Origin of the sequence: Pandoraea sp. SD6-2 (genome assembly GCF_000389825.1) — a bacterium.
GTDB lineage: Bacteria > Pseudomonadota > Gammaproteobacteria > Burkholderiales > Burkholderiaceae > Pandoraea > Pandoraea communis.
The window spans coordinates 1-114,759 of record NZ_KB944443.1 but is presented as its reverse complement, the minus strand read 5'-3'; the positions used below and the strand labels follow the sequence as shown (position 1 = coordinate 114,759).

The window sequence follows — 114,759 nt, the reverse complement described above, 5'->3', positions numbered from 1 at the left end:
CAATCACAAAATGGTGCCAAATAATACGTGAAGTGTTGCTCGTTTTCATGGAGAAAACCGACAATCACGCAACACCTTGTTCTGGTACCATTGATTCGCATAATGTACATTTTTTACAGCGCGAAAAACTGCTAACTCTAGCTGGTACTATGCGGCGGAGAACAAGGCTCCGCGCGCGTTAGCGGGTAGCACCAGCGTGCGAAAACCCTTGGAAATCTTTTCCCAAACGCCGTGCCAAACCTCACGCATGTGAGCGTCCGTAGATCCCTCCGCTTTACACGCTGAAATCACTTCGATCGGTTCGATACCGAGAATCTCGGCAACGCGAACAGCGGTCGCTTCATCAAACACCGACAGGCCATTGCGATGACGGCTGACTGCTGCGCGCGTAACGCCAAGCGCTTTTGCTGCTGCGTAGTCAGAGGGCAGGTCGAGCCGTGCTTTCACGGCGTCGAGATAATCGACGGTCGTTTTCATAAGAAAAACCCCTTGTAAATCAATCCGATGTCAAGAGTAATGCAACGTAAAGTCTGCTGCAACGTTACATTGCACTTGACGCGTCACATTAAATGTAACTATTCTTTGCCGCAGTGCCCCGCCACCGGCTGATCAATCCAAAACCCCGGCTGGCGCGAGGAGACCACCTAGCACGGCGGGGCGCTTTTCACAATGTGAAAACGGTAGGGTTTTGGAAAAAGGGGATTGGGTAATGGAACACACAAATTCAGTCGTCGGTGCCAAACATGCTGTCGAGTCCGTCGACAGTCTCGCCCGTGTCGAGGAAGTCAACCAGACCGAGGGTTTCCAGAAAGTTGCAAACCTGAACGTACTCGAACATGCCAAAAGTGGTGATCGTTCGGTAGACATCCCAAGGGTCGTTCTTTATGCCGATGACCATCGGCTTGCCGTCATCAAGGCTGCTCGGCGGGAGACCCGCGAGAAACGCAACGATGGCCGCATCGGTCTTTCCAAGTTCCTTTCCAGCTACAAGAGTGGTTTGCATACGTTGATCGGTGTGGTTGGTGAACCGCAATTATGGCCGATGCTGGCCGTGGCACCGTCACGGACGTGGCATTACGCGTCGAAGTACTGCCGGAAGGGGGGCAACATCCATCAAACCGCACTGGGCGGCTACACCATCGACGGCCCGTACACCAAGCGGCGCGGCGTTCGCGCGCTGGTGGCTCGGGTGCTTCGCTTCGTGGGGGCGTGAATATGGCCTACTCCGAAGAGGTCGATTTCGTCCCCGGTAGCGAGCGAGGCGCGTTGCATGCGTCGCACCAACCGGCAGAGTTTCCCGATATGTCAGGCCCGCGCACGATGGCGCTGGCCGATGCTGCGCTCGCCGGGATCTACAAAATGATGAAGGGCCGTAAGGCCCGTAACGCGGCGGCAGGGGCTACAGGGTGGAGCGCTGGCTCCACCCTGTCCGAAGCCCGCACGCGGTCGTTCGCCTGATATGTGGGTCTACGCACGCGACGCGGCGGAAGTGCTGGCGGCCTCTCCTGTGATGGGAGCGGCCGCGAAGCGCTTGCCGGTCAAGTGGCTCAAGCGCGCGGCCGACGCCGCGCACAAGGCGGGCCGCGCCAGCGCTGCGAAGGCGAACGCCTCGCACCTGTGGGATGCATCGGCCGCTGAGACGGCCGTGCGCGCCTTTCTTGACGAGCACGCCCCCGAATCCCTGCCGGTGCGACCGGACGCCACCGACGCCGAAATCTGCGCGGTGGCGCGGCGTATCGCCATCGACGTGCAATTGCGCACGCATGGCCTGTCGTCGGCCGATGCCCTCGTCGTCTGCCAGCACGAATGCAGCACGCGCGGCGTGACGATGCCCAACTTCGATAAACCGGCCGATCAAGTGGCGCGCGTGCGCTGCGAACGCTGGTGGCGGCGTCGCCTTCGCACGCTGCACATCCGCGCGCTAGAGCACTCAAACATTCGCCTCGGCTATGTCCACTACGGCGCCGAACCCTACGCCAGCAACGAGGCGGTACGCCGTCGCATCGCGCAGAACCGGCGCAACGCGGCCACGCTCGCGGCCGTCGTGTTGGAGAACGAGAACGGCCAGCAATTCACGCTCGAACAACTCGCGGCCGTGGGCATGGCGAACAAGGTGCTTCGCCGCGGCGAATTGATGACGCGCCTTCGCGGCTGCGAGGACTTGGCCGACGCGGCAGGCATGGGCGGCGTCATGTTCACCCTCACGTGCCCGTCACGCTTTCACGCGGCCAAGCACGTCGGCGGCGCGAAGTTCCGACCAAACCCGAAGTACGACAAGAGACTGTCGCCGCGCGAGGCGCAGCTTTACCTGCGGGAAGTGTGGAAGCTGATTCGCTCGAAGCTGGCGCGCATGGGCGTGACGTACTTCGGCATACGCGTCGCGGAGCCGCATCACGACAGTTGCCCGCACTGGCACGGACTGATTTTCACGGATCGAATCGACGCGGTATGCGCCGTGATGCGCGAACACGCGCTCCGGGATTCGGGCAACGAGAAAGGCGCGCAGGAGCGCCGCGTGCGCTTCGAGGTGATCGACAAGGCGCGCGGCTCGGCCGTGGGCTACATCGCCAAGTACATCGCCAAGAACATCGATGGCCACGCCGTGGGCGAACACAAGACCGTGGAGGGCTTCGCGGTGGTGCCTGACCTGTTAGGCGACGAGGAAATCGTGCCGTCGCAGCGCGTCGAGACGTGGGCGGCGCAATGGGGCATTCGCCAGTTCCAACAGTTCGGCGGTGCGCCGGTCGGCGTGTGGCGAGAAATGCGCCGCGTCAAGGCGGAGGATTTGCCGGACGCTCATGAAGCCCCGGCCATCGTCGCCGCGTGGCACGCCGTGCAAAAGACCGACGAGCACCGCGCCGATTGGGCGGAATACTGCCGCGCGATGGGCGGAATCGCAGGCGAGGGCCGCGCCATCCGCATCAAGTACACCGAAGAAATGCGCGAGGGCCGCTATGGCCTGTCCGTGGTGCGCGTGCCGCGCGGCGTCGAGGCGGCGGGCGAGTGGCGCGTGCGCGATGGCATTTGCGATTACGCGAAGGCGGGGCAGGTGTTTGTTCCGGCGACGCGCTACGAGTGGCGGGTGGTTTCGCGCAGCGGCGAAGCCGCGAGCACTCGGACTCGTGTCAATAACTGTACGCGGCCTACCGGCGGCGATGTGGCGGGCTTTCCGCGATGTGAAAAGCCCGTGCCGTGGCTTTCGGATAGTGAAATGGCGGTGATATGGGAGCGGGAACAGGCGGTGCGACAGCCTCCGCGAACGTAAAAACCGATCGATTTTTTTCTGCCACCGGGGAGCGCGCGCCGTCCCCGGTGGCTTCTCTCAACCTCGGCGCGCATGGGGATCGAAATGAATGTCTGGGCATCGGTGATGGTAATCAACGCGGATGACGCGCGTCATGGGCAAGCGGGCACGGTGCAAGCCGTCGACGAAAAGAACGACGTTATCAAAGTCAAGATGGACGCGGACGGCACGGTCGTGCCATACAAGGCAGAAGAACTGCGGGTGCTGTGATGCTCGGCGCGCTGTGTGGGTTCCGGCTCGGGGATCGCGTAGTCGTCACGGCGCGCGACGAATTTTGCGCCTTCATCGACGGATGGGTCGGCCGTGTCTCGGGGGAGGAGGCCGGGTGCATCCGTATCGAGGTGCCCGACGAAGGCATGACAAAGGTGTTTCTTGTCCCGCCCGACCAGTTGCGTTTGACGGTCTGAGGGCGGGTGATTATGAACGGGGGAAGTATGGGACTACGCGATCCGTGGGAGATCCGCCTGGACGAAAGCATTGGGGAGCTTGAGGAAGAGTTCGAGCGAATGCCTATGGTCGTGCGGGTGCAGGGGCGGGACTATTTCGACAAGCTGCACGAAGTGCTGCGGCAGATTCAAGACCGGGGGGAATCATGAAAGTGCGCCAGAAAAGCGTAATTGGCACGGTGAATTGCCTGTGTTGCGGAAAGGAAATCCCGGCGCGCGTGTCGGAGAACGGCACGCTCAATTTGTCGTGTCACTGGTGCGACTTTCCCGCGTATGCGAGGAAGGGAACCGAAGCGCACGGTCGCCTCATGGGCAAAGTGACGAAGTACGCGACACCGGAGCCGGAGAAAGTGCCGAAGGACGTACCGGAGGCGGCACCGGCACCGAAGGCACCAATCGCTGGCCGTAGCGTGTTTGATCTGATGCGGGGGGCATGATGGCAGTGGCGAAGAAAGGGGACGGCTTGCCCGTCGAGAAACCGACGCTTGACGCGAGCGGGCAGTTCGCGGGGCTGGAAGGCGTGGCGATGGAGGTCGACGCGGCGGCAGAGGCGGCTATCAACCCGGCTGCGGCAGAACAGGCGGCGGCGCCGGCCGGGCCGGATTACGGCATAGAGGCGGCGGGGGCGGTCGACCTGCTCAACGCCATGATCGAAGGGTATGCGCCGGGGGCAGGGTGGGACGAGAAGACCGGCCAGCGCATGGCAGCGAGCCTGTCGCCGGTGTTCGAGAAGTACGGTTTCAGTTTCGCGGCCGCACCGTGCGAACTGGTCGCGGCCATCGTCTGCGGGCCGGTGCTGTACCAGTCGGCGCGCGTGGTGGCGGCGAAGCTCCAAAGCGACCGAATCGAGCAAGAGGCGGCGCGGGTGCGTGCGCTGCGCGGCATGAGCGATCCGAACACGATCAAGGGCGGGCAGGAAGCGCCACCGGCGGGCTTGGCGAGCATCGGTGATGCGATGGCACCGGAGAATCTCGCGGCGGCTGTGGCGGGCGCTCCTGTCCATCCGGTGATGTGACGATGGCGACCGGCTACGGGGTCACGGCCACGGCGCACGTCGAGGCCGTGCTCGGGTCGACCGGCTCGGGCAAATCGTCGTATGTGAAAGGCATCCTTGAAAAGAAGCCCCCGAAGCGACTCATCGTGTTCGACCCGGAAGGGGAATGGGGCGCGTTTGGCACCGTCACGCGCCGTGTGGGAGATGTGCTGGCGGCGTTCCAAGCGGCCGGGGCCACGGGCTCATGCCGTGTCGTGTTCGAGCCGTCGCCCGACCCGGCCACGGCCGTGAAACAGTTCGACGCGGTGTGCCGTATCGCCTTCGCGGCGGAGCGGCTGACGTTTGTGGTCGACGAACTGAAGTCGGTCACGTCGCCGTCGCGCTCGCCGGTCGGGTGGGGCATGTTGACCGGGCGCGGGAGAAAGCGCGGCATCGTGATCTACGGACTTTCGCAGCGTCCGGCATCGATCGACAAGGACTTTCTCGGCAACGCCTCGGCGGTGCGCTCGGGGCGGCTGAGTTACCCGAAGGATCAAAAGGCGGTGGCCGACGTGCTCGGCGTGCCGGTCGCAGAGATTGGCGCGCTCCCCGATTACGCATGGATACGGCGCGAAGGATCGACCGGCAAGATCACGAGGGGGTGACTAGCACCCTGTCCATAGGCACCCCATACCAACCCGCTGCGGCGGGTTTTTTTACGTCCGCTTGTCGGGTGGCTATGGCGCATCGCAGGGAAAAATATTTTGGAGGCAGGGGGCCATAGGCACCCCCTCGCCATAGCGCTATAGCTATGGGTACCTAAATGGATTCGGACGCCGGAAACCGCGATTCTGGCGGCTCAACAAGGGGCCGCACGGGGCGGCTGTCATCTCCGGAGATACCGAACCATGAATCAGTATGTGAAGGCCTACCTGATGTTCCTCGCGTTCAACGCGCTCACCAAGGTCGTCGTGCGACCGGTCGCCACGTCGCTGAACGTGCCGCTGCTCACGACCATCGTTTCGTAAGGGGCCGCTCATGCTGCTGGTACACAACCTGCCCTTTACCAACGTCGTCAACTCGGGCATCGCGACCATCTCCCTGCCGGTGGGCATGTCCTACAACCGCATTCTGTTGCAGTTGGGCGGCACCTTCACCAAAGCGATGATTACGAACATCAACGTGCGCTTGAACGGCAAGATCATCAAGCAAACGACCGGCTCGCGCCTGGACACCGTGAACACCTATCGAGGCATGGGCGTGAATGCGTCGTTCCTCGTGCTGGACTTCACCGAACCGAAGGCGAAGACGATGGCAGAGCAGTACGTCGGCAACGTCAACACCGCCAAGGGCGTGTCGTCGTTCACGCTCGAAATCACGATCTCCGGGGCCACGTCCCCGACGCTCGATAGCTGGTCGGAGCTTGGCCCGCCTGCGCCGCTTGGCGTCCTGACCAAGAAGATTCCGTTCACGGCGTCGTTTGCCAGTTCGGGGAAGTTCCCGTTCAAGCTGATCGACCTGACCAACCGGGGCGGCGTCATCAAGCGCGTGCACTTCTTCCACGGCGGCAACCTGACGCAATTGGAAGTAAAGAAAAACGGCATCGTGATTCACGACAACATCCCGGTGGCAGTCAACACCATGTGGCAGTTGGACTACGGTAAGACTGCGCAGGCGAACGTGTACAGCTATGACCCGTGCGCCGACAACAACTATGCCAACGCCATCAAGACGCAGGATGCAACCGCGCTGGAATTCAACGCGACGTTCTCCGCTGCGGACACGGTGACGGCGGAAGTCGAAGTGCTGGACGTGCTCGGCAACATGTAAAGCCGGGGGAGCGGGGCGCGCGCCGCGCGTCCCGTTATAACGACTCTCAACAGGTGGAGCATGGATCCGCAATTTCAAATCAACCCGTCCGATTACGGGGGTTCGGCAGGCACCGGCTTGTTCAGCATTGGCCCGCAAAACGACGGCACCTACAACTACCCTGACACTGCACAGCCGGTGAACCAACCGGCGGACGTGGGCGCGGCGGCGACGCTGCCGAACTATGCGCCCGACGTGTTCAAGCTGCTATCGCAAGGTCTCGGCGCACTCAACAGCGATTACCAGATGAATCAGATGCTGGACTATCGCAAGTACGAGGCCACGCAAGGCGGGTTGTATGCGCAAGGGCAAGCGGCGGCCACTGTCGCAAGTGCGCAAATTGGTGCGGTGAACGCCAACAAGATGCTCATGATTCTGGGCCTCTTTGCCGTGATGGCGCTCGCCATCCATAAGGGGTGACATGGATCCGATGACGGCAAGTGCGCTTATCGGTGGCGCGTCGAATGTGCTGGGCAAGGCGATGTCCACGCCACCGGCGGGGCCTTCAACGGCGTTGGGAACCGCGTCGATGGGCGGCACCATCGATTTTTCCGGCATGACCGTGGCAACGGGTGGGTCAACGGCCAACGGCGCACCGCATAACCAGTCGTCGGGGCTGGATCTGACGACGATTATGGTCATCGGCGCAATCGCCGTGGTCGTGCTGCGCGTGGTGGGCAAGTAATGTCGATCATCGTCACGCACGCCACTGCGAGCGAGGTGCGCGAACTGCTCTCCCGTGCCGCGAAATACGACACGACGGGCGGCGCATGGACGGTCGATGATGCCATGCACGGCGCGAATCTGTACGCGGCTAGAGACGCAGACGGGCGCATGTTGTTCGCGTGGGCGATGACGGTAAGCGCGCACCGGGCAGGCTGCGAGGCGTTCGTGACAGCGGCGGCAGGGGAGTACACCGGGGCAGACCTGCTGGCGGTGATGCTGCCGTATGTGGAGTACGTCGCGCGGCGCAAGGGCGCCACGTCGCTCGCGTTCATGACGGCGCGTCGGGGCATGGTCAAGAAAACGGAGGCACTCGGCTTTACCGTCGCGGCCACCACAATGAGGAAAACACTGTGATTCTGCGCCCGGAGCAAATCAAGCTGATGCGCCTTGGACTGCCAGCGACGCCGTGTAATTTCGGCGGAAGCTCGGAGTCGAAAAGCGCATCGACCAACACGACCACGACGACGACGCAGGATCGGCGCGTAGTGACGGACGGCGGCTCCACGTCGGTGAGTGCCGACAACTCGAATGTCACGGTGACGGATAACGGCGCGGTGAATAACGCCATGTCGCTCGCCTCGCACCTGTCGGACTTGGGCGCGAACATGCAACAGACAAACGCGAGTTTGACGCAGGCGCTCGCCAAGGATAACAACCAAACGGCGCTCACATTGTTCTCGCACGGCGTCGATCTTGAGACGGCCGTCGCGCAACAAGGGCAAGCCGTGGTGAATGCGGCTACGCAACTCGCCACGGCACCGATGAACGCGCAAAACCCTGATCGCTACCTGCTCATCGCGGGCATGGCAATCATCGGCGTGGTGGCGTTCGCGGCCACGAAGGGAAAAGTCTGATGCAACAGTTCGACATTACCGTCCCGGCCAACCGGCCATTCCTCGTGAATTCGCCGGGGCGATTCATCAAGTATGTGTCGGGGTCGAACGGCGGCGGCGACGTGTCGCTGCTGGTCACGCCGGGATTCGCGGGCGGGCAGGTGCTCACGCTGGTGCCGGGGCAGTGGTATCGCGTCGCGTCTGACATGCCGGTGCCGTCGTCGTGGACCGTCGCCAATAAGGCAGGCGGCGCGACGATTATCGGCACGCTCGTGATCGGCAACGGAGACTTCGGCGACGCGACCGTCGCGGGAAACGTGAACGTGATTGACGTGAGCCGCCAGCAAACGCTCTCGAATCAAGCCTTCATGGGATACGCGCAGCAATCGGGCACCGCCAACGTCTATTCGCAAGTCGCCATCTTCAACCCGGCCGGCAGCGGCAAAAACTGCTATGTGCAACGCATGGCCTTCGGGTCGTCAAGCGCAAGCGACGCGGGCACGATGACGTTCATTACGGGCACTGCGGGCATGGCGGATAAAGGCGCGGTGCTGTCGAAACTGAGTGGCGGGGCGAATGGGGTTTCGCACATATGGACGGGGACGGTCGCGGCACAGCCGAACGCGAACGTGCTCGGGAAAATCAACACCGGGAGCAACCTGCCGGAAGCACAGCCAATTTGCTTGACGCCGGGTAACGGGCTGATGCTCACGGGGTTCGTGCTGGCGCAAGACAACAACTTGCAAATCGAAGTGATCGAAGTGTGATGAAAACACCGGGGCCATTCTATGTGATCGCGGCGGCGACGCTCGGGGCGGCGGCTTGGGTGTGGTGGCAAAACAGCCAGGCGAGTGCGAGTGCGAGCGATCCGACGGCGAGCACAGACACCACGGGATCAGCGTTTGATTTTACGGGGACACTCGGAGACATGACTTCTCAAGTGGGCAACATTTTTACATCGGTCGCGAGTGCCATTGCTGACCCGAACGTGCAAGCGTTCCTTACGCTCATTCGCACCGGCGAAGGAACGCTCGGGCCGAACGGCTATAGCACGCTTTTCGGCGGTGGCACGTTCAATTCGTTTGCAGACCATCCGAATATCCGCGTGACGCGCGGAAGCCTCACGTCGACGGCTGCGGGTGCCTATCAGATTCTTTACGGAACGTGGCTGGAAATGCAGGCGGCCTACGGTCTGACTGACTTCTCACCCGCCTCGCAGGACATAGCGGCGGTGGGGCTCATCAAGCGGCGCGGCGCGCTCGCGGATGTGATCGCCGGACGCTTCGACGCGGCGATTACGAAGTGCAACAAAGAGTGGGCGAGCCTGCCGGGTTCGCCTTATGGGCAACCGACGTTGACGTTGGCGCGTGCGCACGATGTGCTCGCCTCGGCGGGTGGCGTGCAAATCGACGGGGTGTACGCATGAAAGACGAAGGCTTGCTGCTGGTCGCAGCCGCTGCGGCGGTGCTGTTCATGGTGATCCAGAAAACGAAGCCTGCCAACGCGAGCGCGATGGCACAAGATCCGTCCCATGGTCTGAGTGGTATCGGCGTATCCGTCGCACCGTTCTGGTCGCAGGTAGGCAGCGCGCAACCCTACGGCAATAACTCGTTCGCGGATATCACGAGCTTCATCAACGGCACCTATTCCGTCGATGGAACCTTTGTAGATCCGGGGCAAGTCACGGTCGCCGCTAGCGGCAAAGTGACTGAAAGTCCGTTCGGTGGCGTGTTCGGCGTTTTGCCGTCGCCAACCTACGGATTCGGGGGTGGCGCATGAAACTGGAATATTGGGTGATCGGCGCTATCGGGCTGCTCTATCTCGACGCGCGGCAGCGGGCGCGGCAAGCGAGTGCAACCCCGCTCGCGTTCAACAACAGCGTGACTGACTCGATCTATGCCGGGTCGAATTTTACGAATTCGATTTGGGATGCGGCCAGCGGTCAGCCGGGCTACCAGTGGGGCAGCATCAACGCGCCGAACACGATCAACACGTATCAGGACGTGTTCGCTGCGAACCTGATGGGCTTCCCGATGCAACCGTCGATTGGGCACCTGTCATGAACCTGAAGACCGAAATCGTCATCGCGGGGGCGCTGCTGCTGGCGGCGGTGTATATGGCAAAAAAAGCTGTCGCGGCAGTCAGCGACCCGGCCAGTCAGCAGGCTGCCGGTGCGGCTGTCGCTGATACGGTGCTCTCGGGCGCGTTGAACGTCGGGTCGGGGGTGGTGGTCGGCATCGGGGAGGCCGTGGGCATTCCGCCCACCAATCAAACCGAATGCGAAAAGGCGCTCGCGGAAGGGCGCACGTGGGACGCGTCTTTCGCGTGCCCGGCAGGGACATTTATCAAGTCGTTTTTCAACTGAGGGGGTAGGGTATGAACTGGAAATTTCTGTTGCAACGTTTGAGCGAGCCGTCGACGTGGGCGGGTATTGCGGCGGCTATCCCGGCCATTGCCCCGGCGCTGGCAATTGCGCCGACCGTGGCGAACGCGGTGGGCGCCGTGGCGGTGGCGCTGGCGGTGTTCGGCAAGGAAGGCGGCGGCGGTAATCCCCCGGCCGCTGGCGGCGCGGCATGATAGAGCCAGGCGCGCTCATGCAACTCGGGGTAGCGCTCGTTTCGGCGGGCGTCGTCTACGGGGCCATCCGGGCCGATCTGAAGGCCATGCATGAGCGCGTGGGCAAGATCGAAGACCGATTTAATTCACACATCGAAAAGGGGCTGACACATGGCAACTCGTAAGCGTGCGCACAAGCGCAAGACGCACCACAAAACCCCGGCGCGCAGCAAGCGAACCGGCCGCTTCATCAAACGGTGATCGACATGAAGATCGAATGGAAATCGGCGGCCATCGGTGCCGCAGCGTTGTACGGCTTTCTGTGGTGGCGCAGCAAGCACGCCACGACGGCCACGACCACGACGGCGTGAGCAGAAAAAGGCCGGGGGACTGGCCTTTTTTTACGCCTCGGCAAGGAATAGGCCCAGTTGGATTATTGGCGTGAAGAGGTCATCGTTGGCGGCGTGCTGCGCGGCCATGATGATGAAGCCGACGGCGGGCCGCATGGTTCGGCGCACGCCCATCTGCCGCATTTGTTCGGAGTGCTCGAACGCCTTGAGGCGGAGGATTTCGGGAACCCACCACGGGATGCGCTCCCGGTACGCAAGCCAGTTGGATAGTGAGCGTGTGGTGCGCTTGAGATAGTGTGCCGTCCCGGTCAGGCCGCCAAAGTGAAGCATCCAGTGCCGCAATGCCTCCGGGTTCCCGTATCGTTGGTTCGGATATTTCATTTTTCTTATTGGCTGAGAACGAAAAAACCGGGATGTTAGCCCCGGTTTTAAGTGTCTGCTGAGTTCTAGCAGTTTTTCGCATAATGTGCATTATGTTAAATCATGATTGTGTGTTACTTGGATGCACCTGACCTCCCCCCGGATACCCGAGCACCTTGAGCATGAGTCATCTCTCGTTAAAGAAAAAGCCGCATACGCAGCTTTTTCCAGGTGATGCAGCATCCGATGTCAGAATTGATAGCGTAGCCGCAGATCTGCCGTTTGTGCTGTGTAGCCTCGCGAAGCCTCCAGCGTATAACGCGCCGCGAGCGTCAGATTCTGGCTCCTTGCCAGCGTCACCCCCAACACCATTACGCCGGTATCGCGGTTAGCCAGCGCCCCTTGCGTCATGAAGCTGGTCGCGCCGCTGGTGTCGGCTGCGAAGTTAGCGACCGACTGTATGCTGGTATCGAGATATTCATGTCTCCAGCTCAGTTGAATCGACGGCGTGATTTCACCATACGAAGTCGTGAATGTGCGCGCCAGTTTTGCACCCAGTTCGCTCTTTACGGACGAGGCGTTGGAGGAATTGACACGCAACGCGGCGACGCCGCCGGTTTCCGTATAGGCATCCTGCGTCATGCGACTGTAGCTCAGGCCGACGATCGGTGTGAGGGTCGTCACGGCGTCCAGTTTGATGGGGTAGCCCGCCTGCGCCGACGCAATATATTGAGTGCCGTTGAACCGACCGGCGGCGTTGCCGCTGAAGCCCGTGTAGTCGACGCTGCGATGTGTGTCGTACCTTTGCCAGACGATGCCGCCGGCGAGATTCAGGTACCAGCGTTCCGCCGTATAGCCGCCATATCCGGTCAGACCATACCCCTTGATACGCGCCGAGCTACCCGTGTTGTCATCGCGGCCATCGACCGACGTATCTGCATAGTTGAATACGCCGCCGACACGCCATGCATCGTTGAGCGCAGTGTCGGCGCCAAACAGAAGGCCTCCGTAGCTGGCGCGATACCCGCTGGCGCCACTGCGATTGCCCTGATTTGCCTGGCCGCCGAACGCCTGTCCCCAAAGCGCAATATCACTGGCGGATTCACCGGTCGAAACACCACTGCCGGCGCTTTGCGCCGTCCGTAGCGTGTCGATGCGGGATGCGGTGATATTGAGTACGGCTTGCGTTGTCGTCTGCGCTGATTGGACGGCCGAAGCGGTAATCGACGCGGGACTCAATTGTGCTCCGGCGCGATTGGCGTCGCCTGCGGAATTGAGGGCGGCAGCGGCATTGAACATGTTGAGCATGCCGGCATTAGTGCCGCCATAACGGAACAACCCTGACAACGCGGAAATGGCATCAGGCGTCGTTGCCCACATGATGGGGCTGGTCGCGCCCGGATTTGAGCCGGGGCTGGTGCCGGGGCTGGTACCGCCAGGTGTTGAGCCAGGGCTGTTACCGCCCGGATTGGTGCCAGTGGTTGGCGCAGCCAGGGTGACGACAAGATCGGTCTTGGTGTTGTCGTCGCTATCGACCACGCTGGCGCCAGAATATGTGCCGGTGTAGCCGTCAGCAGAATAATTAAGCGATCCTGCGTTGTAATTCGTGTTGGCGTGACTCGCCTGTGCCACGACAAAGCGCTGTCCCTGCGCAAAGCCATAGCTATTGAGTTTTTTCAGCGCGATGTTGGCGCCGGCGTTGATGGTCGCTACGCCCGACACGATCAGCCGGCCGTAGCCGCTATCGGCACTGGCGACGCCAGTGGCGACCGCCCCGTCCGCCACGCCGATGTTTAGCGTAGCGCCTGCGTTCTGGCTGTAGTTGCCGGTGATCGTGATCGCGTTGTTGACCTGCAGCGTGCCGCCCGCATTGAATACGGTGTTGCCACCCACGTTGATATGGTCGTTGAGCAACTGATTGCCGGCGCCGAAGGTCAGGCTCGACGCGGTATTGGTGATCAGGCCGATATTGCCAGCGCCGATTCCGCTACCGGCGCCGGTCAGGGTGCCGAAGGTTGTTCCGCTACCGCCGGTCAGGCTCAAGGGTTGCGTTGTGTTGGCTATCTTGCCGGAAATGACGCCGCCATCGTTGGCGATGACGCCGATGGTGCCGATGTTGGAGATCGCAGCTTGGGTTCCCTTGATGGTGCCCGTGTTGGTCAACGTACCAATCGCAGCGGCGTTGGAGATGGCCGTCTGGGCGCTAATTAAGCCGCCGTTGTTGAGTACGGCAATGCTACTGTTGCCGAGGTTGGCGATACCCGCGCTATTGGCATTGATGAACCCCGTGTTTGTCAGCGTGCCGATGCTGCCATTGTTATTGTTCTGGATCGCGGTGACGCCATTGATGGTGCCGCCTGCGTTCTGCAGCGTGGTAATGGTGGCGTTGTTATTGTTGATCCCGAAAGCAGCCTGGCTAATCAAACCGCTATTGCTCAGCGTGCCAATCGTGCCGCCTGAATAGTTGAAGATCCCCGTTCCGCCGTTGGATATCGAACCGCCACTGTCATTGGTCAGCGTACCGATGGTGCCGCTATTCTTGATGCCGGTAATGGCAGTGATTCTGCTGCCGGAGAAGTTGTGCAGCGTGGTGATCGTGCCATTTAGGGCGTTATCAATGCCTGTGGCGCCGGTAATTGAACTGCCAATGACTGTGCCGTTCCCGTTGTTGAGGGTAGTAATCAAGCCCGTATTGGACACCGCAGCGGAACCACTAAGCGTGCCGTTGTTCTGCAGGATGCCGTTCGTGGTGCTAACGTTGAGCGCTGGAGTGCCGGTGACAAGCACGCCACTATTGATGACCAACGTGCCGCTGCCGTTCCAGGACACGTTGGTCGTCGCGCCCACGACAGTGGCACTTCCGGTGACCGTGGTCGCTTTTGCCGGAGCGGAAACCATTGTTGCAAATGCGGCGGTCAGCGATAGAGCAAGACAGGTCTGGTCGCCCGCAGTGAAGCGAGGTTGTTTTTTTGATCGGCCCATTTTTTTGATAATTTTTCAATACTTATGTCGGACAATTCAACTTTCGGGAGTATCAATTGATTCTCCCGAAAACTCAAGGATTCGGGAGACAGGACGAGAACCATCTTCGATGAGAACGCCCTACTTTTCGCTTTTTGCCGTGGAGCATCTTTGAATAAGAACAACGACCCTGTTGCTCAACAGCTCACCATTCCTGAGGCACTGAACGAGGCCTATGCGCATTGGAATGCGGGACAAGCGCGTCAGGCTGAAGAATGCTGTCTGCGCGTCTTGCAAGTCTTGCCAGAGCAACCAGATGCCCTGCATTTGATGGGACTGATCGCCCATGCTTACCGCTTGCTCGATCTGGCCATCGATTACTTGCGCAAGGCTTGTCTGTCGCCCGTTGCGCCCGCAACGTATTGCAGCAATCTGGCTGAAATGTGCCGCCAGAAGGGTTTGCTGGCGGAAGCGGAACAAGCCGCCCGGCGCGCGGTGGATCAAGAGCCGCAGCTCGTTGCGGCTTGGAACAATCTAGGCATCATCCTGCAGGAAAGCGGAAAAGTTGACGCAGCTCTGGAGTGCCTGAAACGCGTCGTGTCGTTGCTGCCTGATAGCCCTGAAGCGCACAATAATCTTGCCAATACGCAAAAACACGCGGGAGCGCTGGAGCAAGCACAGGCCAGCTATCTGAGAGCGCTGGCGTTGCGGCCTGACTATGCTGAAGCGCACTGCAATCTGGCGTTGCTGTGGAACGATCTTGGCCGCTACGACGAAGCCATGACTTCTGCGTCGCGAGCCGTCGAGATCAACCCGCAACTGGCCGATGCCTACTTCAATCTGGCTCAGATCGAGATGTCACGCATGCGCCGTGCCGACGCCAGTCGCTGGGTCGATGCCCTTATCGCATTCGCGCCGCAGCATGCGGGGGCGTTGTCGGCACGCGCGCAACTGTTGATGCATGACTATCACTTTCACGACGCGCTCGCCTGCGCGCGCCAGGCAGTGAATATCGCCCCCAACAGCGCGAACGGGCATAGCGTGCTCGGGCAGGTCTTGCAAGCGCTAGGGCTGCATGACGAGGCGCTTGCGTCCTTTGATCGCGCGGCAGCTTTACCGGGAACGGTCGCTGAAGAAGCACTCGTCGCTCGCGCATTGCTGTTGATGGAGGCCGGTGACAAGGAGGATGCGATTGCCGCGTTTGAGCGCACGCTTGAGCGGTTTCCCGGCTCGGTGCGGGTGATGGCAGCGCGTGCCGACACCAAGACGTATCGCGGCGACGATAGCGATATCGTTGCGATGGAAGCGGCGCTCGCGCGAACGATACCGCCGACGATCGCCGATCAGATGAGTTTGCATTTCGCGCTTGGCAAAGCATATCTCGATACCGGCGATTCGGATCGCGCGTTTTTCCATCTCCATAAGGGGAACGGCATCAAACGAGCGACGTTCAATTATGATGCTGACGCGACCAGCGCCTGGATGCGACAAGTCGCAGCGACCTTTACGTCGGAATTGATGGACAAATTCGGCGATGCCGGCGCGGCTTCACAACGCCCGGTGTTCATCATTGGAATGCCGCGCTCGGGTACAACACTGGTGGAGCAGATCCTGGCATCGCACCCTGACATTCACGGCGCCGGAGAGCTGAGCGCCTTGCGCCACGCTCTCGAAAGCGCAGGACCATTTCCCGATGCGCTGATGCACTGGGACAGAGGAGATTTTGCACGGGTCGGTCGTGACTACCTTTCCCGTGTCGACGGCCTGGCTCCCGATGCGCTGCGCGTGGTCGACAAGTTGCCGGCTAACTTCCTATATGCCGGTGCGATTCCGTTAATTCTGTCTGGTGCGCGCATCATCCATTGCCGGCGCGATCCGGTGGATACCTGCCTGTCGTGTTACAGCAAGCATTTTGCGGGTGAACAGATGTTTGCCTATCGTCTCGATGAATTGGGGGCTTTCCATCGCGACTATCAGATGTTCATGGAGAGCTTACGCAAGGTCTTACCGCCGGAACGTTTTCTTGAGGTCGACTACGAAGACGTGGTTGATGATCTGGAAGGCGAAGCGCGGCGCCTGATCGCCTTTGTCGATATGCCGTGGGACGACGCCTGTCTCAGTTTCCACAAGACGCGCCGCGTAGTGCGCACGGCGAGTGTGAGCCAGGTACGGCAGCCGATTTACGCAACGTCGAAAGGACGCTGGCGTCGCCACGCATCGCAACTGGGGCCGCTGCTGACGGCACTCGGCATTGCCGATTCTGGTGATGCGAGACTTTGACATGAGTGTGCCATCTAATCCTCACAACCTGAGCGTAACCGCACATGCGTTCACAGCCGCCGACCGTCGCGATCACTACGGCCACGACGGCGCTGTGCTATGGCTCACCGGCTTGTCGGCGTCGGGAAATTCAACTCAACCGTGGGGCGCCGAAGGCTATTGTCGCGATGACCTCGTGCCCACCACCACCTCCTCCCCCGTGGATCTATCGGAAGATCGGTTTGAAACCTGAGACGCATCCGCGTCAAGCAACGGCTGAAGCACCGGCGCCAGCGACTTCAACAACTGCACCGCCATCGCACTCGTAAAGTCGTAGCGTGCCGCATACGGCTCGTGCACATAGGCGGTAAGCGCGCCAAAAAAGCGATTGCCGATCCCGAAGACGAAGGTTGCCGTCCGATTAACCTTGCGCGATTCGATCAGTCGGCGCCCCCGCGAGAATACGTTGAAGCGCTGATCGCCAGTCCCCGTCTTGCCGTAGACATCCAGGACGCGAGCGTGCGAGGCCGGCATGCCCTCCGCCAGCCGCTTCGCCGTGCCGCCAAGGACGACGTCGCGCAACAATCCGTGCACCGCCTCGACGATCTCGGGCGACAGCGCCGTCTGCCCTCCCCCGGGCGCGGGCGCGAAATGCGTCTCGTAGGGCGTGTTCTTCGCGAAGTCAAGCGCGGTGAGGTTTCGGGTTGGCACCGCTATGCCGCCGCTCGCGACGACCCCGATCAGTTGCGCGAGCGCGGCGGGCCGGTCCCCCGACGCGCCAATCGCCGCTGCATACGACGGCGTGATCGCCGCAAAGGGATAACCGAGCGCGCGCCACGATGCGCCGATTTCTTCATACGCCTGCAACTCCACCATGTACCTGATCCGGCGATCCTGCGTCGCGTGATAGCGCGTTTTGAAAAGCCACGAGTACGCCGCGACGCGTGCATCGCGGCTGGCGGTTTGCACGTCCGCTTCCGTCGCCTCCGGATGATCGCGCAGGTAGTTAACCGTCCAAAGCTCGAGCGGATGCACGCTTGCGATATAACCTCGATCGTTCAGGTTGAATCTGTCGATGCCGTACTTCGCGTAGAGCTTTGCGAGATCCTCGGGCGTTAGCAACGCCGCTGGCGTGCCCTTCAGCGTGGCGCGCATCTGCGCGTCGAACCACGTCTCGGATGCGTCGGGCGCGACGCTGCGCAAGACCGTCGCAATCTTCGGCGGCGACTTGCGCACGTCGCGCAGCAGCGTCGCCAGCGCCTCGTCGGGCGTCATGCCGTGGTATTTCGCATAGAAGCGATGTTCGTAGACGCGGCTTTCCTGATCGGCAAACCGCACGAGATACTTCCCGCGCACGACCGGGTCGCCGAGCCATTGCGATGACGGCCCCGCAGTCTGGATCATCTCGTAGCGCACGATATCGCGCATCAGGCGCACGAACACCAAATTCACCGAATGCTGGAACGCTCGATGCACGGTGAGGATGCTGCCGTTATCCGTGGCTTCGAAATTGGTGAACGTTTGCGCACCGCCACCCGTAAAAAATGTCTCACCAGTGCTCGCGGAATACTTGCGTTCGACGGCGGCGTTGAGCATTGCGCGCAGCGAGCGATCCGGCGTGTGCGACAGATAATCGAGCGCCCAGCGTGTCAGCACGTCCTGCCTGTCGGGTCTGACGTGGCGCAGATCATCCGTGCGCATCGGCGCGTAGCGGGCATGCAGTTCCGAAACGATTTGCAGATACGTGATCAGTGTGCGTAGCTTGGCCGTCGAACCGAGATTCAGACGCGCGCCCTGGTTGACGTCGAACGGCTGGTTCACGCTATCGGTCTGCACGCGCACTAGATTCGCGCCGTCGCTCCGCTCAAACAGCGTGAAGCTGAAGGCGATTCGCGACGGATCGTCATGCGGGCGCAGCATCTCGAAGCCATACAGGCCTGCCGCCTTCGCCCCTTCGGGGGTGGTGGCAAGCGCGAGCCTTTCGCTAACCGCCTGCTGCACCGGGGCGTCAAGTGTCGCCTGTACGGAGAGGTCTAGGCGGTCGAGATCGTAGAAGCTCGCCACGCCGAGCGTATTGAGCAAATCCGCGCGCAGCGCAGTCACTGCCTTGCGCGTGACAAACGATGCTTCAGGATGCATCGGACTCATGTGCTTGAGTTCAAGATGGAGCATGAGTGCGGCATCGCGCAGCGACGTCGAGATGATCCCGTTGGTCGCAAGCAACCGCACATAGCTGTTCGTCAGTTGTTCGAGTGCGGTGTTGTTCCTGCGCAGGAAATATGACGGCGCGCGCTGCGCAATGATCAGCGACAGCGCTTGTTTGAACGCGACCGCCTGCGCACCGAGTGTGTCGGTGCGCATAGGTGCCGACAGCAGGCGGTTCACGTCATCGAAGTCGCGTCCGTACCAGAGCGCGAGACCGTCGCCGATGCCCGCGATTTCGCCAATGCCGGGCTGCGCGGCAAGCGGCACCGTGTTCAGATAGCTGACGACGATCTGCTCGCGCGCCGGTAGCGTCATCGGGCCGCCGAGATAGGCGCGCACGGATGCAGACGCGATTTGCCGCAATTTTTCGGGCGGCGTCGCGGTGCGGCCGCCGGGCGAATGACGGAACTTTTCGATTTGGGTAGCGAGGGTGCTGCCGCCCGGGCTCGGCTGGCTCCTGACGAACATGCGCACGCCCTGGTCGTACAGCGCACGACTGAAACGGCCCCAGTCGATTGCCGGGTTGCGGCTCGGCTGATCTGCGTCAAGCAGATTGCGGTCCTCGATGAATAGCAACGCGTTGACGATCAGTGGCGGAATTGCCTCGAAGCGGCGGTAGATCCGCTCTGGGTAGCGTGCGCTATAGAGTGGTATTCCCGTTGCATCGAACAGTTGCAGTCCGGCCTGATCCTTTTCCTCGTACGGCAGAAACAGCCCGTGGTCCGCCATTGACATCATCACGGGTGATTCGCGCGCCTGCGCCGTGACGGAAAAGCCGCGGTCGGCCAGACGCCGCTCGAAGGTGGGCAACGATGCGTAGCCGAGACGCATGTCGTACGGACCGCCGTCTACCGGGAATCGCGAGGCGTCGCTTGGGCCGTCGGAAACTTCAAAGTGGATGTCACGTCCCAGTTCGGACAGGTAGCGCGCCTGCAACCGCGAGGTTTCGATTTCGATCCGAAGAAGTTGCGCCGCGATTGCAAGGAGGATCAGAAAACCGGCGAGTAGCAGCCACTTGATCCACCGCACAGAAGATGTGGTGGCAGCAGCGCGAAGCGGTACTTGAGTCAGACGCCGATCCATGATGGGGTCTTCCGGGCGGCACGAGCCATGCCAACGTTAGTCGAGCATATTTCCCTGATAAACCGCCATGCGGAGTTTCCCGCGCATCGTCTCTGAATCGCCCCGGATTTCTCGGAGGCTCCAACTCTTGAGAGAATGGAGCCATGAACAAGAAATCGAGCAAGTTTTCCCCGGAAGTCCGGGAACGCGCAGTGCGCCTGGTGCACGAGCAGCGTAGCAAGCATCCGCCTCGCCGCAAACGGGTTCGCACGACGATTCCCGATTACTGGCTGTCTTGCTGTGAAAAACATAAATAGTGCGGTTCCGGACGGGAGCGGCCATCAACAAGCGTAAGTTAAACGCCGTGAGAATATTTTTCTCTCACACGACGAGAGCCCCGTGTTTCCTTAGCGGGTTTACCAGTGTTTGAGGAAGAAGGAGAGTTCGCGCGCGAGGTTAGCCTCAGAAGCCCTTCCAAAGCGTCGATAAACGGAGTCGCTGTGGAAGTGAAGCGTGCCAGGTCTCTGACAGGGCCAAAAAAAGCCTCTAACTCTAAGGGTTTTCCGGCTTTCGAATCTTGCAGCATCGATGGCGTAATGGCACCCAGACGACGAGACATACGCAACTTTTCCTCAGGCAGGCTCGACAACGGAATTCCAAGCTGCCTGGCGATTTCAGAAACTTCGTCCATCACCTGGCGAGAAAAGTTGCGTACGAGTTGACAATCTAATTGCCTATCCAGCGTTGCCTCCGTCAACACGGCAATCGGGCCCGACGTCAGATTCCCCCACAACTTATAAAGGATCTCCGCATGTACCTCGTCGCTAACAACGACATCAAGTCCGGTAGATGAAAGCAGCGATGCCACCTCTTGCACGCGAACCGAATGGGCATCCGAAGGATCCCCAAGCACCACCCGATTCCCCGCATGGTGTCTAACGAGCCCCGCACCGAGCACGCTACAACTTGCGTGGACCAGCATTCCCAGGCATTGAGATGGCGGAATCGTCTTCGCCACGCTCCCGTCAGGATCAATTGATGGCAGTGGAATTGGATTCTGCGCAAACGGGCCGACCTGCGAAAACCACCAAGGAATACCGTTCATGCAACTGACGACCAGCGTATGAGGGCCAATCAGTGGCTGAATGTGCTCAGAGACATCGAGCAGCGCGGTCCCCTTGATGGTGAGAAGCACGATGTCCTGCTCTCCCAGCAGAGCAGGGTCCCCCGAAACCTTTACATTAGCCGTGGACAAGCGGTTGTCATCTTGGACGGATATGCCGCTATCGCCCACCGCTTCCAGAATTCTTCCTCGCGCGATAGCCGTGACGTCTACCGGCAACTTCGCCTTGGCCAACTTGTACGCAAGCCAACCACCAATCGCGCCAAGCCCGTAGATGCACACCTTTACCGCACTTCGCCCTTCACCCAGTCCCATTTGGGACTGCGGCACAGGCAACCTATTTCCCATTTCATCACCCTCGCTAAATGCGCTTTACAACGAGCAAGCTCAGATCAAAGACGGGCAATGAGACTTGACGTATCCCAGCGGCCCCCACCCATACGCTGAACATCCGCGTAAAATTGGTCGACAAGGCTCGCTACTGGCAGACTTGCGCCGACGGTTTTCGCGTGCTCCCCGGCTAGCATGAGATCTTTCCGCATGTGGTCGACCGCAAATCCGAAATCGAACTTCCTGGCAATCATCGTCTCACCGCGATTTCCCATTTGCCAGCTATGCGCCGCCCCTCCCGCAAGGACAGCGAGAACCGCTGGCATGTCAAGCCCGGATTTTTCGCCAAGCGCTATGCCCTCGCTTAGCGCCTGGACCAACCCCGCGATGCAGACTTGGTTCACCATCTTCGCAATTTGGCCACTCCCGCAGGGCCCAAGGCGGGTGACCATCGCACCATAAGCTCGCAAGACGGGTTCTATTGACGAGACCTGCTCGATTTCGCCTCCACACATAATGGTCAGCTTGCCTTTTACCGCCCCCACCTCTCCCCCCGACACCGGCGCATCCACGTAACCGAAATTCCTCGATTGCGCGACTTGAGCTAGCTCTCGAGAAACAGTTGCCGAAACTGTCGAATGATCCACGAACACAGCCCCTGCGGGCATTGCATCGAAGGCCCCGTCAGAGCCAATAGCAACTTCACGCAGATCGTTGTCGTTTCCAACACAGGCAATAACAATATCCGCGCCTCGTGCGACCGATGCCGGACTGAACTCCAACCGCGCACGTCCAGACGTAGCGTGCGCCTTAACCCAATCCATGGCTTTCGACGTAGTTCGGTTGTATACGACTACGTGGTGCCCCGCTGCAACAAGGTGGGCGGCCATTGCCCCCCCCATCACCCCCAATCCAATAAATGCCACTTTTCTGGGGGCTACGGAACGGTAATCCTTCGCTTCGATATATCTCATCGGATTCTCCAGCATCGCTTTCGTAGCCCTACCCCTTGTACCCCTGGACTTCTCGAAATCGCTTAACCAGATATTCACCGGCTGCAATCGGCGGGTATTTGGCTGGATTCTCGTCGCTTCGGCACTGAGGCAGACACGCAACCGGAGTGTCGAAATCAGGGTTAAAGAATGTGGGAATAGAATAGCGCTCCTTGCCGGTACGGTTCACGACTCTATGCATATTAGATACGAATAAGTCGTTGGACCAGACTTTGAACATGTCGCCGATGTTCACCACGAAGGTGTCTTCGATAAACGGTGCGGCAAGCCATTCTCCATCTCGAGTTTGAAGCTCAAGGCCGCCGATAGGGTCCTGCACAAGGAGCGTCAACATCCCATAGTCAGTGTGCGGCGCGACACCCAGCGCCTTCGACTCGTCCATCATTTGCGGCGGATAGTGGAACAGGCGTGTTTGGACCATCGGCTTCTTAAACCACTGAAGGAAAAAATCTTCCTCAGCACCGAGACTGAGCGCAAACAGACGAAGCAGACGGCAACCTAGCTCCGAGACTTCCGCATAAAAACGTTCAGCCGCCGGTTGAAGTGTGGGCAAGTGCACCGGCCATCGGTTCGGCCCATGCAACGGGCGCCCAGCGGCGACGTCGGGGTCGGTTAGCGGCAGATCAAGTGCAAAATCAAAACTCTCCTTCAAGTCAGGGTCGAAGCCTTGATGTCGATTCATGCCATACGGCACATAACCACGCCGAAAGCGCTCGTCAACCCTATCCTGCATGCGAAGATCTTCCGGAAGATCAAAGTACTCTTTTGTTTTGCTGAATACTCCGTCGACTACATCTCGAGAAATTCCGTGCCCCGCAACATAAAAGAAGCCAATTCCTGTGCAGGCATTAAAGAGTTCACGAACTAAATTTCGGGGATCTCCGCCAGCCAGCCAATTCGAAAGATCGAGAACCGGTATGCCAGCCGACTCTTTTGATGTGATAGTCATATTCAGTCCGAACAATATTGTAAAACTCACAGAATGTTCAAAAAACAAAGATTTTCACATCCTTGTGCGAACAATCTAATTATTGCTATTTATTAATCAAGTCTAACAGGCAGAGAAACATCAAAAAACTATCGTTTTTGATCTGCGAAATTCTAAGATTTAGATTTTTCAGAATTTGACCCGAATTCCGCTGGTTACGGCAAATTGATTGCGCGTGGCAGATGCTGTCGTGGAGTAAATTTGGGCATACTTTGCAGCTCCACCTGCCCATTGTCCGATTCCCACCAAGAAAAGGTCTGTTCGTTTGCTAAGTGAATAAACCGTACCGATGTTCAACTGGTTGTAATGGACCTGGGGGTTGGAAGAGTAGTCTCCGACGGTATAGATATATGCCGCTCCGACGAGCCATGCCGGAGTGATCTGATGCGTAAGCGTCAACTCCGCGTTCTGCACACGCAAGCCCGTCGAGTCGATGTAGTCGAACAACACGTTGCTATAGCCCAACGTCGCTGCCAAAAACCCGAAGTCGTAGGTCGCCCCCAAAGCGATGCTTCGCTGCACCTGAACGGAACTTCCGTTCAGACTCGTCGTGAACGGCGATGAATATCCGTATGACGAACTATCGACCGCCGCAGAAGCATTGCTAGCCGATGCTGGCCGGTTGTACTGAGCCATGGCCAAGCCCACTTTCAGAGGGCCATGAACATAGCTCACACCAAAACTGAAACCGCTGTTGTTAGAAAACTCGGTCGCGTTAGAAAATGCGTACGTACCTGACAGCGACAGACCGTTGTAGTCAGCTGACTTGTACTTGACGGAGTTGTTAAAGCGCAGAGTGTTGAAGATGTTATCCGTATCGCCGATGCGGGTGCCAAAAGCAGAAAACAGAACGGCCGATTCACTCCAATACAACGTCTGACTCATGTCGTCATACTGACGACCAACGGTGAAGGTCCCCCATCGCTGGTTCGCCAACCCGACCCACGCTTGACGGCCAAACATTCGATTTCCCTGTCCAAGCGTTCCATTCGTTATTGAGAAGCCGTTCTCGAGCGTAAATATTGCAGATGTTCCTCCGCCCAGATCTTCCCGCCCCTTGAAGCCAAATCTCGGCAACTGTTCCGGCCCATTAATGACGGAAACGAGATTTCGTCCGCCGGAATTTGAGGTGTACCCTACCCCTGCCGAAATAAGGCCGTAAATACTAACGCTGCTCTGCGCCATCGCGGCACCTTGGACGCCAAAAAATGACGCGATCGCAAAAATTGCCGATCCGATATTTTGGAATACTAAATATTTTGATTTTAAATTCACTGACTTCACCATTTAATTTGCCAGAAGTTTCTCAGGTGCCGGAGTTGCCGGCGCCTAGCCTCGAAAGAATGACAGACGAACTATCCTTCGATTAGGCCCCCGTGGTATTGCTAGACATATTTACCCAGAAGAGCGCTTTCTTTGCCACTACTCTCACTATCCAATGCAGTACCAAACCAATGATGGAGAGCACTATAAGAATGGCAAAAACTCCAGCTGTATCCATCGAGAAGTTTTTCTGAAGAATTAAATAACCCAAACCACTCTGCGCCCCTACGAACTCCCCAACAATTGCGCCAATAACAGCCAACACAATACCGACATCCAAACCGGTGAAGACATATGGAAGTGCATTGGGCAAGCGGGCCAGCTTAAACACTTGCCATCGACTTGCTTTGTAGGCGACCATCAAATCCACCTGATCCTTAGGAATTGACCTAAGGCCGACGATCGTATTCGCCAGAACTGGGAAGAACGCAATAGTGGCCGTGATAACAACCTTTGATGTGGCGCCGTAGCCAAACCAAACGATAAAAAGCGGTGCTATCGCAACCTTGGGCATCGTCTGGAATGCAACGATATATGGGTACACTAGAAGCTCAAGGATTTCGATTTCTTCGACTACCACCCCGAGGAGGAAGCCAAGAACCGATCCGATTATGAATCCGGCCACAATTTCATACATCGTCACGCCGAGATGCTTGCTTAGCTCTCCGGAGTTAATCTGGGAAAACAATTGCATAACAACATCACCGGGCCCGGGAAAAATCAACGATGATGGAGCCGCCACTCGAACGGCCAAATGCCACGCTCCGATCACAGCCAAGAAAAAAATCAAGCATAGCAACCGGCGATTGTTTTTGTTGGCGAGCTTTTCTTGATTCATCAATCAATCCCTCCTGTGGCATTTAGGTGCTCTCTAATGTCGGAAACATAGGTGCCAAAGGGTTCCGAATTAATCATTTTCAGATCTCTCTGGCGAGGAAGGTCAATGTCGATGGTTTTCGTAATTCGGCCTGGCCGAGGTGACATCACAACAACTCTGTCACCAAGAAATACCGCCTCGGGAACGCTATGCGTCACTAGCATGATTGCTGCGCCGGTTTGTTCACGAATGCGTAGAAGTTCGAGGTTCATTGTCTCTCGGGTCATTGCATCGAGGGCCCCGAATGGCTCATCCATTAGAAGTAGCGTTGGGCTATGCACGAGTGCTCGCGCGATTCCAACCCGCTGTTGCATCCCCCCCGACAGCTCATTGGGATACTTCGACGCAAAGCCCCGCAGTCCAACAAGGTCCAGGTATTCCAGCGCCAAGCGACGGGCAGCGCCAAGGTCCCTTTTCTGAATTTCGCTCGGCAGTAGAACGTTCTCCAAAACCGTCCGCCATGGCAGCAGAACCGCTGCCTGAAACACAATGCCGGTGAATTTAGAAGGGCCGACACTCTCTCGGCCGGCAATTTGCACTTGTCCACTCGTCGCCCGCTCAATGCCGGCCAAAATTCGCAGCAGAGTGCTCTTGCCGCAACCGCTCGGACCGACCACCGATACGAGTTGACCTGGTTCGGCGTGATAATTGACGTCTTTCAAGGCAACAATTTCACTACCATCCTTGCTTTTAAAAGTCTTGTTAATTTCGTGAAATGCAAAGGCCGTGCGAACCTTACCAATGCCACCAAAACCATCGCCTGATTTCACAATTCCTCTCTATTGGTGAGCGCAATTTTTAAAATATCGATAAAGGCCATCGATGCCCCCGGCAAATTCCTTCCTCGCCGTACACTTAATGTCATCTTTTGGTTTGCCACTTGCCGCTCCAGAAACGGCACATAACGATAATCGTCAATCTCCGTTGTGCTCATAGTCAGCGGTTCGTTCACCACCGCCAAGGCAAGCCCCTTGACGGCTGAATTTTTTAATAATTCAAAAGAGTTGCTCCGCAGAACCACCCTAGGGCGGACATTGGCTTTGGCAAACGTATCGCTCAAAAATTGATTGATGGTTATGGATTGATCTGGCCAGACTAACCCGTACTCCGCGCAGTCCGTGATGCGAACCGAGTCTCGTTCGAACAGGGGATGTCCTTTCGGTACGAGCAATACGGCCTTCAACTCAACCTCGACGAGATGCTCTAGTCCAACGGTTGGCGCCGGGTTGAAACAAAGCGCCGCATCCAGCGTGTCGTCCATAACCTGGGACACCAGATCGCGAGTCGCGTGAATTGACACGGCATATGTCACTCCTGGGTATTTCTCGTTGAAGCTGGCGAGAAAACCAGGTAGAAACGTGCGCGAAAATGACTCAACCGCTCCTAACTTAACCTCTCCTCGCTGGAGTCCCTTGAGAGACTGAATGCTCGATCGCAGTCGGCGACTTTCGTTTTCCAGCGCTATGACGTAGTTCATCAGCGACTCGCCCGCAGGAGTGAGCTTTAGCGTTTTGCGCCCGCGACTACGCTCGAACAAAGTCGTGTCCAACTCTTCTTCCAACAGCGCGACTTGCCGACTCACCGCAGACGCAGCAACGAACAGTTGTTCCGCTGCGCCACGGAATGATCCAACTCTCGCAACCGTTGCGAAGTACTTCAACGGAATCGTAATAATCACGGTGTTTTCCACCTCCCCCAAAGGCTTTCGCCTAAAATGCGCACTTGCGGGCTGCGGCCTTAATTGCCTCGTGATCAAAATCGTTGACGCGCGCCACGAAATTCGGGATGTCAACAACCATGTCCGTCGGCGTTACAACTGATCCGACAAGCTTTTGGCGAACCATGAATTGCTGCATGCGATCTATCCCCGCCGGATCGGTTGCGCCAATATATTTGGCTCCGTTCATGACGAAGGCGGAGTTCATGCTTGCGAGTTGGCTTTTCAGTAGGGCATCGTCCCACCTGGCGGCAGTTGCTTCGTCGACGCCGGTCGGCTTGGTGCTAGGGAAGTGCTTCCATTGAAGCTTGCGAACGCACTCTGGATTCGCATTTGTGAACTCGATTGCCATCGCCGCGCCTTTGGCTATCGCGATGACTGTTTCGGGGGCCGTCTTCACAGTGGTCGCCATTGTGGTGAGCGTGAAGTCGGGCAATTTTTGCCACGACGGGTCTCGGAACACGTGAAGTGAGGCCCCTGAATTCTCGAAACCCGTTATTGCGGTTTGCCAGAACATTAGCGCTTGAACTCGGCCGCTCTTGAGGGCATCCAACGCGGGCGCTCCGGCTCCCGTGGCAATTACTTCGACGTCATGCTGCGGGTCAAGCCCGTTCTCAGCCAGCAGTGACTGCATCAGGGGGAGTCCGCCCGTCGCCAAGCTGACTATTCCAATGCGCTTGCCCTTCAATTGAGCAACGCTTTTGATCGGGCCGTTCGCAAGGACGGCGAGTCCCCAGTCAATCACCCCTGTATTCATGACGGCTCGGACAGACAGCTTTCGGTCAGAGTTAGCTCGAATTAGGTCGGTCGAGTTCAGTTGCGCAAACTGAACGCCACCGGCCGCCATTTGTTGCAGAGCCTGTGTCGAGCCCGAAAGCCCAACAATGTCAACGTCATACCCCATGGATTGCCAGTAGCCCAAGACCTTTGGCATCAACAGCCACGGATAAGTGACGTTTAGAACTTGAGAGCCGACGGCAATGGAGACCTTTTTGAGCGGCGCCGCAGATGCCGCGTGCATCAGCACAGCGACACACGCCGTGGCAAAAGCAAACTTCCGGAGTTTAGAAAATTTCGAGTTGAACATTGATGTGGCTCAAGGTCAGTGGGTATGACCAAGGTAGCACGCAAAAAAAAACGGAAATGTGCCGTTTTTTTTTATTAGTGTTCTCGAAATTAGAACATTTGGCAGCGGACGGCAGCCCTTCTTCCGGCGCGGATCCGGGAGTAGTTTGATGCAGAGGGGGCAGACCGGGAGGGGTGGAAGAATTGCCCACGACCGATGGTAGGCACGTCGTGGGGAAGGCCATTTTCACAGCAGGGACAGCTAATTGCTGCTCGAAGGAGGTGATTCTCCATCTCGCGTCGGTGGCTATTGGCCCAGCGGTAACACTCAAGCAGAGAACGCGCTAATGGGAGGAGACGCCGCGGGGAATGTTTGCAACCCCACGCCCGCCGTTAGAAGGCGTCTCCTACGCTAACGACACGCCGAAAGCGATGGCTCTCCAAAGACCTCTGTTTCCTGATTTACGCTGAATGCAGAGTCCCTGCCTCCATCTCGTCCGAACGTACGCTTTCCTTATTGGGCAGGAAAACCGCGCCCAGGAACGTTGCACCGGTGATGACGAGGAACATGATGCCCAGCGGCAGCCATTGCGCGCCGAACGTCTTGGCCACCCATAGGCCGATCAGTGGCGTCGTTCCGCCGAAGATCGCACCGCAGAGCTGGAAGCTCAGCGAAATACCCGTGTAGCGCATCTCGACCGGGAATGCCCGCGGCAGGTAGGCCGACAGCACCGCGTAGTACCCGCCGATGAACGTCGTCGCCACCAGAATTGCGACCGAGATATTGCCGATGTTGCCGGAACTCACAAGTTGCATCATCGGCAATGCCCACAGCATCGCGGCACCCGTGATGAACATCAGGAACTTGCGCTCGCCGATCCGATGAGCGATGTACGAGCCTATCGGGAAGCTCAAGAGTTCAACCACCCCGGTCCATGCAATGATGTCCAGAATATCCGGCTTGGAGACCTTCAGATACGTCGTCGTGAACGTGATCATCAGCGTCGTGATGAAATAAAAGCCCGAGATGCCCAGCATGCACAAGGCGATGCCGAGGAACAGTGCTTTCTTGTGGGTGCGGAACACCAGGCGCACCGGGGCGACGTCGCTGATCTTGCCTTCAGCCTTGCGGCGTTCAAGCTCGGGACTCTCGTTGACGTTCCGGCGAATGATGAACGCAACCACGACCAGAATGCCGCTGATCAGAAACGGAATGCGCCAACCCCAGGACAGGTAATCGGATTGCGGCAGGCCCGACACCACTCGGAAAATGAGTGTTGCGAGAATCAGGCCGACCGGACTGCCGTACTGGGGAGCCGAAGCAATGATGGTTCGCCATTTCTCCGGAGCGTGCTCACTGGCGATCAGCACCGCCCCGCCCCACTCGCCGCCAACGGCAATACCTTGCAGCAAACGCAGCAGTACCAGAATGACGGCGGCACTGATGCCTATGGAGTGGTAGCTCGGAATCAAACCGATGAGCGTCGTAGCGGCACCCATCAGTATGAGCGTGATGATCAGACTTCGCTTGCGCCCGATCTTGTCGCCCAGGTGACCGAAGATCAGCGCGCCGAAGGGGCGCGCGACAAACCCCACGGCAAACGTCCCCAAGGACGCAAGCGTCCCCATCAATGGATCGCCGGTCGCAAAGAACACGTCGCCAAACACAAGGGCTGCGGCGGTTCCGTAACAGTAAAAGTCGTACCACTCGATCATTGTTCCGAAGAATGCGGCAAGTGCCGCCCGGAAAGGTTGATGCTCTGCTGTCTTGTTCATTAACGTCCCCTGATTTCTATTCAGTCAGATCAGTTGGTTTGCCGCTGGGCTGCCGGTTGCCAGCACTCTTGAAAGGTTCACAAGCGTAGGCAATGTGAATTTCTATCGTTGACGATAGCAGTCGATGGCTATAACTTATATAGCCACCAAAATACCGGTTCTAAGTCCACTTCCCCATGAAAGAAGTGTTGCTCTCCGACCTGCTGTCGAGCGCCCTTTCGCGCGATTCGGTCCACTCGTTGCAGCGTCAAATCTACGAAGTCGTGCGCCGAGCCGTGCTCGATCACACACTCGTTCCGGGCCAGAAGATTCCCTCGTCTCGCCAGCTGGCGCTGGAGTTGGGCATCTCGCGAATCACCGTATCGCTCGCGTACGATCGACTTGTGACTGAGTCGTATCTCACGGCGATGAGCGGTAGCGGCACATTTGTGGCGCAGACAGGGGCGATGCCTCGCACCGCTCCCGATCAGACGGCCCCGGCGAAACCATGGACCTCGCTTTCCCGGCGCGGAGAGCAGCTGGCCAAAGGCCCTGGCGGCATTCCGTACCACGCGGGGGCGTTCGTACCTGGCGTCGCCGACGCGACGATGTTTCCCTTTCATATCTGGAAGCGGCTGCTAACGCGACACATCGCCCGTGCCAATCTGCCGTTGTCCGGGTATGCGATGGAGGGGGCTGGCTATCTGCCGTTACGTGAGGCCATTGCCAACTATCTTGGCATTTCTCGCTCGGTCGTCTGCGACCCCAGTCAGGTCGTCATTACGTCGGGAACGCACCAGTCGATCGACCTGTGCGCGCGCCTGTTGACTGACGTCGGAGATCGCGTGCTGGTCGAGAACCCCTGTCACTGGGCATTTCCGTCAGTGCTTGCCGCCGCAGGGCTGCATGTCGATCCGCTCGTTCTCGACGACCAAGGTGCCAACCTGCGAGCGAGCAAGTTGTCCAAACGTACCCGATTAGCAGCAGTCAGCCCATCTCATCAATACCCGACGGGTGTCGTAATGCCACTCAGCCGGCGTCTGGCGCTTCTGGAGCGTGCGCGCAAGCTGGGACTCTGGATTCTGGAGGATGACTACGACAGCGAGTTTCGGTATGACGGCGCGCCCTTGCCTTCCCTTCAGGGGTTGGATACGGACGGGCACGTCATCTACATGGGAACGTTCAGTAAGGCGACATTCCCAGGCATGCGCATGAGCTATATGGTTGTGCCGCAGCATCTGGCCCGTAGCTTCTCTGCGGCGTGTGTCGAGATTTATCGCCCTGGCCAACTCCACACGCAAGCCGCACTTGCAGACCTCATTTCCGAAGGCCACCTGTCGCAGCACATCCGGCGCATGCGGGTGGAGTACGCTGCCCGGCAGCAGTTGATGCGTGACGTTATCGAGCAGGAAATCGGTGACGCACTGACGCTTTCCAGTGCGAAATCGGGCTTGCACGTGTTCGGGCGCCTCGGCAAGGAGGTCCAGATTCAACGCTTGCGAGATGAAGCCACGCGTCTGGGGCTGATTCTCGGAAAACCGCGCCTCGTCTCGGACGCACCGTCGCCGAACCGAAACGCGATCGTGCTCGGCTTCGGCGGCGTGTCGATGGAGGCGATCGGTCCGGGTGTGAAGAGGCTTGCCCAGGCCATCGAGACGGCTTCGAAGCCGTCCCACCGATAGGCAGGCGGCCTCCCACGGGTCAGCGGCGTGCCAGCACCCGGGCTGCCGCATCGAGCAAGATGTCGGCATCGGCCGGGGTAAAAGCCAGCGGTGGGCGGATCTTCAATACGTTGCCATGCAGGCCGGTCGCGCTGATCAGAACGCGTTCGTCGCGCATGGCATTGACGAACCAGTTCGTTTCTTCGCGTGCAGGTGCTTTCGTGGCGCGATCCTTCACCAACTCGACCCCGATGAACAGCCCATCACCGCGGACGTCGCCAATGATTTCGTGCTGCTTCGCCAGGGCACGGAACCCGGCACGCAGACGCTCGCCTGCTTTGGCGGCATTCTCTTGCAGCCCCTCGGACTGAAGGACATCGAGCGTAGCCATCGCGGCCGCGCAAGATACCGGATTGCCGCCAAAGGTATTGAAGTATCGAGCTTCCTCGCCAAACACCTTGATCACTTCAGGTTTGACGACCATCGCCGCGATCGGGTGACCGTTGCCCATGGGCTTGCCCATCGTGACGATATCCGGCACCACCGAGTGACGCTGGAAGCCCCACATGGCAGATCCGGTGCGGCCGAAGCCTGCCTGCACCTCGTCCGCGATGAATACGCCACCGGCCTTGCGAATCACGTCGACTGCCTTCGAAAGCACACCCATCGGGTGGCTGAACACGCCGTCGCTGGAGAAGATCGTGTCGACCAGCAGCGCGGCCGGCCTGATGCCGTGACGCTTCAGATCGTCCACTGCCGCCCGGACGCGCTCGGCCAGCACCGTCGCCAGGTCCCCATTCGGTTCGCGATAAGCATCGGGTGCCAGCACGGTACGGACGTCGATCCCCAGCGGAACGGCAGCGCCGAGCGAGGGCGAGACTGCCGCAACAGATGCCGTCACGCCGTGATATGCCAGCTTCGTGACGATGATCCCCGAACCGCCTGTGTGACGGCGTGCCACGCGCAATGCCAAGTCATTCGCCTCACTGCCGGTACACGTGAACATCACCTGCGACAGCTCGGCCGGAAACGTTGCCAGCAGCCGATCTGCATAGTTGAGAATGCCGTCGTGCAGATAACGGGTATGCGTGTTAAGCGTTGCGGCTTGCTCGGCGATCGCGGCAACCACACGGGGGTGAGCATGCCCGACCGACGCGACGTTGTTATATGCATCCAGATACTCGTTGCCGGCCTTGTCGTAAAGGCGCACGCCCTTCCCGCTGACGAACTGCACGGGACGCTCGTAGAACAGGCGGTACGACGGGCCAAGTAGTTTGCGGCGACGCTCGATCATCTTCTTTTCATTGGCGTCCAGCCCTTCGACCTGGCTGGGGTCGAACGCATTGAGCATCGCTTCATCCATTGACATGCTTGCACTCCTCAAACGTTTCAATGGCACGACGAATCGTGCCGGCAGTTTCATTTCTCGACATTGTCGAAATGCGCAGTAGACCATCCCATGACAGCGGGTTGTTGCGCAGGATGTATTCGCGGTTCTCGGGATGCAGCGTTGCACGCCATCCGGTAATTGCCACGGTCGTCAGCAGTCGCGTGGCAATCAGGTCCGGCAACAGATCGATTTCCTCGTCGGTCAGCGGGTGGGTCGCGTGGTACCCGGCAATGAACTCACCGGCGCTGATCAGCGGATTGCCGGTCGGGGCCAGTTGATAGGCTGCAGCGACGCCCACGTCGAACACCAGCGGACCGATGACGATATCGCCGAAGTCGAGGATGCCGGTCACCTTGTCGTGGCACACCGCGTCGACCATGACGTTGTATGCATTCAGGTCGTTGTGAATCACCTGACGCCGCAGGTGCACCAATTGCGGTCGAACCTCATGCGCAAAACGGTCCATGAGACGTTGCGCGAGCTTGCGGCGCTCCCCGTCCTCGATGAACGGCAGCAGCCCACGGAGCTGATCAGCCCGTTGTGTGTCCCACAGGAACGTCTGATACGGCTGTTCGATGTCGAAGCCCGTCAGTGCCATGTCGAGCTGTGCCAACGCCCGGCCAAGTGCAATACGTTGGGCGGTGCTGCGCTCCACCTTGTAGAGCGGCACGCCCGGCAGGAACGTCATGAGCCTCACGGCGCGACTGGCGCCGGTCCGATCCGTATGCCAGTGGATCAGTTGTCCATCCTTGGCCCGGACGATGTGCGGCACCGGTAACGCGTTGGTGGCCGCCATCAGCCGCCCCTGCACCTTCGTCTGAAACATCGTGACCTCGCGCGCTTCTGCCGGATGGGTCACCTTGAGCAGGTAGTCGACGCCAGTGCTCGTCTTCACCTGGAAGTTCTGGTCGCGCTCGCCAGTCAGCGCGGTGATCTCGCCGTCAACGTCGAATACGTCGCGGGCGACCTCCCGGACCTGTGCAAGGCTCCATTTTTCTACTCGCGTATTAAGTACTTCATCTGCCAGGAATTCGAGATTTTCGTGCTTCATTGCCGCTTTTCCTCGAGACCACACCAACCTGCGATGAAGAGCGCGAGCGTCTTGGTTACCTGTTTGAGCGACGCCAGATCGACGGCTTCGTCATAGCCGTGAGGCATACGGCACCGGGGGCCGTAGACGATGGCCGGCGTGTCCGCATACAGACCGAAGAACCGTGCATCGGTCGCTGCGGACGTCGCGTGTTCGAGCAACGGCTCACGGAACACCGATTCATGTGCCAGGCGAAGCACCGACTCCACGTCTTCGGCGTTCTCCAATGCGTACCCATCCGCCATAAAGCCGTGATAGATGACGCGTGGCGGGTGATCGCGAAGGAAGTCGTCGCCAGCGGCAGCTTCTGCGATGAATGCTTCGATTTCGGCGCGCGTGTCGGCCAGACGCTGCCCCGGATAGACGGCCACGCGCATGTCGAAATTGCACCAGGCAGGCACACTTGACGGCCAGTCACCACCGGCGATCTTGCCCAGATTGAAACGGATGGGGTGCGGATGGTCACAGAAGTGCTTGTGGTGCACCTTGCGGTCATTCCATCGGGTCTCCAGCGTTTTGAGACACTCGATGAGGTACATCGCCTTCTCGATCGCGTTGGCACCACCACCGGAGAATGCAGCCGAGGCATGCTGCGGATCGCCCTCGACCTGAACCTGAAACCAGATCGGACCGACTTGTGCACGCAGCAGTTTGGGTTCGAGCGGTTCCGGAATGAAGGCAGCGTCGGCCCGATATCCGCGGGCGAGACACGCCAATGCACCATTGCCGGTGCACTCTTCCTCCACCACAGACTGCAGGAAAACATCGGCCGCCGGCTGAAAGCCGATGCGACCCAACGCATCCATGGCGGCGACACAGGCCAGCAATCCGGCCTTCATGTCGCCGGCGCCGCGCCCGTACATCCAGCCGTTCACGATCTCGGCGCCGTAAGGGTCCCTTGTCCAGCGATTCGTCGGCCCTACGGGCACGACGTCGATGTGACCGTTCATGATCAGTGAGCGCCCTGTGCGACTATGGCTCCGATGCGTGCCGACGACATTGACCGCGTTGTCGTAGGAGACCGCGACCGGCGAGAAGCCGGGCAACGCACGGATCTCGTCAACATCGATCTTCCAGGAGTCGACGTCATAGCCACGGTCTCGATAGACATCTGCCATGAAGGCTTGAGCCTGTGATTCCTCGCCGCGCTGGGAGGGGATCTTTACCAGATCCGCCAACAAGGCCACCTGCGCATCGAACCCGGCGTCGACGGTAGCACAAAGCTCGTCCTTCAGCGTTTCGGACAGTCGGGACTCGACGTGGGTCATGCTGCACCTCCCGTCGTCATCACGAGCGCATTCCGAAGCACATCGGACAACGCCAGTCGGCGTGATCCCCCCTTTTCCGTCTCGCCGATGTCTCCGAGGCGCATCAAGCGCTCCCAAGGACGATCTCCATTGACTTTCAACTGCATGTCCGCTCCGCGTATTCACACACTCAAAGAGGACTTAATAATATTTTTTTTCCAAAATATCCTGTATAGCCACTTTGATGTTTTTCTTATGGACGGTCGCGGATGGGGCGATGTCCTGCCGGTGGAAGCAGCAGGACGCCGGTACATCGATGCCATTCCACCGATGCTGGACCGGAAGATGACCCGGGCAATGTTGCGAGGGTAAGCCGTGTGATGACCTCAAACGGAACAGGGCTGTCGGAGACAGCCCTGTGAACAACCCGCTTGCAAGAAAAGAACGCTCCGGTTTCGCGGCGCGATCCAGTGCTGGGTTTAAGCGAATTTCTCCTTCATGAACGCCAAGATATAGGGTGTTGCGGCGGCTGCGACGCTCGAAGCCGTCGACGGGTCAATGCCCATCCGGCTCGCCAACGCTTCGGCGACCCGGCCGGTCAGCATCCCTGCCCCGCCGTCCTCCAGTGACTTGAAGAAGCCGTCGCCGCGCACCAGACCCGCCGCAAACCCTGCCAGGAAACTCTTCCCCGAGTGTTCGCCCATCAAACCGCCGCCGCTTTGTTCGTCGGCGCTGCTGTGAGCAGCTTCGGCCGCCTGACTCAACATTTGTTGTGCGTCGTCGCCGCTGATTCCTTGGGCCGCCAAGGCCTGCGTTGCCTGGTTGCCATGCTCAGAGGCGAGAAACTCGGAAACCAGTTGCTGAACGTCCATGTAACACCTTTATGCAAAGGGAATGATCGAATGCCCCGCGTGGGGCGGACGCGACATCCCCGGCCGGACGCCGGTTGTCGCTATCGAAACTATATGAACTTCGTTCCACAGGGGCCAAGGGAATTCGAGTAACGATCGCAAGATCAAGGTTTCGAATTGTTACGGGACGATCGATTTTCGTCTCGGCGGGGGTGTCGCCCGCAACCATCCGGTATCGATACAGCCGCTGACGAAACCTGCGACCGGCGCACTCGCCGCCCTGATCTGCGCGGAATTGAAGCCCCTGCGGGTGGCCTCGCTATTTATCCGCTATATCGAGATCAAGATGCACTGCCGTCAAAGGAGCTATCTCAGGGCAATCGACGAATTCTTGGCGTTTCGCGCGCTTTCGAATAGCGGTCTTCCTTGTGTCGCCAGCCATGCATCGAAAGTCAGCAGCGTACCAAACTCTTGGTTCAAAGCGGCAACGTTCGCCTGCCCCGCTAGTCGTCCATCGTCAAACAGTGCGGCAAGGCGCCCAAGGAAGGGATTCTGCGCGAGCAAGCTGTCCGAAAACCGGTGATAGGTGATCCGGGCTTCGGCAGCACGGCTCAAGCTGTTCTGCAGACTTACCCCCGTGAGCGTGTCGCCAGCGATTTCAATGGTTCGCGCCGCATTCCGTTCCGGGGTTGCGAAGATTTTCGCAACGATCTTTCCGATATCGCTGACCGCAATGACTTGACCGGGCTGGTTCATGCGAAGAAAGAACGTGAACTGATCCTCCTCGAGGCCCATCCCCGGCAGCATCAGCAACTCCATAAAGGTCGAGGGACGCACAATAGTGCTCCGTATCGGCAACTGTCGAATGTGCGCCTCAATTTCCGACTTGCTGTCGAAGTGGCCCATGCCCGTTGCCACGGGCCCGGCCGCGTTGACCGAGTTGTAGACAAGATGCTGCACCTTCGCTCGCATGGCTTCGTCGGCGATTGCCTTCCCATAGGCAACTTCCTGATCGTCGGACACGCCGTAGGCAGCCCCCTGCCCAGAACTTGGCTGAACACTGAAAACACCGTACGCACCCTCCATTGCGTGCCTGATCGAATTGCGATCCGCCATGTCGCCCTGCACGATTTCGACCCCCATCGAGACCAGCGACTGGGCCTTGTCGCCATCCTTGTTGCGTACCAGTGCCCTCACGCACCACCCATCGGCACTAAGGGCCGATGCGACTGCCCCACCTTGCTGACCGGTCGCGCCAAATACGAGCACTGTCGGTCTGTTGGGTCGGGTATTCGGGGCCGTCGGCTTCACTGTTCGATCCATAGAACTCCCTCAACATCTTCATTTTCAAGGAGTCTTTATGGTATACATTTGATACCTGAATGCAATTACGCACCGCAAAGCTACCAAGTTTCCTGGAGTATCCCAACCGATGGCTGCGTCATCCCATGAAGAACTCGAACTGAATCGTTTGGTGCTTGAAGAGATCACCACGAAGTGGACGTTGCTCGTTCTCGATTCTCTCTGCGGTGGACCGATGAGGTTTAATGCCATACGTCGGGCAAACCCTGGCGTTACGCAAAAAGCACTGACGCAGTGCCTACGTCGCCTTGAATACAACGGCTTTATCAATCGCACCGTCGTGAGCACCGCCCCCGTTGCAGTCTCTTACGAGATTTCACGTCTTGGGCGTTCGCTCGAACCTCAGTTACGCGCGTTGTTGCATTGGGCGGAGCAGCATCGAGACGAGGTCCAGGCTGCGCGACGGGTATTTGTCGCGCAGCAAGAGCACCCGCTACCGACTCGATCGGGAGTGGAAGACCGGTAGCCGCGCCGGTGGACTTAGCGATCGGACGCTACGGTAGTAGTACGTGCTGCGCGCTTGCTTGACTGGGTCAAAGCTAGTTCGTTGCCGTACGAAACGCGAGTGAGTTCGATTATTCGAGCGCCAGTAGCGCCCGCCTCCCCCGAAACCGGGCAAAGACCGTCTTTGCCCTTGTCCGATAGCGTACCGACGAGATCGTCAAACTTATTTAACGTGACACAGACAACGGGTCAGTCTCTATCGGCGGGTATCGTGCCTCTAGATCGCATAGCACTCCATAAGAATCAATCGCTTTGGGAGAAGCTGGGTCCCGGCCTGATTACAGGCGCGGCAGACGATGACCCGAGCGGCGTTGCCACCTACTCGCAGGTGGGCGCTGCATTCGGGTATGGCTTGTTGTGGACGGCTTTGCTCACGTATCCGTTCATGATCGGGATTCAGATCGTTAGCGCCCAAATCGGACGCGTTACCGGTGACGGTATCGCTGCAAACGTTCGCAAGCACTACCCTGCCTGGATCTTGTATGTCCTCGTCGGACTCCTACTCGTGGCCAATACGATCAATATCGCAGCGGATGTCGGTGCGATGGGCGCGGCATTGAAACTGCTGATCGGTGGTCCGGCAGTCTGGTACGCGGTCGCGTTCGGCGTGGTTTCGCTCACGTTGCAGGTCTTCATACCGTTTCCGCGTTACGCCCCGATTCTCAAGGCGCTGACGCTGGCGCTGCTCGCTTATGTCGCTACGGCTTTCAGCGTCAAAGTTTCGTGGGGGTCCGTGCTGTATCGGACGGTGGTGCCTGACGTGTCATTCCATATCGGCTACATCGTGGCAATAGTTGCGGTATTCGGCACGACCATCAGCCCTTACATGTTCTTCTGGCAAGCCTCTCAGGAGGTCGAAGTTCAACGCGCGACGCAGGGGCAGGAGCCGCTTATCAAGGCGCCATCGCAGGCTTGGCGAACTTTGCGACGCATCAGGCTCGACACCTATATCGGTATGGCGTTCTCGAACGTGATCGCCTTTTTCATCATACTGACGGCGGCAGTCACGCTATATCAGCATGGGGTCAGAGATATCCAGACCTCGACACAGGCGGCCGCGGCCCTTCGCCCCCTGGCCGGGGAATTTGCCTTTCTGCTGTTTTCCGCTGGCATTATCGGATGCGGTTTGTTGGCAGTGCCTGTGCTGGCTGGGGCGTCTGCCTACGCGGTGGCCGAGGCCTTCCAGTGGCGCATTGGCCTAGGGCGCGAAGTCATGCAGGCACGGGGCTTCTACGCCATATTAACGCTCGCGATCCTGCTCGGCGTCGCCCTGAATTTCACCCCCATCGACCCCATCAAAGCGCTTTTCTGGAGCGCCGTGATCAACGGTGTGATTGCCGTCCCGATCATGGTGATCGTAATGTTGATCGCGGCAAGGCCAGACGTCATGGGGAAATTCGCGATAAGCCTGCGTCTCAAGGCGCTGGGGTGGTTGGCTACGGGCACAATGGCCAGCGCCGTCGTCATCATGTTCGCCACGTGGGGACGGTGAGACGGCGGCGAGTCTGCAAGAATGCTCTCTCAAGAGACGCGTCGTCGGATCTTGCCCCCCCGGATACTCGACAAACGCACGATAGCTGTCGATGGCGCTGCGCTCTGCCATGAGAACCGGTGTCCACTGGGAGTTGCACGCCGAAGAGCGCGACGTGATTGCCATGCTCTGTGAACGCCGGTTTCGGCGTCTGTTCGATATCAGACACGATGCCGGTGCCCTGCAAGTCTCTCTCTTCGTACGCTCACGTACCGACCATCGTCGCCGTTTTGCCTATCGTGAAAAGCGTGATGGAAACTCAGGACGTGAATTCATTCATATCAAGGCCTGAAAATCACGGGCACGGACAATGATCATGAGACGCAGTCCGATGGACCGTTCATGCCGACATCGTCATTGGCCGCCTGGCCCGCGGGGCACGACAGCGACCAGTACCAACTCAGTCGCTCAAGACCGCGCCGTAGTTGTTCCTGACAGAGACATCGGACTTCGGCAGCACTCAGCGTCACGAGCCGGATCAGAAGTCCACGGCAGCCGAGGCGTAGAGTGTGCGCGGCGCTCCCAGAGACAGGGTTCCGTATGACGCCACACCGGACCAGTAATGACGATCGAACACGTTGTTCACACCAACGCGGAACGTCGTGCTTTTGCCGACAAGCTTCGTCTTATATCGCACCCCTAAGTCGACGGTTGTCCAGGAAGGCACCGATTGGGTGTTGGTCTGGTTGACATACTCGTCGGCGGTGTACGTCAGTGCGCCGGTCAGTGTCATGCCGGGTACCCACTTCACGTCCCACTCCACACCCGCATTCGCCATGAGCTGGGGCACGCCGACGGGGCGTTTGCCTTGTGTTGCTGCATTCGGCGTCTTGGTCAACTGTGCGTTCAGCCAGGTGAGGCCGCCGATCAGGCGCAGCCCCGCGTATGGCTCGCCCGCCATCGTGAGTTCCAGACCGCGATTGCGTTGCTCGCTGTTGACGCTAAACACGGAGTTGCTGAGCGAACCGCTCGGTTTGGTGATCTCGAATGCCGCGAGCGTTGCAATCACGCCGCCCATTGCGACCTTGACGCCCACTTCCTTTTGCTTGGTCTTGTACGGGGCAAACACCTCGCCCGCGTTGCTCGCCGTGGTGGGTGCCACATCGCCTTTACTCAGACCCTCAATATAGTTGGCGTAAAGTGAAACATCTTCCGTTACCTTGAACAAAATGCCCGCCAGCGGCGTGATGACACGCTTGTCGTAGGCCGTCGAAACGGCGCCGGAGACAGCGTTGTAGTTGTTCGAGCGGACCTCTTGGCCGCGCACGCCAAGCGTCAATTGCAATCTGTCGGCGAACAGCCCGATCGTGTCGGCCAGGGCAACGCCCGACAGCGTAGAGGTCGACCCCAACGGCACGCGCGTGGGGGCACCGATGAACTGCTCCGGCCTATCCACCGGGGCGTAGATATTCGATAGCAAGGCCGTGCCGGCGTTGGCACCCGATGCGACCCGGTCGGTGTAATAGTTCGCTTGCACGGTCACGGCGTGCGAGATGTCGCCGGTATGGAAGGTTCCCCGCACACCGGTATCCAGCGTCGTGCGGTTGACCTGAAACTTCCAGTTCTGCGGAGTCGCCGAAGTGTTGCCGAACGTGTCCAGAATGGTCGGTGTGGGTTCCGAAAGGCGCGCCACGTCGGATTTTGCAGTACCCGCATCGGCGAACACCGTCACGTTATCCGACAGGTCGTATTCAACGTGCGCCAGTGTCGAGATATCGTTGGACTTCCACCAGCCCCATTTTTGCGTCACGTTTCGCGCACCGCTCGGCGCAGACGGTACCTGAATCCCAGCGGCGACGAGAAATGGCCGGGTGGGCGCATCGACCCATTGGTACTGCTCGATCACGTCAAGCGAGGCGCGCAGACGTGTGCCGCGATAGTCCAGTGACAGCGCGCCGACTTCGGCACGCGAGGACTGATTGTCCAGTGCGGTGCTGCCTTGGCGGTGCAAGCCATTAAAGCGAATGCCCCACTGACGTTCGTCACCGAACCGGCGGCTGACGTCGACCGCAATGCCGGCTTGACTCTTGGTCGCGTAGTCCACGGTGACCCGCGTCAGATCCTTCGCCAACGCTCGTTTGGGCACGATGTTGACCACCCCTCCCACGCCACCGTTAGGCGACATGCCATACAGTAACGCGGCAGGGCCGCGCAGTATTTCCACCCGATCGATGTACTCGGTAAAGAGGTGATAGTTCGGCGACACCCCATACACACCGTCGAACGCGACCTCTGACAAATTCCCCTCGTTGATCGGGAAGCCGCGAATAAAGAAGGAGTCGGTAACGCCACCGATTTGGCCGGTGAATCGCACTGACGGGTCCGAGTTCAAGACCTCTGCAAGGGTGACGGCTTGCTGATTTTCGATACGCTCAGACGTGTAGCTGGTCACCGAAAATGGCGTCTCCATGGCGCTTTTGTCGCCCAGTATCCCCACGCGCCCTCCCCTGGCGATCTGCCCGCCCGATGCTGGCGCCGTATCACTCAGCGCGGATGCACTTACCGTCGTCGCAGCCAGTCGACTGTCACTGGGCGAGCCATCGGCCGCCGGTGCGGCACCGGCCGCCAATGGAGCTTGCGCGAGCACCCCTGAAGAAAACGCGGTGGCCAGGACCATGGCAAGGACGTGAGGCTTGGGTGCCTTAACGCCTCCATGGAAGTGATTTCGCCGTTTTGCATCATAGTGCTTCGTTTGTACTGACATGGCACGCGCTACTGGTAGAAGAATAGTTGTCTGCCGGACAGCGCAGTTCGTGTTGGCGACGCACAGTCCGGCAAGGAAGAAGAGCTAAAGGCAGGGGCTGCCGTCCGGTCGAGTTCAGGCGAACGGCGGATGGGCAAGGTGCATGCTGCCGGCGGCCATCAGGGCGCAGGCAATGACGCGCAGACGCTGGCGCGCCTGGAAGGCGGTAGACATACGTGTGTTCCGGCAAAGATGCAGCGGCTCAAGTGCCTCATGCACTCGGCTACGATTCGGCTTTATTGATAATGAGATTAATTCTCATTAATTGATTGGAGTGTAGGCAGCTTCGAACGAGCTGTAAATACTCCTAAGTAACTTCTCTGCGACTGTGGTGTTTTGCCAACATCAGATTGAGCGTTGGCGGAGAAGATGGCGACATCCAGCGCGGGGTAGCATTTTTCTAATAAATAGTAATGCGCTACGTTCGTTGGTATCGATCAGGCGAAGCGGTCAATACACCGATGCCATGCCCGATGGCCGGTGCTTGAAGCGCCGGTGCACCCAGTAGTACTGCTCGGGAAATTTGACGATCTGTTCCTCGAGGAACGCATTCATGCGGCGCGCGTCGACCTCGTCGTTTCCTGACGGGAAGTGTGCGAGCGGATCGAAAATCGTCAGCTTGTACCCTTGATAATTCGGGAGCACCTCCGTCACGAACGGCACAACCCGTGCGCGGCCCAGTCTGGCCAGACGCGAAACGGCCGTGAGTGTGCAGGCGGGGACCCCGAAGAACGGGACAAAAACGGAGTTGTCGACGCCCTGGTCCATATCCGCCGCGATCATGACCGGTTTGCCGGAACGCAGCAATCCCACGATCTTCTTGGCACTGGTCGCGCGCTCGATCATTTCTGCGCCGAATCGGCCGCGTTGCCGCTTCGCCAGATCGCATAGGCCCGCGCTGGACATACGTGTGTAAAGCGACGCAACGGGAAGGTGCGTCGAATAGAGCATGCACCCGACCTCAATGCCTACAAAGTGAAAACCCATGAAGATGGTGGGCGGAGCGGCCGGGTCGTCGAGATCGATCTTGCTGTCGAGCTGAACGATATTCTGAATCGACTGCGCGCTGCCAAACCACTGGATGCCCCGCTCGAGATAGCTGCGGACAACGTGTCGGAAGTGGGTTCTTGCAAGCTTCTGATGCTCGAGGCTGGTCTTGTCGGGAAAGCAAAGGCGCAGGTTCACGAGGACGATATGCTTGCGGCGGCTGGGAAGCGCATACAAGACCGTGCCGACGACCATCCCGAGTCTGGCGACAAATGAATACGGAAGTACGGAAAATACGCGTAGCAACGCCACGATGAGCGCAAGGCTGAGGCGTTTCAAGGCGTGTTCCCTAAGGGGGGTGAGTTGGGAAGCGAATTCAGACGCCAGGCCGGTGACCGTTTTGCTCGTCACCGCTTCGTGGAAATGCCTTCGCTGGAGATACTGACCGTGTGTCGCACAACACAAGTTGTGGTGATGTCCCGGACTGCGGCGACTCGCGAACTCGCACAGTGTAACAGGTAGTTTGAGCGCGACCTAACCTAACATTCTTGAGATGAGCGATCGTCGAGCGTGCCGCCGCCGGTCTCGGTCCGATCCGCCCTCCTCCGGCTTCCTGCAGTAGATATCACAACGCCGGCCCGGAAAGGCCGGCGTTACCGTTTGACCTACAGTGCTTGCCGTCGAACGGTCGAGCGCATCAGTCGAGCGCCACGCGCGACATCTCGCGGCTCTTGAGCGCCGCCACCAGCGAAATCAGGCTGATGACGATCACGTAGCCCGCCGGGGCCAGCTTGGAGCCGGTCGCGGCAATCAGCCACGTCGCGATGAACTGCGCAAACCCGCCGAACACCGAAACGCCCACGCCGTAGACGATCGCCAGACCCGTCGCACGAATATGACGCGGGAATACCTCGGTAATCATCGTCACCGTCGTCACCGAGATGAACACGGTCGGAATTGTTAGCACCGCCGCCACGACCAGCAGACGCGCTGTATCGGGCGCCGCCGTCAGCCAGACGAATGCCGGCACGATCGATGCCAGCAGAACCACACGAGCAATCGTCACCACGCGCTTGCGCCCCCAACGGTCGCTGGCAATACCGGCGGCCGCAGCCAGAGCCATCTGCAAACCGCCTGCCACGAACGATGCCCACAGCCCGCTCGACAACGACAGCTTGAGCACGCCCACGCCATAGTTGGTCAAGTAGTGCAGAGAGATATAGTTCGACGAGGTCGCGCCGGCCGTCATCAGAATGCCCAGTACCAGCGCACGGCGATGCTCGCCCAGCACCTGTGCCACCGGGCTGCGCGCACCGCGTTTGGCTGGCTCGACTTCATGCGTCTCGTCCAGATGCTTGCGGATATAGGTGCCTAGCGGAATCAGCGCCAAACCGATCAGAAACGGCACGCGCCAACCCCATGCGAGCAACTGCTCGTGCGACAGCGACGCGCTCAGCACCAGCCCCACCAGCGAACCAAGCAGTGTGGAGAACGCCTGGCTGAACAACTGCCAGCTTGCGAACAGGCCACGATTGTTGGCGTTCGCGTATTCGAGCAGCATCGACGTGGATGCGCCCACTTCCCCACCCACGGCAAACCCCTGCACCAGACGGCCGGCGATCAGCAACATCGGTGCCGCCATGCCTATCTGCGCATATGTCGGCACCACCACGAAAACCGCCGAGCCTGCAGCCATCAGCCACAGCGTCAGCGTCATGGCAGCCTTGCGGCCATGACGATCGGCATAGCTGCCGATCACGATGCCGCCCAGCGGACGCACCACGAAGCCCACACCGAACGTCGCCAGCGACAGCAGCAACTGCGTGAACGGCGTGGCTGCGGGGAAAAACAACTTGCCAAGCACGGTCGCAAAGTACGTGTATATGGCGAAATCGAAGAACTCCAGGCCGTTGCCAACCGTAATGGCAACGATCTTCTTCGTGAGCGACGCCGGACGCACGCTCGCCTTGACCGGCGCGGTCTGTGCCGCAGTAGTATCGAGACGCGTCGTCATGCCTTGTTCTCCAGACTCAGGAAACGCTCGACCAGACGCGTCCAGTACGTTGCGCCGATCGGCAGCAGCGCATCGTTGAAATCGTAATGCGGGTTGTGCACCATGCAGCCGCCCTCGCCTTCTCCATTACCGATGATGAGGTAGCTACCCGCGCACTTCTCCAACATGAATGAAAAGTCTTCACTGCCGGTGAGCGGTTCGAAGTCTTCCATCAGGCCCTGCGGGCCCAGCCAGTCCAGCGCCACCTGACGCGCGAACTCGGTCATCCCGGCGTCGTTGATCAGCGCCGGATAGCGCCAGCGGTAGTCGATCTCGGCACGCGCGCCGAACACGGCAGCCTGCGCATTCACCAACTCGACGATGCGCTCGCGCAACTGCTCTCGCACCTGCGGCGTGTGCGCACGCACGGACAGGCGCAGCTCGACGGTGTCCGGAATCACGTTGGGCGCGTCGCCGCCGTGAATCGCGCCGACTGTCACCACCGCCATGCGACGCGGATCGACGTTGCGCGACACGATCGATTGGAGCGCCACCACGATGTGCGATGCCACCAGCACCGCATCGACGCTGGCATTCGGCATCGAACCGTGACCGCCGCGACCGTGCACCCGAATGATGACCGTATCCGAGGACGCCATCGCCGGCCCGGCGCGAAAACCGATCTTGCCGACCGGGAAGCCCGGCATATTGTGATACGCGAACACGGCGTCGCACGGGAAGCGCTCGAACAAACCGTCTTCGATCATCTTCTTCGCACCGGCCAGCCCCTCTTCCGCCGGCTGAAAAATCAGATGCAGCGTGCCGTCGAAATCGCGCGTCTTCGCCAGATGGCGGGCCGCCGCCAGCAGCGTTGCCGTGTGACCGTCGTGGCCGCAGGCGTGCATTTTGCCGGTATGCCGGCTGGCGTAAGCCTTGCCGGTCGCTTCCAGGATCGGCAGCGCGTCCATGTCTGCACGAATGCCCAAGGTGCGCGGGCTATCGCCCACCTTGAGGGTGCCGACCAGACCGGTGCCCCCGATGCCGCGCGAGACGGTATAGCCCCATTCCGTGAGCTTGTCTGCTACCAGATCGCTCGTCTGAAACTCTTCGTAAGCGAGTTCCGGATGCGCGTGAATCTGATGACGCAGCGCACGCATGCTGGCGTCGTGTTCGAGAATGTCGGCCGGGATGTCGGCCTCGATCACCGCCGGAAAGGCGTACTCAGAGGTGTCGTGGGGCATCGTGTCTCCAATTCAAAAATGACAAGAAGGCGAACGCGCGATGCGTTCGCCTTGAACAACGGAACATCAGAAGCGGTGCGTCACGCCCAGCGCGGTCACGAACACGTCTCGCCCGGCGCTGGTCTGCGCGTTATCGAGCGTGAGCGCCGACGCGCCGCCGTTGTCGATCCAGGCCATGCGCGCGTACAGGGCCGTACGCTTGGACAACTGATAGTCGTAGCCGCCCAGGGCGCCGAACGCATGGTTGCCGCCCCCGGCAATCAAGCGCTCCAGCACCGACAGCTTGAACACGTGCGGGCCGACGGGCACGGTGGCGCCCACCAGATACGTGGTGGCGATGCGACCCGATGCGACGCTCGGCACGATGCGGTTGTAGGCCAGCGACAGCGTGGTGCCGCCAATCTTGTACGACAGGCCCGCGCCATAGTGGTCCGTGGCTTGCGACAGTTCGTTGCGCACCACGTTGTATGACAGGCCGGCATATAGGCGCTGGCCTTCGTACTGCGCGAGGTAACCGGTGTAGTGCGCTGGCGCGCCGCTCGCGGTGGCCGTGCTGAAGCCGTACAGCGCCTGCCCGGAGAAGCCGTTCATGTCCGGCGTGGTGTAGCTCACGGCATTGGCCACGCGCGAATCGATGGCCGTCGCGTTACCGCCCAGATCCGACGTGCCATAGGCCAGGTTGGCCATCAGCGACAACTTGGTCAGGGCATACGGATCGACCTGCGACGATAGCGGGAAGATCGTCGGGAACTGACGGCCGAGCTTGAGCATGCCGTACTGGCGCGAGATCAGCCACACGTTGGCTTCCCGGTTGAAGAGGGTATTGGTCGATTGCAGCGTGCCATTGTTGGCGTTAAAGCCCGATTCCAGCCGGAAGCCCGACGCGAGACCTCCGCCCAGATCTTCCGTGCCCGTGAAACCGAAACGCGAGGTCGAGCCCGCGCCGCTGCCGACCTGCGTTGAGCTGCCCTTGCCGCCCGAGTCGTAGCTGACGTAGTTGTCGACGGCGCCATACAACTGCACGTCAGCCTGCGCGGCGGTGCTGACGATGGCCAGCAGCGTACCGGCGGCAACACCGGTCAGAGCGGTACCGGCGGTGCGGCGATGCGAGCCGCGTGCGATGGCGTGGATGGGGGTTTGGCTCATTGGGCTCCTATGCGTATGCCTTATTGGCCGTCGACGGCGGCCTTGTTTGTAAAACGTTTATGTCCGGCTCATGAAATTTCGACGCATGGTAGCCACGTCGATTTGCATCGGATAGGCAACGCCAAATTTTCGTGTCAACCACAGGTTGACGCCCATGCCATGCCAGTCGATGATTCAATGTCACGGCTCGGACTCGTCCGACCCGGTCCCAGCCCCTTGGATGCCCTTGCCCCCCCTATGCGCGAATCATGTCCTCCGATCTGAAACTGCACCAACTCGAATGTCTCGTGGCCGTGGCCGATCACGGCAGCGTGCGTACGGCCGCGAGTCGGCTCGGACGGTCTCCGACCGCTGTCAGCAAGGCATTGCGGGAACTGGAGCAATCGATGGACGTGGTGCTGATGGAGCGGCGCGCGGATGGTGTGGCGCTCACGCCTTCCGGCACGTCCCTGCTCTCGCACGCCCGGTTGATCCTCGGACAACTGAGCCGAGCGAGCGAAGATGTGGTGCGCGGGGGCGCCAAACGCGGGGGCACGATTCGCATGTCTGTCACCCCCTGGTTGATGCATGGGGTAATTCCGGCCGTCGTGCGCGCGTTCCGGGAACAACGTCCGGACGTCCAACTCGACATCGCCGAACACCTCGGTGGCGACTATCCGGCCGTACGCAACGGCCAGTTGGATTTCGCATTCGGCCCGAGCCCTGACGTGGGGCAGGAACGCGCGTTGGAAATCCGGCCGATCTATACGTATTCGTTCGCGGTGGTCTGTCGCCCAGGGCATCCTGCGGCGAACGCCCGCACGATTGCCGACCTGGCCGGCTACGACTGGCTGCTTAGCCGGTCGATGGAGCGCACGGCGCAGGCCATTCGGGCGTTGGTGGAAAACCAGCGCGACGAGGCCGTGCAGCGGTGCCACTTCGCACGGTCCGTCAACGCAGCGCTGGCCATCGTGCGCTCGACCGACATGCTCACTGCCGTACCCTGGCCGTTGATCGAGACACCGGACATGCGCGACCGCTTCGTCGCACTCGATTTCGATGCGATTACCGACGAAAGCACGACATGCCTGATTACCCGCCGCTATGAGCCGCTGCAAGGCCCGGCGCTGGCGTTTCTGGAGACGTTCTGGCGAGTAGCACGGGAATTGGCGGCCTCCCCCGACGGTCCGGCCCGCCGCATCTTCAGCATGGTGGAACCGGCGGATATCTGATCCGTCGGCCCCTGCGCAAGCCCTTGACATCGGTCAACGTCCAACCGCCTCCAAGAGACCATGCTGGAGGTGAGGACGAACCGCGCGGCCGAGTGACTGGTATGCACTTCCTGTGCAACGACTCCGCAGTTCGCCGCCACGCCAATTCCGGCCGCGCTCCCTAGCGAGGGGGCGGCCTCCTGTGGAGGATAGTCATGTTCAAGTGCGCCCGCTTTTCCTTGATGTTGCCCCTGCTCGCCAGCTTATGGATGGCCGGTGGAGCGTCAGCCGCACCGGCATCTCAGCCGGAAAAGCAACCCGGCATCTCGTACATCACGGGAGGCATAGGTGAAGATGAGGTCAAAGAGTTTCGCGCAGCGGCCTCGAAATACAACCTTCGCATGACGTTCGCGTCGAAGGCGGGAAACTATCTTTCGGACGTGGATGTCATGATCGCCGATGCCGGTGGGCGGACGGTCCTTGCCGTTCGGACCGAGGGGCCGTTCCTCTTCGTACGGCTTCCTGCCGGTTTCTACCGGGTTTCGGCACAAACACCCCGAATGTCGGAATACCGGAAGGTTCAAGTGCCCGCACGTGGCGGTGTGAACCTGAACTTTTCCTGGGATGCCCCCGACTATCCGGGCGTCATGAAACTCTGCAAGGGCTGCCGGAAACCTCGCCCCTGAACGTGACGGCGTTTCCCCAAAGGCAGGCCCCTGTGCGCGACGTCTGTGCACACCTAGGATCCCGACGATAATTGGGCACCTGCGCTCCCGTGACTGCTACTGAAGTTGGCTCCGTTTAGGGACGATATTGCATGAATGACCTTCACGACCCGCATCCTCAACCTGAGCCGCCGGCGATCGTCACGCGCCGGCTTTGCAGGCGATTCGGCGATCTCGTTGCGCTTGACGACCTGTCCCTTACGGTGGCCAAAGGTCAGATATTCGGTCTGCTCGGCCCGAATGGTGCAGGCAAAAGCACAACGATCAAGATCCTCACGACGCTGCTCCGTGCAAGCTCTGGAGGCGCCGAAGTCGCGGGCTTCGATGTGACGACGTCCCCCGTCGAGGTGCGTCGCCGGATCGGCTATGTGCCGCAGTTGCTGTCCGCCGACGGTGCGCTCACGGCCCGGGAGAACCTGACGCTGTCGGCTCGCTTGCACGGCATTTTCGGGCAGTTGCGTGTCGATCGGGTGCATGAGGCACTTGCGTTTGCCGGCTTGCTCAATTCGGCCGATCACCTCGTACGGACGTACTCCGGCGGCATGATTCGACGCCTTGAGATTGCGCAGGCCACACTGCATCACCCGGAAGTTCTGTTCCTCGATGAGCCGACGATCGGTCTGGACCCCGTCGCACGTAAAACCGTCTGGGAGCGCCTCGAGCAGCTCCGCGCCGACCACCAGGTCACCGTTCTGATGACAACGCACGACATGGAAGAAGCCGACGTCCTTTGCGACTGCCTGGCGATTCTCCACGAGGGGCGCATGGCGGCGGTTGGACGTCCCAGCGAACTCAAGGCTGCGCTCGGGCCCAACGCCGATCTGAACGACGTCTTCGCCCACTTCAGCGGTGTGGTCATCGAACACGGCGGGAGCTATCGAAACATCCGCGAAAGTCGCGGCACCATTCAACGACTGGGGTAACCAATGTTCAGCGCGCTATATGAAAGTCTTGCCGTGGCAGACGCTGAAGTGAGAAAACTGCGGCGTGATCCCACCGAACTGCTCTCGCGAGCGATTCAGCCTGTGTTGTGGCTAGTGGTATTCGGTCAGGTATTCAGTACCGTGCGCGGCATTCCAACGGGGCAGTTGCGGTATCTGGACTACATGGCGCCGGGAATTCTAGCGCAGAGCATCCTCTTTTCTTCGATTTTCTACGGCATCGCCGTCATCTGGGAGCGCGATCTCGGCATCGTGCACAAGCTACTTGTCACGCCCGCGCATCGCACCGCGTTGGTATTCGGCAAAGCGCTCGCCGCCACGCTGCGTGCACTGGTTCAGGCACTGGTCGTCTACCTCATTGCCGCCGCGTTGCACGTCGCGGTTCGGCTTGAGCCATTGGCGATCGTCATGGTGATTTGCAGCGTATGTATCGGGGCGTGCATTTTTTCCACGTTTTCCTTGGTGATCGCCTGTCTGGTGAAGACGCGCGAGCGCTTCATGGGAATCGGGCAAGTCCTCACGATGCCGCTGTTTTTTGCCTCGAACGCCATTTATCCACTGGATCTGATGCCCCCGTGGCTGAAGGTGCTTGCGGCGATGAATCCGCTGACCTACCTGGTCGACACACTGCGAAGCGGCATGATCGTCGGCGGCGTAAGCCACTACCCGCTGACCACCAGCTTCGGGGTCATGATCGCCGTGTTCGCCGTGTTGCTGATCGTCGGCGCGCGCCTGTATCCGAACCTCGCTACCTGACGGCGCATCGAGTCAGCCGACATGCAGGCATGCGAGCACCTCGTCATCGCTAACCTGGGCAAAGCTCCGATAAAACTCGCCCACCGCGCCAAATTCGGCGGGGCTGTTCAGGCACACCACTTCGTCGGCGTACGAGGCAAGCTCACGTACGGCGTCTTGGGGGGCGACGGGCACGGCGCACACCAGACGCGCCGGCTCACACTGTCGCACGGCCTGCAACGCCGCGATCATGGATGCCCCGGTGGCGACCCCGTCATCGACGACAATGACCACCCGGCCACGGGCGTCAATGCTTCTGCGCCCCGGCGTGAGACAAGCCCGTCTCCACCGTAGCGTTTCGAGCTGCGCTGCCCGCTCATGCTGGATATAGGCGCTCTCCACGTTTCCCATCCGGGCATATGGCGTCAGAAAGGTCCGTCCGCTTTCGTCCACGGCGCCAATGGCGAGCTCTGGATTTCCCGGCGCTCTCAGTTTTCGAACCAGAACAACGTCCAGATCACCGCCCAACACATCTGCAACGACGGCCGCGATGGGCACGCCGCCGCGCGGAACCCCAAGGATCAATGGGAACTTTCCGGCGTAATGACTCAGCGCCCTGGCTAGCTGACGCCCGGCGTCCGCCCGATCGAAGAATTGACGCATTGACCTTCTCCTCGGCTTGCTGTGTTTAACCGTTGGCGATCTCGATGCCCTTCCGACGCCCGAGAGGCGAAAGATGTTTCATCGAGTCCGGAAAGCGATCGGCGTCCCACGGCATGATGCAAACCGATGACGTTAGCAGACACAGTGCGGCACTTTCGGCATAGGCTCAGACGATCAACCCAGGCTGCACATGGCCCGCACGCTCGCGTGCTTGTTCGTTGCGAATCAGTGTCGCGAGCATATTCCAGTCTTCTGCCAGTGCCCCCAGGATGTCGTCGAGCGAAACAACGCCCACCAAGGTGCCGCCATCGAGCACTGCCAGACGCCGGACCCCATGTGAGAGCATGGATTGCATCGCGTCGCTCACGCTATCTTGAGTGCCAATCGAGATCAGGCCCGGCGTCATCACGTCGGCCACGGCCGTTTCGCAGGGATCATGGCCGGAGGCGGTCGCGTCTACAGCGATATCGCGATCCGTCAACATGCCGATTGCGCGCGCGCCGACCGGGGTGGCTTCGGTGACGATCAACGCGCCGACATGCTTGTCGCGCATCTGAACCGCCGCGTCCTGCAATGTGCATGAGCATGGAATATGTACCGGCTGACGCGAATAGATGTCTTCGATCTTCATTCCGTTTCTCCTGAATTGAGTGTTGGCCGGCGTCATCCGGAAATCACGGCATCGCCCGTCTGATCGACAGTTCAAGCTTGGCATTCATTCGCAAAGTTGTGTTGTCGCAAGTCAACGCCCCGTTACATGCGACATCCAGCGCGACGGGGCGATTCATGCGCGAATGCAGGTCGCCAACGGGCTGGAAAGAAGCCTGAGAGCGGGATTTGTACGGCCTCACTCTTGTCCGAGGCAGTGCGAGTTGACTTGGGTCATGGCGTAAGCCGCCTATGGGTCTATAAATGTGAGACATCGCGCGTGCGAGTCGTTGCGTCGGACCTGCGCTCAATATCTCAAGCTGATACGGGAGTTTCCATGTCTTCGTTGCGGCAACACTACAAGGAATTCATTATCGAGGCCCAGGCAAAGCTCGCAGGACTGGGCGGGTATACGGTGCCAAGCGGAGAGCGGCGATACATACCCGTCGCCGTCCTGCGTAGCATCAGCGTGAAGGGTAACGACGGCTTTCGCGAAACGCCGTCGCAGGACGCCGTTGTGATACAGATCACATTGAGCGATCGACTGGATTCAGACCCGCACCGCGCATTACGGTACGCCATCAGCTATGCGCGCCGCGTCATCGACGGGCTGACACTTCCCGAATTCAACGGTGGCTTCGCGGCCACGGGACTCGTTGCTTGTCCCCAAACCCTCCATTAACCGTCGGGCAGAACCGCCATGACGCAGCTCATCGTTCTCGTGAATGTTGTCGCATTCCTGCTCCAACTCGCTGTAGGAGATGCGTCCGTGAACGCGTTGGCGCTTTGGCCACTACCTCCTATTTCACCGGCTGCGGCAGCCGCCTCCCTTTCGCCCTACGCGCCCTCGCAATTCCACGTATGGCAATTGTTGACCTATAGCCTGCTTCACTCTGGATGGGTTCATCTCGCATTCAACATGTGGGGCCTCTATCTCTTCGGGCGGGACATCGAAAGCGAACTCGGCTCCGCACGCTTGTTGATGCTGTATGTCGGCAGCGTCGTTAGCGCGGGGCTCACGCAACTGATCGTCACGTCGTTCATATTTCCCTCGCCATACCCGACGGTGGGCGCATCAGGCGGGGTATTCGGATTGCTGCTCGGGTTTGCGGCGCTGTTCCCACGGCGAACGGTCGTTCTCCTCATCCCGCCAATCCCCATACCGGCCTGGCTGTTCGCCACGCTCTATGGTGTTGCCGAGCTGGCGATGGGCGTTTCCGGATCGCTTAACGGTGTGGCGCATTTCGCTCACCTGGGGGGAATGCTGGGGAGCGCCATGCTCATGCTGTATTGGCGGCGGCACAAGCCTGAGCGGCGAGCCGAGTGGTGAGACAGCCTACGGCCACGATGTTCTGGATGCTTGCCGGCGGCTGTGCGAGTCGGGTGGCGTGACCTAATCAGGTCTGAAGGCCTGACGCGCCGCCATTCAAGGCGAGATGACCGAGTGCCCGATCGTTTGGGCAAGCACCGGGATTTCGTCCTCGTTCAGCGACATGGCGTTGGCAAGCAACCGATGATTCAACCAGCCGCGCACGACACATGCCAGTCCGGCCGCCGCGCAATAGAGCGAGACGTTTTGCGAAATGGCGCCGATAGCCACGCCCGCGAACGAGTCGCGCTGTGACTGCGGGAGTTGGTCTGCGCGCGCATGATTCACGACATACACCAGATCGAGCGGCGCTTTGCCGACAAAGTCCTGATAGCCCGTGAGATTTCTTGCGTCGACAGCATGTTTGAGACGCAACTTGTGCGACACGGGCTCGTACCGGTACACCCCCTCGGGCAGCGCGGCGTAAACGTCGATTTCGTTCACGCCGTGCGCAGACGGTGCGGTGCGCCCCCCGGTGTCCGCGCGATTGATGCCGTCCGCAGCCCATAGAATGTCGCTGAGTTGCTGGCGCGACAGCGACGTCTGCGCGAATTCCCGCAGGCTTTGGCGCCGTGCGAGTGCAATCATCAACGGGGTACTCCCCTTGAGGTCCGGAGGCGGAAGATCGATGATGGCCGGCGATCCGATCGCGGCAGGCGCCGTTGGCGTGCCCGGTATGATGTCGTACGGGGGATGGAGAGCTTCGTTCATTGTCTGAATCCTCGCTGGAGCGCGCCGAATCCGGCGCAGGGCATTCACGGGTCAGGGCCGATGCCAGCGCACGCGCAGTTCTGCTTCTGCGTGCCCGTAATTGAAGTCGATCTTACCCCCATAGGCATGATGAATCGCGGTGCCGATGTCCCGCGCGATGTGCATGCCGGTCGTCGTGATGGCGGTGCCCGTCTCATCGGACGTGATGGCCATCACGCGCTCCATGGGGTGCTCCCGATGCAACCGCTGCGCCCGATTGCGCACCAGCCCCAGAATCTCCGCGCGATGCGCTGCCTCGAACTCCCCTTCCAAAGCGATGCGGGCGGCTGGTACACCATCGGCACTGCGGTGGCACGCGGAACATGTGAGCGAGGCCGCGTCGGGTGGTGCCACACGCCATTGCCAGTGCCCGCGCAGGAAAACCGCATGGCAGACGGGACACGTCGCCAATGCGGGCGCCGCATGAGGTTGCTTGTAGCTGTCCGGAACGTGCGCATCGGGAAGGTGGTCCCACCTCGCGGGCCGAACCATGGCTGACCGGGCTCTGACTTTCATGGTGTAACTCCTGGATATGCTGGTGCAGGCTTGCGTCGAATACACGGCATGTGAGCGAGGGGCACGCACGGCGACAATGCTGTTGCGCACCAGACTGACTCGCTACATGTTCAACAGTAGACGATGATGACCAACGCGATTTGGCGTAGATCAAATCGTGCCGCATTCGACATCGTGCCGCCCCTGAGCACGCCATCAGGAACTAACGGGGCAGCGTGGCCGGATCGTACTGATTCCGCGGATTCCACAGCATCCAGCCATCGGTCTGCGCTGACTCTGCGGCCTCGATTTGTGCTCGAATCTCAGTGGCGCCGAAGGCCCGGCGATCGAAAGCGTAGTCGCGAAACCCTTGTAACCAGGGCCGGAATCGCACACCGGGCAACCCGGACCGCCGGATGGCCTCTTCCAATGAGCGAGACACGATTTCCCCTGGATGTTCCGTCGGCCGTCCGCACCCTGGAAGTCCCCGGCTAAATCCCGACGGGTACAACATCGGGGAAATGTAGTCGACGAGGTCGCCGAGGGTTTCCAACTGCTGGCCAATGTCCGTGTCGTTCAGATTCCAGCAGACATAGCCAAAGATGTCGGCAGAGACGTAGACGTTGTATCGGACAAGCCGCTCGCGGGCAGCGGCAAGGAATCCGGTAATGGCGCCGATCCGGTGCTCGGCCGTATTTGCCTCGTGAAATTGCAGCCCCGGCGCGTCGGGGAATCGGAGATAGTCGAATTGAATCTCGTCGAAACCCATGCGCGCGGCTTCCTCTGCCACATCAAGATGGGTCGACCATGCAGCGGAAATCGTCGGATCGATCCACCTGAGGTGTTCCCGGTCGCGCCAGACACTGCCATCGCTGTCGCGCACCGCCCACTCGGGATGCGCCGCTGCCAAAGGGTCGTCCTTGAACACCACGATTCGGGCAATGAGATATAGGCCGCGATCATGAAGCGATTTAAGCAAGGCCGGGAGGTTTTCCACCCTGGGGGTGTGCGCGCTGACATGGGCTTGCGCGCCAATGCGCTCGCGTGCAGCGCTTCGATAGGGGGCTATGCCGCGATCGCCTTTGATGTCGATGACGAGTGCGTTGATTGCGGTGTGCCCGGAGAGGGCAACCGCAGTGTCGCGCAACGTGCGGCTGGCGATGCCGTAGGCGGAAAGGTAGACCGCTTTGGGGCGGCTGGGGGGCATGGCGACCGTTACCGGCTTGCCTCTGACGATCGACGCTTCCACCCTCGCATATCCCGGCGCTTTCACCGAGATTGCCGTGGCACCATCTCCCTCTGCTTCCGGCTGTGTAAACGATCCGTCGCGGGCGCTGACCCACACATGATCTGCACTGACGATGGTCGCGCCCGCGATCGGCTGTCCGGTCGATGAGTCAATGACGGTCGCGGTAATGTTGCCGGCTGAGGCCGAAGTCAACAGGGGAAACCACAGCAGCAATGGCCCCCAGAATATCAATCGTTTAATCATGATGGTTTTGTGCGTCGCGCAGCATGCCACGCAGGCACGCGGTGGCGCAGCGCTGCGTCATGAGATACCGAGGCAGCGCCATCGGATTCTCCCTTGGGGTGACTGGCCGCGCATCGAGCGAGAAGCCGTTGGTGTACCCCTCGTCGCGAGCGATATCCTCCAGTTGCCGATCGTAGATGCCGAACGGCCATGCCAACAAGCGGACGGGGTGTTTCAATTCCGACTCGAGCCGCTGACGGGACCGGTGCAATTGGTCGTGAGCGAAGCGAGAATATGCCTCTGGCGTCAGACGCTTTCGCTCTGTCTTGAAATTCGGGTGCCAGTAAGTGTGAGACTGAACGTCGAAGAACCCGGTCCCCGCCAGTGTGCGCAATTCGTCCCATTTCATCGCGTACGAAGCATTGGAAGTGGCAGACGGGTAGATAAACAGCGTGATGGGCACGGGGTGAGCCTTCAGCATCGGCCACAGCACCTCATACACCGATCGATGGCCGTCGTCCACCGTCAGGGCGAGCGCGCGTGGCGGCAGATTGTCCTGCACGCCAGCATGCCATGCGAGCACATCGGACAATGGCACGATCCGAAAGCCGTTCTCCTCGAAGAAACTGATCTGCGCGAGGAAAGTTTGCGGGCGCACCGTAGTGGAATCCGTCTCGCGCGCCGAAAAGCGATGATAGACGAGGATCAAGACGTCATGCGAAGACGATTGCGCGTACACGTCGGCCGGTTGCACCAACAGTATCAGCGTGATGACAAGCACGGTGAGTGCCCGCCGGCCCTTATCGCACCGGCGAAAACTCACTTTTCACTTCCCGTCAGGAACAACGGCTCGTGACGATACCGGTACGCCGCACGCCGCTGTGCGAACTGATCGAGGGGCGAATCTACAGCAGGCATCAACGTCCGCACGCGCTGCGCCTTCTCGTCGTGCGGCGCCATCAGTGTTGTCGATCGCGGCGCTGTGACGGAGGCCATCCTCTCCCTCCCCCTCACAAGCGCAATTCAGTATCTTCGGCCTGACGCCGGCGCCGGGCAATCATGGGCGCCACAATGGCGCCCGCCGTTGCCGCAGCAGCGGCGACGGATGCCGCTGCGAGAACACTCCGCCAAGGGTGGTCATGCACGTAGTGATCGGTGCTCTGCGCCAACTCCGAAACGCTTTTCGTACCGGCCTTTCGCAGTGTGTCCAGACGCGCGGTAAGTTGCTGAAGCCGAGTGTTCAGCGCGGGAGTGGCTTCGCCGACCTCGAGATTGGCTTCATCTGCGAGGTCTTTCAGTAGCGCCTTCACGTCCGCCAACAGCGCGTCCGCATCGTGGATCAGTGTCTGCCGGTGATTCATACGTTCCGTAGGGATGTCATTCATTTTTCGCTCCGGTCGACGCCAACAGTGGACTCAAGCTCGCGCCCTGTCTGGGCGCGGGCATCAAGTTCAATATAGACATACGACGTAGACGCGACATGACATGGAACAAATTGCGTTCACGTTCGCGCGTTGCCGTCAGGCCGCGTAGATTGCAGCACGCCAGAATGGCTTGTCATGGGAAGCGTTGCACACGCCCAGCGAGGAAGCCGATCAAGTGTGCGCTGAAAACTTGATCGTGCCGGCGCATTGTCACGGACTTTTGCCTTCTTCGAAGATCTGGTTGCGAAGTGCATAGTGCACAAGTTGCACATCACCGGATATCTGCATTTTCTCCATGATGCGCATCTTGTAGGTGCTAATCGTTTTGGGACTCACACACAGAGCATCGGCAATGACGGTGAGCGTTTCTCCGCGGACCAGGCGATGATAGACCTCCAGTTCGCGGCTGGAGAGGCGCCGGTGAGGCGCGTCGCCGCAATCGGTGCGAAAGCTCGACGCCAACTTTCCCGCAATCGAATGGCTGACATACGTGCCGCCGCGTGCCACATGCTCGAGTGCTGTTACGAGTTCTTCGGCCGCGCTCTCCTTGGTCAGATATCCTGCCGCCCCCGCTTGGAAAGCCCGAACGATGTATTGCTCCTCGGAGTGCATAGTCAATACCAATACGCGCAAACCCGGATGCGCGTCCCGCAGTATCCGGATCAATTCCAATCCGTTCCTGCCCGGCATCGACAAATCGAGTAGCAGCACGTTTGGGGAACAATCTCGAACTAACGAAGGAATTTGAGCGCCGTCCGCCGCCTCACCGACGACGTCAAACGTGCCGGCCCCTTCCAGGATGTGCTTGATGCCGTCGCGAACAACGGCGTGATCGTCAGCGATCATGACGCGTGTCATTTCTTGTCTCCAACTCGATCGCCAACTGCAACAGCAATTGCAATTGAGGCGGTGTGGTGAGGTTTTTGACTCGGTGGAGAAATGACGTGACCAATCCATATCGGGGGCGCCTTCAGTTCATCAGCTTGCCCATACCCCAGCTATAGATCGACAGTCGTTAAGCGCAAGCCACACACTAATGCTGTGCCAACAGGTTCGCCGAGCGCTACGGCGACGCCGTGCTCTCACTGTACGTTTTAAACGTATAACATGTCTGGCATTGATACGTAAATCAACCGAAAAGATGAGAGAGAACCCTCCAATCGGGGGATCTATTGTATGGCGGGCGCGATCCGATTTAAATAATATATCGGCCACTGCGCGCGCAGTCAGGCGATCTGAAGAGATTTCGGAGGAAGGTGATAATTGTCGAATGAAAGTCGACAATCGCTGGCGCGGAGCGGCATTGGAACGCGTGAGGGAGGGGAAAGCCCCCTCCCTCAAACACTGCTTCCCAACAAAAAGGACTTACTGAATGGTCAACTCCCGTTGACCGCTGTCAGTCCGCTTTGGGAGCACAAGTTCGAGAACGCCATCGCGATAATTCGCTTGGGCTTTGTCCTTGTCGACGGTTTGCGATAGCGTAAAGCTGCGATACATATCGCCTTCATAGCGCTCGCGGTGCACGAAGTTCCCGTTATCTTTCTTTTCCGTCGCCGTGCTCACATGAGCGCTGATGGAAACCTGATTGCCGTCGACGGCAACCTTGATGTTTTCCTTGCTGACACCAGGCATATCGGCGCGCACCGTAAATTGCTTGTCGTCTTCTTCGACGTCCAGCTTGATTTGCATGCGCTTGGAGCTTTCCAGCGCCAAGGGACGCCAAAACGCATTGCGAATGAGATTCTCAAAGGGCTCATCGAAACTCAATGGATCGAATCGGGTAATGTTTGCCATGACTGACTCCGAAGGTTGAATGCCTAAGTGCGGTCCAGGCTCAAGGAACAGCGCCTGACGAGAGGTCGTTTTCGTTCCGATCCGGTTCGCACGTTATCTAATCTATAAGCGGGCCGAATCGGCGGATTGACTGACATCAAGAGAGGACTTCGTTCCCGATCATCGGTATGCGGGCGAAAAGACATAACCTAGCCAGACCGCGCCCATCACGAGGACAAGCCCAGGGACCACGATCTTCGCGAAGCGGGGCCCGCCGGAGAGCAGCGCCACAACCCCCTTGGAGAAGGCGTTCGTCGAGGCACCCGCAAGTATTGGCAGCGCTGCGCCGGCAGCGCTTAACCGCCCCTGCTCCGCCAGCGAGGTGACGCTCGCCGCGACGGAGTGGGCGTCCGCGAGGCCACCCGCCATCGCCACGGCCAGCAAACCGGCATTGCCGAACCAACGGGAAAGCACTCCCGACGCGAGCATGACGAGCGACACGCTCGCCGTCAGCACCAACGCCGATCTCATGTCGATGCCGCCGCCCACGTGAACGGTTTGTGGTGTTGCCTGCCGGCTCGCCCGCCATAGCGCCCACAGTGCGTACGCTAGCGCCATGCTTGCGCCCGCGCCAAGAGGCAGCGCCAGATCGATCAGAACGCTCGGGAAGATGGTTCCGATCACGATGCCGAGCTGAATCATCGTGGCAATGGTGGAGAGCACGGCGCCCGCTGCGGCAGCGAGTAGCAGTTCGGGATTACGCTTGACGTGCGAACCCATCGCGCTGATCGTTGCGATGCTCGAGGCAAACCCCGAGACAAACCCCGTGACTGGAAGCCCGGCGCTGGGCCCGAGCGCTCGTTGTGCAAAATGTCCGATGACGGCTATCGACAGCATCACGACCGTGAATCGCCAGATCGTGTAAGGATTGAGCGAGTAAAAGGTGTCGATCGCCCGGTCGGGAAGTATCGGCAGAATCACAAGCGCTGCCACTGCAAGCACGAGCATGTCTTGCAGTTCCGCTTCCGTCACCATGCGGGTGACGAGGTGATGCAAGTGAAAACGCACCTGCATCACGCATGCAACCGCCACGGCGATCGCAATGCTCAATGCGGGGTTGCGCTGTGCCGTCGCGCCGAGGAGCAGCGTCAGGATCAACCCGATCTCCGTGGTAATCCCGGGATCGTCATGAGGGCGCATATACGCAGCCGTCAACAGTGCGCAAAGCGCGAGAACGACGGCGATCAGCAGCCAGACGCCCCCGGAAGACATGGCCACCGCCCCGAGAACCGAGGTCAGTGCAAACGTCCGGATGCCCGCAGCGGCGCGTTCGCGCGTGGTGCCTTTGCGCCGTTCCCGTTCAGCGCCAATCAGCAAGCCGGCAGCCAATGCGGTTGCATAAGGCAGGAGGTCGAGCACGGGTTCGGTCATGGTATGCCTGTCCATTACCAGTGGGGATAAAGGCTAGCATAGGCGACAGAGATCGGATGCCGAACCGAGGTGCGGCCGGATATTGACCGAACGCAAGGGGCTCGCGCCACGAGGGCTTATGCTGTCAATTGTTCGTGGCCAAGGGGCGCATCCGAGATGCGGCATCAATCATGGAACCTGTCTCACAATTGTTGTCGCCGCATGGTATTCGCGAGCCTTTCCGGCGAATCCTTGTGGCCGTCGATCCCGCCGGCGCGTCGCAGAATGCGGTTGCCTACACGACGCGCCTTTGCACGCACGAAACTCAGGTGCTGGTTTTGGGGTTTTTCGAGGATCCCGCAGCCTTCCTCGCGCCGCACTCGCGAACGCCGGCGGATATGCGCCAGGCGTTCAATGAACTGCAGGAAGACGAGCTTCTCGCCCTGGAGCGCGCGAAAGTGGCATTGCAACGCAGTGGCGCGTCGGTCCATCACCGCCTTCTTGGCCGCGCGCTGGGGAATCGGGACATATCTGCGGGTATCGGCAGGGTCTCCAATGAATGGAATGCCGACCTCGTCGTCGTGGGCGCGGAGCCGGCCGATGGGCTCATTGCCACGTTGACCACCCGGGTCTCTGGCGTTCTCGCAGAACACACACATCGCGCAATTCTCGTGATTCCCGAGCGCGCGATCGAATCGTCATTGCATCTGCCTTGCCGGATATTGTTCGCAGTGGACGGCAGCGACGCCTCATTGAATGCGGTGCGCACCGGTATGCGGTTCGCCCCCGCGCACGCGCAGTTGCTGGCCGTCTATGTGGAAGGCCGGGGCGTGGACTTGTCTGATCTGAAGGAGTCTTCGCGATCGCCATCGTCCGGCATGTCCAGAGGCGAGCGCGCACTGGATTCAGCCACGGCACTCATGTCGGCGCAAGCCCCGAACGCGACGATTGAGCGTCGGTTATCGCACACAGGCATGACCGAGGATGTGGCGGCAGCGATTGTTCGGGAGACGCGCGAATGGGAGGCCGATCTCGTTGTCATTGGCGCACAGGATCGCGAAGGGTTGTCCTCGTGGTTCAACGGACATGAGAACGAACGCGTCGCCCGGGTGATCGATCGCCCGTTGCTGGTCGTCAATGGGGCGGGCTGACCGGGTGTCGGGTGTTGCCAGGCCCGCTACGGGCAGGCCGACTTGACAACGAGCACCGGCAGATCCGCATGTTGAAGCACGCGATTGGCCTCACTCCCGAGCGTGAGGCGAGCGAGCCCCCGGCGGCCATGCGTTCCGGTAACCACGAGATCCGCCCCGACACGCTTCGCTTCGGAAAGCAACCGATCCGCGATATGCATGTGGCTGTCCACAAGCGGAAGCGCCAGGAAGCCGGCGGCAACTCCCTCACGGGCCAATAGGTTCAACGCCGCTTCCCGCACGGCCAGCGTCTCGGCACTCTGCACGTTCCGAACTTCGGCAACCGACGGCAGCGCCGCAGCCATCAACGGGAAGTAAAGCGCAGGGTCCACTTCGACATAGGCAACGCGCAGGCTCGCCCCCAGCGCCCGGGCGAGCTTTGCCGCATGAACCAGAGCCGTCTTCGATGGCTCGCTGCCATCAAAGGCCACCATAATGTTGTGATACATATTGCCTCCACGCGCTTCGCTACGAGGTAAGCCGGCCAATGAAGAAGCCGCTATTCTCTGTGGCGTTTTGACGGGATCGTGACGATGTCGATATGACCGAACCCACGGCTGTAATCCAGCACCTTGATGGCCCACGACTCCAGCCTTACAACCGTTGTTCTGCTCGATCCATGTTCCGGCACTCGTGTCCATGCGTCCGGAAAGCGTGCGTCGAGTAGCCGGATTGCGAGTGAGCGCTCGGCGGATTCGTCCGACAGAATTTCTGCAAACGCGTGGCCAGACAGCCCTTTGATTTCGGGCCATTTCGTGTAGGGTTTGTAGAGGCAGAAGGACACCTGCGCATTGCGCTCGATATTCGCTATCTTGCGGCTGTCGCGTCCGGTGGCGAAGTAGATGTCGAGTCCATGATGAACGAAACACACGACGTCCGACTGAGTATTCCCGTCTGCCATCAGCGTGGCGAGCGATAACTCTCTGCAACCGTCGAGAATGTCCAGCATGACGGCTTCCAGTATTGCGTTCATCAGGGGCCTCCTATGTGTCGCTCCGGCTCACAGCGATGGCGCCGCCAGCGCCCCGCTCGCTCACTCGACAGTCATCCGGTCCACGACCGCGCATACGCCATGCGTCGTCATGGCTGCGCCTCGGATTGCCTCTTTCTCGGCCAGAGAATGAACTTTGCCCGTCAGGAGCACTTCGCCGTTACCCAACAGGGAGATTTCGATGTGGTGGGCCTCGCGCAGCGCCTGTCGAGCCAGCGCCGCGGCAATATGGCCGACGACTTCCGAACGGCGGGGACTGTCCTGCACCTTGATGTCGTTGATGACGCCCCTCACGCCTCGCAACGTGCGAACGGCATTTTCAGCGAGTACGCGCTGCGTATAGGATTCGACGCTTCCCTCGATCGTGACCCAGCCGCTCTCCACCTTGACGTGCATGCTGTCCACCGGCAGCCCGGCGTGCCACTTCAGGACGGCGAGCGCCGCTTTCGCGATATCGGCGTCCGTGTGCCGGTCCTTCGACGTTGGCAAGACCTCCAACGACACAACGATCGCGCGTGCGCCGGCGACGCGTGCGGCGACGCGCTCCGCCTCGCACTTTTCAAGAAAACTCGCCACATTGCCTGATAGCGTGACGATGCCGTCCTGAACTTCCACGCCAATCTCATTGGCATGAATGCTGGTGTCGCGCGCGAGTTCGTCCATCACATCGCGCTGCAATTGGGAATCCGTCTTCATGGGGTTTCTCCGAGCCGTGGTGCCGATTCACGCGATATGACACGTCGGCGACGCCCGTACCGCGATATACGCCTTCACCTTAGCCCTGTGCGCGGTGTATTGCCGGGTTCTCCTGCCGTCGCTTGACCAGCGTCAATTCGCCCCGGCGAAGCGCCTGTCGCGCAATGCGGCATTCGTAGTCCCGACGACAGCGAACAACGCCCTTCAGAGAGCTGTCGCCGGTCATCGACTCTCCGGACATTGATTCGCATCAACGAGATGTCGTGAGTGCACCCGCTGTGACGTGATTACAGACGTATAACAAAAACACGCCCGTGCGGGAATCTGCGCTGTCAAGGGCGAACGGCTACGTGCCCTACGCAAGGAGGAACAAAATGAGCCTACGGAGAATTTGCGTCCATGTGGATGACACTGCGACGAGTGCCGCGCGGTTGCGCTTCAGCGGGCTGCTCGCTCGTCAGCACGATGCCAGCCTCGCCGGCATCTATCTGCCGCATCGGCCTGGCGCCGTGCATGCCGGACAACCCGAATCGTCCGGGACTCGCTATCAGACGGAGGGGCGCTCTCAGGCGGCCTTGCACGCGGCCGAACATCTTTTCAGGGAAGTCTGTGCCGAACACGATGTCACCGGAGACTGGCACGCGCCGTTCGGCGCCCCGACAACCATTCTGTCGAATTTCGCCAAAGCCACCGACCTTTGCGTTGTCGGCCAGCCCGATGCACCGGGCGGCGTTGCCGCGCTGGGTGTCGACGGCATCGGAGACATCATTGTGTCGGCGGGCGTTCCGCTACTGGGACTCCCCCACAATGTCACCTTGCCGCGTGAAATTCGACGCATCGTGGTCGCGTGGAACGGCTCGCGTGAGGCACGTCGCGCCATTGGCGATGCCTGGCAACTGCTGGGGCGTGCCCAGGACATTTTCGTCGTGGGCATCAACCGCGCGCCGGCCGGCGACGACCCTTCGCTCGCCGACGTCGTGCGGCTGATGGAGAGCCATGGGTTGCGCGCAAAGGCCGTATCGGTGAGACAAGATACCGAAGCAAGTGACGGCGTTCAGTTGCTCGCGGTGTCAGAGGAGCACGAGGCCGACTTGCTTGTCATGGGCGCCTATGGACACGGGCCGTCGCGTGAACGCGTCTTCGGCGGCGCAACCCGGACGGTGCTCAAGCACATGACCACCCCCGTACTGCTCTCTCACTGACCCGGTCCGATGGATTCGCACTGCAGCCGCTTCGGGGGCTGCAGTGTTCCCTTAGCGCGCAAACAGCATGACGACGGCTGCCGCGCACATGACGCCGGTGGCGATCCATCCCAGCGCAAGAATCGGCCAACTCGCAGTAAACCTTCCCATCACCGACTTGCGGGTTGCCAGAAGCAGCACCACGGCCATCAGCGGAACCGCCACCACCCCATTGATGACGGCACTCCAGAACAGGGCTTTCATCGGGTTGATGGGGGAATACTGAATGGCGGTGGCCGCCAGCATGCTGAGCGTAATGATTCCGTAAAAGCCAAGCGCGCTGCGGGGCGTGCGCTCGAGCCCCTCGTTCCAGTGCATTGCCTCCGAGAGCGCATACGCGCCGGAGCCCGCCAGCACGGGCACGCCAATCAACCCGACGCTCACGATGCCGACGCTGAAGAGCACATACGCCAGATCGCCCGCCAGCGGCCGCAACGTATCGGCCGCCTGGGCTGCCGTCTCGATACTGTGAATCCCTGCCGCATGGAGGGTGACGGCCGTCGAGAGCATGACAAAGTAAGCCGTGATGTCCGAATAGAACATGCCCGTCCAGGTGTCCCAGCCAATTCGTCTGAGTTCAACCCGTGCGGCGCTCTGGTCGTTGATCAACGGCACCGCGCCGGGGGTTCTTTCCATCTCCTCCACCTCTTCCGATGTCTGCCAGAAAAAGAGGTACGGGCTGATGGTCGTGCCAAACACGCCGACCACCACCGCAGCGCTGGAGGCGTCAATACTGAATTCGGGCCACACGGTGCGCAGCGCGACCAGACGCCACGGCACGTGCACCGTAATCAGAACGGCAGCGTACGCCAGCAGGGATACCGTCAGCCACTTCAGGAATACGACATACCGGTGGTACGGCACAAATACTTGCAGGAGTAATGTGCCGAGGGCAAACGCGATGGTCATCCAATGACGATCCGCGCCGCTGACCAGCTCGGCGACTTCCCCCATGGCCGCCAGATCGGCCGCAATGTTGAGTGTGTTTGCGACGAGCAGCAAAACGATCACGGCCCGCAGAACCATGGGGGGAAATGCCGTTCCGATGTTCGCGGCAAGTCCTTTGCCCGTCACTCGGCCGATACGCGCACAGACCAATTGCATGGCACCCATCAGCGGGAACGCGAGCGGCATCGTCCAGAGCATGTTGAAGCCGTACTGTGCGCCCGCTTGAGCGTACGTCACGACGCCGCTCGGATCGTCGTCGGCAACGCCTGTAATGAGCCCTGGTCCCACCCGCGCAAGCGGGTGTTCGCGCAGCCGCTTGCGCAGTGCCTGGAGTACGGTCAATGAGCGTTCGTCGCGCAGCTCAACCCCCATTCCGGCCTCGCAACTCAAATTGGATTTCGTGTGCGTCTGCACACCGATGCATCTCAAGGCAATATCGAAGTATCACGTTGTCACCGACTCGACAGGGCGCCGTGGCGTATGGGGCTGCTCCGGACCATGGCCCACGCGCAGCAGCAATTGAGGAAAGTCACCGGTGCCTGTCATGGAGCCCACTGCGCAGCGCAATGACTCGACTTCGATGGGTTGATTGAGAAAAGACGCATGCAACCCGTTGGCAGTGAGGGTCAGCAGCACGCGCTGCATTGCCTGGCCCACCAACAGCCAACTCTCGGCGTCGTCGGTCGCCGTGGCAAGGCATATCAATAAAGGCGAGCCTTCGACGAGCCGGCGATGACTGGCCGCCACGCCCCCGCCGATGTCGAACGTGCGAACGACGGAACTGATGATCGGCGAAGCAAAGTCGAGCAATCCTCCGGCACTCGCCGAGTAGCTGGCCATGCCGTCGTCGCGACGCGTCGCACTGACCCACGACGCAAGCTCCCGGCGAAAGCGAGGGTCACCCAATTGCCCCCGATCCGCCTGGTCAATGAGGTCTGCCACGCGCGAACGCTCCGCCTCGTCGGCGATGGCGGCGAACTGAGCCCCCTCCCCCTCGGCCGCCTCGCGCAGCAACGCAATGGCGGACTGGGGAACCGGCGCCGCGTCGAATATGCGGCGGTTCGTCACGCGCTTTGCCATGGATGGGAAAAGCGTCGCGATGTCCGCGTCGACGAATCCCTCGTCCGAAATCTGCAGACTCGCGAGCACGTCAGGCTCGGCAACAGTGGGCATGACGCGGATCAAATACGGGCAGCCAAAGTGACTTAGGGCCACGCGCAGATTAAATAACGCCGCGCCGCAGCTAATCGTCAATTCGCGATCATAAGTGTCGCTCACCGGTAGCGCCCGCGATCGGTCGGCACACAGCAGGAGCATGTCGTCGCTTATGACGAAGCGCCACGGCTGCGTGTTGTGCGTCGACGGCGCGAGTATCGCGTACTGCAGGCAGAATCTGAGTTTTTCTATGGCAGTCGCTGTCCTGGCGAACGCGTGTTCGTCGACTGCCCAAGCCTGAAGCCGGGTTTCATTGGATCGGGACACGATGACCTCCTTCGGCCAACGGATGAGGCTGATGTTTTTTGCGGTGCAGCATCACGTAAAACGGGAGACTCGGCGAGCACTTTATCCAGTTTGGGCCAACCGTGCCGGTGCGCATTGACGAACGTCAATGCCTCGGGTCATCAGGGCGCGAGCGCCGGTCATTGCCGGAGTTTACCCGCGAAAGATATCGAAGGGCTCGATTTTCAGGACTTTGCGAATCCCGACGTAGCTGGAAAACCCCGCGATAAGCAACACCATCGTAAAAGAGAAGGCGAGATTCCAGAACGTGGTGATTGCCGCATAGTTGGGCAGCGTGTGCTTGGCCGCCATGATGACCAGGGTGACCAGACCGACCCCGATGCCATAGCCCGTGAGCGCCGTGAAGGTGGCCATAAAGAGAATCATCTTGACCAGCTCGCTGCCCTTCGCACCGATGGCTTTCAGCGCGCCGAATTTATCGAGATTCTCGATGACGAATGTGTAGAACGTTTGTCCGGAAATGGAAACCCCGACAATGAAGCTGATGATTGTCATGAGCAGAATATTGGTGCCGACGCCGGTCCGATAGATGTAGTAATTCGCAATTCTCTGATTGAATTCGTCCTTCGTAAGCGCGATGTAGCCCAGCTTCGCCACTTGTTGCTTGATCGATGGGATGGCCGCCGACGTCTTCGGCTGAACCAGAATGTACGAGATCGTGAATCGCGTGCCGGGGATGTACTCCACCGCACGGCTATAGGTTGTGTACAGCGTCGGCACGCCGTTCAGACCGTTCGCCGAGACCTGTGCGAGACCGACGATGACGCCGCGAAAGTCGTTAATTTCGAACGTGGTGCCGATCTTCGGATTTCCCAGTTTCTCAATTTCCGGATCGTCAACGACCAGAAAGGCGTTGTCGGCGTAGATGTCGAGAATATTCCCCGACGCCATGTGCGGTCGTCCGAACAGGCTCGCGTCATCGAGGCCGACGACACTCACCGACTGGTAGACGCCGTTGGCAAGCCTGACCTGTGCTCCGCCGATATATAGCGGCGCCGCATATTTGACACCCTCCATGCTAAGCACCGCGTCCAGCAGGTAATTCGGCAAGGGGAACGAGGTCGTCGGCGTATTGACGGCGGGATCGATCACCCATATTTCAGCGCCGACATTCGTGATGGTCGCGTAAGCGCGGTTCAGAATGCCCGCAAACATCGCCGTCATCTGCGTCATCAGAAAGACGGAAAACACGATGCCGACCAGAAGTGCCGAGAATTTCGCCTTGTCGTTGACCAGCAGGCGAAAGCCGATGCGCATAATGCCGAAGTGCTTCATGCTCACTCTCCACCCGTGTCGGTACTCGGTACCTCTCGCCATCCACCGCCAAGTGCCGCGAACAGGGCAACGGTATCCTGCTGGCGTTGCGCAATCGCGGCGACATAGGCAATGGTCGCCTGATGAAACTGAACATCGGCTGCCAGCACATCAAGATAGCCGGCGATGCCTGCGCTGAAATTGACTTGCACCAGGTCCAACGCCATGCGGGCGTCGTTCATTGCCGCTTCCTGAGCCTGTAACGCCTGTGCGTCATGCTCAAGGGCATTCAGCACGTCGGCGACCTGGGCGAATGCGGCAAGTACGGTTTGACGATAGGCGGCCTGAGTCTGATCGAACACGTCGACAGCCGCCTTGCGGCCGTACCATAAGCTTCCGCCTTCAAATACGGGAATCGAAATGGACGGGCCGATACTCCAGAATCTGAACCCTTCGCCGGACAGTCCCGCAAATGTCGTGGCATCTTTCCCGTAGGAACCGCTCAGGCTAATGCTCGGAAACATGGCGGCGGTTGCCACACCGATGTTGGCGCTCGCGACATGCATCTGCGCCTCTGCGGCCAGAATATCGGGCCGCTGCCTGACAAGGTCAGACGGCAAACTCACGGGCAATTCTGCCGGCAGCGTCAACGAGTGCAGTGTCGCCTTGGGTAACTCGGCCTCTACGGGCGATTGTCCTTGCAGCATCGCCAGAAGATCGGCCGATTGACTCATCTTTTGTTCCAGTTGCGCCTCGGCTGCCTGATTGCTGGCGATCAGACTTCGAATGCTCAACACGCTCGCATAGGCGGTCGAGCCTGCGCGAAACTGCACCTCGATGGCCTGCAATTGTTGCTGCTGGAGTGCGATGAGTTCGCGCGTCTCATCCGCCTGAGCAGCATAGGCTGCGTACGCGATCACGGTATTGACAACGTTGGTGCTGAGCGTCAGATACGTGGCCATGGCAACGTATCGCTGGTAGTCCGCCTGAGCGCGCAATGCCTCGACCGCTCGGCGTTTCCCTCCGAAAAGATCGAGAAAATAGCTCACGCTACCGCTCGCCGTGACGAGATTGAACACATTACCCGTTTGCGGTTGCGCACTGTTCAGCAAGGGGGGCGCGTGCTCTCGTACCGCTTGTACCGAGCCACCGATTTGCGGGAAAAAAATGCCATACCCTGCGCGAAGATCGTCTTGACTTTGGCGAAGACTGGCCTGCGCCGATGCAACCGTCGGACTGTTCGATAATGCCCGGTGCACCATCTCGTCGAGCGCTGTCGATCCGAACAATTTCCACCAGTCGGCAGACACGGGGGCACCGGCCGTGAATCGCTGCGTTTCGCCATTCGCCGCGACGGTCTCGGGCGCAAGCCGGTCGCGTGTGTAACGTTCGACGCCGGGCGCTGCAGGCCGGGTGAAATCCGGCCCGACAGCACACCCGGCGACCACGCATAACGTGAGCGCGATGGTCCACCGCGCCACAGATGGGTGCCGAGACCGTACGATAGGCGTTGGCCTGTGCGAGGGCTCCATCATTGCGGCCCGATGAAGACATCGACGAGAAGTCCCGGATAGATCATGGGCAGATCCGCCTTCCTGAACCGGAAAATCACGGGTAACACGCGAAGATCGACCTTCTCCTGTCGTTGATTCGACAATTCGATCTTCGGCGACACGTAGGGCTGCACCCGAACGAATTCGAGAGGCACCTTGACATCGGAGCCTCTGACCGACAGTTGCGCCCGGATGTGACCCGCAGCGGGAAGTCGAGACACCAATATCTCGTCGATATAGCAACGCACCGCGAGATAATCCTGAGGCGCGCCCATGACGATGACCGGTGCGGTCCCGTTGGTATAGGCGTCGAAGACACCCTGTGACGAGACATAGCTTCCGGCTGCGGCGTTCACGGCGAGTATCACCCCGTCCGACTTGGCGGTCAGCGCGTATTTCTGCAACAGCGCGTTCGCAGCGTTGTACGCTTGAGAAAGCGCATCATATTGCCGCTCCTGATTTTCAATGTCGTATCGCCACGCCCCGGCACGGGTCAGATCATATTGACGTTGTGCGACTTCGAGGGCTGCCACCGCCTGCTCGACCGAATCGCGGGCGGTATCCAGCACGTCTTTGCTCACCGACCGGTTGTCCATCTCATAGGACGTGCGGCGCTTCTCGTACTGATCTCGCGCGGCTTTCAGATTCGCCTGCGCCTGATCGACTTGCGCCTTGGCGACATCGAGGTTTTCCTTCCTCGGCTGGGCTTTTAGCGCTTTGAGCATCACTTCGGCTGCGAGCATCTGGGCATGCAACTGCTCGGTTGTCGCGCGCTGCACCGTGTCGTCGATTCTCAGCAGCACGGCACCCTCTCGCACCTTCTCGCCTTCATGCGCGAGAACCTGAGCCACGCTCCCCGAGACCTCCGGATAAATGTTGATGTTGGCCCCCCCACCCTGTTCGCTTTCCACGATGCCGGTGGCATAGATCGCCGCAGGATAGGGGTTGCTCACGGGCGTAAAGGCAGGTGCCTCCGGCCGTCGTTCCTGGCCGAAGAAATAGGCACCGATCAGCGCGATCAGTATGCCGATCGCAGAGGCGACGAAGATCCACTTGTTCTTCATGGCTTCGCCTCGCGGTCCCCGTCGCCGTTGACGATGCGGCCGTCTTCCATGCGAATGATTCTGTCCGCATACTCGTTGATCCGTGCGTCGTGCGTGACGATGACGATGCACCGATTGCTGTCCAGGATCTTTTCCTTGACGAAAGCGATGATCATTCGCCCGGTATCGCCATCCAACGACGCCGTGGGTTCGTCCAGCACCAGTATCTGAGGCGACCCGATGACGGCGCGGGCAATCGCCACACGTTGCTGCTCGCCGCCCGAGAGCTTTACCGGCAGGATTTCGGCGCGATCTTTCAAGCCGACGATCTCCAGGCAATGGCGTGCAGCGTCAATCGATTCGTTCCAGTCCTGCTTTTTGAGGATCAGCGGTATCGCCACGTTCTCGGCGCTCGTGAGCCGTGGAAAGAGGTGATAGTCCTGAAACACGAACCCGATCGTGTTCAACCGGAAATCCGCCAGATCGTCTTTCGATAGCGCCCAGATATCGCTGCCATTCACAATGACCTTGCCGGCATCGGGCCGCAGAATGCCCGACAGCAAGCTCAAGAGCGTGGTTTTCCCGCTTCCCGAAGGTCCGACGATGAAGAGCATCTCGCCAAAGTGGGCGACCAGTTCGACCGAATTGACTGCCGTCGTGCGCGCAGCCCCCTCGCCGAAGCTCTTGGTCAGGTGGCTGGCGACGATTGCCTGAGCCGCAGGAGCACCCGGCATTTCGGTGAGCCTTTTGGGGACAGGAGAAGGCGGCATCAGCGCGTGACCGGCACCAGCCCGGTTTCCTGAAGATACGAGGCGAAATCGCGGTGCCCCTCCGATAGCGTGTCGGCCACCGTCTCGAGTTGATCAAGGGTGTACGCATACTCGTCGGCGGCGCGCGGCAATGGATCTTCCACCCCTGCATCGGACCAGTCTCTCAACGGAAGCACGGTTGGCGCGCAATCGAATATCCACGCCGGCTGGATGCCACCGCTCGGCACATGCCTTGTCCACTCGGAATGGACAATATCGTGGAGAAGCATTGAGTACGTGTATGGAAGCATCAGTTGCGCGCTGATTCGGTCGTAGCGATCCGTCGGATAGCCGACCTGACGCAACATGTCCAGCAGCGTCGTGCGCCGGGCGCGGAAATCGTACCCTCGCGTGAGCAGGGAAAAGCACGTCGCGTCGGCCCTCGAAAGGGTGGTCGCCGCGCCGTCGATCAAGTGTTCGTATCGAGCAAAGCACCGAACGATTCTGGCAAACAAGGTCAGATGACGTTCCGTGAGGCATGAATCGTGGAGGGTGAGCATATTGAACTCCTCGCGCTGTTGGGCGGCGTCGGGTGTGCATTCGGTGCGCCCGATCGGCGTCGGCCCACCTCGTTTGCCAATGCCGCAGGCACGTCGCGCGAGGCGTTACCCCTTGGCTCCCGCAATATGGGTGAGTCGCCGCGTCGCGCTTTGACCGTCCTCAGTCGACATTGCGTTGAACGATTGCATGGCCAATCTCGCGATATCGGCCCAAGCTGCCCATCCATTGGCGGGGCATTCCGTATCGCTTGTCGCCGCCGCGCCGTCGGAGAAAACGCGTTGCCAAGCCTTTTCTGCCGAGTAGTACTGTTCGGCCCACGCCGTCGGCATGCGTGCACTCATCTGCACCAGTCCTTGCCATATGAGGTTCTGCATCCCCAACTGACGGTTGATAAAGGCGAGTTGACTATTGAGCATCTCGCTGAAATCCGATGCACTCTCAATCGCGCTGGCGAATTCCTTGTCGGCATGGAGCAGGCCTTCGTCGGTCTTCAATTGCATTTCGCGCAGGCATTGCAGACTCTCCATCCAGTTTCTGTGGGCATCGAGTACCGCAAACCACTGCGCCTTCCACAGGACAAGTGGGGGATTGGGGTCTTTGGACATGATCGCGTCTCCAGAATGGCGGGCGGTTACCGGATCGTGAGCGCCAAGTCCGGCCGAGAGTCGGAAACGCCACGAGAGCAACATCGAGGCGCTGCAAAATCCAGCATAGCCACACCCACCTCGCCCCGTTTGTCCCACGTCAAGATCGCCACGCACGGCTGTCGTCCGGGGGCAGCATAAAAAAGAATGCCCGCAAAAGCGGGCAAAAAACCCAACTTGCTTACGTCCTTCACGGGGCCGTTTCCGGACGCAAGTGCCAAAACAAGCGCAATATCGGGTAATCGTAGCGTCGGCAGGTGAGTGCCGACAATGTCTCGACAATAGCGCGCTACGGCGGAATCAGGCTTGACATTCCTCAACCTGGGAAAATGTGCCGCAACCGAAAAGGCATGCCGACAGGTGCGGTTTGATGCACGTCAACCTCACATGGAGCACTCGTCGCGCGGCGAAAGAAGCGGCATTACGCTCTAGAGCGGGGGCATATTCGAATTTTCCTCGGTGCTCACGCGCAAGAGGCGCCCTCCTCGCCCCCGAAAGGAGATGCACAGTGTCGGATGACATCGAAAAAACACCCCAGGTGGCGACTTTCGGTCTAGCGAACTCGCCAGCGCCGCACCGCGCAGGTCAAGCGGCAGGGGAAAGCGCGACGGCTCCGCTAACGGGGCGGCGATTGCGCGCGCACAGCGTGCAAGTCGACACGCTGCGCGAAGCGGTCGCCTATCTTCGGCGCGATAGCCAGATCTGCCGCTCCGAAGGGTTCGCGGCGCAGACGCGCCTTCAACTCGAGTACGGCGACGTGGTAGTCGTCGCAACGCTTCAGACGGTGACCGGGGATTGGCTGGAACTCGACGAGATCGGATTGAGCGAAGCGGCCCTGCTCGCCCTCGATGTGGCGGAGGGGGAATGGGTGCGGGTGCGCCACATGCCACCGGTCGAGTCATTTCGTCACGTGCGGGGACGCATGTTCGGCGAAGCCTTTACCCCTGCCGCGCTAGACGAGGTAGTGGCCGATATCGCGGCAGGCCGATATTCACCCATCCAGATTTCCGCGTTTCTGACGACCTGCACGGGCAACCGGCTTTCCGATGACGAGATCATTTCACTTACGCGTGCGATGGTCGCCACCGGCAAGACGCTTCGCTGGCAGGCAGAGTGCATTGTCGATAAGCACAGCGTTGGCGGGCTGCCGGGAAATCGAACCACGCCAATCGTCGTCGCCATCGTGACGTCGCAAGGGTTGGTGATGCCGAAAACATCGTCACGGGCGATCACATCGCCGGCGGGCACCGCCGATACCATGGAAACCATGGCGCCGGTCGATCTCGGCCTGGAGGACATGCGCAGGGTTGTGAATGCCGTCGGCGGTTGCGTCGTGTTCGGCGGCGCGGCGGGCCTGAGCCCTGCCGACGACACGTTGATTCAGGTCGAGCGCCCGCTCGATCTGGACAGCGAGGCCCAGATGATGGCCTCCATTCTGTCGAAGAAGCTGGCCGCAGGCTCGACGCACGTGCTGATCGATGTCCCGGTCGGCCTGACGGCCAAGATTCGCTCCCGAGATGCCAGCGCACTGTTCTCCAAACGCCTGCAAACGATTGGTCATGCACTCGGACTCGATATTTCCACCTATATCTGTCAGGGCGACCAGCCCGTCGGGCGAGGCATTGGCCCCAGTCTTGAAGCCCGCGATGTCCTGTCAGTCCTGCAAAATCGTAGCTACGCACCTGCCGACCTGTTGAACAAGAGCGTGGAAATTGCCGGAAGACTACTGGAGATGGGAGGGAAAGTGCCCCCGGGCGACGGGGAAGCTTGTGCGCGCGCCGTTGTGTCCAGCGGACTCGCCTGGCAGCAGTTTCAGCGAATCTGCGAAGCACAGGGCGGGATGCGCGAGCCGCTGGTCGGCCGACATAGCAAGCCGGTGACCGCCCGCCACGGCGGCATCGTCATGGCCGTGGACAACCGGCACCTGGCTCGGGTTGCCAAGCTGGCAGGCGCGCCGGCCGCAGCGCGGGCCGGTGTCGTCTATGAGGTCTCGATCGGAAAGCCTGTGGTTTCCGGCCAACCCCTATTCACCATTTACGCCGAAAGTCAGGGAGAACTCGATTACGCGTACGAGTATGCCTGTCGTTTTCCCGCAATCGTCGCCGTGGGGGAATCATGAACGATGTTGCCGTCTACCCGTTACCGGGAAACGAACTCTTGGCGCGATCGCTGGCCGATGCGATCGATAGTCCTTTGCAACGGCTCAGCGTGCACCACTTCCCGGACGGCGAACAACTCGTCTCGCTCGAAGGGCCGCTCAGCGCAAAGTCGGTCGTCCTCGTCTGTTCGCTGCATCGGCCGGACGCCAAGATTCTGCCGCTTGTTTTTGCGGCGGACACTGCCCGTGACCTTGGGGCAAGCAACGTGATACTCGTCGCGCCCTACCTGTGCTATTTGCGCCAGGACGCGCGATTCCGCCCTGGCGAATCGGTGTCGGCCTATTGTTTCGGCCGATTGCTCAGCGCCCATATCGACGGTCTGGTGACGATGGAGCCGCACTTGCATCGCCTGCCCTCGCTCTCGGCCGTGTATTCCGTTCCCGTGCGCTCCCCTCATGGCGTAGCCGCCACGGCCGAGTGGATTTCAGCGAATGTCCGAGATCCCCTGATCGTGGGGCCGGACGATGAAAGCAAAGCGTGGGTCACCCAGATCGCCGAACGCATCGGTGCGCCGTGCGTCGTGGCGCATAAGACCCGCGAGGCGGATCGGCGCGTCAGCGTCAAATTGCATGTCCCCCCTGCTTATGCAAAACGCACTGCCGTCATCGTCGACGACATTCTGTCGAGCGGGCAAACCATGCTCGGCACCATTGGCGCGCTCGTTCACCACGGGTTTGGCAATCCGGTATGCATTGCCGTGCATGGCCTGTTCGAAGGTGTGAGCGTCGATGACCTCGTCTCTGCCGGAGCCAGCCGGGTGCTAACCTGCAATACCGTGCCGCACGCCTCGAACGCCATCGACGTCACGCCGGCCTTGGCCGACGCGGTTCGCGATCTGCTGGAGAGCCTGCCGGAGTCTCTCTGAGGGCTGCGGGAAGGCGTAGCGGACAATCGCCTTCCCGCTTGTTTGCCACCTCAGGGCGAGATGATGACTTTCAGCGCATGCGTGCTGGACGCGTCGCCAAACGTCTGGTACGCGTCGAGAATGTTGGCAAGCGAGAAATGGTGGGTAATCAACACACTGGGAGTGAGGCGCCCCGATGCCACGGTCTTCAGCAGCATGGGCGTGGCGGCGGTGTCGACCAGCCGGGTCGTGATGCTGATGTTCCGATCCCACAACGATTCGAGGTGCAAATCCACCTTGCGGCCATGCACGCCGACGTTGGCGATGACGCCGCCCGCAGCAACGATCGACTCGCAAAGCTCGAATGTCGCCGGCACGCCCACCGCTTCGATGGCCGTATCGACGCCCTGACCGCCAGTCAATCGCCGGATGACCTCCACGGCATCTTCCTTGGCGGGTGACACCACGGTCGTGGCGCCGAGTCGCGCCGCTACCTCCAGACGTGCGACGTCGGGGTCGACGACGATCACCTGGGCCGGGGTGAAGAACTGCGCGGTCAGCAGTGCCGCAAGCCCGATCGGACCGGCGCCCACAATGGCCACGCTGCTGCCGGGTTGCACTTTGCCGTTCAGCACGCCGCATTCGAACCCGGTGGGGAGGATATCGCTCAGCATCACCAGGGCGTCCTCGTCAACGCCGACAGGCGCGTGGTACAGGCTGGTGTCGGCATGCGGCGTGCGGACATATTCCGCTTGCGTGCCGTCGATCCGGTTGCCAAGAATCCAGCCTCCCGCCGCGCAGTGGGAATACATCCCCCGCCGGCAAGCGTCGCATTTCCCGCAAGACGAAATGCAGGAGATCAGAACGTGGTCACCGGGTTTGAACGCCGTGACGGCGTCTCCGGCCTGAACAACCTCGCCGACGCCCTCGTGGCCCAGAATTCGCCCCGGCTCTACCGTCGGCACGTCGCCCTTCAGGATGTGCAGATCGGTACCGCATATGGTGGTCTTGCGAACGCGGACGATGGCGTCGGTTGGCGCCAGCAACTGCGGGATGGGCCGGTCTTCCAGCGCGATTTGCTGCGGACCGTGAAACACAAGGGCTTTCATGGTGTGACTCCGTGTTTGGTAGTGTCAGTGCGACATCAGCACGGGCACCGTCATGGTTTCGAGTAGCGTGCGGGTGACGCCCCCAAGCACCCATTCCTGCATGCGCGAGTGCCCGTAGCCGCCCGTTACGATGAGGTCGGTGCTCATGTCCGCCGCGCGAGAGAGCAGCGTCTCGGCGATGCTGATGTCGGTGGTGCCGCGCTCTGGCGTGACTTCCACGTTAACGCCGTGACGCGCGAAGAACATGCCGATGTCGAGTCCCGGGATGGGGCCCAGATCATCGGGCCGGTCGCCGCGACCGACATGCATGACATGCACGGTTTTCGCGGCCATCAGCAACGGCATCGCGTCCGCCGCTGCACGCGCGGCTTCTCGTCCGCCGTCCCAGGCGAGCAAGATGTTATTGAACGCCTTGGGCAATTTTCCGGCGTACGGCAGAATCAGGACGGGACGTCCGCCCCCCAAGACGGCTGACTCGACGAATCCCACCGCAGGCGATGTCTCGGGATCGTTTCGGTCTTGTTGGCCGACGATGACCAGATCCGCATAGCGTGCGTGGGTTCGTATCTCACTGTTCTCCTCGTACTGGGGTGTCAGCCATTCCGGACTCACCCCTTGGCGCTGACAAATGTCTCTAAACATCTGTTCTGCCTGCGCCAGGCGTTTGGTGTCGCTCTCCGGCTCGGGGGGCGGAGGTAGTCCGGCCCCTGCGCTACGGGTAACATCGGGAAACGCCGGTGGGCGAAACGGCAGGTAAATACCCGTGAGGTGAGCGGGTAACCGGCGAGCGAAGTCCACCGCAAGTTCAAGGCGTGCTCGGCATTGCCGACTGTTATCCACATGTACGAGCAAAGTCCGGTAGGTCATGGCGGCTCTCCAGAGAAACGATCTCCTTGCACTGTAGTTCTCGTGCCCGCCGCACCGGTTGATACGGATCAAGCTCTTATCGGACCGCACGCAACATTGGCCGTCCGCCCGGCTTCACGTTGACGCCGGGGGAGCCTAAGGATTGCCTCTGATAGGATGTCGGCGTTGGTGGTGATACAACGACGGCGTCGTCGGCGGCGTGCCGACCTGTATCGGGCGACCTAATGACCAAAATGACCCTACCCGGCCTATTCCGATCCCTCTCGAAGCGAACCGATGGCGCCATTTTCGCGGCGCTATTCGCGGCCATGGTTGCCCTTGCTGTGATTAACTGGCTGGCAGTGCGCACAACGGTGCAGAACAATGTCGACGCGCGGTTCGACCTGCGTACCCGTGCGGCAACGGACAAGCTGGCGACCGCGACGGTGGCGTATCGCGACGCGGTACACATCGCGTCGGATCGTCTCGCGACGACATCCCCAATGGATGCACAGACATGGGGCGCATACGTACAGAGCATGAGGCTGGCCGAACGGCTGCCCGGCTTGACGACACTCGCCGGCTGCGAGCGTGTGGGCAACAGGATCAAGAGAACCGTCGCCTATTCGATAGGAGACGAGGTCACGCTCGGGCCGGACGATTCAATCATGTTGTCCGGCAACCTCCAAACGTCGGATCGCGTCTTCCCGCACACCGATCCGTCGACCGGGCGCTCCTATCTGGTTTTCCTGTCCGACACTCGTCAACCGGCGGTCTGCGCCTACGCCATTGCCAATGTCGATCGGTTCGTTCATGCGGCCATCGGCCCTCTGATCCATGACCTCACGCTGACCATTGCATTTCTCGATGGTGCCGGGCAACCAGTCCCCGTCTTCGACAGCCTTTCCCCGAGCGCGCCCGCCGAACCGCGACCGCCAGTTGAATACCAAACACAGGCTAGCGTGCCGTATGCGGGCAAGCCCACGCTATCCCTCACGTATACGGCTTCCCGCGAGTTTGCGGCATTGCGCGGTGCGGGCGTCGCAGATTGGGTACTCGCGTTCGGCGCTCTCATGAGCGTAGGGACGCTACTCGCCTGGGCGCTCGCCCTGATCGTTCGCCGCCGCGCACGAGCGTTTGGCGAGCGAGAGGCGCTTGACAAGCGCCGATCGCACAGCCGGCTGGTCAGCGTGATCGAGTCCGTGCGCGAGGCGATCATCACTGTCGACGAGCATCAGCGCATTCAGATCTTCAATCCCACTGCGGAGAGCATCTTCCGGTGCAGTGCCATGGAAGTGATTGGCGAGCCGCTTTCACGGTTCATTCCGGAACGGTTTCGAGATGCCCACCATCAGCACATCGCCCGCTTCGGATTGACGGGTGTCTCCGAGCGCCTGATGGGACGCGGCAGGCCGCTGTGGGGGTTGCGCGCGGACGGCGAGGAATTTCCGATGGAAGCCTCGATTTCTCAGAGTGCCGATGCCGAAGGCAAGTTTTACACGGTCATATTGCGTGACGTCACCGAGCAACGGAAAATTGCCAACGCCCTGCAAACCTCCCGCAATGAGCTTGAAAAACTGACGGCTCGTCTCCAGGACGTTCGGGAAGACGAGAAGCTTCGGATCGCAAGAGAGCTGCATGACGACATCGGCCAGCGGCTGACCGCGCTGAAGATGGACGCTGCCATGCTCAAAATCACATTGGGTGGAAAAACGCCGGCGAGCGCCGACATCGTCAGAATCGAGCAATCGATCGACGGCATGATTACGGCAGTTCGCCAGATGGCGGCAGACCTGCGTCCGACGATGCTCGATGATCTGGGCCTTGGTCCCGCTATCGAATGGTTTGCCCAGGACTTTGCGCGCCGTTATGGCGTGGCTATCGACGTTACGGGGGCTCACAGCCTGCCGCCCATCCCTACGGCGCTGGCGACGACGTTATTCCGAATCGTTCAGGAAGCGTTGAACAACGTGGCGAAACATGCGAGAGCGACGTCCGTGACGATCGAACTGTCTTGCGATCGGGATTTTCGGCTGCGTATTTCCGATAATGGCCGCGGGTTGCCGCCAACACGTCCGAAGCCCGATTCGCTGGGCCTCATCAGCATGCGCGAACGGGCCCGCCTGTTCGGCGGAGCGCTGGATATTCGAAGTCCGGCCGACGGCGGAACCATCGTCACCACGGTGATTCCGTTGCCGACCTCGGCGCCCGCCGAGGCGTCGTCGGATTAGCCGTTGGCTAGGACGCTCTGATCCGCAGCACGGCGGCCCCCGAGAACGCACCCCGGCGCAAGTCGTCGAGCGCTGCATTGGCTTGCTCGAGAGGATACGCGTGGGTCTCCACGCGCAGCGGAACGCGCTCGGCCAGCGATAGAAATGCCAGGCCGTCTTCTCTCGTGAGGTTGGCGACGGACCTGACCTGACGCTCGCCCCAGATCAATCGGTAGGGGAACGCCGGAATATCGCTCATATGAATACCCGCGCATACGACGACACCGCCGCGATCGACAGCGGCGAGCGCTTGCGGCACGAGGTCGCCGACCGGCGCAAAAATGATCGCAGCGTCGAGTTGTTGCGGTGCAGGCGCATCGCTCGGACCTGCCCAGCAGGCGCCATGCGATAACGCAAACGCCATGCCCTTTTCGTCGCCGGGTCGAGTGAAGGCATAAACCTCGCGCATTTGGGCCTGGGCGATCTGCGCAATAAGATGGGCTGCCGCGCCGAAGCCATAGATCCCAAGCCGGCGAGCATCGCCCGCCATGCTCAGCGAACGATACCCAATCAGACCCGCGCATAAGAGCGGAGCTGCGGTTGCATCGTCATAGTTCTCGGGCAGCCGGAAAGTGAAGCGCGCTTGCGCCACCACATATTCGGCATAGCCTCCGTTGAGGGTATAGCCGGTAAATTTCGCGGCTGCGCACAGATTCTCGCGCTCGCTCAGACAGAACCGGCAGCAGCCGCAGGTGGCGCCAAGCCACGGCACCCCGACCCTATCGCCGAGCGCGAGTTCGCGGACATCCGCTCCCAGGGCCTCGACCGTCCCGACAATCTCATGGCCCGGGATGATGCCGTCGGGAACGTCGGGAAGGTCGCCGTCGACGACATGCAGGTCGGTACGGCATACGCCGCAGACATTCACCCGTATGAGGACCTGCGTCGGACCTGGGGTGGGCATGGGGATGTCCACGAGCCGGAGTCTGCCGTCAGCGCGTGAAAACTGCATTGCCCGCATGTAGGACCTCTGCTGGAACGGTTGCGTCTATTGGGCCGCGCTCGCCAAATCGTTCAGGCGCTTGGTGTCGATCAGGGTGATCTCGCGTTGCTTGACGCGCAGCGTATTCTGCGCCTGCATACGAGAGAGCATTCGGCTGACGGTTTCCAATTGGAGGCCCAGAAAACTGCCGATTTCTTCCCGCGTCATGCGCAGCAGGAACGCGTTTGGAGAATACCCTCGTGCCGCCAGACGCGCCGACACGTCGAGCAGGAAGCCGGCCAGCCTTGCTTCGCCGCGTGCGATGCCCAATCGCATCAACTGGTTCTGCTCCCGCACGATGCCCGCGGCAATCAGGCGGTGCAACTGGTGCAGCACGACAGGGAACTGTGCGGCAACACTTTCCAGCTCGGAGAACCTGATTGCGCAAACCTGGCTATCTTCGAGCGCGACCGCTTCCGAAACGTACTTGCCGTTCGCAATCGCGCTCAGCCCCAGAATCTCGCCGCCCAACAGGTATCCGGTGACCTGCTCCTTGCCGTCCGGATGCGTAATGACCGTTTTGAACGAGCCTGCACGCACAGCGTATATATGCTCCAGCGCATCACCAGGACGAAACAGTACCTCCCCCCGGCGGATGGTCCGGCGCACGCGGGTGACGCCATCCAGGCGGCGCGCCGATTCGTCGGACAGTCCCTCGGCCAGACAGAACTGGCGCAGCAGGCAGGTGCTGCATCGCGGGATTGCGCCTGCGGGTTCGTCGAAAGCCCGATGCACGTGAATGGCATGCGCATTCGACACAGGGCCAGCTTGATATTCGCGAAGCGGGATGTACATGGTGACCTCCGGCGGATCAACGTCTAGATTGGACGTCTCCAGTATCGAAGATGAGCGCCGGAAAGAAAATCAGTGACTTGCGCGATATCTTGTCAGCCGATATCACGGCGTGTAGGCCGCGGCCTACAAATCCACGGGCTAGAGGCTGTCGCGCAACAAGTCGTGCCGAATCGCGTAATGCACCAGTTCGGTCTGGGTTTTGAGCTGGAGCTTCTGGAGAACGCGAGCCTTATAGGTGCTGACAGTCTTGACGCTCACGCATAAATCGCTCGCGATATCGTTTAGCGTCAGTCCTCGGGCGAGCATCATGAATACGTCGAATTCACGGTCGGAGAGTTGCCGAAAACTTGGGCCGTCTGCCACGGCTGTCGCGAGGTCTTTCGCAATCCTCTCGGCCATGGTCGGGCTCAGGTAGACGCCACCGTTGTCGACCTTCCTGACTGCGCTCACCAGTTCCGCCGGTGCACTTTCCTTGGTCAGGTACCCTGCCGCGCCGGCCTTCAGTGCTCTCACGGCATACTGCTCTTCGCCGTGCATGGTGAGTACGAGAATGGCCAAGCGAGGAAACAGCACCTTGATCTGAACAATGAGGTCGATGCCGCTGCGTCCCGGCATGGACAAATCAAGCAGCAGCACGTCGCAAGGCGCCGACTGAAGCAGCGCAATGGCTTCGGCCCCATTCGAGGCCTCTCCAACGATTTCGAGATCGTCACTGCTGGCGAGAATACGCTGCAAACCAGCGCGAACCAGCGTGTGATCGTCCGCAACGATGATGCGAGTCATGCGCCCGCCTTTGCCCCTGAATCGTACCGTTATTCCGAAGTATTGCATTCCTGAAATGCGCGTTTGCATGAAGTCACACAATCGCGCCGACGATTCTACACGCACGAGCGCACGATATGCCATCATCGGCTTGCGCCGGACCTCGGCGCTGACCCCCTAAAGCACTTCGTCATTCGCTTGCGTCTTTGTGCCCGGAATGAGAATCACGGGGCGCGTTGCCTGTCTGACACAGTTTTCCGCCACGCTGCCCAGCGCCAGACGTCTTACACCTCGCCGCCCATGTGTGCCGATCACGATAACGTCGGCATGCCATTCTTCAGCAGCAAGGTTGATCTGATGCGGAACGTCTCCCCCAAGCGGCAAGAGTTCCCGAATCTCCACGTCGCCCTCGACGCCGGCCCCTTTGAGGCGCTCGCCGGTCAGCTTTCGAATATTTTCTCCTTGCAGCCGCATCGCTTCGATAAAGGGGAATGGATCGGCATCGGCCACGTAGGCGACGGGAATATCGACGACGAACAAGACATGCAGCCGGGCTTTGCGGGCGACGGCAAGTGCCAACGCATAGTCGAATGCCTCGTCTGCCGTGGGACTACCGTCAATCGCGACCAATATACGCTCGAACATGATTTCACCCCTTTGTGCTCTCCGCAGACATCGCGGAGGCGCTTTGTGACGATGCGGCCGACGAGCAGGTTACCAGCATGACCGGGCGGTGTGCCTGCCGAAGTACCTGCTCTGCGACGCTACCGATCATCAGACGCCGGATGCCCCGGCGCCCATGCGTGCCGAGAATCAGCAGATCGGCATGCCATCGTTCCGCCTCCCTGACGATGGCATCCGCAATCGTCCCGCCCCAGGCGCGCAAATCGATGGAGCGAGTGTCGGCCTGCAGACCCTCTTCATGAAGCTTCTTGTAGGCATCGGCCAATGTGAGCTGCGTCTCGGCAATCAGGCCTTCCCTGACCGCCTCGAGATCGATGTGCGACGCAAACGCGGACTGGTAGTGGGCGAACGGGTCATCGATAACGCTTATCGCTCGGACAATGTCGTCGGGCATGGCGAAGCGGATGGCTTCGCGCAGTGCTTGCCATGACGTTTCACTACCGTCCATGGCAAGAAGGATTCGATGTGGCATTTTTGTCGTCCTCAATGTAGTTTGCGAATCGGATGACGGCGTATCGGCCAGGCGGCTTCCCGACGCGTGACGCGCGACGCTCAACCGATGGTTGTCGCTGCAACTCAACGGTATATCCAGCCCGGCCGGGCGTGGGATGGCACGAGCAAGGTCCTTGACACACATCAACGTCCCGAATCCCATCGGTGCGCGATACCGGTAGAGATAGCTATGCTGGCAATACCGGGCGTCATATCGCCGCCCGACATTCGCGCGAGGTACGTCCATGCAATTGAGCTTTCTGGGGGCGGCCGGCACGGTAACCGGCTCCAAGACCTTGCTATCGGCAGGCGGCAAGCAGGTAATGATCGATTGCGGTGCCTATCAAGGGATCAAGAACCTTCGGGCGCGAAACTGGGCGCCACCGGCCTTCGACGTTAGTCGGCTCGATGCCGTTGTTCTCACGCACGCCCATATCGATCACAGCGGCTACTTGCCCGTGCTGGCACGCTACGGATTCAAAGGGCCCGTCTATTGCACGTCGGCAACCCGCGATCTCTGCGAAATCCTGCTGCTCGACAGTGCCCGGCTGGAAGAAGAACAGGCGGATTTTCTCAATCGCCACGGAAAATCGAAGCATCGACCCGCGCTTCCGTTATTCACGACGGAAGATGCGCATCGCGCCATTGCCTTACTGAAGCCGCAGCCTTTCGACACCCCGTTCGCCATCGCGCCCGAGCTAAAGGTGACGTTCTTGCACGCGGGTCATATTCTCGGCGCCGCCATGGCGCAGATCGTGGTTGGCGACGAGAAAATTCTGTTCTCCGGCGACCTCGGGCGCCGGGACGATCCGATCATGTTGCCACCCGCGATACCCGAAACGCCCGATTTCCTGGTGCTGGAGTCGACATATGGGGATCGTCTGCATGACAGGACGGACCCCGGCGCTCAGTTGGCGGAGATTCTGAATCGCACGTTCAAGCGCGGCGGTGCCGTCATCGTCCCGGCGTTTGCCGTGGGGCGTGTGCAAAGCCTCCTTTACTGGATTGCACGCCTGAAGTCGGCAGGAGACATTCCGGACGTGCCGGTGTATCTGGACAGTCCCATGGCGATCAACGTCACGAATGCCTATTTGGGGCACCTCAAAGATCACCGTCTGAACCGTGCCGAATGCGCTGAGATGTGCGGCGCAGCCACGTTCGTCACGAGTGTTGACGAATCCAAATGGCTGGACACGCGCTCGATGCCTTTCATCGTGATTGCCGGTAGCGGCATGGCCACGGGCGGCCGTGTCCTGCATCATCTCAAAGCGTTGGCCGGCAATTGGCGCAACACGGTGCTGTTTACCGGTTTTCAGGCCCCGGGCACCCGCGGATCGACCATGGTCAATGGCGGCTGCGAAGTGAAAATCTTCGGCGAATATGTCCATATCAATGCCGAAGTCGTTCAACTCGACACGTTGTCGGCACATGCCGATTACGAGGAAACGCTGGCGTGGCTATCGAGGTTCCAGAAACCGGTTCGCCACGTCTTCCTCAATCATGGCGAGCCTGCCGCTGCCGACAGTTTGCGCAGGCGCATCGCCGAGCGGCTCGGGTGGCCGTGTCACGTCGTGGAGTTTATGGAGGAAGCTCGTCTCGATACCGAGGCGGGTCGGGAAGGCAGGCGTCCGGCTGCGTCTGAAGAAGCACGCGGCGGCTCGCGTCGAGGTAACACATTCGTGGAGCCGTAACATGAAGATCGAGTTTCCACACATCGCACCAGTCTATAACGGCGACGACATGACGATCGAGTTCACAGCGGATTGCGATCAGAAGCGGATTGTCTGTGCCATCTCCGCGGAAGCGCTGGAAGACCATTTTGGTGCGAAATCGTGCAACGCGGATGATCTGATGGCAGCTTTCAGAGCGAATCGGGCACCGATCGAGAAGATGACCGGACGGTATCTGGCGCTTTGCCAGGGGGCGCCGGTTTTACTGCGCAGCGGCCATTTCCGTTGGGGAATGGAGTATCCACCGTGTCGGGACGACTAGTTGTTGAATCCCGCGCCATGACGGAGTAAAAGTCGATCCATCGATCGTCAACCACGAGTCGCGCCCATGGACCAACCCGCCAAGCTCAATGCCGATTCGCTGGGCATCGTCGAGTCGGTCGTCATGGGCATCGCCGGCACGGCACCCGCCTATAGCGTCGAGATCACGACGTCCACCATTATCGGAACGGCTGGCACGTTGTCGCCGGCGAGCATCCTGGTTTGCGGGCTCATCATGTTTGGCATCGCTTACGCGTTCATTAACATGAATCGTGCGCTGGCGAGTGCCGGCACCTCTTATTCGTGGGTGAGCATGGTATTCGGGCGCTCGCTGGGCTTCTTTGCCGGCTGGGCACTTTTGGTGCTGTGCTGTGTATTCATGGTGTCGGCCATGATTCCGGCGGCGAATGCCACGTTGCTCATCTTTAATCGCCCCATGATGAATAACGTGCACTACGTGACACTGATCGCGGCAGCGTGGCTCACGGTTGTCAGTGCAGTGGTTGTCAAAGGGATCAAACTCACCAGCTACGCCCAGGTACTGATGACGATCATTGAAGGCGTTATCCTGCTCGTGATCGTCGTTGCGAGTTTCTTCGTCTTCCCGCATGCGCCGCAACACCCGTTCTCGTGGGCCTGGTTCTGGCCCTTTGCGTTCACGCCGAAGCTGTTCGCCAATGGGGCGTTGGTGGCGATCTTCTTCTTTTACGGCTGGGATGTGACGCTGAACCTCAGCGAGGAAACGCGGGACGCCAACCGCATCCCCGGTCAGGCTGCATTCTGGTCGATGGTATTCCTGATGGCGTTTTTCCTTGTCTTCATTGTCATTACGCTGCTTGGACTGTCGGATGCCGAGATCCAACACTACAACACGAACATCATCTTCGCCATTGCAGAGAAGCTGTTCGGGCCGACCTGGGGGTACGTGGCGATCATTGCGGTGTTGCTGAGTACGGTGGGGACGGTCGAGACGCAGATGTTGCAGTTCACGAGAACGCTTTTTGCCAAGAGCCGCGACGGCGCCCTCCACGAACGCTATGCACGCCTGCATCCACAATGGCGAACGCCGCACATCGCCATTCTTTTCATCTGGATCGCCGGACTCGCGCTGCTGTTGATGTCGTCCTATCTGCCGACCATCAACGTCATCCTGCAGGATTCGATTACCGCCATCGGCTTCCAGATCTGCTTCTACCTCGGACTGACCGGCCTCGCCTGCGGCTGGTATTACCGAAAGGTACTGACGCAGGGGCCGTGGCTTGCCGTGACGCATGTCATATGGCCGGCGGCAAGCGGCATTTTCCTTTTCTTCATTGCGCTATACAGCGTCCCGACCTTCGATCGGGTCACCAATATCGTCGGTATGGGCGGCATTGTCATCGGTGTCATTCCGCTGCTGCTGAATCGCAAACGGATCGGGTCCATGCGAGACACTTCCAATCTCTGACCTTATTGGTTGTCCATTTATCAACGCCTCCATACCTCGTAATTCGCGATGGCAAAGCGTTGGACATTCAAGCGGTGATTTATGAGTACTGGCATCGTCAAGTGGTTCAATGGCAACAGAGGTTTCGGCTTCATCACGCCGGATGATGGAGGCGCAGATCTCTTCGCTCATTTTTCCGAAATCAACGCGGATAATCGCGGAGAATTTCGAACGCTGCAGGAAGACCAGCGCGTCTCCTTTAATGTTATGCAAAGTCCGAAAGGAGCACAGGCATCCAACATCAAGCCGGCCTGACGCGCGGCCCGGTCGGGTCGCCCGAACCCAAGCACGCTCCGGTGGCGATGGTAGCCACCGGCGTCTTCAATTCAGACGCCGGTCGTGAATTACAAGCAGGAGAAGACATGATGGCTAGCATGTCCTGGTTCGTCGGTGCCGTAACGGTGGCCGTCCTGTTGCTGATCTACTGGGGAATGCGGTAGACGGTGCAGGAAAGCTATGCCTCCTCAGATAACGCGGGGCGCGAACGCGACATTATCAGAACCGGTGTTGCACACCGATCTGAATACCCTGTGCGTCTGCGCCGGGATAGGCCACCGCAACCCCCGGTGTCGTCGATCCGGCAAGCGCATAAGAAGCACTGCCCTTGTTGAGCAACACCGCCCCGCTGGCATACAGCCACGTCCGCTTGGAGAGCCAGTAGGCGTACATCAGACCAATGTGATCCGCATTGCGTGCTGCCGGAGTGCGATCGTCGAGATGGGAATACACCAACGCCAACGATGACGCCGGGCTGAAGCGGTAAGCACCGGAAACGGTGTAGACGTTTTTGTCCACGGAGCCGTCGCTTTGCTGCGCATGATGGAAACCGGCGAACAGCCGAACCATGCCGAAGTCGTAGGAACCTCCGCCGAAGAACGCCTTGAGCGTGCTCGCGTTGGTGGCACTGTCCACCGACTGGAAACCTACGCCCAAATCGACCGGACCGCGCGTGTAAGACGCCGTCAAATGGTAGTTATTGATGCCGCTGCGCGGCGTAGTGGCGGTATCACGCAATCCCAACATCGCCTGCGCCGAGAACCCTGCGATATCGGGGGTTCCGTAGTAGATGGCGTTGCTCGCGCGCACCGACAACGTGGCGAAGCTGTTCAGCCCCGATGCGATCGTCGAGGCGCCGGTCGCATCGAACTTGCCTTCCAGCGGAACATACAATGGCGAATTCTGCCGCCCGAAACGCACTTCCCCCCAGCGGCCCGAAGCCCCGACCCACGCCTGACGATTGAAGATCGACGTCGAATCGCTGGCCGTGCCGTTGTTCAGATTGAAACCGTTTTCCAGCGTGAAGTTGATGCGGTTTCCGCCGCCGATGTCCTCCGAGCCTTTCAGGCCGAAGCGAGAGCCGGTCTGTGCGCCGGAGAGCATGCGGTAGGTGCTTTGACTGCCGGAATGCGACCAGTCGAGCGAAAGGTCGAGCAGGCCGTAGAGCGTCACGCTGGATGTCTGCGCGTGTGCTATCGGCGACGCCGCAAGGCTGATGGTAAGGGCCAGCACGGCGAGTGTGGTGCGCAGGGGCGAGGCTGTCCCCGCCTGCGGACGTGCGAGCGTGTGATTTTTCTGGGTCATGTCGAGTGTTCGCCGATCGATGTCGGCTTATGGCATTGAGAGGAAGTTCGCACGCGCCCGGCGGTCCCCCGTAGGGGACGTCGAGGTCGACCGGAAACGCCGGGCAATGCTGCGTGCTGTGGAATCGGTTCAGTCGGCGAGTGTCGCGATATGCGCCCTCACATCGGGCTGCGTGGCAATGATCCGGTTATCTACGTACCAGCGAGCGACGCGCTCGATACGCGTTGCATCGTCAGGCAGCACGGCGCGCAGCGGCGACACGTTGTTCTCACCGAGCTTGTCTGCCAGTGCGGGCGGCAGATTCAATTCGGCCGCCCAGATCTTTCCGGCTTCTCGCGGGTGGGCGGCGGTCCAGATGTTTTCGTCGCGAAGCACGCGCAGCACGGTTCTCACGACTTCCGGATGCGCCTTCAGATAATCCTGACGCACAAAATAGCCCACGGCGTTGTCCGAGCCAATGGCGACACCGTCTGCCAGTACACGCGCGTGATAGTTGCTTTTGGCAATCGAGAGGAAGGGGTCCCACGTCGCCCACGCGTCTACGCCACCGCCGACAAACGCGCTGCCGGTGTCGCTAGGCGACAGATAACGGCGCCTGACGGCATCCGGCGCGATGCCACTTTTGACCAGCGCGCGCACCAGCAGATACTCGCCGGTGCCGCCCTTGTTGACGGCGACCTGTTTGCCAGCAAGATCGGCAAGCGAACGAATCCCCGAATCCTGCGGCACCACAATGGCCTCGTTATGCGCAGTCATGGGTTGATAGCCGAAAATCGCCATCGGAACGCCGGCGGCAATAGACGTCACGAACGACGTGGAACTGCCGCTCGTCAGATCGACGGCATCGGCGTTAAGCGCTTCGAACGCCGGTGCGGCCGCAGGGAATGGGCCGGCCCAAACGACCTTGACGCCCTGCCCGGCCAGCGCTTTGTCGAGTGAGCCCTTGGCTTTGGCGAGCGTCAGATCCGAGGTTCCCTTGAGATAGGCGATGCGCAAGGTCACACTGCCGGCGCGAGTTTGTGCACTGGCGGGGGCAGGCATCGTCGCGAGCGTCATCGCGGCGAGCGCCGCCACAACGGCGAAACGCTCCCCCGTGCGCCGGAAATACCGGCGGACGTCGAAAATGAAGTTCATGCTAAATCCCGGTTGAGTGGAGCGATGCGCCTTCAGGGGTGCGCAGGCGTGGTGAGCGTGGACGGATCTCGATCGAACAACGTTGACCAGGTAAATGTTTTCTCGGCCGTTTCGCGGCGGCGAACAGGCAAACGCGGCAATACCTGCTCCGCAAACCGATACGATTCTTCGAGCAGCGGCAGCCCCGACAGAATGAAGGTGTCAATGCCTCGCGACGCGTAATCGTTGAGTGTCGCGACAACGGTCTCCGGCGAGCCCACAATCGCGGTGCCCGGTCCCGGCCGCACAAGGCCCAGTCCCGACCAAAGGTTCGGCGCGATTTCCAGATCCCGTGCGCGCGCGGGTCGCCTGCCTTGATGGAGCGCACTCATGCGTCGCTGGCCCACGGAGTCGCTGCCGCCGACAAACCGTTGATTCGCGGCGATGGCGTCGTCGTCCATCAGGCTCAACAGGCGATCCGCCTCTGCCCAGGCAGCCTCGTCGGTATCGCGAAGAATGACGTAGAGACGCACGCCGTGCGACAGGCTTCGTCCGTAGTGCGCCGCGCGGGCATTCACATGCCGAACCCGTTGTTCGATCTCATCCGGCGTCTCGCCCCACGACAGATAGGTGTCGACATGTTTGGCGGCGACTTCGATGGCCGGCTCGGATGAACCGCCGAACCACAGTGGGGGGATGGGAATCGACTTCCCCGCAGGCAGCGCGAGCTTCGCCCCCTCCACGCTGAAGTACTTGCCTTGATAGGTCACGGTTTCACCGGCGAAAAGACGTTTGAAGATCGTGAGGTATTCGTCGGCCATCAGATAGCGTTCGTCATGCGCGATGGACATGCCATAGGCCCCGAGCATCTTGGCGTCGCCCGACACGACGTTGAGCAGCAACCGCCCTTTGGAGAACTCCTGAAATGTGGCCGCCATTTTCGCGAGCAATGTGGGCTGTATGAGCCCAGGGTGGATGGCGAGCAGGAAGTTCATGTCCTCGGTGTACGGTAGCAGCGAGCTACCCAGCACCCAGACGTCGTGCGCGCCGGTGGCAAACAGCGCACCGGTAAAACCGAGATGGTCATAGCCGCGAGCCAGTTGCTGGAGGTAACGATAGTTGATCGTACGGGCACCGTCCGTCGTCCACGGCGCGTGTCCATCCGGCGCGGTGAGATACCAATAAACGTTCATTGCAAAATCCGTGTAGCCAAGAGGGAAGATATTCAGTGCGCGCAAGCCGCTGACGAGAAATTCAATGGCGCAGATGGCGCCGCTTGCCAGATATCCAGCGCATGCGACAAATCGCCGTGGCGATGAAGCAGATCGGCCTCGCTTTGCTGCTCGGCATAGAAAGCACCGTCGCAGGCTTGCAGTTGCCAGTCGCGCGCCGCCAGTGAAGTGCGCCACGAGGCAGCGTCTGCGCCCGAAATCCCGGCGTTGGCGAGTCGCTCGGCATAAGGCGCGGGATGGTTCGCGACATCCTGGCCCAACGCGCTCAGCGCCGAGAACACGGCGTCGAGGGTTGCGCGGTGGCGCTCGACGGCGTCACGATGGGCCCAAAACACCGAACGGTTAGGCACATAAGCACCGATATCCGTCAGCACGCGCCACCGGGGGAATTCGTCGCGCACTCGCGAAAGCCAGGGGGCCATGGCGACCCACGCGTCGACCCGCCCCTCGTCAAGCGCGCGGTAGGCATCCGCCGGTGCCAGCTCGACACGTTCGACGTCGCGTAACGACAGGCCCTCGCGCTCGAGCGCGGCAGCCAGAAAGGAGGTGTGAAAAGAACCATCGAGCAAAGCGATACGGCGACCGGCCAGTGCCGATACATTGACCGGCGCGTCAGAGCCGCGAACCACAATAGCCCCATTCGCGCCCCGCGGCGCCGACGCCGCAACGTAGGCAAGCGGCACGCCGTCATGCTGTGCGAGCAACGGCGGCGTCGAACCGGTGCCGCCTACATCGATGACATCACCGGCGATCAGGCGGCCGGTATCGCGCCCTTCACGGTAAGCCACGAACTGCACGTCAGGCACGTTCGCCGGCCAACGATCCGGCCACGTCAGCGCAGCCAGTTGCAGATGCAGATTGTTCGGATGTACCCCGACGCGCAATGTCATCGCCGGGCCTCCGCGTCTCGTGTGCCGCGATACGTTGGGGTTAGCCCCATTTATTCTCTCCTTGGTCACCTAAGCATGTTGCAACACCGTCGTTGCGCTATCATCATGTAACGAAAATTCGCTATTGGATGATTTTATTGCCCTATAGCGAATTGTCTTAATGATATTTTTCGCTATAGTTATCGCGACAGCGGGATATTGCTCCCGAACAGCGGCGGGAGAGACACATGACGAAAGCGGACAAGGCGGCGATCTACGGCGGCAATGCCGGAGCTTCCGCGCACGACACCGATGACGACTTCATCGCACGGTTGCGTTTGCTGATCGAGCGTGCTGGCAATGCGAGCGCGCTGGTGCGCCAGGCGGGAATCTCACCGAGCGGATTTCAGAAGTACCTCGGAGGTGCAGAGCCCTCACGCCGCGTATTGATGGCGCTGGCCGAGGCCGGAGGCGTGACGCTGGAGTGGCTAATCACGGGGCGCGGCGCGATGGAGGCGGCGGTTCGTGACAGCTGGCCGGAAAACCATCTGACGCTTTTACCGCTTTACCGTGGAGATGACGCGGACTGCGCCGTCCCGCAGGTGATGCCAGAGAAATTGGTGCAACTGGCGTTTTGCCAGGAGTGGCTTGCGCGCCACGGATACGATCCGGCCCATTTGGCGACGATGCGTGTCGAGGGCAACGCCATGTCGCCGACGTTCCGCACGGGAGACACGCTCGTCGTCGATCGACAGGTCGCAAGTCCGGCTGATGGCGAGGTCTACGTGCTACGCGATGGCGGCGATCTGCTCATCAAACGCTTGCAGCGGCAGCTTGGCGGCATGGTGTCGCTCACATCGGACAACGCCCGGTACGCGCCCATTCAAGCACCGCTGGAAAGCCTGAACATCGTTGGGCGAGTGATCTGGCGTGGCACGTTGCTGTAAAGCCGGTGCCTAGTTTGCCACCAGGCGTCTATCCGCCAATCGCCGAACGATGCTCACTCATTCTGCCGTGCGGTTGACGATGCTATCGATTTCCGTTTTCGTGATGCCGTGCTTCGCCATACGGGTGCGGTGATCGGCCGAACCCAGATACTGGCGCAATTGACCGTTCACTGCGTTCAATAGCGTCTGGTTGTCTCTCTTGAAGGAGAACGCCCCGACCGGTGCGCTATCGCTCGCCGCCGCTTCGTGCGCAACGGCTTCGAGTTCCCGGTGCGCGGCGACGATTTCCCGATTGCCGAGCGCTGTGGCCGCATACGTATCGATCTCTCCGGCGAGAAGCGCCGCCACAGCATCGGATTGACGCTTGAAGGTCACGATCCGTTTATCCGGCACCCCCGCACTCATGGCCGTGTCACGCTGCACGGTCCCGGCGACGAGGCCGAGGATTGCATCGCTACGTGCCGCCACGCTTTCGTAGCGGGTGAGCGCCTTCGGATTGCCGTGTCGAACGACAAAGCCGTCGCTCAAGGCCCAAACCGGCAGGCTGAAGGCAACGGACCGCGCCCGCTCGGCAGAGACGAACAAGGGCACGGTCATATCCCACCGCCCGTCTTGCACCCCCGCCAGCAGTTCCTCGAACATCGTCAGCACAAACTCGACGTCCGACGCACCGATCGCGCGAAGCGTCACGTCGGCCAACTCGATGTCGGCACCGGTAGCGCGATTGTCCGACCCCGTCCAGTAGAACGGGGGCTCCTCGATATAGGCGACTCTGACTTTCATGGGGATGGGTGTCCTTCAAGGGGGAACCGGGAGCTTACCGGCGCAGACAAGCCGCCATAAACGGCGACAAGGTCGACAGCGCCGCGCCGAGGCGCTCGGGCGGCAGATAGCCGAAACCGAGACGAAACTCGCGGCGGCTCGCTCTGAACCAATCGCCGCAATTGGCACGCCGGATGCCAGCCTAACAGGTCAAAGGGAGGTGATATTGCCGGAAGCCAACTCGCTTGACCCTGTCGGGAGACGTCTCCATTCGCGGGCGTCCACTGCCGGAGCAACCATGACGCAATTTCTGCCGTTCGCCTTGGCGGCATAGAGCGCGGCGTCGGCTCGCGCCATCACCGACGCGAGCGTGTCGCCCTCGCAGTACGCGTCAACGCCAGCGCTGAGTGTGGGCACCACCTCTTCTGCGCCCGGCACACACGACCCCGACGCGGCGACGATAGCACGCAGCCGGTCGACAAGGCGCCCTGCCTCATCCTTTGTGGACGACGGCAGCAATAACGCAAACTCTTCGCCGCCAATGCGTCCTACCACATCGTCTTCGCGTACAGCGCGGGAAATCAGTGACGCCACGCGGGCAAGCGCGAGATCCCCCGCGGCATGCCCATATCGGTCGTTGATGCGCTTGAATTTATCGAGATCCAGAATGGCGATGGAGAATACGGTCTTTCTCGCCGCCGCCGCGTGGGCAACGGACTCGGCACGGGCGATGAAGGCCCGGCGTGTGAGCACCCCCGTCAGGTCGTCGAACGTCGCCAGACGCTCCATTCGATCCGACAGCCGGTCATGGGCCAGCAGCACCATACCGACCGACAAACATGGCAATGTCAGTGTCGCCATGCCAAGGAACATGACATTCAGTGGTGTCGGCGCCAGAAATACGGTCTCATGGGCGAGCCCGAGCCCGTAAGAAATGGCACGAACGGCGTGTACCACAGCCCCAAGCGCTGCCGCAATCGACACGAAGTAATAGGCGTACTTGGGACGACCCGGTGGCCGGTATTTCAGCACCGACCAGCCGATATGGAAGCGAACGTAGGCAATGAAGCCCGAAATCATGGCGCTACGGGCATCGACGTGCGGCGAGACAAACGTCCAGTAGACCAGCATGACCAGGATAACGCCGAGGGCAACATACTCCCAGGCGACCGAGGCTCGTTGGTTCAGAAATTGCCGGAAGCCGCGCAGGCCGAGAAGCGAGGCGATGACCAACAGGCTGCTTGCCGTCACCACGGCAATGTCTGACGTTCCCGAAAGCAGCAGTGCGGAGGTAATGACCAGCAGTCCGCTTGCCACGCACCAAAGGCGCACCCCAGGGACTTGTGCCTGGAATAGCGAGCCCAGAACGGCCACGCTCATGACGCACGATAGGATCGCAATGCTGATGAAGACTGCCGGGATAGACATGAAAGCGTGACAGAGTTTTGGGTTCGCCTGCAGCCGCAGGGGCTGACATGTGCCCCCGCACCATCGATGGACGCCCGTATAAGGACCTCTATTATCGGCCGTTAAGCGCGTGCAGACGCCAGCATAGCCGAATTCGATGAGGACCAACGACGTCGTTTTGATGCGCGACAAACAAGCCACACCTATTCGTGTCCGGCGTGGGCGCCAAAGCAACGACGTAACAGCGACGCACGCTTTGCCGTTCAACGTGCCGCCTATTCACAGGCCACCCGCCTGCCTTCGGAACTCGCCGGCGTTATGTCCATGACGTCTGTTACCGCTGTTAAGTCCGTCGCGCGAGCACCTCATCGCGTGGTCCGGAATCCACCACTCGCCCGCCCTCCATCACGACGATCGTGTCGAACCGTTCGAGCAGACTTGGCCGGTGCACCGAAGCGACGATGCACGCCGTCGGGAATGCCGCATACATGCGGTCGAACACCCGGCCTTCAGCCAACGGGTCGAGGGCACTGGTCGGCTCGTCGAGCAGTAACAGCGAACTTCCCTGCGACGCCAACGCCCCGCGCGCCAACGCCAATCGCTGCCGCTGACCGCCCGAGAGGTTGCCGCCGCGCTCGTTGAGGGCACTCGCCAGTCCATCGGGAAGGTGTTCGAGTACATCGTCGAACACACCGGCATGCACGGCCTCACGCAGGGATTGAGCGTCGGCCGGTTCGCCGAATGTCAGGTTTTCCTCCACGCTCGCCTCGAACACTTCCGCCTCTTGCGGGATCAGCGTCGCCAGTGTTCCCAGTTCGGCCCACTGCGCCGTGGCACCGTCGCGCAGCAATTTGCCTTGCTGCGGCAGGTAAAGCCCCGCGAGCGTGCGCAGCAACGTGCTCTTGCCCCCGCCGCTCGGGCCGACGAGCGCCACGCGCGATCCGCGCTTGAGCACGAGATCGACGCCGTGCAGCCCGCCGCGAGCGTCGTCTGCGTAATGCCACGTCACGCCACGCAATGCCAGCGTCGTCCAGGGCGCATCGGGCACGATGGCGGGCACGACCGCGTCGGGATCGCTCGGTGCTGCCCAGATAGGTTCCGCACTGCCGTAATCCGTATGCATGCGCGCGAAGCTCTGGAAATTCGAGGCCATCGATCCCACCACGGTCGCAGCCTGCTGCGCGTACTGATAGATCATGAACACCGTGCCGAGCAACACCGCTTGCCCCGGCTCACGCGACTGCAACACGTAGACGACCACCAGAATCCACGTCAGCCCCATACCGAGAATATCGACGGCGAACCATTTGCCTTCGTTCACCGTCACGGTGCGACGCAGCGGGACCATTACCGCATCCATGCGACGCCCCAGCACCTTGCGCGACGCCGCCTGCAACCGCAGGCCAATCACTGTCCCCGCGTTGCCGACGAAGTCGAGCAGCGCTGCCGCATAGCGTCGCTCGGCGTCGTTCTCCGCGCGCGCGAGCTGCATGAGCACGCGATCGAAGCGCAGGATGATGAGCGCGATGACGACATAGCCGGTCACGGCAATCACGCCGCTCGTGCGCGACAGCAACGCCAGGGCCACCAGCGGACCGACGAAATTGAAAGCGCTTTGCAGATAGCCGAACTGATTCTGGGCGAAGTCGGACAGCGCGCGGCTGGACTGCACCACACGATGCTGCAACTCGCCCGAATGCCGGCCGTCGCGCCATGCCAGCGGTGCGGCGGCAATGCGCGCGTAGAGTTCGTCGGCCAGTCGCACACGCACGCGCACCCCGACGTTTCGCTCGAGTATCCGGCCCGGACCGTGGAGCATCCACGACAACAGATAGAGACCGACGAGGTAGACGATCCAGCGGCCTGCCGTCGTCATGTCGCCTTGCTGAAGCGCGTTGATCGCCTGCGCAGCCAGCCAAGGCATGGTCAGACGCAATAATTGCGCGGCCGACAGCAAGCCGGCGGCGCCAAGCAAGTGCGTCCGCACACCGTTCGCATGACGCCAAAGCGCACGGTAAAGGTCTCGCGCCGCGCTGCCCAGCCCGATGGCGGGCTCGCGCGAGGAGAATTCAGGCACCGTCATGCGTGCATCGTTCCTTTGCCCATTGGCACAGTGCCCGCAACGCACATCGCCTTGATGCGGCGAACGGCGATGCGGGCAGTGATCAGACGCCGGGATCGGCGTCGAGAGCGGTCAATATAGGCGAAAAACGATCAGGCGTCCTGCTGACGGGGTGTCATGCGCCGTCGACCGGCATCGCCCCCCGTGCGACCTCGCACCTGCGCCGCTGCCGGTGTCGCCGCAGGCACAGGCGCTTCGGATGTGGCACTGCCTTGCGCCCGGCGATCGCGCGGTGACGGCGACACGTAGTAGAACCGCAGGTCGGCATCTGGGTAGTGGTACGGAACCATCGCGAGATTGACCGCGCACGAATCGCAGAACGGCAGGCGCGAGCACATCACAATTGAGCGAATGACATTCTCGCCTGACGGATGATCGGCGTAGATCTGCGCCAGGATCATTCGCTCGGTGTCGAGCGTGCGGGCCTGAGCGCCCTGCGTCGCGGCGTTGTACGTCGGCAGGTCGGCATCGGCCATTACGTGACGCAGATGGGGCGGTTCCGTAAAAGTGGCATCCGTTCCTGTACGCGGCGCTTTACGGCGTTGACTGATGACGTTATCTTGCCGCTGCTTGTACGCCTTACCTGCGTCCACGATGCGCACGTTCGATGCGCGCGTTCGCAATTCCCTTCGCTGAAGCCCTGACATGCAGTAGTAAATCGTTCGCGTACCGTCGACGAGCGTGACTTCCGCGACCGCGATGTTTGCGTTCCTCGACACCTCGCGCATCTGATCGCCGACGTCGCGCGCCGCGCGCGCGGAACCGGTGACGAGCCCCTGCAGGTTGGGCATGTCGGAGAACAGCGTCTCGAATATCGACAGCACGTCGCGCGTTGTCTGCACATCCCCGACGAAGGGCAATTGCGACCAGACGGCGAGCGGCGCCGGGCGCGACACGAAGTCACGCGAAATCGCGTTGATGAACGCTTCGGCCTGCGCCGGATAGCCCTGCCAACGGCTCCATAACCGATTGAACATCGGCATCAATGCCGAGTCGACCTCCGCCGGCGGTGGCGAAAACCCGCTCGCGCCTGGCGATGCGGCCTGTGCCCGCGACGCTGCAACCCGATGTTCGATCGCTTGCGTCAAGGTGTGAATCGCCCGCCTTGCCTCGACCACCGACAGCGAAATATCCTCAAGCCCGCGCCAGACTTCTGCTGGCGACGGCGCAGCTTCCCAAACTTTGAGATACAACTGCAACAGCGTTCGTGCCTCGCCATACGTGATCGTTGGCAACACAATCGCATTCTCGGCGGCCGCCCGATGATTCTGCGCAGTCCGGTACTCCCGGATATCGCGGTGCTCCGCCTGGCGATAATGCAGATGAACCTGATGAGTGGATCTCGCGGCATCGCCGGCCGGCAGTGTGAACCGATAGTAGACGTCGTGCGAGAGTTGCATCACGCCATACAGCGTGCCGTGCCTGTCCCGATACGTGCCGAACGGCGCCGCGATCGGCATATTCCCAAGCGTCAGCCTCACGCGCCGCCCTCCGACCGGGCCGTCTGTCGACGCCTGCTCGTAGTAAGTCAGTTCGCCGTTCAACTCGGATGCGTAGAGCGAGGGGTCCACGACAGGCGATTGCGCCGACACACGCGGCGCCCCGTCCTCGTCGAAGTGACCAAGACGCCCGAAGGCGAAGAACGCAAGGCCGCCATCGGAAGTCGAAACGGCCTGAGAATATACTGCGACACGCAAGCGCACGAGCGGCGACGCCTCGATCACCTGATGCTGTGTCACCGTTGCCCCCTGCTCCGTGACCGAGACTTCGCCTTCCTGTTCACCATGACATTCGAGACACATTCCGTCGACGTCGGCCCCGACGCCGCGCGAGATGCGGCACAGGGATTCCGGTCCCAACTCGGCGCGCATGTCCTTAAGTGGCCGAAGATCCGAGGCGTGTTTGCGCGTACGCGCTACCGACGCGCCATATAGCTCGCCGTCGATTTGGAAGACCTTCACGCCGTTTTGCGCCCGATCCGGAAGGTACTCGACGTAGACGTCCGGCGGCAGGGACCACTGCACGCCACGTCCTAATGGGCTGCTGAACGACTCGCGGAAAAACGTCTCCAGCACCGGCGCCGATGCCGGCGATTGCGACGTTGCCGTGCCGTCGGGCAAATGCGCGGGCGCATCTGGCCAGAGATGCTGTAGCAAAGCGATAGCGCTCTGGTCGAACGTACCCGTTCGGACAACTGCGGCGAGGCATTCGAGCCCCGACAGCGCCAGACGCGACGCCAGCGCGCTCGGCCCGCTGGCGTCGCCCGTCGCTCGGAGGGTGGCGTGTCGAGGCAGTCGCGGAAAACGCGTTTCGACCGGCGGCCCCCCAGGATCTTGAGCACCGTTGTGCATCACCTTCTCGAGCAGTATCTCAGCCACCTCCTCCATGTCAGGGGAGTCGAGAACGGGTGTCTCCGGGGACGGCCATCCCGGCGAAACCGTCGCTCCTGCCCGCGTGCCAATGAATCTCAGGTCATCTTCTTCGTCGATGGAGGATTCGATTGATGCCCATCGCTCCCCCCAGAACACGGGGCCCAGTGTTTCTGCGAGGCACCAAGTCCCGAGCCGGCCACGAGGGCCGCACGCTGCGATGGGCGTGACGAGCGACGGCGCATTCGGCGACAGCGATAACGCGAACGCTTGCCAACGACCGCGCTCATCGCGAAGGTACAAGGCAATGCCATAGGGTGCGATGTATAGCAGCGGAATGCGTTGCCCCTGGGCATCACGTTTCTTCACACGAAGCACCATATACCTTGGACTCAGCACTTCGGCATTGGCAAATGCGGCGCGAGTTGCATCGTCCGATGCCGCCACGGCTTCGCGAATCATGGAGACAACGACTCGCTGAAGGTCCTCCCGGTAAGTCATCAAACCCGCGCGTTGTGCTTCGTCGCTATTCGCCGGTGCAGGCGAAATACCGAGCGGTTGAGTGTGCCCTACGGGCACGCACTGTGCCAACACGTCGCCACTGGCCGGATGCGACGGCTGTGCCCCCAGCAAAGCGTTGATGCCGGACACAGCCGCCGAGTGCGACGGCGGTACGGGCGGCAAGGTTGCCATGGGCTCCGTGAACATGCTCCTGCGCCCGAGCGCCCCCAAGCTGGCAGCCTGGCTGCCGGTCGCGCCGGAACGCATGGTGGCCGCGCCGGCAACGCCTGCCACCGTCAGCAGCGTGAGTGCAAAGACCGCTCTCGATACCTCGCGACCTGGGGCACGCCCTGGTTCCCGGGGAGCCTGCGCAGGTCGCGTCTGCGGTGAGATCAGTCGACGTGTCGTGCGCAGATGGGTCGCCTGACGCACCTCCCGCCGGAGCATCGGCGCACCGGCGCGCCAGTCGTCGACAAACGATAGATGCTGGCCGCTCCGTTTTGCGTCGCGCGTATGCGCGACAAAGCGATGGGTATGGTGTGGCATTGCGTGATGCAATCGTGTCACTTGGCATGTCTCCCGTAAGTCCTGCCACGACGTGCCTTCGCGCCATCGCAAGGCACAACGCTCGCGGCAGAATGGGCACACGCTATCGCGGCTCAAGGCCGCACGATTGTTGAAACGAACCGCCGTTTGTGGCAGTTTTCACTTCGGCATCCGGCCCAGCGTCACATTTGGGAATAGCACGAGTTCAGCGAACCTCAGTCCCGCCGCGTTTCCCGATGAGATCTGCGACGGCACCGGTCGATCCGGTTGATCCGTCTCGGACTTAGTCCATACGTCGGGGGGCAAGTGATTGGCAGACGAACATCGCGTAAGCTGGAGCGCATCGGCGCGCGGGGGGGCTCGTCACGCTCGCGTCACCGCCTTCAGGCTATGCTTATGCCGTTTTCGCACTGCAGATCACTTACATTGAGCCCTTCCTTGAAAACCGATAGCGAGGCAGTCTCCGGCGCCGCCCCCTCGAATCTACGCGCCGCACTCGACGTGTTACGTGCGTTTCTCGTACTGGGCCTGACCAGCTTTGGCGGACCGGTTGCCCACATCGGCTACTTCCGGCGGGAGTTCGTCGAGCGCCGCCGCTGGCTCGACGACGCGAGCTTCGTAGATCTGGTCGGCTTGTGCCAGTTTCTCCCCGGACCGGCGAGCAGTCAGGTTGGATTCTCTATCGGATTGCTGCGCGCCGGCTGGCTGGGAGGGGTCGCCGCGTGGTGCGGGTTCACGCTGCCCTCCGTATTGCTGCTGCTTGTATTCGCCATCGTGGCACCGCGTCTTGGCGGCCCCGTGGGGGATGGCGTACTGCATGGGCTCAAGCTGATGGCAGTCGCTGTCGTGGCGCAGGCCGTCTGGGACATGGCGAGACGGCTATGCCCGGACACACGTCGCGCAGGCATCGCCTTGGTCGCGATCGTCATTCTCGCGTTCGCGACCACGCAGTTTGCCCAACTCATCGTGATCGCGCTGGGTGCGGCGCTCGGCTACGCACTGCTGCGCTCGGCCGATCCGACGGCAAGCCAGACGGCGTCGCCGCTTCGATTCCGGATCTCGCGCACGACGGGGGCCCTAGCGCTCGTGCTCTTCGTCACCCTGCTGTTCGGCCTTCCCGTGTTGTACCAGCTCACCGGCGATCGCGCCGTGGGGGTGCTTGACGGCTTCTACCGTGCCGGGGCGCTCGTGTTCGGTGGTGGTCACGTCGTGTTGCCGCTGCTTCAGGAGCAGACCGTCGTAACGGGATGGGTATCGGCCAACGACTTCCTCGCCGGCTACGGCGCCGCACAGGCGGTGCCCGGGCCGCTCTTCACCTTCGCGACGTTTCTCGGTTGGCTTTCGGGAAGCCCCACGCATCCGTGGCTTGGCGCGACGCTGGCAACTGCGGGCATATTCCTGCCGGGATTGCTACTCGTCATCGCTGCCCTGCCGCATTGGCAAGCGCTGCGGGAGCGGGCGACGACTGCCGCGATGCTGGCCGGAGTGAACGCAGCGGTCGTCGGCATTCTGGCTTCCGCGTTGTACTCGCCGGTGTGGACAAGCGCGGTGCACCGTCCCGCCGATTTTGCCGTCGCCGCCGTTGCCTTCGTCCTGTTGACCCGATGGAAAGCCCCGCCGCTTGCCGTGGTCGCGTTATGCGCCGTCGCGGGCGCGGCAGGGCTTGCCTGACGAGCGGTGGCGCTCGCCGGGTGTTGGGCACCCGTTCGATGCAACGTCGATCACTGTTGACCTGCCCCTTGGGGCCAGCCTGACGATAGCGTCCACCGGTCAACACAACGAGGTGAACGATGAAGGATTCTGCGGTCTGCCTGAATGCGTCGGATGCTGCGCGACGGCTGGGCGTCTCGAACAAGGCTTTGCGGCTTTATGAGCAGCACGGATTGGTTTCGCCGGGTCGAACGGCGGCGGGCTATCGCATCTATGGCCCGGACGACATGGCGCGGGCTGCTGAAGTGGTCGCACTGCGCGCCTTGGGGTTAAGCCTGGCGCAGGTCGCCCGCGTACTGAGCGGAGGTGATCCGCAAACATTGGCGAGCGCGTTGGCTGCGCACGAGCGTGTGCTTGACGACGAGATTCGTGATCGACTGCGCCGGCTGGAGACAGTGAGGAGCCTGCGTGCGGGACTGGCTGCAGGTCGAATGCCTGCCGAAGGCGAATTACCTGGCCTCGTGGAACAGGCGGCCCCGAGCGTCGCCTTTGAACTGCCGTGGCCGTGGGGTGGCGAGTGGTTTGAATGGCGAGACATTCGTCCCTTGAACTACATCATCGGATCGCTGGGGAGCGGCAAGACCCGGTTGGCGATGCGACTGGCGCAGGCGTTACCGGACGCCACGTTTCTGGGGCTGGATCGACTGGGAGAAGGATGCCATGCCGCACGTCACGCGCTTGAGCGTGACGTAGCGCTACGCGCACGCGTCGATCACGCGACGGCGTGGTTGCGGGACGAAGGCGCCGCAGCGTGCGACGCACTGACCGTGCTGCTTGTATCGCTGGAGGGTGAACGTGCCGGGGCGTTGGTCATCGACTTGATCGAACAGGATCTTGTGCGAAGCACACAGGAAGCGCTGATTCGCTACTTGCGCAGATATATCAATATGCGGAGGCAGCCGCTCTTTGTGATGACACGTTCGTCGGCCATTCTCGACCTGGCGGCTGTTGGCTCTGACGAGGCCATCGTATTGTGTCCGGCCAATCACAGTCCGCCGGTGCGCGTAGTGCCCTACGCTGGTGCGCCGGGCTTCGAGGCGGTGGCGACGTGTCTGGCGTCGCCGGAAGTGCGGGCGCGAATTGCTGCACCGCCGCAGACGGTTTAAAGGAAAGTGTTGCGGCGGCGCATGGATCAGGATGGGTCGTTATCGCATCCGGAGACGGGGGGCGAACCGGCTTCCGTGCGGGAGCGGGCTTGAGTGATGTTGCTGTAGGGGGGAACGTCTTGCGTTAGCCAGACATTGCCGCCGATGATGGATCCTTGACCGATCGTGACTCGGCCGAGAATTGTCGCACCGGCATAAATGACCACATTGTCTTCCACGATTGGGTGGCGAGCGAGTCCCTTGCGCGGATTGCCGTCGTCATCGGCGGGGAAGCGTTTGGCGCCGAGTGTGACGGCTTGATACACGCGCACGCGTTGGCCGAGGATTGCGGTCTCGCCGATGACCACGCCGGTACCGTGGTCGATAAAGAAGCCGGCACCGATTTGGGCACCGGGGTGGATATCGATACCGGTTTCCGAGTGGGCTTGTTCGGCGATGATGCGGGCGAGCAGTGGCAGTTCGAGGCGATAGAGTTCGTGGGCGATCCGGTGATGGATCATGGCGTGGATGCCGGGGTAGCAGATCAGGACTTCATCGACGCTGCCGGCGGCAGGGTCGCCTTGATAGGCGGCGAGCACATCGCAGTCGAGCAGTTCGCGGATTTCCGGGAGTTTGCGGGCGAATTGTTGAATGGCTGAGTGGGCGCGTTCCTCGATGAGGGCCTGGGTGATTTCGGCGTTGTGCCGGGCCTTATAGCGCCATTCGAGGTGGGCTTGTTCCGAGAGGTCGTTGAGGACGCTGGTGAGGGTATGGCCGACGAAATAGTTTTCGCCTTGCTGGTGAAGGTCGAGGGGTCCGAGGCGCATGGGAAAGAGGACGCCCTTGAGTCGCGTGATGATTTCTGCGAGTCGTTCACGGGAGGGCAAATCGCGTCCACCGGATTCGAGCAGGCGACGTTGGCTGTCACGCCAGCGCAGGCGTGCCGAGTGCAGTGAGGAGACGATATCGTCGATTTCGAAAGCGGCCACGAGCGGGAACTCCTGAAAAGCAAATACGATGACAAAAACCTGTCACCGGAAAGCGGGTTACGCGAAGCATTAAGCAAAGAAGCATAACGGGTTTCCAAAGCACCTGTCGCGACATGGTTTCTGGGCAATCGAACGAGAGAGCGGGGCCCCTGAGGCAAGAGGCCAAGAAGAAAAGAAGAGAAGAGAAGCCCAATGGACGTCAACGGGGACGGACCTTGGCCCCTTTCTGCAGCGAGTTGGGTCTATGTCTGAGAGGCGGAAAGGGGCCAAGGTCCGTTCCGGAGGGGGGTGTTAACTTTGGCCTGAATTACTCGAACGCGGGATCGACCGGCACGCGATACCCTACCGCGAGCCGATTCGTTTCGTTGGCCATGCCGACAACCGCAAGCAGCTCGCCGAACATTTCGTCAGTCATACCTGCGCGCCGTGCCGCTGCCGTGTGGCTGGCCACGCAATATCCGCAGTTGTTCGTGACACTGACTGCCACGTAGATCAGTTCCTTGATGAGCGGATCGAGTGCGCCCGGCGCCATCACGTCCTTGATGCTGTCCCACGTGCGCTCGAGTGTCGGCGGGTGCTGGGCAATGTACTTCCAGAAATTGTTGACGTCGGGCACGCCGCGAGTGGTCTTGATGTCATCGAAGACGGCCTTGACCTCGGGCGTGGCGGATGCATATTCAACGGGCTTTTGCTGGCTCATGGATGGGCTGTACCGGATAGTCGTTGATGAAGTGAAGCTGTAGATTACAAGCATTCCTCAATGACACCGGCCCCTGGCACAGCCCGGTGCCAGCGCGGCTTACAGTGCCCGCTTGACGGTGCGCGCGGCGCCAGAGATATCTTGGCCGACGCCATCGACAGTATTGCAGGCTGCCAGAGAGAGCAGCGAACCGATCACCAGGAAAAATGCCACGAAACGCGACAACATATCGACCTCGATACAAAAAACGGAATCACCCCCGGATTCTCCGCCTTCGTTGCATATTCCGAAGGCCCGGAACCCGACATTTTCTTGAATAGCGCGGATGCTGCTGTCCCCGCCTCGACACCACGCGCAATTGTGCTTCAAATTCACCCGGACAGGAACGGGCTGAAGCGCCCTATCCGTTTCCCCTGCTACAACACCGCCAGTGTCTGCCGGATGTGATCGGCAAACGCCATGCTCAGGTGATTCGGGCGTGCGCGATCGAACTTTACCGTAATCCCGACAGACGGCAACGTCGGCAGCGTATCACCTGTAACAATGCGTAAATCTGCGGGCACTGCGGTCTGCGTCATGACGGCAAACGCTTGCCCCGAACGCGCCAACGCTATCAGCCCGGACAAACTGCTGCTCGCATAGGCAATGCGATACGCCCGGCCCACCTGCGTCAACGCCTCGCATGCCGCAATATGGTCGAGCGTGTCGGGGTCGGACAACGCCAGCGGCAATGGCTCTACGGCATTGGCAAGCACCGCTTCCAGCCCCGGATTCCCGATCCACACCAACGGCTCGCGGCGGATCACACTGCCATCGTCCACCCCTTCCGGCAGGGAAATCAGCGCCAGATCCAGCGCGTGCCGTTTCAGTTGTTCAAGCAGCCGCGGCGTCGGCCCGCAAATGACCTCGACCAGCGCATGTGGGTGCGCCACGGCGAACTCGCGCAGGAGATGGGGCAGAAATGCGCTCGCATAGTCGTCCGGACAGCCGAAGCGGATGGTGCCGCTCAGTCCGCGCCCCGACATATCCGCCATCGCTTCATCGTGCGTCCGGAGAATTCTCTGTGCATGCCCAAGCAGGCGCTCGCCGGGGCTCGTCAGCACAACGCCTCGCCCGGTGCGCTGCAACAGTGGCTGATCGACGATGGCTTCCAGACGTTTCATCTGTTGGCTCAGCGCCGACTGCGTGCGGGCAATTCGCTGAGCCGCGCGGCTCAGCGAGCCGGCCTGGGCAATCGCGACGAACGAGCGCAGCAGATCGATATCAAGAGACATACTCAAGATATTAGTCTCACTTCTATCTTTCATTAATATTATTCGCTTCCATGAAAGCAGAGCGCTGCTTAGACTGCAAGCGGCGATTGACGCTCCCCCTTTGTCGCCTTGTCGCTTTGCCTACCGGAGATTTCCTCGTGTCCAAGAACCAAGACGCCGACTTCTGGCGCAATGCCCGGCAGCATCTGATTCGCTACGGCGGTACGTTCGAGCCGATGATCATCGAGCGGGCGCAAGGCAGCTTCGTCTACGACGCCGACGGCCGGGCAATTCTCGACTTCACCTCAGGCCAGATGAGTGCAGTACTTGGCCATAGCCATCCCGATATAGTCTCGGTCGTCACCGAATCCATCGGCCGACTTGATCACCTGTTCAGCGGCATGCTCTCGCGCCCCGTGGTCGATCTTGCCAAGCGACTCGCCGATCTCACGCCGCAGGGGCTGGACCGGGTCATGCTGCTGAGCACCGGTGCCGAGTCGAACGAGGCGGCCATTCGCATGGCGAAGCTCGTGACCGGCAAGTACGAGATCGTCGGTTTCGCGCAGTCGTGGCATGGCATGACCGGCGCGGCAGCATCGGCGACTTACAGCGCTGGCCGCCAAGGCGTCGGGCCTGCCGCGGTGGGCTCATTCGCGATTCCCGCGCCGTTCACTTACCGCCCGCGCTTCGGCCCCGCCGGACAGTACGACTATCTCGCCGAGCTGGACTACGCGTTCGACCTGATCGATCGCCAGTCCAGCGGTAATCTCGCCGCCTTCATTGCGGAGCCGATTCTTAGCTCGGGGGGCATCATCGAGTTGCCACCCGGCTATCTGGCGGCGCTCAAGCGCAAGTGCGAAGCGCGCGGCATGTTGCTGATTCTCGACGAAGCGCAGACCGGCGTCGGCCGCACCGGCACGATGTTCGCCTTCGAACGAGACGGCGTGACGCCGGACATTCTGACCCTGTCGAAGACCCTTGGCGCCGGGCTGCCGCTCGCCGCCATCGTGACGTCGGCCCAGATCGAGGATCGCGCCCACGAGCGTGGCTATCTGTTCTATACCACCCATGTTTCCGACCCGCTACCGGCGGCCGTCGGCCTGCGCGTGCTCGACGTGGTAGCCCGCGACGGCCTGGTGGCCCGCGCCAATGTCATGGGCGAGCGTCTGCGCAGCGGGTTGCTCGGCCTGATGGAACGCTTCGAGTGCGTGGGGGATGTGCGCGGGCGCGGCCTCCTGCTCGGGATGGAGATCGTCAAGGACCGCCGCACCAAAGCGCCGGCAGATGGCCTCGGCGCGAAGATCACGCGCGAATGCATGAATCTCGGCCTGAGCATGAACATCGTCCAACTGCCAGGCATGGGAGGCGTTTTTCGCATCGCGCCGCCGTTGACCGTCAGCGAGGAAGAAATCGATCTTGGCCTGTCGTTGCTCGGTCGGGCCATCGAGCGGTCGCTGTAACGAACCCCACGCAAAGCCAACCCAACATTTCGCATGAGCGATCTCACCTATCTCGATCACGCGGCGCTCGTCGCGCTCGCCCAATCGGCCGGTCATATCTCCACCGCCTGCCAATGCACGAAAACCCCGCTCGACGGCTGGGCCAGTCTGCCGAACTCGCTACCCGACGATCAACTGGAAGCCATGGGCACGCTCATGGCATTACACGACTCGCAAGAGCCGACGTTCAGTGAGTATCACCCCGACGGCACGTCGTATTGGACTGTCGACGCCCCGATTGCGCCTCGCTACTTTCCATACAACCGCGCGAACGTCTGCCGATGCCGCGAATGCGGGCGCCTCTATCTTCGCTATCAGGAAGGTGGCGGATACTTCATCGATCAGCGCATCCGGCGCCTGAACCCCGCCCTGATCGTGGACGCGCCCGAAGATAGCGCGTGACGCCTAGCACATCGCCAATTTGTTGCCATTCTTTTTCATTCGTTTTATTTTGTTCTGATATGTGAACATATTTGATCAGGTTAGCGTCTCCGGCTGCATCGAAAATTAAAAAACACCAAAAGAATCAATGCACTCCACCCGATTATCAATCCATTTCATTTGATTCGGATTGCAAAACGGTGGCGCGAACACATGCACGAGCTTTGAGTCGAAGCGCGCATGCAAAAACACGACGTGTCCGTACCGGACAACCCCTACCTGGCTACCTCCACCTTAGCCTCCCTCGAGCGCTTGGCGAGCCTTACGCGCGCCATTCCGCGTTCGCCTGCGTTTTACGTGTCGATCTACGCGATCGTCTGGACGCTTGTAAGCGCGTCACTCGACCCGACCGTGCCTTTCGATGCCATCGAAGCCTTCAACTGGGCGCGCAATGCCGAATGGGGAACGCCGAAGAACCCGTGGCTGGTCGGGTTCTCGATGTGGCCCGTCCTTGGTCTCGACAGCCAGGCAATGGCCATCTATTGGTATGCATCGCATTTCGCCGCCGTCGCCATCGGCATGCTCGGCGTCTGGCATCTGGCGTATCGACTGTCGGGGGAGCGTGGCCTCGCCTGGCTTGCCATGCTGAGCCTGCATTTGTCGGGCGCGATCAACATCGACATCCTTCCGTACAACGACAACTATCTGCTCGTCATGCTCTGGCCGTGGATGCTCTGGCTTTTCATTCGCGCCCTGCTCGACTCGCCGCGATACTGGCCCGCGTTTGCCGTCGTCGCCGGGCTGGCGGCCATGACGAAGTACTCGACGTTTGCGCTACTCGGCGCCATGTTCGTCGTCACCCTCAGCACACCGCAAGCACGACGTCACTACCGCCACCCGGCCTTCCTGCTCGGATTGGGGATCTTCGTTGCGCTGATCGCTCCCAACGTCGTCTGGCTTGCCCATCACGACTTCGCCGCGTTTCGCTGGGTGGACGATCAAATCAAACCGCGACTGAATGCTCGTGCGCTTTGCGGTGCACTGACGGCGTTCTATCCGGTCGCGGTACTGGCGCTCGTAATGCGTATCGCCGGCGTACGATTTAGACGGCCACCGATCGATGCCCGAATCGTTGCGGGTGTCCTGTTACTGCCACTGCTCCCGATCCTGCTGTACTTCACCTTGCATAACGGCGGACGCATCTCCGAATGGCTCCAGCCATTTGCCGTCTCATTGCCCGCCGTGCTGGTCGCCTGCGTGCAGCCTGGCATAGCCGTTCGCTCATGGCGCATTGCACGCTGGCTGCCCGCCGCCGGCCTGTTGGTGATGGCCGGCTACGTCGTATTTCTGAGCGCCAATCTGCGCAACGCAGGACAAAAGTTCAGCGGCATCAAGGTGGCGAGCGTGACACTGGAACAGCGCTGGCAGGCGCGCTATCACATGCCCCTGCGCTACGTCGGTCACGACCACGTCGCAACGTGGCTGACGTTCTACGCACCGGGCAACCCGCGCCTGCTCATGCGATGGTCGGAGACGCGCCGTCCCAACATCTATACGAAAGACATCGACGAAGCGGACGTCCGTGCGCACGGTGCCATCCTCCTCGGGCCGCCGGGGCAATCCTGCCCACGCGCCAGCTTTACGCGCACGCTGGCGCAATGGCCCACGCTCGTGATCGACGCTCGTGAAACCGTCCCGTTTTCCTATCACGGCGGCACCTCGCCCATCCCGCTGTGCGTGACCTACATTGCCCCTCAATCGTGAATAGCCGGTGTCGATGCGCCCAGAGCGTCCTCCAGGCCCCGTCCGGCCCATTCGCGCGCCACGCTGGCCAGCGCCAGCGCCACGACCGGGAGTCACCGGAGCCGCATCGATTGACGCGATCAAGCCTCGCCGCCCGACTCGCCTATCGCCCGCTCTGACGACCGCACCGCCGTATCCGGGGCGTCGTCAGATGCTCCGCTTCCCCCCCCCACTCCTAACTCTTCCGCCCTCCCGCTTCACACACCCACTGTCAGACGGACCGGGGCCCCTTTCCGCCTCTCAAACATAAACCCAACTCGCTGCAGAAAGGCGCCCCGGTCCGTCCCTCTCCTCTCCCCCGGTTCCTCCCACGCAACCTCCCCCTCCGGCTCAGACTTCCCCAATTTCATCTATCTGGTTCCAGTTCAAGGGCGCGTCTCCATCCCCCCCCTCTTGCCCGGGATTCTCACACTCTTATACAAAGTATTAGTTTTTCTTAATTTGTTTTTGTTTTCACCCCCTTCATTCCTACAATCGTCAGAAATTCTTATATCGACTCATCGCGGCACTTCAGAAAGACGATTCCTGCCTTCTGATATTCACCGACCGGACATGGAGACACGCCGATGAAGAAGCGCGCAGACCTCGACGTCAGATCGTTGCGGATCTTCGAAGCCGTCGCCTCCGCAGGCAGCCTCTCCCGCGCCGCCGGTACACTCGGTATCACGCAGTCAGCCATTTCTCAAGCCATCGCACAAGTCGAACAGACGGTTGGCACCCGAGTGCTCGATCGCTCACGCCGCCCGCTCAAGCTCACCCCCGCCGGACTCGCTCTCTCTCGCCACGCCCGCCAAATCGTCGACGACATGGACCGGCTCATCGCTCAGGTTCAAGACGCCGATGTCGCTAGCCGGGCCGCCGTCCGCGTCGGCATGATCGATTCGTTCGCCGCCACTGTCGGCCCATCCATCGTCCGGCAAATGTCAGGCAGCACCAGCGAACTCCTGCTCTGGTCCGGCCTCGCCAACGGCCACGCACAAGCGCTGCTCGCCCGTCACCTCGACCTCATCGTGACAAGCGACCCGATGAACGACATGGAACGCCTCGTGCGCCGCCCGATTTTCACTGAGCCGTTTATCGTCGTGGTGCCAAAGGCGCGGGAGGCCGATCTCGCAAAAGCCGATCTGAGCGAACTGATCCGTTCCCTGCCTCTGATTCGCTTTTCCGGCCGCTCTCATTTCGGCGCAGTCATCGAACGTCACCTGCGCCGCACAGGCCACTCGCCACGCATGCACCTCGAAATCGATACCTCGGACATCGTGATGTCAATGGTCGCCGCCGATCTCGGCTTCACTATTGCCACCCCGATGTGCCTGCTGCAAGGACGCGCATCACTCCCCGAACTAGCCGCACTGCCGCTGCCCGGTCCAGCCCTGTCTCGCACGATCTATCAGGTATCGCGCGAAGGCGAAGTGTCGGAGATGGCCTCGCAGTGTTTTCTCGCCGGTCGTCTCGCACTCTCGCAGGAAGCCTTTCCGGAACTGCGCCGCATCATGCCGTGGCTAGGCGAACGCCTGACGCTGTGCTGATGATGACCAACGAATTCAAGCCACGCCCCGGGTGCCGGGCCAGATGAATCTCACCTGAAGCGCACCCATTGTTCAACGCGAATAACACACAGCCAACATGGAGACACGCATGAACCCTTCACGACGCAAGTTCCTTCACACCAGCGCCACCCTCACTGCCGCAGCCGCCGCCGGCGGGCTGGCCCTGCCGGGAATAGCCCGCGCAGCAGACGCCGCCACGGTGCAATACGGCGGTTCAGCATGGCTCGGTCACTATCCGGCCTACCTCGCCATGAAGTCTGGGACGCTCGCAAGCGCTGGCATCGACCAACAATGGCAGGCGTTCGGCACGTCATCCGCACGCATGAGCGCCGTGCTCTCGGGCGGTATCGATATCGCCTGTACCGGCATCGTGTCGGCGCTCGCGCTGATGGCCCGTGGCTCGAAGCACTTTTCTATCGTGGCGATCCCGGATAGCTTCGGTCGCGTCGAAGGTCTGTTCGTGCGCGACGGCGTGAATTCGCTCCAGGACCTGAAGGGCAAGAAGCTGGGCGTGACGTTCGCCTCAAGCGCACATCTGCTGGTGCTCGATCTGCTGGGTAGCGCCGGTCTGTCGAACGACGTGACGATACTTAATGTGCCCGCCCCCGAATTACCCGGTGCGATTCAATCCGGTCAGATCGATGCCGCCGCCGCATGGACGCCGCAGTTCAATCGCATTCGCGCCATGTCGGGTATGAAGCTGCTCGCCGACGACACGCAGTTCTCGCTCTACAAGAAGTACAACGTAACGCCGGGCCCGGATGTGCTGATCGTGCGCAACGCGTGGGCAGAGAAGAATGCGGACACGGTTCGCAAGTACCTCAAGGTGTATTTCGATGCCTGCCAGACACTGCGCGACAAGCCGGACGAGGCAGCTCGCTCGCTGATCGCCCTGACCGGCATGTCGGCGCTCGACCAGATCGAGACGATCAAGGGCGCCGAGTGGTACAGCCTCGCGCAGCAAACGCAGTTGCTCAAGTCGCCCGGCAACTATGTCGATGGTCTGCAGCGTCTGGCCGACATGCTGGTCACGTACAAGCAGATCGATAAGGCACCGGCCGTGCGCCAGTGGATCAACACGTCGTATCTGTAAGCCCTGCGGCTGGATCAGTGCGCCAGTGCCTGTCTATCGACTCACTGGTGCGCACTCGAGGAGTCTGATAGTGAATCATCGTCAACCGTCCCGCGCCACGTTGCTCGGCGTGGGATTTGCGTCCGTGGTCGTGTTCCTGCTCGCGTGGGAGATGGCCTGCCGCTCGGGGATCGTCGATCCCCTGTTCTTGCCGCCGCCGTCGGCTGTCGGGGAACGCATCGTCTCGATGCTGGCCGACGGCTCGCTGCTCGCCAATGTGCTCGCGTCCACGCGCCGCGTGATGACCGGCTTCATCGCCGCAACGGTCGTGGCCATTCCCCTGGGCATCGTGCTCGGCACGTCGAGCTACGCCCGCGCGGCCTTCGATCCGATCCTGTCGTTCCTGCGCCCGCTGCCGTCGATGAGCTGGATTCCGCTCTCGCTGCTGTGGTTCGGTATCTCTGAGACGCAGAAGTACAGCATCGTGTTCATGGGCACGTTCGCCCCGGCGCTGGTCTATGTGATCGAAGCCACACGCAATGTCGACCCGTTGCTCATCCGCGCCGCGAAGAACCTCGGCGCGAGTAACGCGCAGGTGATGCGCGAGGTCATTCTGCCCGCAAGTCTGCCGCAGATTCTCTCGGGCCTGAAGATCATTCTCGGCCTGTCGTGGACGTGCGTGATCTCGGCCGAACTCGTCGCAGCGCGCGAAGGCCTTGGCTTCCTCATCATGAACGGCAAGGAGTTCTTCCAGACGGAAGTCGTCGTGCTCGGCATGGTGATGATCAGTGTCACCGTGCTGGTGACGGATATCGTGTTTCGCGCCATCGAGCGCAAGGTGTTGAGGTGGCAGGCATGAACGATCGCATCGATTCTCACGTTGGCGCACAGCGCACCCCCGGCGGCGCGGCCTCAGGCAACGCCGAAACGATGATCGCTATCGACGGTGTCTCGAAGCGCTATGGCGACTTCCAGGCGCTCGAGCGCGTGGATATGAACATTGCACGCGGTGAGTTCGTGGT

General features: G+C 60.6%; 115 protein-coding genes. 51 read left to right on the top strand and 64 right to left on the bottom strand.

The features are described 5' to 3' along the window. Positions 1-147: 147 nt before the first annotated feature. Together C266_RS13060 and C266_RS13055 are read right to left on the bottom strand one after the other, a co-directional pair. Entirely contained in the window at positions 148-477 is a 330-nt protein-coding gene (locus tag C266_RS13060) for a helix-turn-helix transcriptional regulator (RefSeq protein WP_010804283.1), read from the bottom strand. 247 nt (positions 478-724) lie between these two features. Next, entirely contained in the window at positions 725-1,003 is a 279-nt protein-coding gene (locus tag C266_RS13055; protein WP_010804282.1) for a hypothetical protein, read from the bottom strand. On the opposite strand from C266_RS13055, the gene C266_RS27460 reads away from it, so the two are divergent. The 21 genes from C266_RS27460 (at position 998) to C266_RS27760 (ending at position 10,892) form a co-directional block, all read left to right on the top strand. Next, positions 998-1,213 (top strand): hypothetical protein, encoded by a 216-nt coding sequence (locus C266_RS27460; RefSeq protein WP_010804281.1) that lies wholly within the window; start codon positions 998-1,000, stop codon positions 1,211-1,213. The genes C266_RS13055 and C266_RS27460 overlap by 6 nt on opposite strands. A gap of 2 nt (positions 1,214-1,215) precedes the next feature. After that, entirely contained in the window at positions 1,216-1,458 is a 243-nt protein-coding gene (locus C266_RS13050; protein ID WP_010804280.1) for a hypothetical protein, read from the top strand. Between the two features lies 1 nt (position 1,459). Continuing rightward, positions 1,460-3,265 carry a replication endonuclease gene (locus C266_RS13045; protein WP_010804279.1) on the top strand — a complete coding sequence of 602 codons (1,806 nt, stop codon included), beginning with the start codon at positions 1,460-1,462 and terminating at the stop codon, positions 3,263-3,265. Between the two features lie 84 nt (positions 3,266-3,349). Beyond that, positions 3,350-3,514 carry a hypothetical protein gene (locus C266_RS27770; protein WP_168162916.1) on the top strand — a complete coding sequence of 55 codons (165 nt, stop codon included), beginning with the start codon at positions 3,350-3,352 and terminating at the stop codon, positions 3,512-3,514. Then, positions 3,514-3,711, top strand: a complete 198-nt coding sequence (locus tag C266_RS13040) for a hypothetical protein (RefSeq protein WP_010804278.1) — start codon at positions 3,514-3,516, stop codon at positions 3,709-3,711. Before C266_RS27770 ends, C266_RS13040 begins: the two co-directional genes overlap by 1 nt. A 27-nt stretch (positions 3,712-3,738) precedes the next feature. Further along, positions 3,739-3,900 carry a hypothetical protein gene (locus tag C266_RS27765; RefSeq protein ID WP_168162915.1) on the top strand — a complete coding sequence of 54 codons (162 nt, stop codon included), beginning with the start codon at positions 3,739-3,741 and terminating at the stop codon, positions 3,898-3,900. Further along, positions 3,897-4,187: a hypothetical protein gene (locus tag C266_RS13035; RefSeq protein ID WP_010804277.1), complete on the top strand. Its 291-nt coding sequence runs from the start codon at positions 3,897-3,899 to the stop codon at positions 4,185-4,187. Before C266_RS27765 ends, C266_RS13035 begins: the two co-directional genes overlap by 4 nt. Then, the gene (locus tag C266_RS13030) at positions 4,184-4,765 is read left to right on the top strand and encodes a hypothetical protein (RefSeq protein ID WP_036662854.1); all 582 of its coding nucleotides are present in this window, start codon (positions 4,184-4,186) and stop codon (positions 4,763-4,765) included. Before C266_RS13035 ends, C266_RS13030 begins: the two co-directional genes overlap by 4 nt. Before the next feature lie 2 nt (positions 4,766-4,767). Then, on the top strand, positions 4,768-5,388 hold the full coding sequence (locus C266_RS13025) for a helicase HerA domain-containing protein (RefSeq protein WP_010804275.1): 621 nt from the start codon (positions 4,768-4,770) through the stop codon (positions 5,386-5,388). Between the two features lie 373 nt (positions 5,389-5,761). Then, the gene (locus C266_RS13020; protein ID WP_010804273.1) at positions 5,762-6,553 is read left to right on the top strand and encodes a major capsid protein P2; all 792 of its coding nucleotides are present in this window, start codon (positions 5,762-5,764) and stop codon (positions 6,551-6,553) included. 60 nt (positions 6,554-6,613) lie between these two features. Then, entirely contained in the window at positions 6,614-7,012 is a 399-nt protein-coding gene (locus tag C266_RS13015; RefSeq protein ID WP_010804272.1) for a hypothetical protein, read from the top strand. A gap of 1 nt (position 7,013) precedes the next feature. Continuing rightward, positions 7,014-7,277 (top strand): hypothetical protein, encoded by a 264-nt coding sequence (locus C266_RS13010; RefSeq protein ID WP_010804271.1) that lies wholly within the window; start codon positions 7,014-7,016, stop codon positions 7,275-7,277. Beyond that, entirely contained in the window at positions 7,277-7,672 is a 396-nt protein-coding gene (locus tag C266_RS13005) for a hypothetical protein (RefSeq protein ID WP_010804270.1), read from the top strand. The genes C266_RS13010 and C266_RS13005 overlap by 1 nt, the downstream gene beginning before the upstream one ends. Next, a complete protein-coding gene (locus C266_RS26205; protein WP_010804269.1) occupies positions 7,669-8,172 on the top strand; it encodes a hypothetical protein in 504 nt (167 codons plus the stop codon). The genes C266_RS13005 and C266_RS26205 overlap by 4 nt, the downstream gene beginning before the upstream one ends. Next, the gene (locus tag C266_RS12995) at positions 8,172-8,918 is read left to right on the top strand and encodes a hypothetical protein (protein WP_010804268.1); all 747 of its coding nucleotides are present in this window, start codon (positions 8,172-8,174) and stop codon (positions 8,916-8,918) included. Before C266_RS26205 ends, C266_RS12995 begins: the two co-directional genes overlap by 1 nt. Before the next feature lie 161 nt (positions 8,919-9,079). Then, complete coding sequence (locus tag C266_RS12990; RefSeq protein ID WP_081636277.1) at positions 9,080-9,577, top strand: glycoside hydrolase family 104 protein; 498 nt, start codon at positions 9,080-9,082, stop codon at positions 9,575-9,577. Then, the gene (locus C266_RS12985; RefSeq protein ID WP_010804266.1) at positions 9,574-9,930 is read left to right on the top strand and encodes a hypothetical protein; all 357 of its coding nucleotides are present in this window, start codon (positions 9,574-9,576) and stop codon (positions 9,928-9,930) included. The genes C266_RS12990 and C266_RS12985 overlap by 4 nt, the downstream gene beginning before the upstream one ends. Beyond that, a complete protein-coding gene (locus C266_RS12980; RefSeq protein WP_010804265.1) occupies positions 9,927-10,214 on the top strand; it encodes a hypothetical protein in 288 nt (95 codons plus the stop codon). Before C266_RS12985 ends, C266_RS12980 begins: the two co-directional genes overlap by 4 nt. Then, positions 10,211-10,516, top strand: coding sequence for a hypothetical protein (locus C266_RS12975; RefSeq protein WP_010804264.1), 306 nt, complete (start codon positions 10,211-10,213; stop codon positions 10,514-10,516). The genes C266_RS12980 and C266_RS12975 overlap by 4 nt, the downstream gene beginning before the upstream one ends. An 11-nt stretch (positions 10,517-10,527) precedes the next feature. Then, positions 10,528-10,728 carry a hypothetical protein gene (locus C266_RS12970; RefSeq protein WP_010804263.1) on the top strand — a complete coding sequence of 67 codons (201 nt, stop codon included), beginning with the start codon at positions 10,528-10,530 and terminating at the stop codon, positions 10,726-10,728. A gap of 17 nt (positions 10,729-10,745) precedes the next feature. Further along, a complete protein-coding gene (locus tag C266_RS27760; protein ID WP_010804262.1) occupies positions 10,746-10,892 on the top strand; it encodes a hypothetical protein in 147 nt (48 codons plus the stop codon). 216 nt (positions 10,893-11,108) lie between these two features. On the opposite strand, the gene C266_RS26200 is transcribed toward C266_RS27760, so the two are convergent. Next, positions 11,109-11,438, bottom strand: a complete 330-nt coding sequence (locus C266_RS26200) for a hypothetical protein (RefSeq protein WP_010804261.1) — start codon at positions 11,436-11,438, stop codon at positions 11,109-11,111. A 228-nt stretch (positions 11,439-11,666) separates the two neighbouring features. After that, positions 11,667-14,399 carry an autotransporter domain-containing protein gene (locus C266_RS12960; protein WP_036662852.1) on the bottom strand — a complete coding sequence of 911 codons (2,733 nt, stop codon included), beginning with the start codon at positions 14,397-14,399 and terminating at the stop codon, positions 11,667-11,669. A gap of 150 nt (positions 14,400-14,549) precedes the next feature. On the opposite strand from C266_RS12960, the gene C266_RS12955 reads away from it, so the two are divergent. Beyond that, positions 14,550-16,658, top strand: coding sequence for a tetratricopeptide repeat-containing sulfotransferase family protein (locus C266_RS12955; protein ID WP_010804259.1), 2,109 nt, complete (start codon positions 14,550-14,552; stop codon positions 16,656-16,658). 156 nt (positions 16,659-16,814) lie between these two features. On the opposite strand, the gene C266_RS12950 is transcribed toward C266_RS12955, so the two are convergent. From C266_RS12950 to C266_RS12905, 10 genes are all read right to left on the bottom strand, one after another. After that, positions 16,815-19,925, bottom strand: coding sequence for a transglycosylase domain-containing protein (locus tag C266_RS12950; RefSeq protein WP_010804258.1), 3,111 nt, complete (start codon positions 19,923-19,925; stop codon positions 16,815-16,817). Positions 19,926-20,259: 334 nt separating this feature from the next. Further along, positions 20,260-21,342 (bottom strand): ketopantoate reductase family protein, encoded by a 1,083-nt coding sequence (locus tag C266_RS12945; protein ID WP_010804257.1) that lies wholly within the window; start codon positions 21,340-21,342, stop codon positions 20,260-20,262. A gap of 77 nt (positions 21,343-21,419) precedes the next feature. Then, entirely contained in the window at positions 21,420-22,331 is a 912-nt protein-coding gene (locus C266_RS12940) for an NAD(P)-dependent oxidoreductase (RefSeq protein ID WP_036662850.1), read from the bottom strand. A 28-nt stretch (positions 22,332-22,359) separates the two neighbouring features. Beyond that, complete coding sequence (locus C266_RS12935) at positions 22,360-23,319, bottom strand: isopenicillin N synthase family oxygenase (protein WP_036662848.1); 960 nt, start codon at positions 23,317-23,319, stop codon at positions 22,360-22,362. Positions 23,320-23,487: 168 nt separating this feature from the next. Further along, a complete protein-coding gene (locus tag C266_RS12930) occupies positions 23,488-24,645 on the bottom strand; it encodes a porin (RefSeq protein WP_081636272.1) in 1,158 nt (385 codons plus the stop codon). Between the two features lie 79 nt (positions 24,646-24,724). After that, positions 24,725-25,519, bottom strand: a complete 795-nt coding sequence (locus C266_RS12925; RefSeq protein ID WP_010804253.1) for an ABC transporter permease — start codon at positions 25,517-25,519, stop codon at positions 24,725-24,727. Then, on the bottom strand, positions 25,519-26,328 hold the full coding sequence (locus C266_RS12920; RefSeq protein ID WP_010804252.1) for an ABC transporter ATP-binding protein: 810 nt from the start codon (positions 26,326-26,328) through the stop codon (positions 25,519-25,521). Before C266_RS12920 ends, C266_RS12925 begins: the two co-directional genes overlap by 1 nt. Continuing rightward, on the bottom strand, positions 26,325-27,236 hold the full coding sequence (locus C266_RS12915; RefSeq protein ID WP_036662895.1) for a LysR family transcriptional regulator: 912 nt from the start codon (positions 27,234-27,236) through the stop codon (positions 26,325-26,327). Before C266_RS12915 ends, C266_RS12920 begins: the two co-directional genes overlap by 4 nt. Before the next feature lie 31 nt (positions 27,237-27,267). Further along, positions 27,268-28,362 carry an ABC transporter substrate-binding protein gene (locus C266_RS12910; RefSeq protein WP_010804250.1) on the bottom strand — a complete coding sequence of 365 codons (1,095 nt, stop codon included), beginning with the start codon at positions 28,360-28,362 and terminating at the stop codon, positions 27,268-27,270. A gap of 440 nt (positions 28,363-28,802) precedes the next feature. Further along, a complete protein-coding gene (locus tag C266_RS12905; protein ID WP_010804249.1) occupies positions 28,803-30,116 on the bottom strand; it encodes an MFS transporter in 1,314 nt (437 codons plus the stop codon). Positions 30,117-30,292: 176 nt separating this feature from the next. On the opposite strand from C266_RS12905, the gene C266_RS12900 reads away from it, so the two are divergent. Next, positions 30,293-31,777 (top strand): PLP-dependent aminotransferase family protein, encoded by a 1,485-nt coding sequence (locus C266_RS12900; protein WP_010804248.1) that lies wholly within the window; start codon positions 30,293-30,295, stop codon positions 31,775-31,777. 19 nt (positions 31,778-31,796) lie between these two features. Here C266_RS12900 and C266_RS12895 read toward each other — a convergent pair whose 3' ends face one another. From C266_RS12895 to C266_RS12870, 5 genes are all read right to left on the bottom strand, one after another. After that, complete coding sequence (locus tag C266_RS12895; RefSeq protein WP_036662846.1) at positions 31,797-33,125, bottom strand: aspartate aminotransferase family protein; 1,329 nt, start codon at positions 33,123-33,125, stop codon at positions 31,797-31,799. Continuing rightward, positions 33,112-34,197 carry a phosphotransferase gene (locus C266_RS12890; protein WP_010804246.1) on the bottom strand — a complete coding sequence of 362 codons (1,086 nt, stop codon included), beginning with the start codon at positions 34,195-34,197 and terminating at the stop codon, positions 33,112-33,114. Before C266_RS12890 ends, C266_RS12895 begins: the two co-directional genes overlap by 14 nt. Next, positions 34,194-35,504, bottom strand: a complete 1,311-nt coding sequence (locus C266_RS12885; protein ID WP_010804245.1) for an ArgE/DapE family deacylase — start codon at positions 35,502-35,504, stop codon at positions 34,194-34,196. The genes C266_RS12890 and C266_RS12885 overlap by 4 nt, the downstream gene beginning before the upstream one ends. A 458-nt stretch (positions 35,505-35,962) precedes the next feature. Continuing rightward, a complete protein-coding gene (locus tag C266_RS12875) occupies positions 35,963-36,355 on the bottom strand; it encodes a hypothetical protein (protein ID WP_010804243.1) in 393 nt (130 codons plus the stop codon). Between the two features lie 345 nt (positions 36,356-36,700). Next, on the bottom strand, positions 36,701-37,657 hold the full coding sequence (locus C266_RS12870) for an NmrA/HSCARG family protein (RefSeq protein ID WP_051126284.1): 957 nt from the start codon (positions 37,655-37,657) through the stop codon (positions 36,701-36,703). Between the two features lie 109 nt (positions 37,658-37,766). Here C266_RS12870 and C266_RS26845 point away from each other — a divergent pair, with 109 nt between their 5' ends. The 3 genes from C266_RS26845 to C266_RS12860 all read left to right on the top strand — a co-directional run bounded on the left by C266_RS26845 (position 37,767) and on the right by C266_RS12860 (position 40,023). Then, positions 37,767-38,162, top strand: a complete 396-nt coding sequence (locus tag C266_RS26845; protein WP_010804241.1) for a helix-turn-helix domain-containing protein — start codon at positions 37,767-37,769, stop codon at positions 38,160-38,162. A gap of 249 nt (positions 38,163-38,411) precedes the next feature. Continuing rightward, positions 38,412-39,692, top strand: a complete 1,281-nt coding sequence (locus tag C266_RS12865; protein ID WP_144265818.1) for an NRAMP family divalent metal transporter — start codon at positions 38,412-38,414, stop codon at positions 39,690-39,692. A 91-nt stretch (positions 39,693-39,783) separates the two neighbouring features. Beyond that, positions 39,784-40,023 carry a hypothetical protein gene (locus C266_RS12860; protein ID WP_010804239.1) on the top strand — a complete coding sequence of 80 codons (240 nt, stop codon included), beginning with the start codon at positions 39,784-39,786 and terminating at the stop codon, positions 40,021-40,023. Positions 40,024-40,209: 186 nt separating this feature from the next. Here the strand turns inward: C266_RS12860 and C266_RS12855 are convergent, their stop codons facing one another. The 5 genes from C266_RS12855 to C266_RS12835 form a co-directional block, all read right to left on the bottom strand. After that, positions 40,210-42,348, bottom strand: coding sequence for a TonB-dependent siderophore receptor (locus tag C266_RS12855; protein ID WP_246831183.1), 2,139 nt, complete (start codon positions 42,346-42,348; stop codon positions 40,210-40,212). A 576-nt stretch (positions 42,349-42,924) separates the two neighbouring features. Beyond that, positions 42,925-43,800: a lipid A biosynthesis lauroyl acyltransferase gene (locus C266_RS12850; RefSeq protein WP_036662842.1), complete on the bottom strand. Its 876-nt coding sequence runs from the start codon at positions 43,798-43,800 to the stop codon at positions 42,925-42,927. A gap of 358 nt (positions 43,801-44,158) precedes the next feature. Beyond that, the gene (locus C266_RS12845; protein WP_010804236.1) at positions 44,159-45,475 is read right to left on the bottom strand and encodes an MFS transporter; all 1,317 of its coding nucleotides are present in this window, start codon (positions 45,473-45,475) and stop codon (positions 44,159-44,161) included. Further along, positions 45,472-46,695 (bottom strand): M20 aminoacylase family protein, encoded by a 1,224-nt coding sequence (locus C266_RS12840; RefSeq protein ID WP_010804235.1) that lies wholly within the window; start codon positions 46,693-46,695, stop codon positions 45,472-45,474. Before C266_RS12840 ends, C266_RS12845 begins: the two co-directional genes overlap by 4 nt. Positions 46,696-46,761: 66 nt before the next feature. Next, the gene (locus C266_RS12835) at positions 46,762-47,841 is read right to left on the bottom strand and encodes a porin (RefSeq protein ID WP_010804234.1); all 1,080 of its coding nucleotides are present in this window, start codon (positions 47,839-47,841) and stop codon (positions 46,762-46,764) included. Between the two features lie 248 nt (positions 47,842-48,089). Between C266_RS12835 and C266_RS12830 the strand changes: the two genes are divergently transcribed. From C266_RS12830 to C266_RS12815, 4 genes are all read left to right on the top strand, one after another. Then, positions 48,090-49,052, top strand: coding sequence for a LysR family transcriptional regulator (locus tag C266_RS12830; protein ID WP_010804233.1), 963 nt, complete (start codon positions 48,090-48,092; stop codon positions 49,050-49,052). Between the two features lie 194 nt (positions 49,053-49,246). Continuing rightward, positions 49,247-49,717, top strand: coding sequence for a carboxypeptidase-like regulatory domain-containing protein (locus C266_RS12825; RefSeq protein ID WP_010804232.1), 471 nt, complete (start codon positions 49,247-49,249; stop codon positions 49,715-49,717). Positions 49,718-49,848: 131 nt separating this feature from the next. After that, the gene (locus tag C266_RS12820; protein WP_010804231.1) at positions 49,849-50,679 is read left to right on the top strand and encodes an ATP-binding cassette domain-containing protein; all 831 of its coding nucleotides are present in this window, start codon (positions 49,849-49,851) and stop codon (positions 50,677-50,679) included. A gap of 33 nt (positions 50,680-50,712) precedes the next feature. Next, positions 50,713-51,453: an ABC transporter permease gene (locus tag C266_RS12815; protein ID WP_246189941.1), complete on the top strand. Its 741-nt coding sequence runs from the start codon at positions 50,713-50,715 to the stop codon at positions 51,451-51,453. A gap of 12 nt (positions 51,454-51,465) precedes the next feature. Here the strand turns inward: C266_RS12815 and C266_RS12810 are convergent, their stop codons facing one another. Together C266_RS12810 and C266_RS12805 are read right to left on the bottom strand one after the other, a co-directional pair. After that, positions 51,466-52,095: a phosphoribosyltransferase gene (locus tag C266_RS12810; protein ID WP_010804229.1), complete on the bottom strand. Its 630-nt coding sequence runs from the start codon at positions 52,093-52,095 to the stop codon at positions 51,466-51,468. A gap of 166 nt (positions 52,096-52,261) precedes the next feature. Further along, positions 52,262-52,726 carry a cyclic nucleotide-binding/CBS domain-containing protein gene (locus C266_RS12805; protein ID WP_010804228.1) on the bottom strand — a complete coding sequence of 155 codons (465 nt, stop codon included), beginning with the start codon at positions 52,724-52,726 and terminating at the stop codon, positions 52,262-52,264. Between the two features lie 354 nt (positions 52,727-53,080). Here C266_RS12805 and C266_RS12800 point away from each other — a divergent pair, with 354 nt between their 5' ends. Both C266_RS12800 and C266_RS12795 read left to right on the top strand, forming a co-directional pair. Then, positions 53,081-53,425, top strand: a complete 345-nt coding sequence (locus C266_RS12800; protein WP_010804227.1) for a hypothetical protein — start codon at positions 53,081-53,083, stop codon at positions 53,423-53,425. Between the two features lie 18 nt (positions 53,426-53,443). Further along, positions 53,444-54,073, top strand: coding sequence for a rhomboid family intramembrane serine protease (locus tag C266_RS12795; protein WP_010804226.1), 630 nt, complete (start codon positions 53,444-53,446; stop codon positions 54,071-54,073). A gap of 96 nt (positions 54,074-54,169) precedes the next feature. Here the strand turns inward: C266_RS12795 and C266_RS12790 are convergent, their stop codons facing one another. The 9 genes from C266_RS12790 to C266_RS12755 form a co-directional block, all read right to left on the bottom strand. Continuing rightward, positions 54,170-54,823, bottom strand: coding sequence for a nitroreductase family protein (locus C266_RS12790; protein WP_010804225.1), 654 nt, complete (start codon positions 54,821-54,823; stop codon positions 54,170-54,172). Positions 54,824-54,874: 51 nt separating this feature from the next. Further along, positions 54,875-55,378: a BCAM0308 family protein gene (locus tag C266_RS12785; protein WP_036662840.1), complete on the bottom strand. Its 504-nt coding sequence runs from the start codon at positions 55,376-55,378 to the stop codon at positions 54,875-54,877. Between the two features lie 202 nt (positions 55,379-55,580). Next, positions 55,581-56,849 (bottom strand): putative glycoside hydrolase, encoded by a 1,269-nt coding sequence (locus C266_RS12780; protein WP_010804223.1) that lies wholly within the window; start codon positions 56,847-56,849, stop codon positions 55,581-55,583. After that, complete coding sequence (locus tag C266_RS12775; RefSeq protein WP_010804222.1) at positions 56,842-57,651, bottom strand: polysaccharide deacetylase family protein; 810 nt, start codon at positions 57,649-57,651, stop codon at positions 56,842-56,844. Before C266_RS12775 ends, C266_RS12780 begins: the two co-directional genes overlap by 8 nt. Beyond that, positions 57,648-57,824, bottom strand: coding sequence for a hypothetical protein (locus tag C266_RS27755; protein WP_168162914.1), 177 nt, complete (start codon positions 57,822-57,824; stop codon positions 57,648-57,650). The genes C266_RS12775 and C266_RS27755 overlap by 4 nt, the downstream gene beginning before the upstream one ends. A gap of 14 nt (positions 57,825-57,838) precedes the next feature. Further along, positions 57,839-58,213, bottom strand: a complete 375-nt coding sequence (locus C266_RS12770) for a YqjD family protein (protein WP_036662838.1) — start codon at positions 58,211-58,213, stop codon at positions 57,839-57,841. A gap of 249 nt (positions 58,214-58,462) precedes the next feature. Beyond that, positions 58,463-59,110, bottom strand: a complete 648-nt coding sequence (locus C266_RS12765; protein WP_010804220.1) for a response regulator transcription factor — start codon at positions 59,108-59,110, stop codon at positions 58,463-58,465. A gap of 507 nt (positions 59,111-59,617) precedes the next feature. Continuing rightward, positions 59,618-60,046: an Hsp20/alpha crystallin family protein gene (locus C266_RS12760; RefSeq protein WP_010804219.1), complete on the bottom strand. Its 429-nt coding sequence runs from the start codon at positions 60,044-60,046 to the stop codon at positions 59,618-59,620. Positions 60,047-60,205: 159 nt separating this feature from the next. Beyond that, the gene (locus C266_RS12755; RefSeq protein WP_010804218.1) at positions 60,206-61,456 is read right to left on the bottom strand and encodes an MgtC/SapB family protein; all 1,251 of its coding nucleotides are present in this window, start codon (positions 61,454-61,456) and stop codon (positions 60,206-60,208) included. Between the two features lie 134 nt (positions 61,457-61,590). Here C266_RS12755 and C266_RS12750 point away from each other — a divergent pair, with 134 nt between their 5' ends. Beyond that, a complete protein-coding gene (locus C266_RS12750; protein WP_246831184.1) occupies positions 61,591-62,586 on the top strand; it encodes a universal stress protein in 996 nt (331 codons plus the stop codon). A 26-nt stretch (positions 62,587-62,612) separates the two neighbouring features. Here C266_RS12750 and C266_RS27750 read toward each other — a convergent pair whose 3' ends face one another. The 3 genes from C266_RS27750 to C266_RS12735 form a co-directional block, all read right to left on the bottom strand. Continuing rightward, positions 62,613-63,074: a universal stress protein gene (locus C266_RS27750; protein WP_010804216.1), complete on the bottom strand. Its 462-nt coding sequence runs from the start codon at positions 63,072-63,074 to the stop codon at positions 62,613-62,615. 50 nt (positions 63,075-63,124) lie between these two features. Further along, positions 63,125-63,574, bottom strand: a complete 450-nt coding sequence (locus C266_RS12740) for a pyridoxamine 5'-phosphate oxidase family protein (RefSeq protein ID WP_168162913.1) — start codon at positions 63,572-63,574, stop codon at positions 63,125-63,127. Between the two features lie 84 nt (positions 63,575-63,658). Beyond that, a complete protein-coding gene (locus tag C266_RS12735; RefSeq protein ID WP_010804214.1) occupies positions 63,659-64,312 on the bottom strand; it encodes a BON domain-containing protein in 654 nt (217 codons plus the stop codon). 401 nt (positions 64,313-64,713) lie between these two features. Between C266_RS12735 and C266_RS12730 the strand changes: the two genes are divergently transcribed. After that, entirely contained in the window at positions 64,714-65,514 is an 801-nt protein-coding gene (locus C266_RS12730) for a universal stress protein (RefSeq protein WP_010804213.1), read from the top strand. Between the two features lie 51 nt (positions 65,515-65,565). On the opposite strand, the gene C266_RS12725 is transcribed toward C266_RS12730, so the two are convergent. From C266_RS12725 to C266_RS12690, 8 genes are all read right to left on the bottom strand, one after another. Next, positions 65,566-66,873: an NRAMP family divalent metal transporter gene (locus C266_RS12725; RefSeq protein ID WP_010804212.1), complete on the bottom strand. Its 1,308-nt coding sequence runs from the start codon at positions 66,871-66,873 to the stop codon at positions 65,566-65,568. Between the two features lie 72 nt (positions 66,874-66,945). Then, complete coding sequence (locus C266_RS12720; RefSeq protein WP_036662833.1) at positions 66,946-67,983, bottom strand: nitroreductase family protein; 1,038 nt, start codon at positions 67,981-67,983, stop codon at positions 66,946-66,948. A gap of 171 nt (positions 67,984-68,154) precedes the next feature. Beyond that, positions 68,155-69,297, bottom strand: a complete 1,143-nt coding sequence (locus C266_RS12715; RefSeq protein WP_010804210.1) for an ABC transporter permease — start codon at positions 69,295-69,297, stop codon at positions 68,155-68,157. 2 nt (positions 69,298-69,299) lie between these two features. Beyond that, positions 69,300-70,811 (bottom strand): efflux transporter outer membrane subunit, encoded by a 1,512-nt coding sequence (locus C266_RS12710; RefSeq protein ID WP_144265810.1) that lies wholly within the window; start codon positions 70,809-70,811, stop codon positions 69,300-69,302. Then, the gene (locus C266_RS12705; protein ID WP_010804208.1) at positions 70,808-71,893 is read right to left on the bottom strand and encodes an HlyD family secretion protein; all 1,086 of its coding nucleotides are present in this window, start codon (positions 71,891-71,893) and stop codon (positions 70,808-70,810) included. The genes C266_RS12710 and C266_RS12705 overlap by 4 nt, the downstream gene beginning before the upstream one ends. After that, positions 71,890-72,606 (bottom strand): ABC transporter ATP-binding protein, encoded by a 717-nt coding sequence (locus C266_RS12700; protein WP_010804207.1) that lies wholly within the window; start codon positions 72,604-72,606, stop codon positions 71,890-71,892. Before C266_RS12700 ends, C266_RS12705 begins: the two co-directional genes overlap by 4 nt. A gap of 35 nt (positions 72,607-72,641) precedes the next feature. Continuing rightward, positions 72,642-73,181 carry a hypothetical protein gene (locus tag C266_RS12695; protein WP_010804206.1) on the bottom strand — a complete coding sequence of 180 codons (540 nt, stop codon included), beginning with the start codon at positions 73,179-73,181 and terminating at the stop codon, positions 72,642-72,644. Positions 73,182-73,286: 105 nt separating this feature from the next. Beyond that, the gene (locus C266_RS12690; protein WP_036662831.1) at positions 73,287-73,787 is read right to left on the bottom strand and encodes a hypothetical protein; all 501 of its coding nucleotides are present in this window, start codon (positions 73,785-73,787) and stop codon (positions 73,287-73,289) included. Positions 73,788-74,364: 577 nt separating this feature from the next. Here C266_RS12690 and C266_RS12685 point away from each other — a divergent pair. Both C266_RS12685 and C266_RS12680 read left to right on the top strand, forming a co-directional pair. Then, entirely contained in the window at positions 74,365-75,945 is a 1,581-nt protein-coding gene (locus C266_RS12685; protein ID WP_168162917.1) for a thymidine phosphorylase family protein, read from the top strand. Then, positions 75,942-76,850, top strand: coding sequence for a ribose-phosphate diphosphokinase (locus C266_RS12680; RefSeq protein ID WP_010804203.1), 909 nt, complete (start codon positions 75,942-75,944; stop codon positions 76,848-76,850). Before C266_RS12685 ends, C266_RS12680 begins: the two co-directional genes overlap by 4 nt. Before the next feature lie 50 nt (positions 76,851-76,900). Here C266_RS12680 and C266_RS12675 read toward each other — a convergent pair whose 3' ends face one another. Together C266_RS12675 and C266_RS12670 are read right to left on the bottom strand one after the other, a co-directional pair. After that, positions 76,901-77,938 carry a zinc-dependent alcohol dehydrogenase family protein gene (locus tag C266_RS12675; protein WP_010804202.1) on the bottom strand — a complete coding sequence of 346 codons (1,038 nt, stop codon included), beginning with the start codon at positions 77,936-77,938 and terminating at the stop codon, positions 76,901-76,903. Between the two features lie 24 nt (positions 77,939-77,962). Beyond that, positions 77,963-78,805, bottom strand: coding sequence for a universal stress protein (locus tag C266_RS12670; protein ID WP_036662829.1), 843 nt, complete (start codon positions 78,803-78,805; stop codon positions 77,963-77,965). 308 nt (positions 78,806-79,113) lie between these two features. Between C266_RS12670 and C266_RS12665 the strand changes: the two genes are divergently transcribed. Then, the gene (locus C266_RS12665) at positions 79,114-81,015 is read left to right on the top strand and encodes a PAS domain-containing sensor histidine kinase (protein ID WP_168162912.1); all 1,902 of its coding nucleotides are present in this window, start codon (positions 79,114-79,116) and stop codon (positions 81,013-81,015) included. Between the two features lie 7 nt (positions 81,016-81,022). On the opposite strand, the gene C266_RS12660 is transcribed toward C266_RS12665, so the two are convergent. From C266_RS12660 to C266_RS26840, 5 genes are all read right to left on the bottom strand, one after another. Continuing rightward, positions 81,023-82,015, bottom strand: a complete 993-nt coding sequence (locus C266_RS12660; protein WP_036662827.1) for a zinc-dependent alcohol dehydrogenase family protein — start codon at positions 82,013-82,015, stop codon at positions 81,023-81,025. A 27-nt stretch (positions 82,016-82,042) separates the two neighbouring features. Continuing rightward, a complete protein-coding gene (locus C266_RS12655; RefSeq protein ID WP_010804198.1) occupies positions 82,043-82,831 on the bottom strand; it encodes a cyclic nucleotide-binding domain-containing protein in 789 nt (262 codons plus the stop codon). A 138-nt stretch (positions 82,832-82,969) separates the two neighbouring features. Continuing rightward, positions 82,970-83,614, bottom strand: a complete 645-nt coding sequence (locus C266_RS12650) for a response regulator transcription factor (protein ID WP_036662826.1) — start codon at positions 83,612-83,614, stop codon at positions 82,970-82,972. A gap of 156 nt (positions 83,615-83,770) precedes the next feature. Next, positions 83,771-84,238: a universal stress protein gene (locus tag C266_RS12645; RefSeq protein ID WP_010804196.1), complete on the bottom strand. Its 468-nt coding sequence runs from the start codon at positions 84,236-84,238 to the stop codon at positions 83,771-83,773. 4 nt (positions 84,239-84,242) lie between these two features. After that, positions 84,243-84,749, bottom strand: coding sequence for a universal stress protein (locus tag C266_RS26840; protein WP_168162911.1), 507 nt, complete (start codon positions 84,747-84,749; stop codon positions 84,243-84,245). A 265-nt stretch (positions 84,750-85,014) separates the two neighbouring features. Between C266_RS26840 and C266_RS12635 the strand changes: the two genes are divergently transcribed. The 4 genes from C266_RS12635 (at position 85,015) to C266_RS12620 (ending at position 88,501) form a co-directional block, all read left to right on the top strand. After that, entirely contained in the window at positions 85,015-86,460 is a 1,446-nt protein-coding gene (locus tag C266_RS12635; RefSeq protein WP_010804194.1) for an MBL fold/beta-CASP domain-containing RNA metallo-hydrolase, read from the top strand. A gap of 1 nt (position 86,461) precedes the next feature. Then, positions 86,462-86,761, top strand: coding sequence for a DUF1488 domain-containing protein (locus C266_RS12630; RefSeq protein WP_010804193.1), 300 nt, complete (start codon positions 86,462-86,464; stop codon positions 86,759-86,761). A 66-nt stretch (positions 86,762-86,827) separates the two neighbouring features. Further along, positions 86,828-88,207: an APC family permease gene (locus C266_RS12625; RefSeq protein WP_010804192.1), complete on the top strand. Its 1,380-nt coding sequence runs from the start codon at positions 86,828-86,830 to the stop codon at positions 88,205-88,207. A gap of 81 nt (positions 88,208-88,288) precedes the next feature. Then, positions 88,289-88,501, top strand: a complete 213-nt coding sequence (locus tag C266_RS12620) for a cold-shock protein (protein WP_010804191.1) — start codon at positions 88,289-88,291, stop codon at positions 88,499-88,501. Positions 88,502-88,741: 240 nt separating this feature from the next. Here the strand turns inward: C266_RS12620 and C266_RS12615 are convergent, their stop codons facing one another. From C266_RS12615 to C266_RS12600, 4 genes are all read right to left on the bottom strand, one after another. Continuing rightward, the gene (locus C266_RS12615) at positions 88,742-89,827 is read right to left on the bottom strand and encodes a porin (RefSeq protein ID WP_010804190.1); all 1,086 of its coding nucleotides are present in this window, start codon (positions 89,825-89,827) and stop codon (positions 88,742-88,744) included. Positions 89,828-89,956: 129 nt separating this feature from the next. Continuing rightward, positions 89,957-90,961, bottom strand: a complete 1,005-nt coding sequence (locus tag C266_RS12610) for an aliphatic sulfonate ABC transporter substrate-binding protein (RefSeq protein WP_010804189.1) — start codon at positions 90,959-90,961, stop codon at positions 89,957-89,959. A gap of 32 nt (positions 90,962-90,993) precedes the next feature. After that, complete coding sequence (locus C266_RS12605; RefSeq protein WP_010804188.1) at positions 90,994-92,133, bottom strand: LLM class flavin-dependent oxidoreductase; 1,140 nt, start codon at positions 92,131-92,133, stop codon at positions 90,994-90,996. Between the two features lie 32 nt (positions 92,134-92,165). Beyond that, positions 92,166-93,062, bottom strand: a complete 897-nt coding sequence (locus C266_RS12600; RefSeq protein WP_010804187.1) for an ABC transporter substrate-binding protein — start codon at positions 93,060-93,062, stop codon at positions 92,166-92,168. A 227-nt stretch (positions 93,063-93,289) separates the two neighbouring features. Here C266_RS12600 and C266_RS26195 point away from each other — a divergent pair, with 227 nt between their 5' ends. Next, positions 93,290-93,988 carry a LexA family transcriptional regulator gene (locus C266_RS26195; protein WP_010804186.1) on the top strand — a complete coding sequence of 233 codons (699 nt, stop codon included), beginning with the start codon at positions 93,290-93,292 and terminating at the stop codon, positions 93,986-93,988. Positions 93,989-94,045: 57 nt separating this feature from the next. Here the strand turns inward: C266_RS26195 and C266_RS12590 are convergent, their stop codons facing one another. The 4 genes from C266_RS12590 to C266_RS12575 all read right to left on the bottom strand — a co-directional run bounded on the left by C266_RS12590 (position 94,046) and on the right by C266_RS12575 (position 101,695). Then, entirely contained in the window at positions 94,046-94,771 is a 726-nt protein-coding gene (locus C266_RS12590) for a transporter substrate-binding domain-containing protein (RefSeq protein WP_010804185.1), read from the bottom strand. A gap of 189 nt (positions 94,772-94,960) precedes the next feature. Next, a complete protein-coding gene (locus C266_RS12585) occupies positions 94,961-96,130 on the bottom strand; it encodes a GGDEF domain-containing protein (protein ID WP_246189947.1) in 1,170 nt (389 codons plus the stop codon). 370 nt (positions 96,131-96,500) lie between these two features. Beyond that, entirely contained in the window at positions 96,501-98,240 is a 1,740-nt protein-coding gene (locus C266_RS12580) for an ABC transporter ATP-binding protein (RefSeq protein ID WP_010804183.1), read from the bottom strand. A 131-nt stretch (positions 98,241-98,371) separates the two neighbouring features. Next, positions 98,372-101,695 carry a deaminase domain-containing protein gene (locus C266_RS12575; RefSeq protein ID WP_010804182.1) on the bottom strand — a complete coding sequence of 1,108 codons (3,324 nt, stop codon included), beginning with the start codon at positions 101,693-101,695 and terminating at the stop codon, positions 98,372-98,374. 438 nt (positions 101,696-102,133) lie between these two features. On the opposite strand from C266_RS12575, the gene chrA reads away from it, so the two are divergent. Together chrA and C266_RS12565 are read left to right on the top strand one after the other, a co-directional pair. Continuing rightward, entirely contained in the window at positions 102,134-103,366 is a 1,233-nt protein-coding gene (chrA, locus tag C266_RS12570; RefSeq protein ID WP_010804181.1) for a chromate efflux transporter, read from the top strand. A 119-nt stretch (positions 103,367-103,485) separates the two neighbouring features. Further along, positions 103,486-104,511 carry a MerR family transcriptional regulator gene (locus tag C266_RS12565; protein WP_010804180.1) on the top strand — a complete coding sequence of 342 codons (1,026 nt, stop codon included), beginning with the start codon at positions 103,486-103,488 and terminating at the stop codon, positions 104,509-104,511. A 26-nt stretch (positions 104,512-104,537) separates the two neighbouring features. Here the strand turns inward: C266_RS12565 and epsC are convergent, their stop codons facing one another. Together epsC and C266_RS12555 are read right to left on the bottom strand one after the other, a co-directional pair. Further along, complete coding sequence (gene epsC, locus C266_RS12560) at positions 104,538-105,479, bottom strand: serine O-acetyltransferase EpsC (RefSeq protein WP_010804179.1); 942 nt, start codon at positions 105,477-105,479, stop codon at positions 104,538-104,540. Positions 105,480-105,786: 307 nt separating this feature from the next. After that, the gene (locus C266_RS12555; protein ID WP_010804178.1) at positions 105,787-106,179 is read right to left on the bottom strand and encodes a carboxymuconolactone decarboxylase family protein; all 393 of its coding nucleotides are present in this window, start codon (positions 106,177-106,179) and stop codon (positions 105,787-105,789) included. 141 nt (positions 106,180-106,320) lie between these two features. Here C266_RS12555 and C266_RS27745 point away from each other — a divergent pair, with 141 nt between their 5' ends. Beyond that, the gene (locus C266_RS27745; RefSeq protein WP_168162909.1) at positions 106,321-106,626 is read left to right on the top strand and encodes a hypothetical protein; all 306 of its coding nucleotides are present in this window, start codon (positions 106,321-106,323) and stop codon (positions 106,624-106,626) included. On the opposite strand, the gene C266_RS12550 is transcribed toward C266_RS27745, so the two are convergent. Next, entirely contained in the window at positions 106,596-107,486 is an 891-nt protein-coding gene (locus C266_RS12550; protein ID WP_010804176.1) for a LysR substrate-binding domain-containing protein, read from the bottom strand. The two genes, C266_RS27745 and C266_RS12550, sit on opposite strands and share 31 nt — an antisense overlap. A 104-nt stretch (positions 107,487-107,590) precedes the next feature. Here C266_RS12550 and C266_RS12545 point away from each other — a divergent pair, with 104 nt between their 5' ends. From C266_RS12545 to C266_RS12520, 6 genes are all read left to right on the top strand, one after another. Further along, entirely contained in the window at positions 107,591-108,892 is a 1,302-nt protein-coding gene (locus tag C266_RS12545; RefSeq protein ID WP_010804175.1) for an aspartate aminotransferase family protein, read from the top strand. Positions 108,893-108,925: 33 nt separating this feature from the next. Then, complete coding sequence (locus tag C266_RS12540; RefSeq protein ID WP_010804174.1) at positions 108,926-109,333, top strand: hypothetical protein; 408 nt, start codon at positions 108,926-108,928, stop codon at positions 109,331-109,333. Positions 109,334-109,552: 219 nt separating this feature from the next. After that, positions 109,553-111,076 (top strand): glycosyltransferase family 39 protein, encoded by a 1,524-nt coding sequence (locus tag C266_RS12535; RefSeq protein ID WP_081636266.1) that lies wholly within the window; start codon positions 109,553-109,555, stop codon positions 111,074-111,076. Between the two features lie 605 nt (positions 111,077-111,681). Then, complete coding sequence (locus C266_RS12530; protein WP_010804172.1) at positions 111,682-112,644, top strand: LysR family transcriptional regulator; 963 nt, start codon at positions 111,682-111,684, stop codon at positions 112,642-112,644. 109 nt (positions 112,645-112,753) lie between these two features. Beyond that, a complete protein-coding gene (locus tag C266_RS12525) occupies positions 112,754-113,758 on the top strand; it encodes an ABC transporter substrate-binding protein (protein WP_010804171.1) in 1,005 nt (334 codons plus the stop codon). Between the two features lie 70 nt (positions 113,759-113,828). After that, positions 113,829-114,596, top strand: coding sequence for an ABC transporter permease (locus tag C266_RS12520; protein ID WP_010804170.1), 768 nt, complete (start codon positions 113,829-113,831; stop codon positions 114,594-114,596). The last annotated feature ends 163 nt before the right edge of the window (positions 114,597-114,759 follow it).

Excerpts from the sequence above, each read along its gene's own strand:
- C266_RS12645 (WP_010804196.1), bottom strand. The coding sequence starts at position 84,238 with ATGTTCGAGCGTATATTGGTCGCGATTGACGGTAGTCCCACGGCAGAC.
- C266_RS13045 (WP_010804279.1), top strand. The coding sequence starts at position 1,460 with ATGTGGGTCTACGCACGCGACGCGGCGGAAGTGCTGGCGGCCTCTCCT.
- C266_RS12710 (WP_144265810.1), bottom strand. The coding sequence starts at position 70,811 with ATGATGGAGCCCTCGCACAGGCCAACGCCTATCGTACGGTCTCGGCAC.
- C266_RS12885 (WP_010804245.1), bottom strand. The coding sequence starts at position 35,504 with ATGACCCACGTCGAGTCCCGACTGTCCGAAACGCTGAAGGACGAGCTT.
- C266_RS12760 (WP_010804219.1), bottom strand. The coding sequence starts at position 60,046 with ATGGCAAACATTACCCGATTCGATCCATTGAGTTTCGATGAGCCCTTT.
- C266_RS12580 (WP_010804183.1), bottom strand. The coding sequence starts at position 98,240 with ATGACGGTGCCTGAATTCTCCTCGCGCGAGCCCGCCATCGGGCTGGGC.
- C266_RS12680 (WP_010804203.1), top strand. The coding sequence starts at position 75,942 with ATGAACGATGTTGCCGTCTACCCGTTACCGGGAAACGAACTCTTGGCG.
- C266_RS12725 (WP_010804212.1), bottom strand. The coding sequence starts at position 66,873 with ATGGGGGTTGAGCTGCGCGACGAACGCTCATTGACCGTACTCCAGGCA.
- C266_RS12600 (WP_010804187.1), bottom strand. The coding sequence starts at position 93,062 with ATGACATTGCGCGTCGGGGTACATCCGAACAATCTGCATCTGCAACTG.
- C266_RS27750 (WP_010804216.1), bottom strand. The coding sequence starts at position 63,074 with ATGTATCACAACATTATGGTGGCCTTTGATGGCAGCGAGCCATCGAAG.
- C266_RS12960 (WP_036662852.1), bottom strand. The coding sequence starts at position 14,399 with ATGGGCCGATCAAAAAAACAACCTCGCTTCACTGCGGGCGACCAGACC.
- C266_RS12550 (WP_010804176.1), bottom strand. The coding sequence starts at position 107,486 with ATGAAAGATAGAAGTGAGACTAATATCTTGAGTATGTCTCTTGATATC.
- C266_RS13020 (WP_010804273.1), top strand. The coding sequence starts at position 5,762 with ATGCTGCTGGTACACAACCTGCCCTTTACCAACGTCGTCAACTCGGGC.
- C266_RS13015 (WP_010804272.1), top strand. The coding sequence starts at position 6,614 with ATGGATCCGCAATTTCAAATCAACCCGTCCGATTACGGGGGTTCGGCA.
- C266_RS12670 (WP_036662829.1), bottom strand. The coding sequence starts at position 78,805 with ATGACCTACCGGACTTTGCTCGTACATGTGGATAACAGTCGGCAATGC.
- C266_RS12970 (WP_010804263.1), top strand. The coding sequence starts at position 10,528 with ATGAACTGGAAATTTCTGTTGCAACGTTTGAGCGAGCCGTCGACGTGG.
- C266_RS12635 (WP_010804194.1), top strand. The coding sequence starts at position 85,015 with ATGCAATTGAGCTTTCTGGGGGCGGCCGGCACGGTAACCGGCTCCAAG.
- C266_RS12695 (WP_010804206.1), bottom strand. The coding sequence starts at position 73,181 with ATGCTCACCCTCCACGATTCATGCCTCACGGAACGTCATCTGACCTTG.
- C266_RS12540 (WP_010804174.1), top strand. The coding sequence starts at position 108,926 with ATGAGCGATCTCACCTATCTCGATCACGCGGCGCTCGTCGCGCTCGCC.
- C266_RS12715 (WP_010804210.1), bottom strand. The coding sequence starts at position 69,297 with ATGAAGCACTTCGGCATTATGCGCATCGGCTTTCGCCTGCTGGTCAAC.
- C266_RS12985 (WP_010804266.1), top strand. The coding sequence starts at position 9,574 with ATGAAAGACGAAGGCTTGCTGCTGGTCGCAGCCGCTGCGGCGGTGCTG.
- C266_RS12925 (WP_010804253.1), bottom strand. The coding sequence starts at position 25,519 with ATGAATCAAGAAAAGCTCGCCAACAAAAACAATCGCCGGTTGCTATGC.
- C266_RS13035 (WP_010804277.1), top strand. The coding sequence starts at position 3,897 with ATGAAAGTGCGCCAGAAAAGCGTAATTGGCACGGTGAATTGCCTGTGT.
- C266_RS12800 (WP_010804227.1), top strand. The coding sequence starts at position 53,081 with ATGTCTTCGTTGCGGCAACACTACAAGGAATTCATTATCGAGGCCCAG.
- C266_RS12525 (WP_010804171.1), top strand. The coding sequence starts at position 112,754 with ATGAACCCTTCACGACGCAAGTTCCTTCACACCAGCGCCACCCTCACT.
- C266_RS12575 (WP_010804182.1), bottom strand. The coding sequence starts at position 101,695 with ATGCCACACCATACCCATCGCTTTGTCGCGCATACGCGCGACGCAAAA.
- C266_RS12910 (WP_010804250.1), bottom strand. The coding sequence starts at position 28,362 with ATGTTCAACTCGAAATTTTCTAAACTCCGGAAGTTTGCTTTTGCCACG.
- C266_RS12825 (WP_010804232.1), top strand. The coding sequence starts at position 49,247 with ATGTTCAAGTGCGCCCGCTTTTCCTTGATGTTGCCCCTGCTCGCCAGC.
- C266_RS12610 (WP_010804189.1), bottom strand. The coding sequence starts at position 90,961 with ATGAACTTCATTTTCGACGTCCGCCGGTATTTCCGGCGCACGGGGGAG.
- C266_RS13060 (WP_010804283.1), bottom strand. The coding sequence starts at position 477 with ATGAAAACGACCGTCGATTATCTCGACGCCGTGAAAGCACGGCTCGAC.
- C266_RS12530 (WP_010804172.1), top strand. The coding sequence starts at position 111,682 with ATGAAGAAGCGCGCAGACCTCGACGTCAGATCGTTGCGGATCTTCGAA.
- C266_RS12895 (WP_036662846.1), bottom strand. The coding sequence starts at position 33,125 with ATGTCAATGGATGAAGCGATGCTCAATGCGTTCGACCCCAGCCAGGTC.
- C266_RS12990 (WP_081636277.1), top strand. The coding sequence starts at position 9,080 with ATGACTTCTCAAGTGGGCAACATTTTTACATCGGTCGCGAGTGCCATT.
- C266_RS12620 (WP_010804191.1), top strand. The coding sequence starts at position 88,289 with ATGAGTACTGGCATCGTCAAGTGGTTCAATGGCAACAGAGGTTTCGGC.
- C266_RS12830 (WP_010804233.1), top strand. The coding sequence starts at position 48,090 with ATGTCCTCCGATCTGAAACTGCACCAACTCGAATGTCTCGTGGCCGTG.
- C266_RS12655 (WP_010804198.1), bottom strand. The coding sequence starts at position 82,831 with ATGTACATCCCGCTTCGCGAATATCAAGCTGGCCCTGTGTCGAATGCG.
- C266_RS26845 (WP_010804241.1), top strand. The coding sequence starts at position 37,767 with ATGGCTGCGTCATCCCATGAAGAACTCGAACTGAATCGTTTGGTGCTT.
- C266_RS12770 (WP_036662838.1), bottom strand. The coding sequence starts at position 58,213 with ATGAATGACATCCCTACGGAACGTATGAATCACCGGCAGACACTGATC.
- C266_RS12555 (WP_010804178.1), bottom strand. The coding sequence starts at position 106,179 with ATGAGCCAGCAAAAGCCCGTTGAATATGCATCCGCCACGCCCGAGGTC.
- C266_RS12805 (WP_010804228.1), bottom strand. The coding sequence starts at position 52,726 with ATGAAGATCGAAGACATCTATTCGCGTCAGCCGGTACATATTCCATGC.
- C266_RS12735 (WP_010804214.1), bottom strand. The coding sequence starts at position 64,312 with ATGAAGACGGATTCCCAATTGCAGCGCGATGTGATGGACGAACTCGCG.
- C266_RS12845 (WP_010804236.1), bottom strand. The coding sequence starts at position 45,475 with ATGACGACGCGTCTCGATACTACTGCGGCACAGACCGCGCCGGTCAAG.
- C266_RS12690 (WP_036662831.1), bottom strand. The coding sequence starts at position 73,787 with ATGTCCAAAGACCCCAATCCCCCACTTGTCCTGTGGAAGGCGCAGTGG.
- C266_RS13010 (WP_010804271.1), top strand. The coding sequence starts at position 7,014 with ATGGATCCGATGACGGCAAGTGCGCTTATCGGTGGCGCGTCGAATGTG.
- C266_RS12940 (WP_036662850.1), bottom strand. The coding sequence starts at position 22,331 with ATGAGATATATCGAAGCGAAGGATTACCGTTCCGTAGCCCCCAGAAAA.
- C266_RS12905 (WP_010804249.1), bottom strand. The coding sequence starts at position 30,116 with ATGAACAAGACAGCAGAGCATCAACCTTTCCGGGCGGCACTTGCCGCA.
- C266_RS13030 (WP_036662854.1), top strand. The coding sequence starts at position 4,184 with ATGATGGCAGTGGCGAAGAAAGGGGACGGCTTGCCCGTCGAGAAACCG.
- C266_RS12660 (WP_036662827.1), bottom strand. The coding sequence starts at position 82,015 with ATGCGGGCAATGCAGTTTTCACGCGCTGACGGCAGACTCCGGCTCGTG.
- C266_RS12630 (WP_010804193.1), top strand. The coding sequence starts at position 86,462 with ATGAAGATCGAGTTTCCACACATCGCACCAGTCTATAACGGCGACGAC.
- C266_RS12855 (WP_246831183.1), bottom strand. The coding sequence starts at position 42,348 with ATGGTCCTGGCCACCGCGTTTTCTTCAGGGGTGCTCGCGCAAGCTCCA.
- C266_RS12785 (WP_036662840.1), bottom strand. The coding sequence starts at position 55,378 with ATGAAAGTCAGAGCCCGGTCAGCCATGGTTCGGCCCGCGAGGTGGGAC.
- C266_RS12890 (WP_010804246.1), bottom strand. The coding sequence starts at position 34,197 with ATGAAGCACGAAAATCTCGAATTCCTGGCAGATGAAGTACTTAATACG.
- C266_RS26200 (WP_010804261.1), bottom strand. The coding sequence starts at position 11,438 with ATGAAATATCCGAACCAACGATACGGGAACCCGGAGGCATTGCGGCAC.
- C266_RS13055 (WP_010804282.1), bottom strand. The coding sequence starts at position 1,003 with ATGCAAACCACTCTTGTAGCTGGAAAGGAACTTGGAAAGACCGATGCG.
- C266_RS12810 (WP_010804229.1), bottom strand. The coding sequence starts at position 52,095 with ATGCGTCAATTCTTCGATCGGGCGGACGCCGGGCGTCAGCTAGCCAGG.
- C266_RS12585 (WP_246189947.1), bottom strand. The coding sequence starts at position 96,130 with ATGAGCGTGGCCGTTCTGGGCTCGCTATTCCAGGCACAAGTCCCTGGG.
- C266_RS12980 (WP_010804265.1), top strand. The coding sequence starts at position 9,927 with ATGAAACTGGAATATTGGGTGATCGGCGCTATCGGGCTGCTCTATCTC.
- C266_RS13040 (WP_010804278.1), top strand. The coding sequence starts at position 3,514 with ATGCTCGGCGCGCTGTGTGGGTTCCGGCTCGGGGATCGCGTAGTCGTC.
- C266_RS13025 (WP_010804275.1), top strand. The coding sequence starts at position 4,768 with ATGGCGACCGGCTACGGGGTCACGGCCACGGCGCACGTCGAGGCCGTG.
- C266_RS12935 (WP_036662848.1), bottom strand. The coding sequence starts at position 23,319 with ATGACTATCACATCAAAAGAGTCGGCTGGCATACCGGTTCTCGATCTT.
- C266_RS27765 (WP_168162915.1), top strand. The coding sequence starts at position 3,739 with ATGGGACTACGCGATCCGTGGGAGATCCGCCTGGACGAAAGCATTGGG.
- C266_RS12700 (WP_010804207.1), bottom strand. The coding sequence starts at position 72,606 with ATGCCGGGTGCTCCTGCGGCTCAGGCAATCGTCGCCAGCCACCTGACC.
- C266_RS26840 (WP_168162911.1), bottom strand. The coding sequence starts at position 84,749 with ATGCCACATCGAATCCTTCTTGCCATGGACGGTAGTGAAACGTCATGG.
- C266_RS12870 (WP_051126284.1), bottom strand. The coding sequence starts at position 37,657 with ATGGATCGAACAGTGAAGCCGACGGCCCCGAATACCCGACCCAACAGA.
- C266_RS12945 (WP_010804257.1), bottom strand. The coding sequence starts at position 21,342 with ATGGGACTGGGTGAAGGGCGAAGTGCGGTAAAGGTGTGCATCTACGGG.
- C266_RS12650 (WP_036662826.1), bottom strand. The coding sequence starts at position 83,614 with ATGACTCGCATCATCGTTGCGGACGATCACACGCTGGTTCGCGCTGGT.
- C266_RS13050 (WP_010804280.1), top strand. The coding sequence starts at position 1,216 with ATGGCCTACTCCGAAGAGGTCGATTTCGTCCCCGGTAGCGAGCGAGGC.
- C266_RS12740 (WP_168162913.1), bottom strand. The coding sequence starts at position 63,574 with ATGCTGGACATTCTCGACGGTTGCAGAGAGTTATCGCTCGCCACGCTG.
- C266_RS12835 (WP_010804234.1), bottom strand. The coding sequence starts at position 47,841 with ATGAGCCAAACCCCCATCCACGCCATCGCACGCGGCTCGCATCGCCGC.
- C266_RS12615 (WP_010804190.1), bottom strand. The coding sequence starts at position 89,827 with ATGACCCAGAAAAATCACACGCTCGCACGTCCGCAGGCGGGGACAGCC.
- C266_RS12590 (WP_010804185.1), bottom strand. The coding sequence starts at position 94,771 with ATGAAAGTCAGAGTCGCCTATATCGAGGAGCCCCCGTTCTACTGGACG.
- C266_RS12705 (WP_010804208.1), bottom strand. The coding sequence starts at position 71,893 with ATGAAGAACAAGTGGATCTTCGTCGCCTCTGCGATCGGCATACTGATC.
- C266_RS12950 (WP_010804258.1), bottom strand. The coding sequence starts at position 19,925 with ATGGATCGGCGTCTGACTCAAGTACCGCTTCGCGCTGCTGCCACCACA.
- C266_RS12675 (WP_010804202.1), bottom strand. The coding sequence starts at position 77,938 with ATGAAAGCCCTTGTGTTTCACGGTCCGCAGCAAATCGCGCTGGAAGAC.
- C266_RS12975 (WP_010804264.1), top strand. The coding sequence starts at position 10,211 with ATGAACCTGAAGACCGAAATCGTCATCGCGGGGGCGCTGCTGCTGGCG.
- C266_RS12795 (WP_010804226.1), top strand. The coding sequence starts at position 53,444 with ATGACGCAGCTCATCGTTCTCGTGAATGTTGTCGCATTCCTGCTCCAA.
- C266_RS12860 (WP_010804239.1), top strand. The coding sequence starts at position 39,784 with ATGGCGCTGCGCTCTGCCATGAGAACCGGTGTCCACTGGGAGTTGCAC.
- C266_RS27760 (WP_010804262.1), top strand. The coding sequence starts at position 10,746 with ATGCAACTCGGGGTAGCGCTCGTTTCGGCGGGCGTCGTCTACGGGGCC.
- C266_RS12995 (WP_010804268.1), top strand. The coding sequence starts at position 8,172 with ATGCAACAGTTCGACATTACCGTCCCGGCCAACCGGCCATTCCTCGTG.
- C266_RS12625 (WP_010804192.1), top strand. The coding sequence starts at position 86,828 with ATGGACCAACCCGCCAAGCTCAATGCCGATTCGCTGGGCATCGTCGAG.
- C266_RS12665 (WP_168162912.1), top strand. The coding sequence starts at position 79,114 with ATGGTTGCCCTTGCTGTGATTAACTGGCTGGCAGTGCGCACAACGGTG.
- C266_RS12780 (WP_010804223.1), bottom strand. The coding sequence starts at position 56,849 with ATGATTAAACGATTGATATTCTGGGGGCCATTGCTGCTGTGGTTTCCC.
- C266_RS12565 (WP_010804180.1), top strand. The coding sequence starts at position 103,486 with ATGAAGGATTCTGCGGTCTGCCTGAATGCGTCGGATGCTGCGCGACGG.
- C266_RS27770 (WP_168162916.1), top strand. The coding sequence starts at position 3,350 with ATGAATGTCTGGGCATCGGTGATGGTAATCAACGCGGATGACGCGCGT.
- C266_RS12840 (WP_010804235.1), bottom strand. The coding sequence starts at position 46,695 with ATGCCCCACGACACCTCTGAGTACGCCTTTCCGGCGGTGATCGAGGCC.
- C266_RS12535 (WP_081636266.1), top strand. The coding sequence starts at position 109,553 with ATGCAAAAACACGACGTGTCCGTACCGGACAACCCCTACCTGGCTACC.
- C266_RS12605 (WP_010804188.1), bottom strand. The coding sequence starts at position 92,133 with ATGAACGTTTATTGGTATCTCACCGCGCCGGATGGACACGCGCCGTGG.
- C266_RS27755 (WP_168162914.1), bottom strand. The coding sequence starts at position 57,824 with ATGGCCTCCGTCACAGCGCCGCGATCGACAACACTGATGGCGCCGCAC.
- C266_RS12790 (WP_010804225.1), bottom strand. The coding sequence starts at position 54,823 with ATGAACGAAGCTCTCCATCCCCCGTACGACATCATACCGGGCACGCCA.
- C266_RS12875 (WP_010804243.1), bottom strand. The coding sequence starts at position 36,355 with ATGGACGTTCAGCAACTGGTTTCCGAGTTTCTCGCCTCTGAGCATGGC.
- C266_RS12820 (WP_010804231.1), top strand. The coding sequence starts at position 49,849 with ATGAATGACCTTCACGACCCGCATCCTCAACCTGAGCCGCCGGCGATC.
- C266_RS26195 (WP_010804186.1), top strand. The coding sequence starts at position 93,290 with ATGACGAAAGCGGACAAGGCGGCGATCTACGGCGGCAATGCCGGAGCT.
- C266_RS12930 (WP_081636272.1), bottom strand. The coding sequence starts at position 24,645 with ATGGTGAAGTCAGTGAATTTAAAATCAAAATATTTAGTATTCCAAAAT.
- C266_RS12900 (WP_010804248.1), top strand. The coding sequence starts at position 30,293 with ATGAAAGAAGTGTTGCTCTCCGACCTGCTGTCGAGCGCCCTTTCGCGC.
- C266_RS12755 (WP_010804218.1), bottom strand. The coding sequence starts at position 61,456 with ATGACCGAACCCGTGCTCGACCTCCTGCCTTATGCAACCGCATTGGCT.
- C266_RS13005 (WP_010804270.1), top strand. The coding sequence starts at position 7,277 with ATGTCGATCATCGTCACGCACGCCACTGCGAGCGAGGTGCGCGAACTG.
- C266_RS12765 (WP_010804220.1), bottom strand. The coding sequence starts at position 59,110 with ATGACACGCGTCATGATCGCTGACGATCACGCCGTTGTTCGCGACGGC.